This window comes from Pseudomonas sp. G11 (assembly GCF_029457515.1).
Lineage (GTDB): Bacteria > Pseudomonadota > Gammaproteobacteria > Pseudomonadales > Pseudomonadaceae > Aquipseudomonas > Aquipseudomonas gorinensis.
The window spans coordinates 7,438,911-7,552,665 of sequence record NZ_CP120377.1; the positions used below are offsets into that span (position 1 = coordinate 7,438,911).

106 protein-coding genes, 1 other RNA gene and 1 pseudogene (2 of these 108 only partly in view) are annotated in these 113,755 nt (G+C 60.9%); 41 read left to right on the forward strand and 67 right to left on the reverse strand.

The window, feature by feature from the left end; all coding sequences use genetic code 11:
• Together P2T68_RS34335 and P2T68_RS34340 are read left to right on the forward strand one after the other, a co-directional pair.
• On the forward strand, positions 1-416 hold the 3' end of the coding sequence (locus tag P2T68_RS34335) for a class I SAM-dependent rRNA methyltransferase (RefSeq protein WP_015886370.1). 781 nt of this gene lie to the left of the window's left edge; the window shows 416 of its 1,197 coding nt (coding positions 782-1,197); its start codon lies off the left edge, out of view; it ends in the stop codon at positions 414-416.
• A 225-nt stretch (positions 417-641) separates the two neighbouring features.
• Entirely contained in the window at positions 642-1,802 is a 1,161-nt protein-coding gene (locus P2T68_RS34340) for an MFS transporter (protein WP_024077931.1), read from the forward strand.
• A 124-nt stretch (positions 1,803-1,926) separates the two neighbouring features.
• Here the strand turns inward: P2T68_RS34340 and P2T68_RS34345 are convergent, their stop codons facing one another.
• Positions 1,927-2,385 (reverse strand): transposase, encoded by a 459-nt coding sequence (locus P2T68_RS34345; RefSeq protein WP_069077223.1) that lies wholly within the window; start codon positions 2,383-2,385, stop codon positions 1,927-1,929.
• Positions 2,386-2,771: 386 nt separating this feature from the next.
• Here P2T68_RS34345 and ilvD point away from each other — a divergent pair, with 386 nt between their 5' ends.
• Entirely contained in the window at positions 2,772-4,613 is a 1,842-nt protein-coding gene (gene ilvD, locus P2T68_RS34350; RefSeq protein ID WP_024077932.1) for a dihydroxy-acid dehydratase, read from the forward strand.
• 128 nt (positions 4,614-4,741) lie between these two features.
• Here the strand turns inward: ilvD and P2T68_RS34355 are convergent, their stop codons facing one another.
• Entirely contained in the window at positions 4,742-5,803 is a 1,062-nt protein-coding gene (locus P2T68_RS34355) for a haloacid dehalogenase-like hydrolase (protein WP_277378862.1), read from the reverse strand.
• 241 nt (positions 5,804-6,044) lie between these two features.
• Here P2T68_RS34355 and P2T68_RS34360 point away from each other — a divergent pair, with 241 nt between their 5' ends.
• Positions 6,045-7,436 carry an L-cystine transporter gene (locus P2T68_RS34360; RefSeq protein ID WP_024077934.1) on the forward strand — a complete coding sequence of 464 codons (1,392 nt, stop codon included), beginning with the start codon at positions 6,045-6,047 and terminating at the stop codon, positions 7,434-7,436.
• Positions 7,437-7,528: 92 nt separating this feature from the next.
• Here the strand turns inward: P2T68_RS34360 and P2T68_RS34365 are convergent, their stop codons facing one another.
• On the reverse strand, positions 7,529-8,041 hold the full coding sequence (locus tag P2T68_RS34365) for a dihydrofolate reductase (RefSeq protein ID WP_150053771.1): 513 nt from the start codon (positions 8,039-8,041) through the stop codon (positions 7,529-7,531).
• Positions 8,042-8,131: 90 nt separating this feature from the next.
• Between P2T68_RS34365 and P2T68_RS34370 the strand changes: the two genes are divergently transcribed.
• A complete protein-coding gene (locus P2T68_RS34370) occupies positions 8,132-9,511 on the forward strand; it encodes a DUF2868 domain-containing protein (RefSeq protein WP_277378863.1) in 1,380 nt (459 codons plus the stop codon).
• Complete coding sequence (locus tag P2T68_RS34375) at positions 9,504-10,871, forward strand: DUF3482 domain-containing protein (protein WP_277378864.1); 1,368 nt, start codon at positions 9,504-9,506, stop codon at positions 10,869-10,871. Before P2T68_RS34370 ends, P2T68_RS34375 begins: the two co-directional genes overlap by 8 nt.
• Before the next feature lie 5 nt (positions 10,872-10,876).
• Here P2T68_RS34375 and P2T68_RS34380 read toward each other — a convergent pair whose 3' ends face one another.
• The 8 genes from P2T68_RS34380 to P2T68_RS34415 form a co-directional block, all read right to left on the reverse strand.
• A complete protein-coding gene (locus tag P2T68_RS34380; protein ID WP_277378865.1) occupies positions 10,877-11,419 on the reverse strand; it encodes a hypothetical protein in 543 nt (180 codons plus the stop codon).
• 93 nt (positions 11,420-11,512) lie between these two features.
• Positions 11,513-12,067, reverse strand: coding sequence for a phosphonate degradation HD-domain oxygenase (locus P2T68_RS34385; protein ID WP_041161315.1), 555 nt, complete (start codon positions 12,065-12,067; stop codon positions 11,513-11,515).
• On the reverse strand, positions 12,067-13,200 hold the full coding sequence (locus tag P2T68_RS34390; RefSeq protein WP_277378866.1) for a TIGR03364 family FAD-dependent oxidoreductase: 1,134 nt from the start codon (positions 13,198-13,200) through the stop codon (positions 12,067-12,069). Before P2T68_RS34390 ends, P2T68_RS34385 begins: the two co-directional genes overlap by 1 nt.
• 73 nt (positions 13,201-13,273) lie before the next feature.
• A complete protein-coding gene (locus P2T68_RS34395) occupies positions 13,274-14,299 on the reverse strand; it encodes a putative 2-aminoethylphosphonate ABC transporter substrate-binding protein (RefSeq protein ID WP_024077941.1) in 1,026 nt (341 codons plus the stop codon).
• A 22-nt stretch (positions 14,300-14,321) separates the two neighbouring features.
• The gene (locus tag P2T68_RS34400; RefSeq protein ID WP_277378867.1) at positions 14,322-16,034 is read right to left on the reverse strand and encodes a putative 2-aminoethylphosphonate ABC transporter permease subunit; all 1,713 of its coding nucleotides are present in this window, start codon (positions 16,032-16,034) and stop codon (positions 14,322-14,324) included.
• A 1-nt stretch (position 16,035) separates the two neighbouring features.
• Positions 16,036-17,100: a putative 2-aminoethylphosphonate ABC transporter ATP-binding protein gene (locus tag P2T68_RS34405; protein WP_277378868.1), complete on the reverse strand. Its 1,065-nt coding sequence runs from the start codon at positions 17,098-17,100 to the stop codon at positions 16,036-16,038.
• Between the two features lie 144 nt (positions 17,101-17,244).
• Positions 17,245-18,108 carry a LysR family transcriptional regulator gene (locus P2T68_RS34410; protein WP_024077944.1) on the reverse strand — a complete coding sequence of 288 codons (864 nt, stop codon included), beginning with the start codon at positions 18,106-18,108 and terminating at the stop codon, positions 17,245-17,247.
• Positions 18,109-18,124: 16 nt separating this feature from the next.
• Positions 18,125-20,389: a heavy metal translocating P-type ATPase gene (locus P2T68_RS34415; RefSeq protein WP_277378869.1), complete on the reverse strand. Its 2,265-nt coding sequence runs from the start codon at positions 20,387-20,389 to the stop codon at positions 18,125-18,127.
• An 84-nt stretch (positions 20,390-20,473) separates the two neighbouring features.
• Here P2T68_RS34415 and cadR point away from each other — a divergent pair, with 84 nt between their 5' ends.
• Entirely contained in the window at positions 20,474-20,923 is a 450-nt protein-coding gene (gene cadR, locus P2T68_RS34420; protein WP_024077946.1) for a Cd(II)/Pb(II)-responsive transcriptional regulator, read from the forward strand.
• Between the two features lie 325 nt (positions 20,924-21,248).
• Here cadR and P2T68_RS34425 read toward each other — a convergent pair whose 3' ends face one another.
• The 3 genes from P2T68_RS34425 to P2T68_RS34435 form a co-directional block, all read right to left on the reverse strand.
• Entirely contained in the window at positions 21,249-22,082 is an 834-nt protein-coding gene (locus tag P2T68_RS34425; protein WP_024077947.1) for a thymidylate synthase, read from the reverse strand.
• A gap of 52 nt (positions 22,083-22,134) precedes the next feature.
• Positions 22,135-22,947: a prolipoprotein diacylglyceryl transferase gene (gene lgt, locus P2T68_RS34430; protein WP_277378870.1), complete on the reverse strand. Its 813-nt coding sequence runs from the start codon at positions 22,945-22,947 to the stop codon at positions 22,135-22,137.
• Positions 22,948-23,011: 64 nt separating this feature from the next.
• Complete coding sequence (locus P2T68_RS34435; RefSeq protein ID WP_069077231.1) at positions 23,012-23,794, reverse strand: sulfite exporter TauE/SafE family protein; 783 nt, start codon at positions 23,792-23,794, stop codon at positions 23,012-23,014.
• 122 nt (positions 23,795-23,916) lie between these two features.
• On the opposite strand from P2T68_RS34435, the gene P2T68_RS34440 reads away from it, so the two are divergent.
• On the forward strand, positions 23,917-24,663 hold the full coding sequence (locus P2T68_RS34440; RefSeq protein WP_024077950.1) for an NRDE family protein: 747 nt from the start codon (positions 23,917-23,919) through the stop codon (positions 24,661-24,663).
• A 65-nt stretch (positions 24,664-24,728) separates the two neighbouring features.
• On the opposite strand, the gene ptsP is transcribed toward P2T68_RS34440, so the two are convergent.
• Positions 24,729-27,008: a phosphoenolpyruvate--protein phosphotransferase gene (gene ptsP, locus P2T68_RS34445; protein WP_024077951.1), complete on the reverse strand. Its 2,280-nt coding sequence runs from the start codon at positions 27,006-27,008 to the stop codon at positions 24,729-24,731.
• A 22-nt stretch (positions 27,009-27,030) separates the two neighbouring features.
• Complete coding sequence (locus tag P2T68_RS34450) at positions 27,031-27,510, reverse strand: RNA pyrophosphohydrolase (protein ID WP_003176750.1); 480 nt, start codon at positions 27,508-27,510, stop codon at positions 27,031-27,033.
• A gap of 143 nt (positions 27,511-27,653) precedes the next feature.
• Between P2T68_RS34450 and P2T68_RS34455 the strand changes: the two genes are divergently transcribed.
• A complete protein-coding gene (locus P2T68_RS34455; RefSeq protein WP_024077952.1) occupies positions 27,654-28,310 on the forward strand; it encodes an HAD family hydrolase in 657 nt (218 codons plus the stop codon).
• Between the two features lie 75 nt (positions 28,311-28,385).
• On the opposite strand, the pseudogene P2T68_RS34460 reads toward P2T68_RS34455, so the two are convergent.
• From P2T68_RS34460 to ilvA, 3 genes and pseudogenes are all read right to left on the reverse strand, one after another.
• A pseudogene (locus P2T68_RS34460) lies at positions 28,386-29,761 on the reverse strand (IS3 family transposase).
• Between the two features lie 112 nt (positions 29,762-29,873).
• Positions 29,874-30,287, reverse strand: coding sequence for a DUF2269 family protein (locus P2T68_RS34465; protein ID WP_277378871.1), 414 nt, complete (start codon positions 30,285-30,287; stop codon positions 29,874-29,876).
• 40 nt (positions 30,288-30,327) lie between these two features.
• Positions 30,328-31,842: a threonine ammonia-lyase, biosynthetic gene (gene ilvA, locus P2T68_RS34470; RefSeq protein ID WP_024077954.1), complete on the reverse strand. Its 1,515-nt coding sequence runs from the start codon at positions 31,840-31,842 to the stop codon at positions 30,328-30,330.
• A 135-nt stretch (positions 31,843-31,977) separates the two neighbouring features.
• Here ilvA and rpiA point away from each other — a divergent pair, with 135 nt between their 5' ends.
• Positions 31,978-32,649, forward strand: coding sequence for a ribose-5-phosphate isomerase RpiA (gene rpiA, locus P2T68_RS34475; RefSeq protein WP_024077955.1), 672 nt, complete (start codon positions 31,978-31,980; stop codon positions 32,647-32,649).
• Positions 32,650-32,773: 124 nt separating this feature from the next.
• Here the strand turns inward: rpiA and P2T68_RS34480 are convergent, their stop codons facing one another.
• The 4 genes from P2T68_RS34480 to P2T68_RS34495 form a co-directional block, all read right to left on the reverse strand.
• Complete coding sequence (locus tag P2T68_RS34480) at positions 32,774-33,688, reverse strand: SdiA-regulated domain-containing protein (protein ID WP_024077956.1); 915 nt, start codon at positions 33,686-33,688, stop codon at positions 32,774-32,776.
• Between the two features lie 120 nt (positions 33,689-33,808).
• On the reverse strand, positions 33,809-34,735 hold the full coding sequence (locus P2T68_RS34485) for an SdiA-regulated domain-containing protein (protein WP_024077957.1): 927 nt from the start codon (positions 34,733-34,735) through the stop codon (positions 33,809-33,811).
• A gap of 338 nt (positions 34,736-35,073) precedes the next feature.
• Positions 35,074-35,739, reverse strand: coding sequence for a fumarylacetoacetate hydrolase family protein (locus P2T68_RS34490; RefSeq protein ID WP_277378872.1), 666 nt, complete (start codon positions 35,737-35,739; stop codon positions 35,074-35,076).
• A 22-nt stretch (positions 35,740-35,761) separates the two neighbouring features.
• On the reverse strand, positions 35,762-37,156 hold the full coding sequence (locus tag P2T68_RS34495) for an FAD-binding oxidoreductase (protein ID WP_024077959.1): 1,395 nt from the start codon (positions 37,154-37,156) through the stop codon (positions 35,762-35,764).
• Positions 37,157-37,361: 205 nt separating this feature from the next.
• On the opposite strand from P2T68_RS34495, the gene serA reads away from it, so the two are divergent.
• Complete coding sequence (gene serA, locus P2T68_RS34500; RefSeq protein WP_024077960.1) at positions 37,362-38,591, forward strand: phosphoglycerate dehydrogenase; 1,230 nt, start codon at positions 37,362-37,364, stop codon at positions 38,589-38,591.
• A 64-nt stretch (positions 38,592-38,655) separates the two neighbouring features.
• On the opposite strand, the gene P2T68_RS34505 is transcribed toward serA, so the two are convergent.
• The gene (locus tag P2T68_RS34505) at positions 38,656-39,096 is read right to left on the reverse strand and encodes a DUF4399 domain-containing protein (protein WP_024077961.1); all 441 of its coding nucleotides are present in this window, start codon (positions 39,094-39,096) and stop codon (positions 38,656-38,658) included.
• Positions 39,097-39,230: 134 nt separating this feature from the next.
• On the opposite strand from P2T68_RS34505, the gene P2T68_RS34510 reads away from it, so the two are divergent.
• Entirely contained in the window at positions 39,231-39,758 is a 528-nt protein-coding gene (locus P2T68_RS34510; protein ID WP_024077962.1) for a transporter substrate-binding domain-containing protein, read from the forward strand.
• On the opposite strand, the gene P2T68_RS34515 is transcribed toward P2T68_RS34510, so the two are convergent.
• Both P2T68_RS34515 and P2T68_RS34520 read right to left on the reverse strand, forming a co-directional pair.
• Complete coding sequence (locus P2T68_RS34515) at positions 39,709-40,191, reverse strand: DUF523 domain-containing protein (protein ID WP_024077963.1); 483 nt, start codon at positions 40,189-40,191, stop codon at positions 39,709-39,711. The genes P2T68_RS34510 and P2T68_RS34515 overlap by 50 nt on opposite strands.
• 2 nt (positions 40,192-40,193) lie before the next feature.
• Positions 40,194-40,826 carry a 2OG-Fe(II) oxygenase gene (locus P2T68_RS34520; RefSeq protein WP_024077964.1) on the reverse strand — a complete coding sequence of 211 codons (633 nt, stop codon included), beginning with the start codon at positions 40,824-40,826 and terminating at the stop codon, positions 40,194-40,196.
• A gap of 131 nt (positions 40,827-40,957) precedes the next feature.
• Between P2T68_RS34520 and P2T68_RS34525 the strand changes: the two genes are divergently transcribed.
• Positions 40,958-41,710: a DUF2059 domain-containing protein gene (locus P2T68_RS34525; protein ID WP_024077965.1), complete on the forward strand. Its 753-nt coding sequence runs from the start codon at positions 40,958-40,960 to the stop codon at positions 41,708-41,710.
• A gap of 104 nt (positions 41,711-41,814) precedes the next feature.
• Here P2T68_RS34525 and P2T68_RS34530 read toward each other — a convergent pair whose 3' ends face one another.
• Positions 41,815-42,756: an alpha/beta hydrolase gene (locus P2T68_RS34530; protein ID WP_024077966.1), complete on the reverse strand. Its 942-nt coding sequence runs from the start codon at positions 42,754-42,756 to the stop codon at positions 41,815-41,817.
• Between the two features lie 111 nt (positions 42,757-42,867).
• On the opposite strand from P2T68_RS34530, the gene P2T68_RS34535 reads away from it, so the two are divergent.
• Both P2T68_RS34535 and P2T68_RS34540 read left to right on the forward strand, forming a co-directional pair.
• Positions 42,868-43,443 (forward strand): DUF6436 domain-containing protein, encoded by a 576-nt coding sequence (locus P2T68_RS34535; protein ID WP_102625495.1) that lies wholly within the window; start codon positions 42,868-42,870, stop codon positions 43,441-43,443.
• A 30-nt stretch (positions 43,444-43,473) separates the two neighbouring features.
• Entirely contained in the window at positions 43,474-45,828 is a 2,355-nt protein-coding gene (locus P2T68_RS34540) for a penicillin acylase family protein (protein ID WP_277378873.1), read from the forward strand.
• Positions 45,829-46,111: 283 nt separating this feature from the next.
• Here the strand turns inward: P2T68_RS34540 and P2T68_RS34545 are convergent, their stop codons facing one another.
• Positions 46,112-47,077, reverse strand: a complete 966-nt coding sequence (locus tag P2T68_RS34545; RefSeq protein ID WP_150095207.1) for a GlxA family transcriptional regulator — start codon at positions 47,075-47,077, stop codon at positions 46,112-46,114.
• Between the two features lie 292 nt (positions 47,078-47,369).
• Here P2T68_RS34545 and P2T68_RS34550 point away from each other — a divergent pair, with 292 nt between their 5' ends.
• Positions 47,370-48,011, forward strand: coding sequence for an HD domain-containing protein (locus P2T68_RS34550; protein WP_277378874.1), 642 nt, complete (start codon positions 47,370-47,372; stop codon positions 48,009-48,011).
• A gap of 82 nt (positions 48,012-48,093) precedes the next feature.
• Here P2T68_RS34550 and P2T68_RS34555 read toward each other — a convergent pair whose 3' ends face one another.
• The 7 genes from P2T68_RS34555 to P2T68_RS34585 form a co-directional block, all read right to left on the reverse strand.
• Complete coding sequence (locus P2T68_RS34555; RefSeq protein ID WP_024077971.1) at positions 48,094-48,978, reverse strand: ABC transporter permease subunit; 885 nt, start codon at positions 48,976-48,978, stop codon at positions 48,094-48,096.
• A complete protein-coding gene (locus tag P2T68_RS34560) occupies positions 48,975-49,895 on the reverse strand; it encodes an ABC transporter permease subunit (protein ID WP_277378875.1) in 921 nt (306 codons plus the stop codon). The genes P2T68_RS34555 and P2T68_RS34560 overlap by 4 nt, the downstream gene beginning before the upstream one ends.
• Entirely contained in the window at positions 49,892-51,034 is a 1,143-nt protein-coding gene (potA, locus tag P2T68_RS34565; RefSeq protein ID WP_024077973.1) for a polyamine ABC transporter ATP-binding protein, read from the reverse strand. Before potA ends, P2T68_RS34560 begins: the two co-directional genes overlap by 4 nt.
• Before the next feature lie 66 nt (positions 51,035-51,100).
• The gene (locus P2T68_RS34570; RefSeq protein ID WP_024077974.1) at positions 51,101-52,195 is read right to left on the reverse strand and encodes a polyamine ABC transporter substrate-binding protein; all 1,095 of its coding nucleotides are present in this window, start codon (positions 52,193-52,195) and stop codon (positions 51,101-51,103) included.
• Between the two features lie 239 nt (positions 52,196-52,434).
• Positions 52,435-53,529: a polyamine ABC transporter substrate-binding protein gene (locus P2T68_RS34575; protein ID WP_041161317.1), complete on the reverse strand. Its 1,095-nt coding sequence runs from the start codon at positions 53,527-53,529 to the stop codon at positions 52,435-52,437.
• 207 nt (positions 53,530-53,736) lie between these two features.
• The gene (locus tag P2T68_RS34580) at positions 53,737-55,101 is read right to left on the reverse strand and encodes an aspartate aminotransferase family protein (protein ID WP_024077976.1); all 1,365 of its coding nucleotides are present in this window, start codon (positions 55,099-55,101) and stop codon (positions 53,737-53,739) included.
• A gap of 58 nt (positions 55,102-55,159) precedes the next feature.
• Positions 55,160-56,518: a glutamine synthetase family protein gene (locus P2T68_RS34585; protein WP_017845082.1), complete on the reverse strand. Its 1,359-nt coding sequence runs from the start codon at positions 56,516-56,518 to the stop codon at positions 55,160-55,162.
• 609 nt (positions 56,519-57,127) lie between these two features.
• On the opposite strand from P2T68_RS34585, the gene P2T68_RS34590 reads away from it, so the two are divergent.
• Both P2T68_RS34590 and P2T68_RS34595 read left to right on the forward strand, forming a co-directional pair.
• Positions 57,128-58,504, forward strand: a complete 1,377-nt coding sequence (locus P2T68_RS34590) for a glutamine synthetase family protein (RefSeq protein ID WP_003213894.1) — start codon at positions 57,128-57,130, stop codon at positions 58,502-58,504.
• 231 nt (positions 58,505-58,735) lie between these two features.
• Positions 58,736-59,365 (forward strand): TetR/AcrR family transcriptional regulator, encoded by a 630-nt coding sequence (locus P2T68_RS34595; protein WP_024077977.1) that lies wholly within the window; start codon positions 58,736-58,738, stop codon positions 59,363-59,365.
• Positions 59,366-59,486: 121 nt separating this feature from the next.
• On the opposite strand, the gene P2T68_RS34600 is transcribed toward P2T68_RS34595, so the two are convergent.
• The 10 genes from P2T68_RS34600 to argE all read right to left on the reverse strand — a co-directional run bounded on the left by P2T68_RS34600 (position 59,487) and on the right by argE (position 70,414).
• On the reverse strand, positions 59,487-59,702 hold the full coding sequence (locus P2T68_RS34600; protein ID WP_003176783.1) for a TOBE domain-containing protein: 216 nt from the start codon (positions 59,700-59,702) through the stop codon (positions 59,487-59,489).
• A gap of 28 nt (positions 59,703-59,730) precedes the next feature.
• On the reverse strand, positions 59,731-60,537 hold the full coding sequence (gene ssuB / locus P2T68_RS34605) for an aliphatic sulfonates ABC transporter ATP-binding protein (protein ID WP_024077978.1): 807 nt from the start codon (positions 60,535-60,537) through the stop codon (positions 59,731-59,733).
• Positions 60,534-61,322, reverse strand: coding sequence for an aliphatic sulfonate ABC transporter permease SsuC (ssuC, locus tag P2T68_RS34610; protein WP_024077979.1), 789 nt, complete (start codon positions 61,320-61,322; stop codon positions 60,534-60,536). The genes ssuB and ssuC overlap by 4 nt, the downstream gene beginning before the upstream one ends.
• A 9-nt stretch (positions 61,323-61,331) precedes the next feature.
• Positions 61,332-62,480, reverse strand: coding sequence for an FMNH2-dependent alkanesulfonate monooxygenase (gene ssuD / locus P2T68_RS34615; RefSeq protein ID WP_024077980.1), 1,149 nt, complete (start codon positions 62,478-62,480; stop codon positions 61,332-61,334).
• 25 nt (positions 62,481-62,505) lie between these two features.
• Positions 62,506-63,474 (reverse strand): sulfonate ABC transporter substrate-binding protein, encoded by a 969-nt coding sequence (locus tag P2T68_RS34620; protein ID WP_193689952.1) that lies wholly within the window; start codon positions 63,472-63,474, stop codon positions 62,506-62,508.
• Between the two features lie 98 nt (positions 63,475-63,572).
• The gene (ssuE, locus tag P2T68_RS34625; protein WP_024077982.1) at positions 63,573-64,166 is read right to left on the reverse strand and encodes an NADPH-dependent FMN reductase; all 594 of its coding nucleotides are present in this window, start codon (positions 64,164-64,166) and stop codon (positions 63,573-63,575) included.
• Between the two features lie 317 nt (positions 64,167-64,483).
• Entirely contained in the window at positions 64,484-65,122 is a 639-nt protein-coding gene (locus P2T68_RS34630; RefSeq protein WP_024077983.1) for a peroxiredoxin, read from the reverse strand.
• A 290-nt stretch (positions 65,123-65,412) separates the two neighbouring features.
• Positions 65,413-66,783 carry an OprD family porin gene (locus P2T68_RS34635; protein WP_069077239.1) on the reverse strand — a complete coding sequence of 457 codons (1,371 nt, stop codon included), beginning with the start codon at positions 66,781-66,783 and terminating at the stop codon, positions 65,413-65,415.
• 1,047 nt (positions 66,784-67,830) lie between these two features.
• On the reverse strand, positions 67,831-69,132 hold the full coding sequence (gene argA / locus P2T68_RS34640; RefSeq protein ID WP_024077985.1) for an amino-acid N-acetyltransferase: 1,302 nt from the start codon (positions 69,130-69,132) through the stop codon (positions 67,831-67,833).
• 133 nt (positions 69,133-69,265) lie between these two features.
• Complete coding sequence (gene argE / locus P2T68_RS34645) at positions 69,266-70,414, reverse strand: acetylornithine deacetylase (RefSeq protein ID WP_024077986.1); 1,149 nt, start codon at positions 70,412-70,414, stop codon at positions 69,266-69,268.
• Positions 70,415-70,572: 158 nt separating this feature from the next.
• Here argE and P2T68_RS34650 point away from each other — a divergent pair, with 158 nt between their 5' ends.
• Positions 70,573-71,940 carry a CYTH domain-containing protein gene (locus tag P2T68_RS34650; protein ID WP_277378876.1) on the forward strand — a complete coding sequence of 456 codons (1,368 nt, stop codon included), beginning with the start codon at positions 70,573-70,575 and terminating at the stop codon, positions 71,938-71,940.
• 80 nt (positions 71,941-72,020) lie between these two features.
• On the opposite strand, the gene P2T68_RS34655 is transcribed toward P2T68_RS34650, so the two are convergent.
• Positions 72,021-72,491, reverse strand: a complete 471-nt coding sequence (locus tag P2T68_RS34655) for an Lrp/AsnC family transcriptional regulator (RefSeq protein ID WP_024077988.1) — start codon at positions 72,489-72,491, stop codon at positions 72,021-72,023.
• Positions 72,492-72,618: 127 nt separating this feature from the next.
• On the opposite strand from P2T68_RS34655, the gene P2T68_RS34660 reads away from it, so the two are divergent.
• The 7 genes from P2T68_RS34660 (at position 72,619) to P2T68_RS34690 (ending at position 78,706) form a co-directional block, all read left to right on the forward strand.
• The gene (locus P2T68_RS34660) at positions 72,619-72,957 is read left to right on the forward strand and encodes a hypothetical protein (RefSeq protein ID WP_024077989.1); all 339 of its coding nucleotides are present in this window, start codon (positions 72,619-72,621) and stop codon (positions 72,955-72,957) included.
• Positions 72,958-73,033: 76 nt separating this feature from the next.
• A complete protein-coding gene (locus P2T68_RS34665) occupies positions 73,034-74,713 on the forward strand; it encodes a GspE/PulE family protein (protein WP_277378877.1) in 1,680 nt (559 codons plus the stop codon).
• A 77-nt stretch (positions 74,714-74,790) separates the two neighbouring features.
• A complete protein-coding gene (locus P2T68_RS34670) occupies positions 74,791-75,711 on the forward strand; it encodes an SPFH domain-containing protein (RefSeq protein ID WP_024077991.1) in 921 nt (306 codons plus the stop codon).
• Positions 75,712-75,721: 10 nt separating this feature from the next.
• Positions 75,722-76,168 (forward strand): NfeD family protein, encoded by a 447-nt coding sequence (locus P2T68_RS34675; RefSeq protein ID WP_024077992.1) that lies wholly within the window; start codon positions 75,722-75,724, stop codon positions 76,166-76,168.
• A 69-nt stretch (positions 76,169-76,237) separates the two neighbouring features.
• Positions 76,238-76,555 carry a DUF2388 domain-containing protein gene (locus P2T68_RS34680; RefSeq protein ID WP_041161049.1) on the forward strand — a complete coding sequence of 106 codons (318 nt, stop codon included), beginning with the start codon at positions 76,238-76,240 and terminating at the stop codon, positions 76,553-76,555.
• 189 nt (positions 76,556-76,744) lie between these two features.
• Complete coding sequence (locus P2T68_RS34685; protein WP_277378878.1) at positions 76,745-77,410, forward strand: outer membrane beta-barrel protein; 666 nt, start codon at positions 76,745-76,747, stop codon at positions 77,408-77,410.
• 156 nt (positions 77,411-77,566) lie between these two features.
• Complete coding sequence (locus P2T68_RS34690) at positions 77,567-78,706, forward strand: DegT/DnrJ/EryC1/StrS aminotransferase family protein (RefSeq protein WP_069077242.1); 1,140 nt, start codon at positions 77,567-77,569, stop codon at positions 78,704-78,706.
• Positions 78,707-78,748: 42 nt separating this feature from the next.
• On the opposite strand, the gene gcvH is transcribed toward P2T68_RS34690, so the two are convergent.
• The 9 genes from gcvH to P2T68_RS34735 form a co-directional block, all read right to left on the reverse strand.
• The gene (gcvH, locus tag P2T68_RS34695) at positions 78,749-79,135 is read right to left on the reverse strand and encodes a glycine cleavage system protein GcvH (protein WP_024077996.1); all 387 of its coding nucleotides are present in this window, start codon (positions 79,133-79,135) and stop codon (positions 78,749-78,751) included.
• Between the two features lie 51 nt (positions 79,136-79,186).
• On the reverse strand, positions 79,187-80,269 hold the full coding sequence (gcvT, locus tag P2T68_RS34700; protein WP_024077997.1) for a glycine cleavage system aminomethyltransferase GcvT: 1,083 nt from the start codon (positions 80,267-80,269) through the stop codon (positions 79,187-79,189).
• Positions 80,270-80,425: 156 nt separating this feature from the next.
• The gene (locus tag P2T68_RS34705; RefSeq protein ID WP_150095295.1) at positions 80,426-82,042 is read right to left on the reverse strand and encodes an iron ABC transporter permease; all 1,617 of its coding nucleotides are present in this window, start codon (positions 82,040-82,042) and stop codon (positions 80,426-80,428) included.
• Between the two features lie 60 nt (positions 82,043-82,102).
• Positions 82,103-83,107 carry an extracellular solute-binding protein gene (locus P2T68_RS34710; protein WP_024077999.1) on the reverse strand — a complete coding sequence of 335 codons (1,005 nt, stop codon included), beginning with the start codon at positions 83,105-83,107 and terminating at the stop codon, positions 82,103-82,105.
• A gap of 105 nt (positions 83,108-83,212) precedes the next feature.
• Positions 83,213-84,430: a 2-octaprenyl-3-methyl-6-methoxy-1,4-benzoquinol hydroxylase gene (locus tag P2T68_RS34715; protein WP_168233073.1), complete on the reverse strand. Its 1,218-nt coding sequence runs from the start codon at positions 84,428-84,430 to the stop codon at positions 83,213-83,215.
• A 9-nt stretch (positions 84,431-84,439) separates the two neighbouring features.
• A complete protein-coding gene (locus P2T68_RS34720; RefSeq protein ID WP_024078001.1) occupies positions 84,440-84,925 on the reverse strand; it encodes a DUF4442 domain-containing protein in 486 nt (161 codons plus the stop codon).
• Positions 84,918-86,105: a 2-octaprenyl-6-methoxyphenyl hydroxylase gene (gene ubiH / locus P2T68_RS34725; protein ID WP_024078002.1), complete on the reverse strand. Its 1,188-nt coding sequence runs from the start codon at positions 86,103-86,105 to the stop codon at positions 84,918-84,920. Before ubiH ends, P2T68_RS34720 begins: the two co-directional genes overlap by 8 nt.
• A complete protein-coding gene (pepP, locus tag P2T68_RS34730; RefSeq protein WP_024078003.1) occupies positions 86,102-87,424 on the reverse strand; it encodes a Xaa-Pro aminopeptidase in 1,323 nt (440 codons plus the stop codon). The genes ubiH and pepP overlap by 4 nt, the downstream gene beginning before the upstream one ends.
• 20 nt (positions 87,425-87,444) lie before the next feature.
• Complete coding sequence (locus P2T68_RS34735) at positions 87,445-88,002, reverse strand: YecA family protein (protein ID WP_057702042.1); 558 nt, start codon at positions 88,000-88,002, stop codon at positions 87,445-87,447.
• A gap of 138 nt (positions 88,003-88,140) precedes the next feature.
• On the opposite strand from P2T68_RS34735, the gene P2T68_RS34740 reads away from it, so the two are divergent.
• The 4 genes from P2T68_RS34740 (at position 88,141) to P2T68_RS34755 (ending at position 89,560) form a co-directional block, all read left to right on the forward strand.
• Positions 88,141-88,350 carry a TIGR02449 family protein gene (locus P2T68_RS34740; RefSeq protein ID WP_003177365.1) on the forward strand — a complete coding sequence of 70 codons (210 nt, stop codon included), beginning with the start codon at positions 88,141-88,143 and terminating at the stop codon, positions 88,348-88,350.
• Entirely contained in the window at positions 88,347-88,664 is a 318-nt protein-coding gene (locus tag P2T68_RS34745) for a cell division protein ZapA (RefSeq protein ID WP_010207385.1), read from the forward strand. The genes P2T68_RS34740 and P2T68_RS34745 overlap by 4 nt, the downstream gene beginning before the upstream one ends.
• A gap of 30 nt (positions 88,665-88,694) precedes the next feature.
• A non-coding RNA gene (ssrS, locus tag P2T68_RS34750) (6S RNA) lies at positions 88,695-88,873 on the forward strand.
• 57 nt (positions 88,874-88,930) lie between these two features.
• Positions 88,931-89,560, forward strand: a complete 630-nt coding sequence (locus tag P2T68_RS34755; RefSeq protein ID WP_168233037.1) for a 5-formyltetrahydrofolate cyclo-ligase — start codon at positions 88,931-88,933, stop codon at positions 89,558-89,560.
• Between the two features lie 7 nt (positions 89,561-89,567).
• Here the strand turns inward: P2T68_RS34755 and P2T68_RS34760 are convergent, their stop codons facing one another.
• Positions 89,568-89,717 (reverse strand): hypothetical protein, encoded by a 150-nt coding sequence (locus P2T68_RS34760; RefSeq protein ID WP_024078005.1) that lies wholly within the window; start codon positions 89,715-89,717, stop codon positions 89,568-89,570.
• A gap of 195 nt (positions 89,718-89,912) precedes the next feature.
• Between P2T68_RS34760 and P2T68_RS34765 the strand changes: the two genes are divergently transcribed.
• The 4 genes from P2T68_RS34765 (at position 89,913) to P2T68_RS34780 (ending at position 95,336) form a co-directional block, all read left to right on the forward strand.
• Entirely contained in the window at positions 89,913-90,362 is a 450-nt protein-coding gene (locus tag P2T68_RS34765; protein ID WP_102625018.1) for an EVE domain-containing protein, read from the forward strand.
• A 176-nt stretch (positions 90,363-90,538) separates the two neighbouring features.
• Positions 90,539-91,504, forward strand: a complete 966-nt coding sequence (locus P2T68_RS34770; protein WP_024078007.1) for an HlyD family efflux transporter periplasmic adaptor subunit — start codon at positions 90,539-90,541, stop codon at positions 91,502-91,504.
• Entirely contained in the window at positions 91,501-94,218 is a 2,718-nt protein-coding gene (rbbA, locus tag P2T68_RS34775; RefSeq protein ID WP_150095293.1) for a ribosome-associated ATPase/putative transporter RbbA, read from the forward strand. Before P2T68_RS34770 ends, rbbA begins: the two co-directional genes overlap by 4 nt.
• Positions 94,218-95,336 carry an ABC transporter permease gene (locus tag P2T68_RS34780; RefSeq protein ID WP_193689953.1) on the forward strand — a complete coding sequence of 373 codons (1,119 nt, stop codon included), beginning with the start codon at positions 94,218-94,220 and terminating at the stop codon, positions 95,334-95,336. The genes rbbA and P2T68_RS34780 overlap by 1 nt, the downstream gene beginning before the upstream one ends.
• Positions 95,337-95,548: 212 nt before the next feature.
• Here P2T68_RS34780 and P2T68_RS34785 read toward each other — a convergent pair whose 3' ends face one another.
• The gene (locus tag P2T68_RS34785; protein WP_024078010.1) at positions 95,549-95,956 is read right to left on the reverse strand and encodes a flagellar basal body-associated protein FliL; all 408 of its coding nucleotides are present in this window, start codon (positions 95,954-95,956) and stop codon (positions 95,549-95,551) included.
• Between the two features lie 150 nt (positions 95,957-96,106).
• Between P2T68_RS34785 and P2T68_RS34790 the strand changes: the two genes are divergently transcribed.
• Together P2T68_RS34790 and glpT are read left to right on the forward strand one after the other, a co-directional pair.
• Positions 96,107-97,084, forward strand: a complete 978-nt coding sequence (locus P2T68_RS34790) for an NADPH:quinone oxidoreductase family protein (protein WP_069077247.1) — start codon at positions 96,107-96,109, stop codon at positions 97,082-97,084.
• Between the two features lie 293 nt (positions 97,085-97,377).
• Positions 97,378-98,715, forward strand: coding sequence for a glycerol-3-phosphate transporter (gene glpT / locus P2T68_RS34795; RefSeq protein WP_024078012.1), 1,338 nt, complete (start codon positions 97,378-97,380; stop codon positions 98,713-98,715).
• Here the strand turns inward: glpT and P2T68_RS34800 are convergent.
• Positions 98,712-99,365 carry a gamma-glutamylcyclotransferase gene (locus tag P2T68_RS34800; protein ID WP_024078013.1) on the reverse strand — a complete coding sequence of 218 codons (654 nt, stop codon included), beginning with the start codon at positions 99,363-99,365 and terminating at the stop codon, positions 98,712-98,714. The genes glpT and P2T68_RS34800 overlap by 4 nt on opposite strands.
• Before the next feature lie 40 nt (positions 99,366-99,405).
• Positions 99,406-101,793 (reverse strand): TonB-dependent receptor, encoded by a 2,388-nt coding sequence (locus tag P2T68_RS34805; RefSeq protein ID WP_024078014.1) that lies wholly within the window; start codon positions 101,791-101,793, stop codon positions 99,406-99,408.
• Positions 101,794-102,121: 328 nt separating this feature from the next.
• Between P2T68_RS34805 and P2T68_RS34810 the strand changes: the two genes are divergently transcribed.
• Positions 102,122-102,604, forward strand: coding sequence for a sn-glycerol-3-phosphate transporter (locus tag P2T68_RS34810; RefSeq protein ID WP_102625518.1), 483 nt, complete (start codon positions 102,122-102,124; stop codon positions 102,602-102,604).
• A gap of 128 nt (positions 102,605-102,732) precedes the next feature.
• Here the strand turns inward: P2T68_RS34810 and P2T68_RS34815 are convergent, their stop codons facing one another.
• From P2T68_RS34815 to P2T68_RS34840, 6 genes are all read right to left on the reverse strand, one after another.
• Positions 102,733-103,701: a CDP-6-deoxy-delta-3,4-glucoseen reductase gene (locus tag P2T68_RS34815; protein WP_024078016.1), complete on the reverse strand. Its 969-nt coding sequence runs from the start codon at positions 103,699-103,701 to the stop codon at positions 102,733-102,735.
• Entirely contained in the window at positions 103,701-105,167 is a 1,467-nt protein-coding gene (gene ubiD, locus P2T68_RS34820) for a 4-hydroxy-3-polyprenylbenzoate decarboxylase (protein WP_024078017.1), read from the reverse strand. The genes P2T68_RS34815 and ubiD overlap by 1 nt, the downstream gene beginning before the upstream one ends.
• 59 nt (positions 105,168-105,226) lie before the next feature.
• Complete coding sequence (locus tag P2T68_RS34825) at positions 105,227-107,209, reverse strand: acyltransferase family protein (protein WP_277378880.1); 1,983 nt, start codon at positions 107,207-107,209, stop codon at positions 105,227-105,229.
• Positions 107,210-107,365: 156 nt separating this feature from the next.
• The gene (gene rho, locus P2T68_RS34830) at positions 107,366-108,625 is read right to left on the reverse strand and encodes a transcription termination factor Rho (protein ID WP_017845130.1); all 1,260 of its coding nucleotides are present in this window, start codon (positions 108,623-108,625) and stop codon (positions 107,366-107,368) included.
• A 233-nt stretch (positions 108,626-108,858) separates the two neighbouring features.
• A complete protein-coding gene (trxA, locus tag P2T68_RS34835; RefSeq protein WP_024078019.1) occupies positions 108,859-109,188 on the reverse strand; it encodes a thioredoxin TrxA in 330 nt (109 codons plus the stop codon).
• 122 nt (positions 109,189-109,310) lie between these two features.
• Complete coding sequence (locus tag P2T68_RS34840; protein WP_024078020.1) at positions 109,311-110,006, reverse strand: FCD domain-containing protein; 696 nt, start codon at positions 110,004-110,006, stop codon at positions 109,311-109,313.
• 255 nt (positions 110,007-110,261) lie between these two features.
• Between P2T68_RS34840 and P2T68_RS34845 the strand changes: the two genes are divergently transcribed.
• The 4 genes from P2T68_RS34845 to P2T68_RS34860 are packed head-to-tail and all read left to right on the forward strand — an operon-like array spanning position 110,262 to position 113,101.
• A complete protein-coding gene (locus P2T68_RS34845; RefSeq protein ID WP_024078021.1) occupies positions 110,262-111,047 on the forward strand; it encodes a transporter substrate-binding domain-containing protein in 786 nt (261 codons plus the stop codon).
• Between the two features lie 14 nt (positions 111,048-111,061).
• Positions 111,062-111,730, forward strand: a complete 669-nt coding sequence (locus tag P2T68_RS34850; protein WP_277378881.1) for an amino acid ABC transporter permease — start codon at positions 111,062-111,064, stop codon at positions 111,728-111,730.
• Positions 111,727-112,377: an amino acid ABC transporter permease gene (locus P2T68_RS34855; protein WP_024078023.1), complete on the forward strand. Its 651-nt coding sequence runs from the start codon at positions 111,727-111,729 to the stop codon at positions 112,375-112,377. The genes P2T68_RS34850 and P2T68_RS34855 overlap by 4 nt, the downstream gene beginning before the upstream one ends.
• Positions 112,364-113,101, forward strand: a complete 738-nt coding sequence (locus P2T68_RS34860; RefSeq protein WP_024078024.1) for an amino acid ABC transporter ATP-binding protein — start codon at positions 112,364-112,366, stop codon at positions 113,099-113,101. The genes P2T68_RS34855 and P2T68_RS34860 overlap by 14 nt, the downstream gene beginning before the upstream one ends.
• A gap of 4 nt (positions 113,102-113,105) precedes the next feature.
• Here P2T68_RS34860 and P2T68_RS34865 read toward each other — a convergent pair whose 3' ends face one another.
• Positions 113,106-113,621, reverse strand: coding sequence for a hypothetical protein (locus P2T68_RS34865; protein WP_158244166.1), 516 nt, complete (start codon positions 113,619-113,621; stop codon positions 113,106-113,108).
• A 10-nt stretch (positions 113,622-113,631) separates the two neighbouring features.
• On the reverse strand, positions 113,632-113,755 hold the 3' portion of the coding sequence (locus P2T68_RS34870) for a fimbria/pilus outer membrane usher protein (protein WP_227496830.1). 2,384 nt of this gene lie beyond the right edge of the window; only the last 124 of its 2,508 coding nucleotides appear in the window; its start codon lies off the right edge, out of view; it ends in the stop codon at positions 113,632-113,634.

Here is a 113,755-nt window from a genome sequence, read left to right on the forward strand (position 1 = left end):
GCAACGCCGCGCTGAACGGTGTCGCCGAGAAAATGACCTGCATCGAAGGCGACGTCTTCGAAGCCCTGAAGGAACTCAAAGCCAGCGAAGAACGCTTCGACGTGATCGTCGCCGACCCGCCGGCCTTCATCAAACGCAAAAAAGACATGAAAAACGGCGAAGGCGCCTACCGCCGCCTCAACGAGCAAGCCATGCGCCTGCTCAGCAAGGACGGCATCCTGGTCAGCGCCTCGTGCTCGATGCACCTGCCCGAAGACGACCTGCAAAACATCCTGCTGACCAGCGCCCGCCACCTGGACCGTAACATCCAGATGCTCGAACGCGGCGGCCAGGGCCCGGATCACCCGGTGCATCCGGCGATTGTCGAGACGCGCTATATCAAGAGCATTACGTGCCGGTTGTTGCCCAATAGCTAAATACCGAAACCGTCCCCCTGTAGGAGCGAGCTTGCTCGCGAAGACCCCATAGACGACGCGGGCTACCTGATAGCGCTGCGTCATCGTTGACGCTTTTCGCGAGCAAGCTCGCTCCTACAGGGGCGGCGTACACCAATACAGGACGCTTCGCACAATAGATTTGATTGAATTCCATTTTTCGCAGACTAGTATCGGTTTCTGGTTTTACTCCGGAAAACAAAAGCAATGTCTGGGCCCACCCTCTCCCGCTTTATCCTCATCACCTGCATTTCACTGATCAGCTTCTTCCCTATCAACATCCTACTGCCCTCTTTCCCCGCGCTGGCAACCCGGTTTGACACGCCCAGCGCAGACATCGCGCTGTCCATCAGCCTGTTCACCCTGGTCTTTTCCATCTCTCAACTGGTCACCGGTCCGCTTTCGGATAAATGGGGGCGCAAGAACGTGCTGCTCGGCTGCATCACGTTGTCGATTGTCGGAGCAATAGGCTGCGCACTGGCGTCGAATTACCTGACCTTCCTGCTGTTTCGCGCGGTGCAGGCCATGGGCTGTGGATTCTTTGTATTGGGCCATGCACTGGTGGAAGACCTGTTCGACGAACAGGACCGAGTCCGGGTGCGCCTCTATTACATGACCCTGAGCGGCTCGTTTGTCGCCTTGTCACCGCTGATCGGCTCCTGGCTGCAAACCACCTTCGACTGGCAAGGGAGCTTCTATGCGTTCGCACTCATGGCATTGGGCATGTTTCTCCATGCGTTTTGCATCCTGCCTTCCAAGGCTGCCAGCCCTCACAGCGCGCCCGTCTCGATCCCAGGCACGCTCAAGGCGGTCGCGGCCAATCGCGACTTCCTGCGCTACTGGTGGATCGCCGCCCTGGTGTTTGCCTGCTACTTCGCCTTGATCAGCGTGACACCGCTGATTTTCATGGATGCGCTGAAGCTTTCCGAATATCAGTACGCGCTGGTGCTGATGGTGTACGGCGCGGCTTATCTCCTCGGCGGAGTGGCAGCCTCGTACCTGCAAAAACTTATCGCGCTGTCCCGGCAAATCAATATCGGTCTTGGGTTGTTGCTGGTCGCGGGTGTGCTGCTGGCGCTGATTATCATCTTTGAAGCCATTACCACAGTGACCCTGCTCATTCCGATGATGATCAGCGCACTGGCGGTCACCCTGATTCGTCCCGCCGCAATTTCGGCGGCGATGCTGTTGTTTTCAAGCAGCGCGGGCACAGCAGCATCAGCAGGAAATAGCATCATGTTCTTCACCGCCGCCGTCAGCAGCGCAGCGCTTGCGCAAACCGGCAGTCATTTGCTGATGACGATTGCCGTGAGCTTTATCATCTTCAGCCTGTGGGGTTGGCTGACCAATGCGCGGGTCGGACACTGACACTGTCCCCCTGTAGGAGCGAGCTCGCTCGCGAAAAACTCATAGACGACTCGGGCCATCTGATAGCGCTGCGTTATCGTTGACGTTTTTCGCGAGCAAGCTCGCTCCTACAGGGGAGAAGAGGTCACAACCAGATGGCGTCCCATAGCGGGTACTGGCCGATATGCTCGACTAGCCCTGCACGCAAGGGATTGGCCACGATATAGCGGGCCATTGCTTTCAGATCTTCCTCCCGACGCAGTGCGCGGTCGAAGTAACCTTTTTGCCATAGGGTCCCGAACGAACACCTGGCCTGGTTGATGGCACGGGCACTTCGCGACTTGGTTATTCGCATCAGCCTTGGCAAGTCGCCGTTATGCAACTCGACCAGCCAATGGAAATGGTCAGGCATGACCACCCAGGCCAGCGAAGTCGCCTCACCCTTGTCCTGAGCCGCCCTGAATTCACTGACAAGCAACCGACCGACGCGCCAGTCCTGAAAGACCCATTGCCGTTGATGGGTAACCGCAGTGATCAGGTAAATTCGGCCTGACTCCGAATAGCGCCCGGTACGCAGCCGATGTGCATGTTGCTGGGTGGACATTCCTTCGTCCTCTTCTGTGAATGGAGGAGAAACGGTAGGCGTAGCGGCGTCGACTGACCTTTTAAACAGTGGTTCTGAATATGTCCGGTCCCTGTAGGAGCGAGCTCGCTCGCGAAAAACTCATAGACGACTCGGGCCATCTGATAGCGCTGCGTTATCGTTGACGTTTTTCGCGAGCAAGCTCCCTCCTACAGGAAGACGGTGTAGAATCGGCCCTATTCATCGCCAGTCATCCCCCGGCGGGTTTATGAGCTCAAGGCCAATGCGCACGGCGATCCCGTCACGTTTGCGGCAACTTCCGGACATCAGTGCCATTTTTCGGGTGTTCCAGACGTCAATAGAAGCTCACTCCCCTTTGATACCGATTAGCCGCCCGGAGTGCTCCAATGCCTGATTACCGCTCGAAAACATCCACCCACGGTCGCAACATGGCCGGCGCCCGCGCGCTGTGGCGTGCCACTGGGATGAAAGATGACGACTTCAAGAAGCCGATCATCGCGATTGCCAACTCGTTCACCCAGTTCGTACCGGGTCACGTGCACCTCAAGGACCTGGGCCAGCTGGTCGCCCGCGAGATTGAACGCGCTGGCGGCGTGGCCAAGGAATTCAACACCATCGCCGTGGACGACGGCATCGCCATGGGCCATGACGGCATGTTGTACTCGCTGCCGAGCCGCGAGATCATCGCCGATTCCGTCGAGTACATGGTCAACGCCCACTGCGCTGACGCCATCGTCTGCATCTCGAACTGCGACAAGATCACCCCTGGCATGCTGATGGCCGCCCTGCGCCTGAATGTGCCGGTGATCTTCGTCTCCGGCGGCCCGATGGAAGCCGGCAAGACCAAGCTGGCCTCCCACGGCCTCGACCTGGTGGACGCCATGGTCATCGCCGCCGATTCCAGCGCTTCTGACGAGAAGGTCGCGGAATACGAGCGCAGCGCCTGCCCGACCTGCGGTTCGTGCTCCGGCATGTTCACCGCCAACTCGATGAACTGCCTGGTGGAAGCCCTGGGCCTGGCCTTGCCGGGCAACGGTTCGACACTGGCCACCCACAGCGACCGCGAGCAACTGTTCCTGCAGGCCGGCCGCACCATCGTCGAGCTGTGCAAGCGTTACTACGGCGAGAACGATGAGTCGGTATTGCCGCGCAATATCGCCAACTTCAAGGCGTTCGAAAACGCCATGACCCTGGACATCGCCATGGGCGGTTCCACCAACACCATCCTGCACTTGCTGGCCGCGGCCCAGGAAGCCGAGATCGATTTCGACCTGCGCGACATCGACCGCCTGTCCCGTCACGTGCCGCAACTGTGCAAGGTCGCGCCGAACATCCAGAAGTACCACATGGAAGACGTGCACCGCGCCGGCGGGATCTTCTCCATCCTGGGTTCCCTGGCCCGTGGCGGCCTGCTGCACACCGACCTGCCGACCGTACACAGCAAGTCCCTCGCCGAAGGCATCGCCAAGTGGGACATCACCCTCACGGACGACGAAGCCGTGCACACCTTCTTCAAGGCCGGCCCGGCGGGTATCCCGACCCAGACCGCGTTCAGCCAGTCGACCCGCTGGGACACCCTCGACGACGACCGTGAAAACGGCTGCATCCGCAGCGTCGAGCACGCCTACTCGAAAGAGGGCGGCCTGGCTGTGCTGTACGGCAACATCGCCCTGGACGGCTGCGTGGTGAAAACCGCCGGCGTGGATGAGTCGATCCACGTGTTCGAAGGCAACGCCAAGATCTTCGAAAGCCAGGACAGCGCGGTACGCGGCATCCTCGCCGACGAAGTCAAGGAAGGCGACATCGTGATCATCCGCTACGAAGGCCCGAAAGGCGGCCCGGGTATGCAGGAGATGCTCTACCCGACGTCCTACCTGAAATCCAAGGGCCTGGGCAAAGCCTGTGCCCTGCTGACCGACGGCCGCTTCTCCGGCGGCACCTCGGGCCTGTCCATCGGCCACGCTTCGCCAGAAGCCGCTGCTGGCGGCGCGATCGGCCTGGTGCAGGATGGCGACAAGGTGCTGATCGACATTCCGAACCGTTCGATCAACCTGTTGATCAGCGACGAAGAACTGGCTGCGCGCCGGGTCGAGCAGGACAAGAAAGGCTGGAAACCGGTGGAGAAGCGTCCGCGCAAAGTCACCACGGCGCTGAAAGCCTATGCCCTGCTGGCCACCAGTGCCGACAAGGGCGCGGTGCGTAACAAGGCGATGCTCGACGGCCTGTAAGCCTCGCGCATAAAAATGCCCCGCCAAGTGCGGGGCATTTTTTTGCCTGGAACAACTCTTCAAAACACTGAAGATCAACTGTGGGAGGGGGCTTGCCCCCTCCCACATTTTTGACCGCATTCGGCCCGTTACTGGATTTCGTCAGGCTTGACGATCACCCAGTTCTTGTCCGCCGTCACCGGCAACCCTTCCTTGGCCTGCGCTGCCGCGTGCTTGGCGATCATGCCGTTGAGCTGGGTCATGTACTTGTCCTTGCGGTTGACCCACAGATGGATGCCGCCCTTGGCCACGTCCACATCGTGGAACAGCATGTAGCCGTCGCTGGTGGGGGTATCGCCACCGACGATCACCGGTTTTTTCCATTCGTCGATGTAGGTCAGGATTGCGGCGTGTTTGCCGGCCATCCAGGTGGCGGGGGTCCACAGGTACGGGGTCAGTTCCAGGCCGAGGTTGGCTTTCTCGTCATATTTACCGGCGCTGATCTGCTTGCGCGCCGTGGTCAGCTCGCCGGTCTTGCGGTCCTTGAGCAAGGTGGTCACGCCGATGACGTTCTCGGGCTTGACGTTATAGTCGTACTTCGGATCGGCGGCGACCATGCGCACCAGCTCTTCCGAGGCAGCGGTCATCACGTACACCTCGATGCCGTTTTCCATCAGTTTGTTGTACAGCTCGGCCTGGCCGGTGAAGACTTTCGGCGGCTGTACTTCGGAGTTCTTCACCACGTCGCCTTCGAAGTAGCTGACCGGTACCGGCTTGCCGGAGGCCATCAACTCATCGACCTGAACCTTGAGCTCCTTGAGGGTAAAACCTGCAAACACTTGGGCGACCCACGGGTAGCAGACCATGTCGTCCACTTCGCAGAGGCGATAGTAGTAACTGAACAGGCTTTCCTTATGGTCGGCGGTGTCTTTGAACGGGATGAGCTTGAGCGACGGATCGAGCGTGTCGCGGGTGATCAGGCCCTTGTTTTCCATGTAGGGCAGCAGGGACTCTTCGAGGTCGTAGCGATAGCTGGTGTTGTCCATGTCGAACACCGCAAAGTTACCTTTGTTGGCATTGGCGGCGATCATTTCGTCCAGTTGCTTGGCGGCGGGTGCCGGCCAGTGCTTCAACTCGGTGGCGGCGAACGCCTGGCTGGCGAGGCCTAGGCAGAATGCGGCGGATACCAGTAGTTTCGGTACGAGCTTCATAGGCGTTGTCTCCCTGAGTGAAAGACATCGACGCTAACAAATCTCTGTGACAGTTACCGCCCGAGCACGACCGCCTCCATCGCGATTGCGCCAATGGCATGTGCCTGAGCGTCAAACGCTTATTCCAAAAACGACAGACGCCATTCCATATCGGTATTAAATCATTATATTTCAAGCTGTTAGGCTTCCCGGTTCGCAATCGCAGGCTCACGCGATTGGCTGCCTTCTCAACGGAGCTTCAATGAATCTGCCCCTGATTCTCAACTTACTGGTGTTCGTGGCCTTGCTATTGGGCCTGGCACAAACCCGTCGCACCCACTGGAGCCTCGCCAAGAAGGTTCTGTTCGCCCTGGTACTGGGCGTGGCGTTCGGTGTGGCCCTGCACGCCATTTATGGCGCCGGCAACCCGGTGCTCAAGGCCTCCATCGGCTGGTTCGACCTGGTCGGCAATGGTTATGTGCAGTTGCTGCAGATGATCGTGATCCCGCTGGTGTTCGCCTCGATCCTCAGTGCCGTGGCGCGCCTGCATAACGCCGCGTCCCTGGGCAAGATCAGCTTCCTGACCATCGGCACGCTGCTGTTCACCACGGCGATTGCAGCCCTGATCGGCATCGGCCTGACCAACCTGTTCGGCCTCACCGCCGAAGGCCTGGTGGCCGGCACCCAGGAAATGGCGCGCCTGCAAGTCATCCAGAGCGATTACGCGGGCAAGGTCGCCGACCTGAATATCCCGCAGTTGCTGCTCTCATTCGTGCCGGCCAACCCGTTCGCCGACCTGGCGCGGGCCAAGCCGACGTCGATCATCAGTGTGGTGATCTTCGCCGCATTCCTAGGGGTTGCCGCGCTGCAACTGCTCAAGGATGACGTGGAGAAAGGCCAGAAAGTGCTCAACGCCATCGACACCCTGCAAGCCTGGGTGATGCGCCTGGTGCGCCTGGTGATGAAGCTGACGCCCTACGGTGTATTGGCGCTGATGACCAAGGTGGTCGCCAGCTCCAACCTGCAAGACATCATCAAGCTCGGCAGTTTTGTCGTGGTCTCGTACCTGGCCCTGGGGCTGATGTTCGTGGTGCATGGCCTGCTGCTGTCGCTGGCCGGGATCAACCCGCTGCGCTTCTTCCGCAAGGTGTGGCCGGTGCTGACCTTTGCCTTTACCAGCCGCTCCAGCGCGGCGGCGATCCCGCTGAGCATCGAAGCGCAGACCCGTCGCCTGGGGATCCCGCACTCCATCGCCGGTTTCGCCGCCTCGTTCGGCGCCACCATCGGCCAGAACGGCTGCGCCGGCCTGTACCCTGCCATGTTGGCGGTGATGGTCGCGCCGACCGTGGGCATCAACCCGCTGGACCCGCTGTGGATCGCGACCCTGGTGGCCATTGTGACCTTAAGCTCGGCCGGTGTGGCGGGCGTGGGTGGCGGTGCGACATTCGCCGCACTGATCGTATTGCCAGCCATGGGCTTGCCGGTGTCACTGGTGGCGCTGCTGATTTCCGTGGAGCCGCTGATCGACATGGGCCGCACGGCGTTGAACGTGAATGGTTCGATGACAGCGGGGGCGATTACCAGCCAGATCATGCAGCAGACGGATAAAGCGCTGTTGGATGCCGATGAGCATGCCGAATTAGCGCAGGCCTGATAGACCGCCATCGGGGGCAAGCCCCCCACAGTTGATCGAGTTCCAACATGAGAATGCGGTCGAATGTGGGAGGGGGCTTGCCCCCGATGCTTTTAGACTTTTTCCCAGACTTCGAAGGTGTAAGCCGGCTTATCACCTTCGGCTGGGTTCGGCAGATTGGAGACCAACGTCCACTGGTTCGTATCAAACTCCGGAAACCACGCATCCCCATCCGGGCTCAACGCCACCCGCGTCAAATACAGGCGATCCGCCTGCGCCAGCCCCTGCTCATACAGCTGCGCGCCGCCGATCAGCATCAGCTCATCCACGCCCTGCTCCAGCGCCCAGGCCTCAGCCCGCGCCACGGCGGCATCGAGTGACGGAAAAACTTCCGCACCTTCAAGCGCCAGATCGGTCTGACGACTGACCACAATGTTCAAGCGCCCCGGCAGCGGTCGGCCCAGGGAATCCCAGGTCTTGCGCCCCATGATGATCGGCTTGCCCAGGGTGGTGGCCTTGAAATATTTGAAATCCCCCGGCAAATGCCAGGGCATGCTGTTGTCGACGCCGATCACACGGTTTTCACCGAGGGCTGCGATCAGGCTTAAAGGGAGAGTTTTTTTCATGGCGACGAGAATACCAGAGCAGCACGCCGCGTACCCCAACCAGGTGCACAGCGGTTATGCTCCAGGCTCACGAACACAACAGGACGGCGCGTGACTGCACTGACCCCCCTGCACACACTCTGGCTGACGGAAACCGTGCGCCTGCGTGAAGAACACGCCGGCCCCTTGGAAGACCTCGAAGCCAACCGCCTGGCCCGTACGGCCGGCGGCGATCTGCCGACGCGCATCCAGCAGCGCGCTCTGCACCTGGCCGAGCGCGATGGCCTGACGGCGGCCCTTGCTCGCTGGCTGCAAGGTGCGCGCCTGGCGCTGCTGCTGCTGGCAATAGTCGCAGTAATCAGCGGTGCCGGCCTGGCCTTTGCTGCGCTGGGTAACGGCTTGATCCCGGTGAACGTATTCTGGGCCCTGGGCAGCCTGCTCGGCTTAAACCTGATCCTGTTAATCAGCTGGGCTTTGGGCCTGCTGTTTGCCGGCGAACACAGCGCCAGCCTTGGGCGACTGTGGTTGTGGCTCAGCGAAAAGCTCGCCCGTGACGCCAAGGCCGCACAACTGGCGCCAGCGCTTTTACTGCTGCTGCAACGACAGAAACTCAATCGCTGGGCGGTCGGTGTGCTGGTCAACAGCCTGTGGGTGTTGGCGCTGCTCAGTGCCCTAGTGATTCTGCTGACGCTGCTCGCTACCCGCCGCTACGGCTTTGTGTGGGAAACCACCATTCTGGGCGCCGATACCTTTGTCGCCGTCACCCAGGCCCTCGGCACCCTGCCCGCCCTGCTGGGCTTCAATGTGCCAACCGTCGACATGATCCGCGCCAGCGGCGATTCCGCGCTGAATATCGAAAGCGCCCGCCAAGCCTGGGCCGCCTGGCTGGTGGGCGTGCTGCTGGTCTATGGCTTGATGCCCCGCTTGATCCTCGCCCTGCTGTGCCTGTGGCGCTGGAAACGCGGGCGCGCCGCCCTGCGCCTGGACCTCAACCTGCCCGGCTACAGCCAGTTGCGCGAACGCCTGATGCCGAGCAGCGAGCGCCTTGGGGTCAACGATGCCGCGCCCGAACAGCTGCACCACGTCAGCGGCGGCGTCAGTGAATTGGAAAGCGATGGCGCGCTGCTGGTGGCCATCGAGCTGGACGACCAGCACCCCTGGCCGCCCAAGCTGCCCTTCAGCGTCAAGAACGCCGGCATCCTCGACAGCCGCGAATCGCGCAACAAGCTGCTGGAACAACTCGCCCGCTTTCCACCTGCGCGCCTGGCCATCGCCTGCGATCCACGCCGCTCGCCGGACCGCGGCAGCCTGGCGCTGATCGCCGAGCTGGCACGCAGCGCCAGCGCTACCCGGGTGTGGCTGCTGCAAGCCCCGCCCGGCCAGGCGCTGGATGCCGAGCGCCTGGGCGACTGGCACGCCGCGCTGCAACAGCTTGAACTACCGTTCGCCGATTGCGCGCCGCTGAACTGGCTGGAGACCGGTCATGACTAAACCGCTGAAACTCGCCGTGGTCGGCCACACCAACGTCGGCAAGACCTCCCTGCTGCGCACGCTGACCCGTGACGTCGGCTTCGGCGAAGTCTCCCATCGCCCCAGCACCACACGCCATGTCGAAGGCGCGCGTTTGTCGGTGGATGGCGAAGCCTTGCTGGAGCTTTACGACACCCCCGGCCTGGAAGATGCCATCGCCCTGCTCGACTATCTGGAGCGCCTGGAACGCCCCGGCGAACGCCTGGACGGCCCTGCACGCCTGGTGCGGTTTCTGGACGGCAGCGAAGCGCGCCAGCGGTTCGAACAGGAAGCCAAGGTGCTGCGTCAGTTGCTCGCCTCCGACGCCGGCCTGTATGTGATCGACGCCCGCGAGCCGGTGCTGGCCAAGTACCGCGATGAACTGCAAGTGCTGGCCAGTTGCGGCAAACCGCTGCTGCCCGTACTCAACTTTGTCAGCAGCAACGACCACCGCGAGCCGGACTGGCGCGAAGCCCTGGCCCGCCTCGGCCTGCATGCGCTGGTGCGCTTTGACAGCGTGGCGCCGCCGGAAGACGGCGAACGGCGCTTGTATGAAAGCCTTGCCCTGCTGCTGGAAAACGCGCGGCCGCAACTGGAAAGGCTGATTCTCGATCAACACGCCCAACGCCAGGCTCGTCAGCAAAGCGCTGCGCGGTTGATTGCCGAATTGCTGATCGACTGCGCCGCTTGCCGCCGCAGCGTGGTCACCGAAGACGAACAGCAAGCCATCGGTGACCTGCGCAAAGCGGTGCGCCAGCGCGAACAAAAATGCGTGGAAGCCCTGCTCAAACTATTCGGCTTCCGCCCCCAGGATGCCTCCGCCAGCGACCTGCCCTTGCTCGACGGCCGCTGGGGTGATGACCTGTTCAACCCGGAAACCCTCAAGCAACTCGGCGTGCGCGTCGGAGGTGGCATCGCCGCAGGCGCTGCCGCGGGTGCCGGTGTGGACCTGCTGGTCGGTGGCCTGACGCTTGGCGCCGCCGCCCTGGCCGGCGCGATTGCCGGCGGCGCACTGCAAACCGCGCGCAGCTATGGCAGCCGACTGCTGGGCAAAATCAAAGGCCAGCGTGAGCTGACCGTCGACGATAGCGTGCTGCGCCTGCTCGCCCTGCGCCAACGCCAGTTGCTCAAGGCCCTTAACCTGCGCGGTCATGCGGCGATGCACAGCATCAAGGTCGACACGCCGCAGGACAAGACCTGGCGTGAAGGCAAGCTGCCGGAAGCCTTGCACAAGGCCCGCGCTCACCCGCAATGGTCGTCCCTCAACCCAAACGCCAAATTGAGCCAGGCCGAGCGTCAGGAGCAGGTCGAAGCCCTGGCCGCCCGACTCGATGAAGCCTGACCGGCTTATTGACGCGCGTACCACTCAAAGCCCAGAAAGGTCGTGCATAACGTGCGGATCAGCTCTTTATCGGCCTTGTCCGCAATACCGTCGCGGTCGATGTCACTGTTGGTAAACGATTCCAGCACCCCGTCGCCATCGCCGTCATAGGCCGCCGCCTTGTAGATCAGCGAACCCTTGCACTGCGACGCCGTGCGCTCTTGGAATTCCAGCTTGACCGCGTTGGGCGTGCCGGCCTTGGCGTAATGATCGACGTACAGCGTCAACGTGCGCTGCCAGTGGCTGCGCCGATTGAACCAGTTCAACTTCAAAAAGCAGTCGGCGAAAGTGTCCACCCGCTGTTTTTCCAGCCGACAGGGGCGGGTGACCGGGTTCAGATCGTCCGCCCATTGCAGGTCGACCCGACCGTCCGCGCTCATGTCCACGGCGAAGATCTCGTGGATCAGTTCATCGGGACGGCCAGCCTGCTGCTCATAGAAGTGCAGGATGACGGTGTCTGCCCGACCGTTGCCGCCCATGTCCTGGGCCGTCACTTTTAAGTAGCGCATCAGCGTTGCTCCTTGGATTGAAGAAGCAAGCCACCTTAGTGATCCGACCTCAGGGGCTCTAGGCGGCGCATCTGCATTTGGCGTAAGGCCAATCTACGCAGCCAGTAGCCGCGCGGCCTTGGCCTTGAGTAGCTGCAGGTCGAGCACCGGCACCTGCGCTTGCTTGGCCTGTTCGTCCCAGTGGCGCAGACGCAGACTGATCGCGTAGAGCGGGTCTTGCTCGAACGCCCGCGCTTCGTCAGGCGTCATTGCCCCGCCTTGATACGCCAGCGTGCGGCGGCTGGCTTCGCTCAACCGGGCGTAGTAGTCCGGCTGGCTGAAGGTCAGGTAGCGCTTGGCCTCGACGTGATATTCCACCAGCCGCGCCAGGCGCTCGCTGAAACCGACGCGGCGCAGGTAATCGGCGCCCAGCCGCTCATGGCTGGCCACGCCATAACCGCCCATGTTCTCGCCGCCCTGGCCGCAGAGATGGCCGATATCGTGGAAGAACGCCGCCAACACCACTTCATCATCAAAGCCCTCGGCCATGGCCAACTGAGCGGCTTGGGACATGTGCTCGATCTGCGACACCGGTTCGCCGATGTAATCCGCCGCGCCGTGCTGCTCGTACAAGCCAAACACCTCGGCGATTGCCTGTTCCGGGTTCATCATGCCGCCCCCCACAACGCACTGATATTTCGCTCGGCCATCGCCGGCCCCACGCTCATGCCTACACCGGTGTGCATCAACGCCGCGTTCACCCCTGGAGCAGCACGCAGGAATGAAAACGGTCCCGGCCCGCGCGAGCCATAGACACCTTGCCAGCGCTCCACCACCTGGATCCTGCACCCCAAGGTGTGCTCGGCCAGCTCAACCAACCAGTTATCCACGTGTTCGGCGTTGAACGGCGACGGATCGCTGCCGTAATCATGGGAATCGCCGATGATCAGCTCACCATGGGGCGTCGGGCTGATCAGCAGGTGGATGCCGTGTTCATGCAGGTACGGTGCCTCCCGCAGGATCTGCGCCTGTACCGCCGCCGCTTCCGGCAAGTCGGCAAACGCACCGTAGTGCACGCAACTGAGGCCGGTGAGCAAGGCGTGTTGCAGGTTAAGGTTGAGTGCAGGCCGGGCGCGCAGCATTTGCAGCCGGCAGATCTGCGGGTTGAGTTCGGCGATGGCCTCGGCCAGCAGGGTTTGGTAGTCATGGCCGGAACACACGATGATCTGCTCGCCACGAAAGCTGCCGGCCGTGCTGTGCAACTGGCCCGGTTCCACATCGCGCACCAGGGTGGAAAAGTGAAACTCCACCTTCAGTTCATGGCGAAGGTAGTTGATCAGCGCCGGGATCGCTTCGCGCGAATACAGTTGCTGATCGTCCTTGCCATGCAGCGCGGCGCGGTGATGGCGGAACTGGCCGCCGTACAGGTCCTTCATTGCCGCGCCTTGCAGCAGTTCGACGTGATAGCCGTGCTCCTGCGCGCGGCCGGCACAGAAGGCTTCCAGCAGATGTTCTTCCGCTTCGGTTCGCGCGAACAGGTAAGAACCATTGCGCTTGAGTTGCAGGCTGGCGAGTTGTGCCCATTGGTCCCAGATCGCGCGGCTCTCCCGAGCCAGGTCGAGCATCGGCCCCGGTGGTTGGCCCGTGACCAGCGCCTGGCCAAAGTTGCGCACGGAGGCGCCCAGCGGGGTGGCGCTGCGCTCGAACACCCTGACCTTGAGCCCGCGCCTGGCAGCGGCGTAGGCGTGGGACAGGCCGAGGATGCCGGCGCCGACGATCAGCAGGTCGCTGTGGTGTGTCATTGAGTGATGTCCTGTTTTCAAGACCGCTATCGGGGGCAAGCCCCCGATGAGGCCAGTAGCCCTAACGAAAGCCTTACTGACCCGCGACCTTCTCCGACTTGCCGTCATAGCGCTTACGCCACTCGGTCAAGATGCTGTCGCGATTCTTCGACGCCCAGCCAAAGTCGTTCTTGATCAGGCGCTGCTCGTAGTCGGCCGGCAGTTCGGTTTGCGGCTTGGCGATGCCCGGCTGGGCGAGGACCGCAAAATTTTCTTTGTACAGGTCCATCGCGGCGGGGCTGGCAGAGAAGTCGGCGAGTTTTTTCGCCGCATCGGCGTGGGCGGAACCCTTGATCACGGCGGTGGCTTCGATGTCCCAGCCCAGGCCTTCCTTCGGCAGGATGATGTCCAGCGGTGCGCCCTGGCGCTTGAGCTGCACGGCCGGGTACTCAAAGGAAATACCAATCGGGAATTCACCGGAAGCCGCCAGCTTGCAGGGCTTGGAGCCGGAGTGAACGTATTGGCCGATGTTCTGGTGCAAGTCGTCCATGTACTGCCAGCCCTGCTTCTCGCCGAAGGTTTGCAGCCAGGCGCTCACATCCAGGAAGCCGGTGCCGGACGATGCCGGGTTGGGCATGACGATCTTGCCCTTGTACTCGGGCTTGGTCAGGTCCTGCCAGCTCACCGGCTTGGTCAGGCCCTGTTTCTCGGCTTCGACAGTGTTGAAGCAAATGGTCGCGGCCCACACATCCATGCCGACCCAGGCCGGTGGGTTGGCGGCGTCACGGTAGTGCTTGCCGATCTTGTCCAGGTCCTTGGGCGCGTAGTTATCCAGCATGCCCTGCTGATCGAGAATCGCCAGGCTCGACGCGGCCAGGCCCCACACTACGTCGGCTTGCGGGCGAGCTTTTTCGGCCAGCAGCTTGGCGGTGATGATGCCGGTGGAGTCGCGCACCCATTTGATATCGATATCCGGGTTGGCCTTCTCGAAGGCCTGCTTGTAGGTCTTCAACTGCTCGGCTTCGAGGGCCGTGTACACGGTCAGCTCGGTTTTCGCGGCAAAGGCATTCAGGCTGAATACGCTGAGTACAGCAGCGGCCAGCGCCAGGGGCTTGAACATGGTGCACTTCCTTTATCGAGGGTTATTGACCGGGCGCGGTTTGACGCCAGGCTTGGGAGCGACGCAACAGGCCGCGTGAGGCCCACGCCAGCAGCAGCGAGACGGCGGCCGAAGTGAACAGGATCAGGGTCGACATCGCCGCCGCGCCGCCCACGTTGCCGGCGTCGTCCATGTTCAGCACGGCGACGGCGGCGAGAATGGTGTCGGGGCTGTAGAGAAAAATTGCCGCCGACACCGTGGTCATCGCCGACACAAACAGGTAGCGCACGATATCCAGCAGTGCCGGCAGGCAAATCGGCACGGTCACCCGCAGGTAGTGGCGATAAAGCGGCGCCTTGAGGGACAGCGCAGCGGCTTCGAACTCGGCGTCCAGCTGGCGCAGGGCAGTGGTCGCGGTCATCTGGGCAGTGGTCAGGTAGTGCGCGATGGTGCACACCACCAGCAAGGTCATGGTCCCGTAGAACACATGCAGCGGGTTGCCGTTGAGGTTGAAGAAGAACACATAACCCAGGCCCAACACCAAGCCCGGCACGGCCATCGGCACAAAACTGAGCAGGCGCAGCGCCAGGTTGAGGCCCTTCTGGCCCTGGGTCTTTTCCATCAGGTAGGCGCCGGTGAAGATCAGCACGCTGCCGATCAACGCGGTGCACAGTGCCAGGGTCAGGCTGTTGCGATAGGCCAGCCAGCCGCCGCCGGCCGTGTCTTCGAACTGGTAGTGGTTGAGCGACAGCGACAGGTTGTACGGCCAGAACTTCACCAGCGAGGAGTACACCGCCATGCCGAACACCAGCAGCAACACGGCACACATCCCCAGCACAATGGCCAGGTAGCAGGCGTCCCGCAGCCGCGATGGCGCGGGTTGGAACACCTGGGCGCGGCCACTCATCGAATCACCCTGCCGACGACGTAACCAGGCGTCCACGCCAAAGCTGAACAGCGCCGGCAGCAGCAACACCATGCCAATCAACGCACCGCGGCCGAACTGTTGCTGGCCCACCACCGCCTTGTAGGCTTCCAGCGCCAACACCTGATAATCGCCGCCGACCACCACGGGCACGCCGAAGTCGGTGACGGTCAAGGTGAACACCAGGCAGAACGCGGCGAACACCGCCTGGCGCGTGGCCGGCCAGGTGATGCTGCGAAATGCTCGGGCGGGGCTGGCGCCCATGCTCGATGCCGCGTCGAATAACCGCGCATCCGCCAAGGAAAGCGCTGACAACAGGATCATCAAGGCATGTGGGAAGGTGTAGATCACTTCGCCGAGGACAATGCCCCAGAAGCCGTAGATATTCTCCGAGAGCAAGCCACGTAACAGGCCCTGGTTACCAAACAGGTACACCAATGCAATCCCCGGCAGCATCGACGGTGCCATCAACGGCAGTAACGACAGGCCACGCCAGATGGCCTTACCGGGAATCAGGGTGCGTTGCAGCGCGTAGGCAAACAGGTAGGCCAGCGGTACGACGATAGCCGCCACGCTAAGGGAAACTTTCAGGCTATTGCCCAACAGCCAATGAAAGTTGGCGCTGCCCACCAGCTCTCGCGCAGCGACCAGGCCACCGCCCTGCCCCGCCTCGCTGCTGAAGCCACGCCAGAAGATCGCCAACAGCGGTAGCAGGACCGCGACACCCAGCAGGCACAGCCACAACAGTTTGCCGCCGAGCACAAAAAGGCGGTCGCCGGTTTCCGCACGGGAAACCTGGCGCGGTATCGGCAAGCTCATATCAACGGCCATCTCAGGCAAACACCTGCAGGCTACGCGGCGGCAAGGCGACCCAGATGTGCTGGGCGCCCAGGCGTGGCATGGCTTCCGGGGCCAGCTCGGCCAACAGCGGATGCCCAGGCAACTGCTCCAGTTCAAAGCTCATGCGGCAGCGGTTACCCAGGAAGGTGATCTCGCGGACCTTGGCCGGGAACAGGTTTTCTTCATGCACCGGCGGGTTGACGCTGATCGCTTCCGGGCGGCAGAACAGGCGGCCGGAGGAAGCCCCACCCGCGTCGTCGGCCAGGCGCATGTTCATCCCGCCGACCTGGGCGTGACTCGCGCTGTTGCGGCTGAACGGCAGCCAATTGCCCTGGCCGACAAATTCGGCCACGAACGGCGTGGCCGGGCGATCATAGATTTCCTGGGGCGTGGCGTATTGCTCGACCTTGCCGTTGTTCATCACGGCGATGCGGTCGGCCATCAACATGGCCTCATCCTGATTATGGGTGACCATCAGGGTGGTGATGCCCAGGCGCCGTTGCAGTTGGCGCAACTCGGTGCATAAATGCTCGCGGACACGGGCATCGAGGGCCGACATCGGCTCGTCCAGCAGCAGCAACGACGGTGCTGGCGCCAGCGCACGGGCCAGGGCGACACGCTGCTGTTGGCCACCGGACAGTTGGCCTGGGTATTTCTTTTCACTGCCGAGCAGGCCCACCAGTTCGAGCATCTGCCCGACACGCTGGCGCACTTCATCACGGCCGCTGCCGGTAAGGCCGTAGCCAATATTGGCTTCGACGCTGAGGTTGGGAAACAACGCGTAGGACTGGAACAGAATGCCGTAGTCCCGTGCCTGGGGCGGCAGCAGGGAAACATCCCGGCTGCCCAGGTACAGTTCACCGCTGTCCTGGCGCTCCAGGCCGGCGATGCAACGCAGCAAGGTGGTCTTGCCGCAACCCGACGGGCCCAGCAGACACACCAGCTCGCCGGCGGCGACGTCCAGGGACACGTTGTCCAGCGCGGTAAAGGCGCCGAAGCGTTTCTGGACACCGCGCACCTTCATTGGCGCGCCGGGGTTGCTCAGGGCTGTGTTCATGGAGGCACCTCATCAAACGGATGAGGGCCATGCTAGGCAGCCAATGCGTCCCTGGTGTGGCAGAAAGGCAAAACATGGCGATAGTGGTATTGGTGGATTTGGGTAGGCCATTCAGAGATGGGTTGCCTGGTCTACCACAAGGCTTCAGATCGGCGACATTTCCTGCGCCAACCCCAAAAACGCCGCCGGCAACCGAGCGCCTTTTCTTTCCTTGAGGCAGTAGAGATATTCCGGAATCTGCGGTGCATGCTCGATGGTCAGCACCCGTAACTGCGGGTCATGGGGCACTTCCTGGCGGGCGATGATGCTGATGCCGATATTGCGCAGCACTGCTTCGCGAATCGACTCGCGACTGCCGATTTCCAGCAGCGGCCCATAACTCACACCGGCGCCTTGCAGCATCTCTTCCGTCAGCCGTCGCGTGGTAGAACCCGCCTCACGCATCAACAGCGTATGGCCGGCGAGCGCGGTCAACGGCACATGATCCAGTTTGGCCAGGGGATGGTTGCGATGCACCGCCAGCACCAGGGGGTCGGTGCCCAATACGCGGCGGATCAAACGGGGGTCTTCCAGCAATTGCGAGGAGGCAGCGACGTCTACACGGTAATCGTCCAGGGCCTCGAGCACCTGCTGGGAGTTGCCGATTTCCACCGACACCTCCACGTGCGGCAGGCGTTCGCGAAAGGCTTTGACCAGGTCGAGGATGTAATACGGCGCCGTCGCGGCAATCCTCAGCGCCCCTTGGACCTGACCGCTGTTGCGCAGGAAAAACTCGATGTCCGCTTCCTGCTGCAACAGCGTCTTGACCATCGGCAACAGGCGCGCGCCTTCGTCGCTGACGGTGAGACGGCGGCCGCCACGGTAGAACAACTCAACGCCGTATTGGCTCTCCAGGTTGCGCACCTGGGTGGTGACGGTGGGCTGGCTCAGGCCGAGTTTTTTCGCCGCCTGGGTGATGCTGCCCAGGCGGGCGACCAGATAAAACGCCTTCAGCTCGGCACTCAGCACACCACCCTCTCATCGTCTATTTGCGCAGCAGGCGCAGGCCATTGAATACCACCAGCAGGCTCACGCCCATGTCGGCGAACACCGCCATCCACATGGTGGCCATGCCCAGGAAAGTAACGGCCAGGAAGATGGCCTTGATCACCAGCGCCAGGGCGATGTTCTGCTTGAGGATACTCGACGTTTGCCGCGACAACCGAATGAATGCGGGAATCTTGCGCAAGTCATCGTCCATCAAGGCGACGTCGGCGGTCTCGATGGCGGTGTCCGTGCCTGCGGCGGCCATGGCAAAACCGATCTCGGCGCGAGCCAGGGCCGGGGCGTCGTTGATGCCGTCGCCGACCATGCCCACGCGGTGGCCTTGGCCGTAGAGCGTTTCGATGGCTTGCAGCTTATCGGTGGGCAACAGGTCGCCCTGGGCCTGGTCGATGCCGACCTGGGCTGCGATCGCCTGGGCGGTGTGGGTGTTGTCGCCGGTGAGCATCAGGGTCTTGATGCCCAGCTCATGCAACTGCTGGATGGCTTCGCGGCTGCTGTCCTTGACCGTATCGGCCACGGCGAACAGCGCCAGCGGGCCGGATGTGTCGAGCAGCAGCACCACGGACTTGCCTTGTTTTTCCAGGGCGAAGAGTTTTTCTTCCAGGGCTGGCGAACACAGGCCCAGGTCTTCCACCAGGCGGTGGTTGCCCAGGTGGTAGGTTTGACCGTTGATATCGCCGCGCACACCGCGACCGGCCAGCGCTGCGAAGTTATCCACAGCGTGGGTCGCCAGGTTTTTATCCACAGCCGCCAAGGCGATCGCCAGGGACACCGGGTGATCGGACCGCGCGGCCAAACTCGCGGCCAGGGCCGGTGCGCTGTCTTCGACATTCGGGAACAGCGCCAGGTAATCGGTTTGCACCGGCTTGCCGTGGGTAAGGGTGCCGGTCTTGTCGAGGGCCAGGTAGTCGAGCTTGTAACCGCCCTCCAGGTACACGCCGCCCTTGATCAGGATGCCTTTGCGCGCCGCGGCGGCCAGGCCGCTGACAATGGTCACCGGGGTGGAGATCACCAGCGCGCAGGGGCACGCGACCACCAGCAGCACCAGCGCGCGGTAGATCCAGTCAAACCACATGCCGGCCATGAACAGCGGCGGGATCAACGCCACGCCCAGGGCGAACAGGAACACAGCCGGGGTGTAGATCCTCGCGAAGCTGTCGACAAAGTGCTGGGTCGGTGCACGCGCGCCCTGGGCCTGTTCCACCGCGTGAATGATCCGCGCCAGCGTGGAATTGTTGGCTGCCGCCGTCACCTTGTATTCCAGGGAGCCGGCCTGGTTGATAGTGCCGGCAAAGACCTTATCGCCCGCTGCCTTCTCAATCGGCAGGCTTTCGCCGGTGATCGGCGCCTGGTCGACAGTGGATTGGCCGGCGGTAACTTCGCCGTCCAGGCCAATGCGCTCGCCAGGTCGAACCCGCACGATTGCACCCAGTTCGATGTTTTTGACTGGTTGTACGCCCCACGATCCATCCGCCTGCCGTACCGTGGCCTGCTCCGGCGTCATCTGCATCAAGCCGCTGATCGCGTTGCGCGCCCGGTCCAGGGACTTGGCTTCGATCAACTCGGCCACGGTGAACAGGAACATCACCATCGCCGCTTCCGGCCACTGGCCAATCAGGATCGCGCCGGTGACCGCGATACTCATCAGCGCGTTGATGTTCAGGTTGAGGTTTTTCAGGGCTATCCAACCCTTTTTATAGGTGGTGAGGCCGCTACTGAGGATCGATACCAGCGCCACGATGGCGATCACCCAGGTCGGCGCGGCATTGGTAAAGTGCAACACTTCGGCGCCCAGTGCGCCCACGCCAGACAGCGCCAGCGGCCACCAGTGCTTCTTGGCTGGCGGCTCGGCGGCCGGGACGCCCTCTTCGATCGGATCGGCGTGCATGCCCAGGGATTTGATGGCCTCGACAATCGACGCGGTGCTCGGCAGGTCATGGGTGACGCCGAGTATGCGGTTGATCAGGTTGAACTCCAGTTGCTGCACGCCGGCCAACTTGCCCAGTTTGTTCTGGATCAGCGTTTGCTCGGTGGGGCAGTCCATGGCTTCGATACGGAAGGTGCTCAGGCGTGAGCCGGCGGTCTGGGCATCGCTCAGTCGCACCAATGCAGGCGCCGGGGTACCGGAGCAGCAGGAGCCGCCGTGGCCGTGATCATGCACGGGCGCAAGTTTCTTCGGCGCATGATCGTGCTCATGGTCGTGATCGTGGTCATGCTTATGCGGGGTGTGGAAGGAGTCGCTCATCAGGTCGCGTCCGTAAGGTGCCTGTTGCCAAGTAAAGACCCTGTAGCCACTATAGGGTCAAGCACCCATTTGGAGATTGCTGCGATGAAGATCGGCGAACTGGCCAAACTGACCGACTGCCCGGTGGAAACCATCCGTTATTACGAGAAGGAAGGCCTGCTGCCGCCCCCGGCGCGCACCGAGGCCAACTACCGTGTGTACACCCAGGCGCACACCGAACGGCTGGTGTTTATCCGCAATTGCCGCAGCCTCGACATGACCCTGGAAGAAATCCGCAGCCTGCTCGGGCTGCGCGACAGCCCGCAGGACCAGTGTGAAAACGTGAATGCATTGATCGATGAGCATATCCACCATGTGAAAGCGCGGATCGATGGGCTGCTGGCGTTGCAGGAACAGTTGATCGACCTGCGCCAGCGCTGTGGCAGCGGGCCGGAGCTGGACCAGTGCGGGATTTTGCAGCGGCTGGAGGTCAGCGGCGGTGTCGCTGCCAGCGAGGCTGAGCCTTCGCACGTGGGCAGAAGCCACGGCCACTGACTCAAGGCGACACAGATCAAATGTGGGAGGGGGCTTGCCTCCGATAGCAGTGGATCAGCTAAGTATTAGGTGGCTGACATAGTTAAGGCTTTTTTGTAGGAGCGAGCTTGCTCGCGAAGAACTCACAGGCGCCGCGTTCACTCAGGAAACACGCGTTATCGTTGACGTTTTTCGCGAGCAAGCTCGCTCCTACAGAAGGCGATGTACGCTTAACTGAACGGCATTAGGGCTTGCCTCCGATAGCAGTGGATCAGCTAAGTATTAGGTGGCTGACATACTGCAATCGGGGTGCAAGCCCCCTCCCACAGTGGAACCGAGACCGACGTTAGATAGCCACGTCGGCCTTGATGCTTGGGTCGGCGTCGTAGCCCACGATTTCAAAGTCTTCGAACCTGTAGTCGTAGATCGACGCCGGCTTACGCTTGATCACCAGTTCCGGCAGCTTCTTCGGCGTGCGCGCCAGCTGGGTCCGGATCTGTTCCATATGGTTGCTGTAGGCGTGGGTGTCGCCGGTGGTGACGATGATCTCATGAGGGATCAGGTCGCATTGCTGCGCCAGCATATGGGTCAGCAGCGCCAGCGCGGCGGTGTTGTAGGGCAGGCCGAGGAACACGTCGGAGCTGCGGATGTACAACTGCATCGACAGATGGCCGTCATGCACGAACGCCTGGTACAGCAGGTGGCACGGTGGCAGGGCTTGTTTGCCGTTGCGCGCGTTTTCCTGCGGGCTCTTGGTTTCGTCCGGCAGGTACTCGACGTTCCAGCCGTGGAACAGGATGCGACGGCTGTTGGGGTTGGTCTTGAGCGTGTGCACCATGTAGTCGATCTGGTTGATCGTGCCGCCATCCTTGGTCGGCCAGGCGGTCCACTGTTCGCCGTACACCGGGCCCAGGTCACCTTCTTCGGTGGCCCACTCGTCCCAGATTCTCACGCCGTTTTCGTTCAGCCACTTGATGTTGGTGTTACCGCTCAACATCCAGATCAGCTCGTTGGCGATGCTCTTGAAGTGAAGCTTCTTGGTGGTCAGCAACGGGAAGCCGTCGGCCAAGTTATGCCGATACTGACGGGCGAACACGGCCTTGGTGCCGGTGCCGGTACGGTCGCCTTTGGTCAGGCCATTGGTCACGACGTCGTTCAGTAGTTCGAGATATTGCTTCATGTCATTACCCGTATCGTTGAAGCCGAGACCTCGCAGGCCTCGGCGTTCGAATTTAAAGCTCGGTGTTCTTCAGCGGTTGCGGGCGGTTGTAGGCCCACCACAGCAAGCCCAGGCCGGCCAGGATCATCGGCAGGCTGAGGATCTGGCCCATGGTCAGCCAGCCCCACGCCAGGTAGCCCAGTTGCGCATCCGGCACGCGCACGAACTCGACGATGAAACGGAAGATCCCGTAGAACAACGCGAACATACCCGACACCGCCATGGTGGGACGTGGTTTGCGCGAGAAGAGGTACAGGATAAGGAACAGTGCCACCCCTTCCAGGGCGAACTGGTAAAGCTGCGACGGATGGCGCGGCAGCTGTGCCGGGTCGCTGAACGGCGGGAACACCATGGCCCACGGCACGTCGGTCGGCTTGCCCCACAACTCGGCGTTGATGAAGTTACCGATACGCCCGGCACCCAGGCCGATCGGCACCAGCGGTGCGACGAAATCCATCAGTTGGAAAAACGACTTGCCGTTGCGCCGGCCAAACCACCAGGCGGCGATCATCACGCCGATAAACCCACCGTGGAACGCCATGCCACCCTTCCACACTTCGAAGATCAGCGTCGGGTTGGCGATATACGCCGAGAGATCGTAGAACAGCACATACCCCAGTCGCCCGCCAACAATCACCCCCATCGACAGCCAGAACACCATGTCGGAGAGTTTTTCCTTGGTCCAGGTCGGGTCAAAACGGTTCAAACGCCGAGAGGCCAGCAGCCAGGCGCCGCCGATGCCGATCAGGTACATCAACCCGTACCAGTGGATTTTCAGCGGACCGATGGCCAGGGCCACCGGGTCGATCTGCGGGTAAGGCAGCATTGCGACTCCTCGTTAAATCATTCGTTATGGCGCCGGACCATGCCCGGGCGCGATTAAGCCTGCGTTACAGCAAAAAATTCAAACCGACACAAAACAACAGACCGGCGAACAGCCGCTTCAACAGACGCGGCGACAAGCGGTGCGCCAGGCGTGCGCCGAAGCGGGCGAACACCATGCTGGTCAAGGCAATGCCCAGCAGTGCCGGCAAATACACGAACCCTAGACTATGAGCGGGCAACAGCGGGTCATGCCAGCCCAGAATCATGAAACTTAACGCGCTGGCCACGGCGATCGGCAGGCCGCAGGCCGATGAGGTGGCCACCGCTTGCTGCATCGGCACGCTGCGCCAGGTCAAAAACGGTACGGTCAGCGAGCCGCCGCCGATGCCGAAAATCGCCGAGGCCCAGCCGATCACCGTACCGGCCAGGGTCAGACCGACCTTGCCGGGTACCGTCCGGCTGGCCTTGGGCTTGACCTCCAGGGCCAGCTGCACGGCGACGATCAATGCGAACACGCCAATGATCTTCTGCAAATGCGGGCCGGAGATCGCCTCGGCCGTCAGCGCGCCGAAGCCTGCGCCGATCAAGATGCCGACCGTCATCCACACGAATATCGGCCAACGCACCGCGCCGCGTCGGTGATGCTCACGCACGGCATTGATCGAGGTAAATATGATCGTCGCCAGGGAAGTGCCCACAGCCAGGTGGGTCAGCACCTGCGGGTCAAAGCCCTGCAAGGTGAAACTGAACACCAGCACCGGCACGATAATGATCCCGCCCCCCACGCCAAACAGCCCGGCGAGCACGCCCGCACAGGCACCCAGCAGCAAATACAGCAGAAATTCCATGGGAGCCCCCCAACCAAGTCCGGCATGTTAACGGATGGAAGGCATGCGACCCAACTGGATACGATGGAACGCCGCTGCCGGTGTGGGTAGAGTGACAAAAAAACACAAAGGGGAATCGCCTGATGTGCCTGATTGTTTTCGCCTGGCGGCCGGGCCACGCCCAACCGCTGATCGTCGCGGCCAACCGTGATGAGTTCTACGCCCGCCCCAGCCTGCCGCTGGCCCAGTGGCTGGATGCGCCCGATGTGTACGCCGGTCGCGACCAGGAAGCGGGCGGCACCTGGCTGGGGGTCAATACCGATGGGCGATTCGCCGCCCTGACCAATATCCGCGACCCGCACCAACCGCCCGCACGCAAGTCGCGCGGTGAATTGGTGGCGCGGTTTCTCAGCGGTTCACTGCCCATTGATGACTACTTGGCCGACGTTAACGGCCGATCGATTGAATATGCCGGGTTTAACCTGCTGGTGGGCACGCGGGATGAGTTGTGGCATTACAACGCCCGGGACACTGCGCCCAGCCTGTTGGCGCCTGGCGTGTACGGGCTATCCAATGCAGGGCTGGATACGCCCTGGCCGAAGCTGCTCAAGGCCAAGTCGGCGTTGATCGAAGTCCTGGACGATCCGCAGCCGGACGCGTTGCTGCAGATCTTGAGCGACCCGCTGACAGCGCCATTTGCGGAGTTGCCGGATACCGGCGTGGGGTTGGCGACTGAAAGCCTGTTATCGAGCGTGTTTATCGCCAGCCCAAGTTATGGGACACGGGCGAGTACGGCGCTGATTGTAAATGCCGATGGCACGCGGCGGATGGTGGAGCGTAGTTTCGGCCCCCATGGTGGCCGACTCGGCGAAGTCGAACTCACGCTCTAGGCACACCACAAAACCAATGTGGGAGGGAGCAAGCCCCCTCCCACCTTTCTCATCGGCACCAGGCTTTAGAGGGTCTTGGCGGAAGCCGGATTGATCATCCGCGTCAGCCCCAGGTTCTTCAGCGCCAATTGCAGCGAGCTGTGGATCACTTGCGGGTTGTCGATGGTCATCAACTCCGCCAGCAAGTCCTTGGCCCGGCTCAGGTTGATCTGGCGCAGCATCCACTTCACTTTCGGCAAGTTGGTGGCGTTCATCGACAGGCTGTCAAAGCCCATCGCCATCAACAGCACCGCTGCGGCCGGGTCGCCGGCCATTTCACCGCAGATGCTCACCGGCTTGCCTTCGGCATGGGCGTCGCGCACTACGTGTTGCAGGGCTTGCAGGACGGCCGGGTGCAGGTAGTCGTAGAGGTCGGCCACCCGTGGGTTGTTGCGGTCCACGGCCAGCAGGTACTGGGTCAAGTCGTTGGAACCGACCGAGAGGAAGTCCACCTGCCGCGCCAGCTCCTTGGCCTGGTAGACCGCCGCCGGGATTTCGATCATCACGCCAATCGGCGGCATCGGTACGTCGGCACCTTCGTCGCGCACTTCGCCCCAGGCACGGTGAATCAGGTGCAGGGCCTCTTCCAGCTCATGGGTGCCGGAGATCATCGGCAGCAGGATGCGCAGGTTATTCAAGCCTTCGCTGGCCTTGAGCATGGCGCGGGTTTGTACGAGGAAAATCTCGGGATGGTCGAGGGTGACGCGAATACCGCGCCAGCCGAGGAAGGGGTTGTCTTCCTTGATCGGGAAATAAGACAGTGACTTGTCGCCGCCGATGTCCAGGCTGCGCATGGTCACCGGTAACGGGTGGAAGGCCTGCAATTGCTCGCGATAAATCGCCAGCTGCTCCTTCTCACTCGGGAAACGCTGGTTGATCATGAACGGCACTTCGGTGCGGTACAGCCCCACCCCTTCGGCCCCGCGCTGTTGCGCGCGCGCGACATCGGCGAGCAGGCCGGTGTTGACCAGCAGCGGCACGCGGTGGCCGTCGAGGGTGACGCAGGGCAGCTCGCGCAACGAATCGAGGCCTTGCGCCAGTTGTTTCTCTTCTTCCACCACCTCGGCGAATTGCTTGCGCAGCACGTCGCTGGGGTTGGTGTAGACCTCGCCACGATGGCCATCGACGATCATGTCGATGCCGTCGACCTTGGAATAAGGCAAGTCCACCAGGCCCATCACGGTCGGAATGCCCATGGCGCGAGCCAGGATCGCGACGTGGGAGTTGCCCGAACCCAATACCGAAACCAGGCCCACCAGCTTGCCTTCTGGCACTTCGCCAAGCTGAGTGGCCGTCAGTTCTTCACTGACCAGGATGGTGTTATCGGGGAAGACCATGTTGGTGGTGCGATCTTCCTGCAGATAAGCCAGCAGACGGCGACCCAGGTCGCGCACATCCGAAGCGCGTTCACGCAGGTAGGCGTCATCCATCATTTCAAAGCGGTTGACGTGATCGGTGACCACCTGGCGCAACGCGCCCTGGGCCCACTGGCCGGTCTTGATCACGGTCTTGACTTCGTTACCCAGGGACGCGTCGTCGAGCATCATCTGGTACACGTCGAACAGCGCGCGCTCTTCGGGGCGCAGCTGGGTGGCCAGCTTGTTCGACAGGTTGCGCATGTCGGCGCGCACGCCTTCGAGGGCGGTCTTGAACAGCTTGATCTCGGCGTCGATGTCGATGACGGTCTTGTCCGGCACCACATCGAGGTCGGCCGGTGGCAGCATGACCACCGCCGTACCCACCGCAGCGCCCGGCGAACCCGGCACGCCGACGAACTTGGCTTCCTGGATGCCCTTGCCCTGGCGCCCCAGGCCGCGAATCGAGCCCGTGGCTTCGGCGTGGGCGATAACCCCGGCCAGTTGCGCGCTCATGGTCACGAGGAAGGCTTCTTCACCTTCGTCGAACTGGCGGCGTTCTTTCTGCTGGATGACCAACACGCCAACGACGCGGCGGTGGTGGATAATCGGTGCGCCGAGGAACGAGGCGTAGCGCTCTTCACCGGTCTCGGCGAAGTAGCGATACCGCGGGTGATCAGCGGCGTGTTCAAGGTTCAGGGGTTCTTCACGCGTCCCCACCAGGCCCACCAGACCCTCATTGGGTGCCATGCTGACCTTGCCAATGGAGCGCTTGTTCAAGCCCTCGGTGGCCATCAGCACAAAACGGTTGGTCTCTGGGTCCAGCAGGTAAACCGAGCAGACCTGGCTGCCCATGGCTTCCTTGACGCGCAACACAATAATCCCCAACGCCGCCTTGAGATCCTTGGCGGAGTTAACTTCCTGGACGATCTTGCGCAGCGTATTGAGCATGGCTCGGGGTCGAACTCCGTCGTCAGTCGCGCGCTAAAAGGCGCGGGGCAAGCTCTTTGAGAGCGCGACGATAAACCTCGCGCTTGAATGTCACCACCTGGCCCAACGGGTACCAATAGCTGACCCAGCGCCAGCCATCGAACTCCGGTTTACCGGTCAAATCCATCCGCACCCGCTGCTCGTTGGAGATCAGGCGCAGGAGAAACCATTTCTGCTTCTGGCCGATGCACAGCGGTTGGCTGTGGGTACGCACCAGACGTTGCGGCAAACGATAGCGCAACCAGCCGCGGGTACAGGCCAGAATTTGCACATCTTCACGCTCAAGGCCGACTTCTTCGTTCAACTCACGGTACAAGGCGTCTTCAGGGGTTTCGTCGGGGTTGATTCCACCTTGAGGAAACTGCCAGGCATCTTGGTTGATTCGGCGAGCCCATAGCACCTGTCCGGCATCATTCGTAAGAATAATCCCGACATTAGGACGGAAACCATCGGGGTCGATCACGGCAACAACCTCGCAAACGCATGTCGCCGCATTGTTCCACAAAGGTTGATCCAGCGGCAACGAGGCTTCTTACCTTATGTGCACTCTTGTGAAAAGACCGTATTCTGGACGCCTTTTTACAGACTTTTCAGCGAGTAACTGCAATGCGCCTGGCTTTATTCGACTTGGACAACACGCTCCTGGGGGGTGACAGCGATCACGCCTGGGGCGATTACCTCTGCGAACGCGGGATTCTCGACCCGGTGGCCTACAAGGCTCGCAACGATGAGTTCTACCAGGACTACCTGGCCGGCCAACTGGATAACGCGGCCTACCTGAACTTTTGCCTGGAAATCCTCGGCCGCACCGAGATGGCCCAGCTGGACGAGTGGCACAACGACTATATGCGCGACTGCATCGAGCCGATCATGTTGCCGCAGGCGTTGGAACTGCTGGCCAAACACCGCGATGCCGGGGACAAGTTGGTGATCATCACCGCCACCAACCGGTTCGTCACCGCGCCAATTGCCGCACGCCTGGGCGTAGACGCCCTGATCGCCACCGAATGCGAGATGGAAGACGGCCGCTACACCGGGCGCAGCACCGATGTGCCGTGCTTCCGTGAAGGCAAGGTGACACGCTTGAATCGTTGGCTGGAAGAGACCGGGCATAGCCTGGAAGGCAGCTATTTTTACAGCGATTCGATGAATGACCTGCCGCTGCTGGAACAGGTGACCCACCCGGTGGCGGTGGATCCGGACCCGAATCTGCGCGCTGAAGCCGAGAAGCGTGGTTGGCCGGTGATTACGCTGCGTAGCTGATGGCCCTATCGGGGGCAAGCCCCCTCCCACACTCGAGCACATTGAAGTGCGCCCCAAAAGCTGGACAGCTGTTGGTTAGGCTACAGCGGACCGGGTCCTGTACGCTACAGGGCTCAGTCCGCCAAGCTTCACTTTGATTCGCTTATGGTTGTAGTAATGGATGTACTCATCCAGCCCCGCTTGCAACTGCTCCACGCTTTCAAAGCTTTCCCGATAGTAGAACTCTGACTTCAGCGTGCCGAAGAAACTCTCCATTGTGGCGTTGTCATGGCAGTTTCCTTTGCGTGACATGCTTTGCTCCAGCCCTGCTTTTTCTAGCCTCTCCCGGTACTTTGGATATCGATAGTGCCAGCCTTGATCTGAATGCAGCATTGGCTTGCCGCCCTCAGGTAAGCCTTCAATAGCTTTTTCCAGCATCTCGCCCACCAAGGCATATTGGGGACGTATTGCCGTCTGATAGGCCACGATTTCTCCGTTGTACAAGTCCAAAACTGGGGACAAGTACAGCTTTTTGCCGGCCACTTTGAACTCGGTGACATCCGTCACCCATTTCTGATTCGGTTGCTCAGCCTCGAACTGACGAGCCAAGGTGTTGGGCGACACTTCGCCCATCGGCCCTTTATACGACCTGTATTTCTTAGGCCGCACCGTGCATTTCAGACCCAGCTCCCCCATCAGTCGTCGTACCGTTTTACTGTTGATCAGCGATCTTTCTTTACGTAGTTCTAGCGTCATCCGACGGTAACCAAAGCGGCCCTTATGCTCGTTTTGGATGGTCTGGATAGAAGCTTTGATCGAGGAAAATCGGTCCGCAACGCCCATCGCCTTGAGTTGGTAGTAGTACGTACTTCGCGCAAGGCTCACTAGCTTGAGCAAGTCACGCAAGGGAAAGTGTTGCTTAAGCTCACTGACTAATCGGGCTTTTTCTTCTGTTCTTTCTCCCGCCTCATCACCGCCTCGCCTAACTCCCCAAGCTTTTTTAGATAAGCGTTCTCCATCCGTAGGTATTGGAGCTCATCAAGTAACGTCTTGTGCTCAGGCTCAGGGCTGGTGAGTGGGGCAGCGGTTTTGCGTGGTTTAGCAGGTGGTTTAGGCATAGCGGTGCTCAGTCCTCTTTTCCCTGACTCCAGGGCTTCAATACCGCCACTGTAATACTGCTGTTGCCATCTGCCCACCTGAGTGGAATCCCCCAAGTTGAAAAGCGCCGCTGCGCGGCGCAAGGAAAGGGAGTCATCCCACATGCGCCGCAGAACAGAGAACTTGAACAAGGCACTGTAACGCTGGCCGGTACTGCTCAAGCTGGCCTCACCGTGTAATCGATAAGCCTCGACCCAACGACGAAGCAAGGTGGGGTCCATTTGAAATTGAGCGGCGACCCGGCGAAACCCTCGGCCTCGCTCAAGGAAAGCGGTGATGGCAGATAGCTTGAACTGCGTGGTGTACTTGCTCATGAAAACGCCCCAGAAATTGGATGGGTGTCCAACTTCTGGGGCGCACTTCACATTCACAAATCAACATGTGGGAGGGGCTTGCCTCCCGATAAGGTAGGCGCGGTCTAAAACCCTAAACCGGCTTGGCGCCCATCAACCCCGCAATCGCTACAAACCCCGCCAGGCTGACCACTGCCAGGACCAGGGTGAAATTCAGGCTGCCGCCCTCGCCCTTGCGCAGGCGATTGAGGCGCGCCACCAGCCAGAACCAGGCCAGCGCCGCGACGGTGTAGAGGATGCTGGAACCCAGGATCCAGGTCTGCCCCAGCGGCCAGCCGATCAAGTGCGCCAGCCACCAGCCGGTAAACGGCATGCTGAGCAGGCAGACCCCCATCAGCAGCCACACGAACACCCATGGGCGTTGCACGGTAACCACCGGGCCGGCACTGCGTTTGCGCCAGGCCAGCAGTGCCAGGCCCAGGCCGCTGAGCAGCAATAACGCAGTGGCCGCAATGTGGATAACTTTCAGGGTGGTCAGGGTTTCCATGGTTTCGATTCCTTAAAGGCCGCCCAATCAGCGTAGTCGTTCAACCGAGGAACAGTTGGTACGCCGGGTTATCACTTTCATCCCAGTACGGGTAGCCGATGGCTTCAAGGGCTGCAGGCACCAAGTGGCGCTCGTCCGCCGGCACTTGCAAGCCGGCGACCACACGGCCATCAGCCGCGCCATGGTTGCGATAGTGGAACATCGAGATATTCCAGCGCCCGCCCAGCTTATTCAGGAAGTTGAACAGCGCGCCGGGGCGCTCCGGGAACTCGAAGCGCAACACCACTTCATCGCTGACTTTGGCCGCATGCCCGCCAACCATATGGCGGATGTGCAACTTGGCCAGCTCGTTTTCGGTCAGGTCCAGCACCGGAAAGCCCTTGCCGGTGAGGCTGGCGATCAACGCGCTGCGCGGGTCGTTTTCCGGGTGGGTCTGCACGCCGACAAAGATGTGCGCCTCGCTGCCGGAGTGGTAGCGGTAGTTGAATTCGGTGATCTGGCGCTTGCCCACGGCCTCGCAGAACGCTTTGAAGCTGCCCGGTTTTTCCGGGATGGTCACGGCGATAATGGCTTCGCGCCCCTCACCCAACTCAGCGCGCTCGGCCACATGGCGCAGGCGGTCGAAGTTGACGTTGGCCCCCGAGTCGATGGCCACCAGGGTTTGCCCGGTGATGCCACGGGTCTCGACGTACTTCTTGATACCGGCCACGCCCAGCGCGCCGGCCGGCTCGGTGATCGAACGGGTATCGTCGTAGATGTCCTTGATCGCCGCACAGATTTCATCGGTGCTGACGGTGATCACTTCATCCACATAATCCTTGCAGATATCGAAGGTGTACTGGCCGATCTGCGCCACCGCCACGCCATCGGCAAAAATGCCCACGGTCGGCAGTACCACACGTTCGCCCGCCGCCATCGCGGCTTGCAGGCAGTTGGAGTCGTCCGGCTCGACGCCGATGATCTTGATTTCCGGGCGCAGGTATTTCACGTACGCCGCGATACCCGCGATCAGCCCGCCGCCGCCCACCGGAACGAAGATCGCATCCAGCGGCCCTGGGTGCTGGCGCAGGATCTCCATAGCCACAGTGCCCTGCCCGGCAATGGTGTGCGGATCGTCATAGGGGTGGATGTAGACGTAGCCTTTTTCATCGACCAGCTTCAGCGAGTAGGCCAGGGCTTCCGGGAAGGAATCACCGTGCAGCACCACCTTGCCGCCACGGGAGCGCACGCCTTCGACCTTGATCTCCGGGGTGGTCTTGGGCATTACGATAGTGGCCTTGACCCCCAGCACCTTGGCTGCCAGGGCCAGGCCCTGGGCATGGTTGCCGGCCGAGGCGGTGACCACGCCGCGCGCACGCTCTTCGTCCGTCAACTGGGTCAGCTTGTTATACGCACCGCGAATCTTGAATGAGAACACCGGCTGCAAGTCTTCACGCTTGAGCCAGACCTTGTTGCCCAGCCGCTCGGAGAGCTGGCGGGCGGTCTGCAATGGAGTTTCCACGGCAACGTCGTAAACGCGCGAGGTGAGGATCTTTTTGACGTACTGTTCAAGCATCGGAAAGCATCACTGGGCGGGTTGGGCAGGGTCGAGGAGTCTAACCCGGCTTTTGGCCGTACGACCACACGAATCCCGAGGTTTTGTTGGGTTATACTCGCGCCCTCTTTACTCCCCGCCCGTTCCGGAGCCCGCATGACCCAGGATCAACTCAAACAGGCAGTGGCCCAGGCCGCCGTCGATTTAATCCTTCCTAAACTCGACGACAAGAGCATCGTCGGTGTCGGCACCGGCTCCACCGCCAACTGCTTTATCGATGCGCTGGCCAAGCACAAGGGCGCATTCGATGGCGCCGTGGCCAGCTCCGAAGCCACCGCCGCACGCCTCAAGGGCCATGGCATTCCGGTGTACGAGCTCAATACCGTGAGCGACCTGGAGTTCTATGTCGACGGTGCCGATGAAAGCGACGCGCACCTGAACCTGATCAAGGGCGGCGGCGCGGCCCTGACCCGCGAGAAGATCGTCGCGGCCGTGGCCAAGACCTTTATCTGCATCGCCGACGCCAGCAAGCTGGTGCCGGTGCTCGGCGCGTTCCCGCTGCCGGTGGAAGTGATCCCCATGGCCCGCAGCCACGTGGCCCGCGAACTGGTGAAACTGGGCGGCGACCCGGTGTACCGCGAAGGCGTGTTGACCGACAACGGCAACATCATCCTCGACGTGTTCAACATGCAAATCACCAACCCGGTGGAGCTTGAGACTCAGATCAACGCCATCGTCGGCGTGGTCACCAACGGCCTGTTCGCTGCGCGTCCGGCTGATGTGCTGTTGCTGGGCACGCCCGAAGGCGTGAAAACCCTCAAGGCCTGAGAACACCACAAATCCAGTGTGGGAGGGGGCTTGCCCCCGATGGCGGTGTCTAAGTCAAGTAGATGTCGACTGACACATCGCTATCGGGGGCAAGCCCCCTCCCACATTTTTGATCGGCGGTGCCTCAGAGATTGGGTTTCTTGAACACATAGAACAGGTTCGGCTCGCTGACCAGGTACAACGTGCCCTCGTCATCCATGGCGATCCCTTCGGCCTGCGGCACGCGCTTGCCCAGGCCATGGCGCCCTTTGAGCAGCGACAAACTGCTTAATGGCCGCCCATCGATATCCAGCTCCAACACCAGGAACGACTCATCCGACAGCGCCAGCAAATGACCGCTGCGCTCATCGTATTGCAAGCTTGAAAGGTCGCGCACAAACAACCCGGCATCGCGCCTGGGGTTGTTGACCACGTGCACTGAGTAGGTTTTTTCCGGTTTGAAATGGGGAAAGCCGTGGACCTCGTAGATCAGCATCGGGTCGCGCTCCTTGGCGACAAACAGGCGCTTGCCAACCGAGTCATAGGCCAACCCTTCGAACCCCTTGTTGCCGCCGACATGCATGCCCAGGGTCATCTGCTCCGCGTCGGCCGCGTCGAGGAATTGGGTGTCGTCGTCCACATGCACCTTGATCAGGCGTTGCTGGCGCTCATCGCTGATGACGTAGATGTTGTCGCTGATGAACTCCACGGCTTCGGCATCGCCAAACCCCACCAGGGGAATGCGTCGCAGGATCTTGCCCTGCAGGGACAGTTCGATCAGTTCGGCGTTTTTATTGGTGACAGTAAACAGGCTGTTGCGCACCGGGTCGTAGGTGAGCGCTGAAACATCGTCGTCGAGCCCCTCGATCACCTGGGCTTCGAGGGCGACCCGATAATCCGCCAGGCCGATGGAGCGCTCGTCGGCAGGCTGGCGCCACGCTTTCCAGTTGAACCAGGCGCGCTCGAACAGACGAAACTGTTGCGCAAAGACGCCGACGGAAACCAGCGCAATCAACAGCAGGATAAACAATGCAGGTTTGGGGCGGGCAAATCGGCGCATCGGGGCGGGCTCGAAGAAAAACTGGCGAATAGATATCAAGGTCGCCTGAATTTAAACTTAAACGCACCGGACTGTCTGGCGAATGCCGCTCATAGAGACGCATCCGACGTAATCGGTCTGCTATTTCCGCTTCTCGAAGCGATAGAACAGGTTTGGCTCACTGACAAAGTACAGGTTGCCACTCTCGTCCATGGTCACCCCTTCCGCGCGGGGGATGGTGTCTTTCAGGCCATTGAAGCCGCCGAGCAAGGTCATGAAGCTGACCTGCTTGCCCTTCTCGTCCAGTTCCAGCAACAGGTGGGAGTCCGCCGACAGCACCAGCAAGTGCCCGGTACGCGGGTCGACGGCCAGGGCCGAGAGGTTGCGCATGTCCAGCTCGGTGCTGGCCAGCTTTTGCTTGTCGCCGACCAGGGTCTGGCTACCGTCGCTTTTCCAGGTGAACAGCGCCGGCGGTCGTTCTTCACCCAGCACCAGTTGCTGGTTGCGCTTGTCCCAGGTGATGGCTTCAAAGGCTTTGTTCTGGTCTTTGGACGGCCCCAGGTCATAACTGGAGAAGTCCGCCTTGTTCAACGCTGTCGTACCGGCGTCGACCTTGATGATGGTCAGGCTGTGCTGGCGCTCATCCACCACGGCCATCAGGCCGTTTTCCATGACAGTCACACCTTCCGGGTTATTCCAACCGTTGAGCGGCATCTTGCGCAGCACATCGCCTTGCAGGGTCAACTCAACCAGGAACGGGTTCTTGCCCATGACCGAAAACAGGGTTTTGGTCTGCGGGTTATAGGCCAGGTCGGAAGCCTCGTCCTTCTCCATGCCGGGCAGCAACTTGGCGTCGATCACGGCGCGATAGTCCGGTAGCCAGACACTGGCCTCGCGCTCGGCGGGCGATTCAAAACGCTCCACCAACCACAACACACCCCGATTGTCCCAATGCATGGCCCAGGCGATGCCATACACAATGGCCCCGACCAGAAACAGCCAGGAATACCAGCGCAGGGCAAAACGCGAACGTCGCTTGGGCGTCAGGGTAGGCAGGGGCACAGCCATTGGGCGCTTATCCAGAAAGTCAGCATTAGGTGATAGCACAGGCTCGACGAGCCTGCGTGTTCGAGGCTGAGGATTATCCGGATAGCGTGTGAAAAAAATGCAAAACATTGGATTTTGTGGCGGGCGGGCTTGTTGTGGTGAGCGGGCTTGCCCCGCGTTGGGCTGCACAGCAGCCCCAATAAGAGCGCTGCAGTGTGTCAGTCAGCTCCGGGGCTGTGTTTTGGGGCTGCTTCGCAGCCCAACGCGGGGCAAGCCCGCTCGCCACAACAAGCCCGCTCGCCACAAGGATGCGAGAGTTAGCGCAACCCCACACATTTTTACCGCGTTTCGTCAGGCGCTCAGCGAACGCTGCTTTCGAAGCGGTTCACGCCAGACAGTTCCAGCACCAATTCATCACCCACATTCAGCGGGCCTACGCCGGCCGGGGTGCCGGTGAGGATTACATCGCCAGCTTGCAGTGAGAAACAGCCGGCCATGTGCTGGATCATCGGGACGATCGGGTTGAGCATCTGCGCGCTATTGCCGTCCTGGCTCACTTCGCCGTTGATGGTCAGGCGAATGCCGATATCGGCCAGGTCCGGGAACGTACTGCCGACCACGAACGGGGCAATCACCGCCGCGCCGTCGAAGGACTTGGCGATTTCCCACGGCAAGCCCTTGGCTTTGAGCTCAGCCTGCTTGTCCCGCAGGGTCAGGTCCAGGGCCGGGGCGAAGCCGGAGATGGCGTCCAGCACTTCTTCACGGCTGGGCTTGGTCGACAGGGGCTTGCCGATCAGCACGGCGATTTCCGCTTCGTAGTGCACCGAACCGCGTTCGGTCGGAATGCTGAAACCACCTTCCAGCGGCACCACGCAACTGCCCGGCTTGATGAACAACAACGGCTCGGTCGGTACCGGGTTGTCCAGTTCCTTGGCATGTTCGGCGTAGTTACGCCCAATACACACCACTTTACCCACAGGAAAGTGGATGTTGGTGCCGTCGACATACTTGTGCTGGTAGCTCATGAAACGACTCCTTCAGGGGCGGTTAAACAGCGAAGATCTTGCCAGGGTTCATGATCCCTTTCGGGTCGAACACGGCCTTCACGGCCTTCATGTATTCGATTTCAACCGGCGAGCGGCTGTAGGTCAGGTAATCGCGCTTGGTCATGCCCACGCCGTGCTCGGCGGAGATCGAGCCGTTGTACTTCTGAACGGTTTCGAATACCCATTTATTCACGGTGGCGCACTTGGCGAAGAACTCGTCCTTGCTCAGGTTTTCCGGCTTGAGGATGTTCAAGTGCAGGTTGCCGTCGCCGATATGGCCGAACCAGACGATTTCGAAGTCCGGGTAGTGTTCGCCGACGATCGCGTCAATTTCCTTCAAGAACGCCGGCACTTTGGAGACAGTCACCGAGATATCGTTCTTGTAGGGCGTCCAGTGGGAAATGGTCTCCGAGATGTACTCGCGCAGCTTCCACAGGTTGTGCAGTTGGGTTTCGCTCTGGCTCATCACGCCATCCAGCACCCAACCCTGCTCCACGCAGTGCTCGAAGGTTTCCAGGGCATGGTTGGCAACTTCTTCGGTGGTGGCTTCAAATTCCAGCAGCGCATAGAACGGGCATTCGGTTTCGAACGGTGCAGGCACATCGCCACGACCGAGGACTTTGGCCAGGGCCTTGTCGGAGAAAAACTCGAACGCGGTCAGGTCCAGCTTGCTTTGGAAGGCATGCAGCACCGGCATGATCGAATCGAAGTCGGTGGTACCGAGCACCATGGCGGTGAGGTTTTTCGGCGCCCGATCCAGGCGCATGGTGGCTTCGACCACAAAGCCCAGGGTGCCTTCAGCACCGATGAACAGCTGGCGCATGTCGTAGCCGGTGGCGTTCTTGATCAGGTCGCGGTTCAGCTCCAGCACATCGCCCTTGCCGGTGACGACTTTCATGCCGGCCACCCAGTTACGGGTCATGCCGTAGCGAATCACCTTGATCCCGCCGGCATTGGTGCCGATATTGCCGCCAATCTGGCTCGAACCGGACGACGCGAAATCCACCGGGTAGTACAAGCCGTTTTCTTCGGCGACGTTCTGCAATTGCTTGGTGACCACCCCCGGCTGGCACTTGGCGGTGCGGTCGGTGAGGTTCACCTCGAGGATCTGGTTCATATAGTCGAACGAGACGACCACTTCGCCATTGGCCGCGACCGCGGCGGCCGACAGACCGGTACGGCCACCGGACGGCACCAGCGCCACTGTGTGCTCATTGGCCCAGCGGACAATGGCCTGCACCTGCTCGATGGTCTTGGGGAAGACGATGGCGGTGGGGGCGGGAGCGAAGTGCTTGGTCCAATCCTTGCCGTAAGCCTCCAGGGAGTCTGCATCGGTCAGCACTTTGCCGGGCTCAACCAGGGTCTTTAGCTCATCAATCAGGGCAGGATGGGTCATCGACAGAACTCTCGAACAATTCATGGTCATCCTGAGAACGCTTCACGTCGCAGGAATAGGTGTTTAGCGGGGCGCGTATGCTAGCATACCGCCCCCGCAGGACAGAGCCCAAAGGCGTTTCTGCGGTGACGGCTTTCCTGCCGTCCGGGTCAGCTTAAGCGATCCGATTCCCTGCCATTTTTCTCCGGGATACAGGTTTACGCAGATGAGCAAGACTTCTCTCGATAAGAGCAAGATCAAGTTCCTTCTTCTGGAAGGCGTCCACCCATCGGCCGTCGAAGTACTGAAGGCCGCCGGGTACTCCAGCATTGAGTACATCACCAGTTCTCTGCCGGAAGCCCAGCTCAAGGAAAAGATCGCCGACGCGCACTTTATCGGCATTCGCTCCCGCACCCAGCTGACCGAAGAGATCTTCGATCACGCCAAGAAACTCGTGGCGGTCGGCTGTTTCTGCATCGGCACCAACCAGGTCGACCTCAACGCAGCGCGCGAGCGCGGCATCGCGGTGTTCAACGCACCGTACTCCAACACCCGCTCCGTTGCGGAACTGGTGCTGGCCGAGGCGATCCTGCTGTTGCGCGGTATTCCTGAGAAGAACGCCTCCTGCCACCGTGGCGGCTGGATCAAGAGCGCAGCCAACTCCTTCGAAATCCGCGGCAAGAAGCTGGGTATCGTCGGTTACGGCTCGATCGGTACTCAGCTGTCGGTCCTGGCTGAAGGCCTCGGCATGCAGGTGTTCTTCTACGACACCCTGACCAAGCTGCCATTGGGCAACGCCACGCAAGTGTCGAGCCTGACCGAGCTGCTGGGCATGTCCGATATCGTCACCCTGCACGTGCCGGAAACCGCTGAGACCCAGTGGATGATCGGCGAAAAGGAAATCCGCGCAATCAAGAAAGGCGGGATCCTGATCAACGCCGCACGCGGCACCGTGGTCGAGCTGGACGCCCTGGCCGAGGCGATCAAGGACAAGCACCTGATCGGCGCCGCCATCGATGTGTTCCCGGTGGAGCCGCGCTCCAACGACGACATCTTCGAAAGCCCGCTGCGTGGCCTGGACAACGTGATCCTGACCCCGCACATCGGCGGTTCCACCGCTGAAGCCCAGGCCAACATTGGCCTGGAAGTGTCGGAGAAACTGGTCAAGTACAGCGACAACGGTACGTCGGTCTCGTCCGTCAACTTCCCGGAAGTGGCCCTGCCGGCTCACCCTGGCAAGCACCGTCTGCTGCACATCCACCAGAACATCCCTGGCGTGATGATGGAGATCAACAAGGTCTTCGCGGAAAACGGCATCAACATCTCCGGTCAGTTCCTGCAGACCAACGAGAAGGTTGGCTACGTGGTGATCGACGTCGACGCCGAGTACTCGGACCTGGCGCAAGAGAAGCTGCAGCACATCAACGGCACCATCCGTAGCCGCGTGCTGTTCTAAGGTTTCAACCGCACCACGAAAAAGGGAGCCCCTCGGGACTCCCTTTTTTGCATCTGAACAAATCTTACTTGACGTTAACCGTGATTACTTTCGAGGCTACAGTGGGCTCGAACTGGTGGTGCACGTTATCGCCTGCCACCAGTTGCAAGGTGTGCTTGCCTGGGGCCAGTGTCAGTTCGGTTTCGGTTTGCGCCTTGCCGAAATGGATCGAGGTGGCGGTGGCCGGGATAGCCTCGTCTGCTTTAAGCGCCGTCACGTCCTGGTCGACCAGCAGGTGATGGTGACCGGCACCGGGCACCTGCTTGTCGATCGGTTCCAGGTCCAGCCCCTTCACGCCAAACTTGACGGTGAAGGTCTTGTCGACGGTCGCGCCATCCTTGGGCGAGACAATAAACACCTCAGCGCCCTTGGGGGCGGGTGTACGGGGAACATCAGCAGCACTCGCCAACATCGAAGCACCCAGCATCAGGGAGGCCAGCGTGGCACGGGACAAAAGGGCTTTCATTCGCTTCTCCAGTTTTTCTGTGAAATCTGTAGGGTTATGACAACTTCGCGACAAATTGCTGTCCAAGGCACTCAACACCATAGCAAAGCGATGCTGAACGGCGCCTCGCACATAAAAATTCTCTAGGAGTGACCATGCGCTTTTCGCCTGGCCTGTTACTGCTGCTTCCCCTTCTGAGCCCCCTGGCTCACGCCGAACTGGTCGATGATGTGTTCGATCGTGGCGAACTGCGCATCGCCCTTGAAGCCAATACGCCACCGTTCAACTTCAAGGACGGCGACAAACTCACCGGTTTTGAAGTGGAACTGGGTGAACTGCTGGCAAAGGAAATGGACGTACGCTCCTCGTTCATCACCACCGATGACGCCGACTTGCTGCCAGGGGTGGCAACCGGCAAGTACGACGTGGCCATTAACCATATCGCTAAGACTGCCGACCTTGAGGATCAGTTCGATTTCAGTGAGGTTTATCGCGAGAAGCCCGATTTGGTGATCCCGTTCCAAAAGGGTAACCCCGCGTTCAAGACGAGCCTGGACGGCGCGCTGAAACGGGTGAAGGAGGATGGCCGGTTAAAGGCGCTGTCGCAGAAGTGGTTTGACGCAGAAGCACCGACTACAGCTGCGCCAGTGCCTGCGCAGCCTCAGGCAACTCCAGCTCACTGAACACCTGCACACCGTGGCGTTTGAGCAGCGCCGCGGTTACGCCCTCGCCCTTCACTTTCACGCCGGTAAAGGTGCCGTCATAAGTGAGCAGGTTGCCACACGACGGGCTGTTGGCCTTGAGCACGGCGATGCGAATAGCGTGGCGTTGCACCAGCGCCAAGGCCTGGCGGGCGCCGTCGAGAAAGGCGGCGCTGAAATCTTCGCCCTCGGCCGTCAGCACCTGGGCGCGCCCCTCCCACACATCCACACCCTGCCCGCCTGGGATCTCGGCGGCAGGTCGTGGCGTTGGCAAACCACCCGACACTTCCGGGCAGATCGCAACCACACGCCCCTCGGCCTGCCATGCGGCCAACTGGTCAAACGGCCCGCTGGCCCCACCGTCGTAACGCACCTTGTGCCCGAGCAGGCAGCGGCTGACCAGAATCTTTTGCATGCTCAAAACGGCTCATTGCCCCGCCGGCGAAACCAGCCCGTCAGGGACAGGCGCTCACGCGTAGCAGGCAACACTTCGTGGGGTACCTCGCCCGACAGGAACACCACCAGGCAACCGCCGGTGGGCACCACGTCGTATTCGACGCCGTCCTTGAGGTACATGCGCAACTGGCCGCCATGCTCGGGCAGCCAGGCGTCGTTCAAGTAGATCACCGCCGACACCGTGCGCCGATCATCATCGCGAAACCGGTCCAGGTGCTTGAGGTAGAAGGCCCCTGGCGGGTACATCGCGAAGTGGCTTTCGAAATCCTCCAGGCCCAGGAACAGGTTGCGGTTCATCGCCAGGCGCAGGCTGTCCATCAACGCCATATAGTCGCCACAGACCGCCGCGTCGCCCTCTTCCAGCCACTGGATATGGTCGCCGCGAATACCCTCACGAATTTCCTGGGCCGGCCCGCGCCCCACCGCCGCCGGCGACAGCTCACCTTCGGCCGCACGTTTACGGCACTCAGCCGCCAGTTCCAGGGTCAGAGCCTGGGACAGGAAGGCGTTCTGCTGCGACCAGCCTTTCTCGGCCAGGTCGTCGACGATGCGTTGCAGCAGCGGGTGATCAAAGGGTATTTGCATGGCGCGCATAGTATCCATACGCCTATGAATCCGACAGAGCCGCCGAGCGTCTGAATGCACTTTAGTCAGGTGACTGATAGGACTTCTCGACAAATCCTACGCCCGACACGGACAATAGTGGCCGACTGACAGGAGTCCATATGCGTCGTTTGTTTTTTTCCTTGCTGATGTTCTGCGTTTTGCCCGCCTGGGCAGACGGCCATGACCAGTTGTACAAGGTCGCCGGCTGGGCCGAACAACGTGCGCATTTCAATGATGCCCTCAGTGCAGCCCAGCAACGCTACCGCAACAGCCTGCCGCCGGCGGTGTACCAGGCGCTGGTGGACAACAGCAACAGGCGCTTCGCCGCCCAGGCCATGGACCAGCGTGCCGAAGCGCAGTTGCGCCAGCACCTGGCGGACCCCAAGCCGGCCCTGGCGTTCTTCCAATCGCCGCTGGGCCGCAAGATCGTCGCCGCCGAATTGCTCGCCACCCGCCGCGACCAGTTGGCTAAAAATGCCCAGGGCCTGCCGCATGTCGAAGCCGACGCCACCCGCAGCCTGATCATCGGCCACTTGGCCCAAGCCCTGCCCGCCCGTGAAGCCGGTGCGGAAGTCAGCCTGGCAATCGCCGGCGTGGCGGCCGACAGCTTGAGCCAGATGATTCCCGGCCTGTTGGGCGGCGACCAAGCCCAGGGCATGCTGGATGGGCAACGCGAGCGCTTGATGCAACAGATCGGCAATGACCTGAACAACACACTGCTGTACGTCTATCGAGATTTGTCTGACCCGGAGTTGGAAGAATTCGCGACGTTTGCGGAGTCGCCGGAGGGTAAGGCGTATTACCGGGCGGCGCTGGCAGCGGTTCGTGCGGGGCTGGCGGTCGGCCAAAGCACTTCAAGCCTGACGCAGTAGAAAATGTGGGAGGGGGCTTGCCCCCGATGGCAGTGGGTCAGCTACAGATAAGCTGACTGATGCACCGCTATCGGGGGCAAGCCCCCTCCCACATTTGGATTGCGTTATTTCAAATGGTCTGTCAAATACCGGAAGTACTCTTCACGAATCTCCGGAATCTCATTGGCCAGGTGATGCCGGCCACGCGGCAGCATCAACACCTCGGGCTGGTCGAACTTGCCCCGCAGTACCTGCAAGTTGTGCTGCCAATCCACGGTCATGTCTTCCTCTCCCTGCACAATCACCGGCCGCCGTGGGCTGCGCGGTGCGGCTTCGATGCGTTTGATCCAGCGCGCCAGCGCCCCCACCCAGGCGGTTGGCAGCTGGCGCGGCTGAAGCGGGTCGGCCTCCAGGAACGGCTTGAACTGCGGGTCGTTGGTGTTCTCGCTGAAACGCCGGGCGATGCCTTTGACGAACGGGCGCAACAGGTAATAGCTGACCTGCGACCACCCCCACGCACGCGGCCGTACCAGCGGAGACAGCAGGAAGGTCTTGCCTTGGGCCGGGCTGTCGGCCCCGCGGCTGAGCAGGTGGTCGACCACCACCGCGCCGCCGGTGCTTTGCCCGAACAAGTGCCAGGGCTGCGGTAATTGCAGCGCTTGGGCTTGAGCGAACAGTGCCTGCACCACGTCCTGATACACCGCAAAATCATCGATGCTGGCACGCGCGCCGCTGGACAAGCCATGGCCTGGCAAATCGCAGGCGATCACCACAAAGCCCTGGTCCAGCGCCCAGTCCACCACGTGGCGATACAGCCCCATGTGGTCGTAGAAGCCGTGGAACATGAACATCGTCGCCACCGGTGCGGGCGGCCACCATACCTGGGCCACCACCTGGAACCCATCGACCTCGAAACGTCCCAGCCGGCTCACTGCCGGCACTTTGCGTGCGGCCAGGTCCAGGCCGTAGAAACGCTGGTAGACCCGCGCCTCGGCGCTGAGCGGCTGCGCATCCACCAGGGGTCGCAAGCTTTCGCGCAGATGATCGGGGTCAAAGGTGACGGGCATAGGAGGTTCCAGACTTGAGGCTTCACGCACTGCGCAGATGAATATCGAGCTGCGATATTCATCTGTCAGGGCAAGCATGGCAAGCTACGCGACCTTCGAGGATAGATCTGAATGCGACAGCCCTACCGCAGTGCCTTATTCGCCAGCCTGCTCCTGATCCTCTGCGTCGGCGTGCTATGGGCCGCCTATGATTGGTTCCAAGGCCGCTACCTGCGCGCCTTCAGCGAACATACGGCGGTCTTTTCCGGCGACGCCCTGCGCCTGCCCGCCGACCTTGCCGGCCCCGGCAACATCCGCCTGGTGCACTTCTGGGACCCGGCCTGCCCGTGCAACGTCGGCAACCAGCAACACCTGGCCGAGCTGATCGAGCACTACGCGCCCCAGGGCGTCGAATTCTACGCCCTGCAAAAAACCGGCAGCCACGGCCAATTGCCCGATAACCTGCGCCAGATGAAAATCCTCACCGCCCTGCCCGGTGCCGACCAGATACCCGCCGTCCCCGCCGTGGGGATCTGGGATCGCACGGGCAAGCTTGCGTATTTCGGGCCTTATAGCGAAGGGCTGACGTGCAATTCCAGCAACAGCTTTATCGAGCCGATCCTCAAGGCTCTTGAAGACGGACGCGCAGTGAATGCCACTCACACCCTGGCGGTGGGCTGCTATTGTTCGTGGCCAACAGGTTCGTAGCCCACTCCCATCTCTTGCTAAGGAATGTTCATGAAGCGCGTCTTGCAGGCTCTCGCGGTTCTGGTGGTGCTGATCGCTCTCGGCGCCGGCGGGTACGTCTACAGCAAACTGCCCACCCGCCAGGGCACGGTTGAGCTGGCGCACCTGCAAGGCTCGGTCACCGTGCGCTACGACGACCGTGGCGTGCCGCATATCCGCGCCGAGAACGAGACCGACCTGTACCGCGCCCTGGGCTATGTGCAGGCCCAGGACCGGCTGTTCCAGATGGAAATCATGCGGCGCCTGGCCCGTGGCGAGCTGGCCGAGGTGCTGGGGCCCAAGCTGCTGGAGACCGACAAGCTGTTTCGCAGCCTGCGCATTCGTGAGCGCGCCCTGAGCTATGTGGAGCATATGGACCGCGAGTCTGCGTCGTGGAAGGCCCTGCAAGCCTATTTGGACGGGATCAATGCGTATCAGGACAGCCACGCCAGCCCGATGGAGTTCGACGTGCTGGGCATTCCCAAGCGCCGGTTCACCGCCGAAGACACCATCAGCGTCGCCGGCTACCTGGCCTACAGCTTTGCCGCCGCGTTTCGTACAGAGCCCTTGCTGACCTATGTACGTGACCAGTTGGGCAGCGATTACCTGAAAGTGTTCGACCTCGACTGGCAACCCAAGGGCGCACTCAACCTGGCCGCCGGCGATTGGCAAACCCTTGGCGCCATCGCCTCCCTGAGCGAACAAGCCTTGGCCGACAACGGCTTGCCGCAGTTCGAAGGCAGCAACGCCTGGGCCATCAGTGGCAACCGCACCAAAAGCGGCAAGCCGTTGCTGGCCGGTGACCCGCATATCCGCTTCTCGGTGCCGTCGGTGTGGTACGAGGCGCAGTTGTCGGCGCCGGGCTTCGAACTGTACGGCTATCACAACGCGCTGGTACCGGTGGCGTTCCTGGGGCACAACCTGGACTTCGGCTGGAGCCTGACCATGTTCCAGAATGATGACCTCGACCTGATCGCCGAGAAGGTCAACCCGGACAATTCCAACCAGGTCTGGTACCACGACCAGTGGGTCGACATGACCAGCAGCGAGCAACAGATCGCGGTGAAAGGCCAGGCACCGGTCACGGTCACCCTGCGCCAGTCGCCCCATGGCCCGATCATCAATGACGTGCTTGGCGACAATGCCGGCAAGACGCCGATTGCCATGTGGTGGGCGTTCCTCGACACCGAGAACCCGATCCTCGAAGGTTTCTACCAGCTCAACCGCGCCGACACCCTGGCCAAGGCGCGCGCGGCTGCATCCAAGGTTTCCGCGCCGGGGCTGAATATCGTGTGGGCCAATGCCAAGGGCGATATCGGCTGGTGGGCGGCGGCACAGTTGCCGATCCGCCCGGCCGGTGTCAACGCCGGGTTTATCCTCGACGGTAGCAGCGCCCAGGCCGACAAGCTGGGTTTCTACCCCTTCAGCGCCAACCCCCAGGAAGAAAACCCCGCGCGTGGCTATGTGGTGTCGGCCAACGCCCAGCCGGTATCGCCCACGGGCATGGAGATCCCCGGTTATTACAACCTGGCCGACCGGGGCCAACAGTTGAACGCGCAGTTGAGCGACAAGAGCGTGAAGTGGGATGTGAACAACAGCCAGGCCTTGCAACTGGGCACCACCACCGCCTACGGCCCGCGCCTGCTGGCGCCGCTGCTGCCGGTGCTGCGCGAGGTGGTCAAGGACCCGGCGCAATTGAAGTTGGTGGAACAGCTTGCCAGCTGGAAAGGCGACTACCCGCTGGACTCCACCAGCGCCACGCTGTTCAACCAGTTCCTGTTCAACCTGGCCGATGCCACCTTCCACCCGAAACTGGGCGACGGCATGTTCAAGACCCTGCTCGGCACCCGCGTGATCGACGCCGCCTTGCCACGCCTGGCCGCATCGGCGGATTCACCCTGGTGGGACGGCAAGCGCGCCGACCTCGTCAAACTGGCCTGGGACAACAGCCTGGCGCACCTCAAGACCACCTTCGGCGATGACCCGGCTCAGTGGCAGTGGGGCAAGGCCCATACCCTGACCCACAGCCATCCACTGGGCTCGCAAAAGCCATTGGACTTGATCGTCAACGTCGGCCCCTTCCCGGCGCCCGGCACCCACGAAGTGCCGAACAACCAGTCGGCCGCCATCGGCCCGGCGCCATGGCCAGTGACCTACGGCCCATCAACCCGCCGCCTGATCGACTTCGCTGACCCGGCCCACGCCCTGACCATCAACCCGGTGGGGCAAAGCGGCGTGCCGTTCGACAAGCACTACAGCGATCAAGCGGAAACCTATATCGAAGGGGGTTACGAGCAGGCGCATTTCAGTGATGAGGAAGTCACGGCCAATACGCGCGGTACGCTGAAGCTATTGCCCGCTCGATAACGGCCTGAAACGCGATCAAACCTGTGGGAGGTCCCGCTAAAAGCGCCGTCGCCCAGCAAACTGGCCCCCTGTGGCAAGCGGGCTTGCCCTTTGTAGGAGCGAGGGGGACGCCTAGTTCTTGCTCGCGAAAAACGTCAACGATAACGCGTGTTTCCTGAATCAACGCGGCGCCTGTGAGTTCTTCGCGAGCAAGAACTAGGCGTCCCCCTCGCTCCTACAGAAGGCGATGTACGCCACAAAAAATGCCGTCGTTTAATACAGCCCTTCCCATGGTGTGTTCCGTTTAGAGCGGCGCCGCAAAGTTGCGCCGGAACTGTTGCGGCGTCACGCCCAGGCGGCGATTGAACACGCTGCGCATGTGCTGCGCATCGCGAAAACCGCACTGATAGGCCACGGTCTTGAGCGGCGCGGGACTGCTTTCGAGCATCATCCGCGCCGCATCCACCCGCGCCCGCTCGACAAACTCCGCAGGCGTTATCCGCGCTTCACGGGTGAACACCCGAGAGAAATTACGCGCACTCATATTCGCGGCCTTGGCCAGGTCGGCGATGGTCAAGTCACCGGTCAGGTTCGCCAAGACGTACACCTGCACCAGCGCTACCGCCGAGGTGGTTTCGGCATGGGGCGTGAGGAACGGGCTGAACTGTGACTGCCCGCCCGAGCGCTGGGTGAACACCACCAGGCGCTTGGCCACGCTCAGCGCCACCTCCGGGCCATGGTCCTGGGCCAACAGGTACAGCGAGAGGTCGATACCCGCCGTGACGCCAGCCGAGGTGTAGAGGTTGCCGTCTTGCACGTAGAGGCGGTCAGCTTCGACCTGGGCGCGGGGGCACAAACGCGCCAGGCCTGCCGCATCATTCCAATGCGTCGTGACGGTTTTTCCATCCAGCAGCCCGGCGCGCGCCAGCGTGAAGGCGCCGTTGCAGATTGAACCGAAGCGCCGCGCCCGGGCGGTTGCACCACGCAGCCAATCATCGAACGGGGCGCCAAATTCCTCGAAGGGCAATTGCGGGCCACCGGGGACCAGCAGCAGGTCATAGGCTTGCAGGGCTTCGCTGTAGTGCCGGTGGGCCTGCAATGACAAACCGTTGGAGGCAGCCAGGGTGCCGTGGCCCAGCCCGATGACCTCCATCTGGTAGTGATCCTGGGGCGGCAGAAAGCGATTGGCTTCGCAGAACACATCCAGGGGGCCGGTCACATCCAGTGACTGGACGCCGGGGAAGATCAGGATGGCGACGGTCTTGTGCATGCTCACAGACACCTTTTTCTAGCGGAATAAAATGCAAACCCTGTGGGAGGGAGCTTGCTCCCGATGGCGTTGTATCAGTCAGCAGATGCAGTGCCTGGTGCTCAGCTATCGGGGGCAAGCCCCCTCTCACATTTTGATTTTCGCAGGCTTCGAGAGTGATATCGCCCGCTACACCCTAGTCGATTTCCCCTTGGCACGATGTGACGGCAGATTGGCCGGGATCGCCCCCTCGCCACCATGGCCGCTTCACGGGCGCGCGGCCAGACTGGATGCTTTCCAGAGGAGAACCACCATGAGCACCACCATCGCCGGCATCAAGATCCCGGACAGCGCCCTGGCCAAGGCCACCACCGAGTACATCCGCGACATTGAATCCGACCTGCTCTACCACCACTCCCGCCGGGTATTCCTGTTCGGCGCCTTGAGCGGTGAGCGCAGGCAACTGGCCTACAACCCCGAGTTGCTGTACGTCGGTGCGATGTTCCATGACCTGGGCCTGGTGGAAGGCCATCGCAGTGACAACGAGCGTTTCGAAATAGACGGTGCCAACGCAGCGGCGGATTTTCTCAAGCCCTACGGACTGAGCGACGACGATATCGAACAGGTGTGGCTGTCCATCGCCCTACACACCACACCGGGTGTGCCACAGCATCTGCGCCCGACCGTGGCGCTGGTGACGGCTGGCGTGGAAATGGACGTGCTGGGCATGGACTACGCCGCCTTTCCCAGCGTGCAGCGCGAAGCCGTGGTGCATGCGCATCCACGTGGTGAAGGGTTCAAGGAATGCATCATCTGCGCCTTCGCCGACGGCTTGCGCCATCGTCCGCAGACCACGTTTGGCAACGTGAAGACCGATGTGCTGGTGGACCAGGAGCCGGGGTTCAAGCCGATGAATTTTGTCGAGGTGATTCGCCAGTCGCCGTGGTTGGCGTAGCGGAGTTGAAATGCAATCAACTGTGGGAGGGGCGGTGCGACGTTTCGACTTGCCCCCTCCCACATTTTGACCGCGCAGGCTTTTAGACCGGCGCTGGCGCCCGACGCACATCCGGCTGCTGCCAGCCATCCGCCGCTGCTTCTTCGATCGCCTGCTGGATCGCCTTCTTGCGCATTTCTTCGGCACGCCGGCTGAAGAACCACACCAGGAAGGTCACCAGCGATACCGCCAGCAGAATCAGGCTGGCCACGGCGTTGATCTCGGGTTTAACCCCCAGGCGCACTGCCGAGAACACTTCCATCGGCAAGGTGGTCGAACCCGGGCCCGACACGAAGCTGGCCAGTACCAGGTCATCCAGGGACAGCGCGAACGACATCATCCCACCGGCCGCCAACGACGGCGCGATCATCGGGATGGTGATCAGGAAGAACACCTTCCACGGCCGCGCCCCCAGGTCCATCGCCGCTTCTTCGATCGACAGGTCCAGTTCACGCAGGCGCGCCGACACCACCACCGCCACATAGGCCGCGCAGAACGTGGTGTGGGCGATCCAGATGGTGACAATGCCACGCTCCTGGGGCCAGCCGATCATCTGCGCCATCGCCACGAACAGCAGCAACAGCGACAGACCGGTGATCACTTCCGGCATCACCAACGGTGCAGTCACCAGGCCGCCGAACAGCGTACGGCCTTTGAACTGACTGATGCGCGTCAAGACGAACGCGGCCAAGGTGCCCAGCGCCACCGCCGCCACCGCCGTGTAGCAGGCGATTTCCAGGGAGCGCGCCACCGAGCCCATCAACTGGGTGTTGTCCAGCAGGCCCACGTACCACTTGATCGACCAACCGCCCCACACTGTCACCAGCTTGGATTCGTTGAACGAGTAGATCACCAGAATCAGCATCGGCAGGTAGATGAACAACAACCCCGCCACCAGCATGAAGCTTGAGAAACTGACGCGCTTCATATCTTGCCCTCCATCTCTTTGGCTTGGCTGCGGTTAAACAGGATGATCGGCACGATCAGGATCGCCAGCATCACCACCGCCAGGGCAGAGGCCACCGGCCAGTCACGGTTGTTGAAGAATTCTTGCCACAACACTTTACCGATCATCAGGGTTTCCGGGCCGCCAAGCAGTTCCGGGATCACGAACTCGCCCACTACCGGAATGAAGACCAGCATGCAGCCGGCGATGATGCCGTTCTTGGACAGCGGCACGGTGATCTTCCAGAAGCTGTTGAACCTGCTCGACCCGAGGTCTGACGCGGCTTCCAACAGGCTCTGGTCATGCTTCACCAGGTTGGCGTACAGCGGCAGGATCATGAACGGCAGGTACGAATAGACCACGCCGATATACACCGCGATGTTGGTGTTGAGGATCTGCAACGGTTCGTTGATCAGGCCCATGGACATCAGGAAGCCATTGAGCAAGCCGTTGTTGCTGAGAATGCCCATCCACGCATACACGCGGATCAGGATCGCGGTCCAGGTCGGCATCATGATCAGCAGCACCAGTACGGTCTGCATCTCCTTGCGCGCACTGGCAATCGCATAGGCCATCGGGTAGCCGATCACCAGGCAGAGGATGGTGCTGAAAAACGCCATCTTCAGCGAGCCCAGGTACGCGGCGATGTACAACTCGTCATCGCCGAGCATCGCGTAGTTGGCCAGGTTCAGCACCAACTGCAACTTCTGCTCTACGAAGGTGTAGATCTCGGTGTATGGCGGGATCGCCACGTCGGCTTCGGCAAAGCTGATCTTCAGGACGATGAAGAACGGCAGCATGAAGAACAGGAACAGCCAGAGGAAAGGGATCCCGATGACCACATGCCGGCCACCGGGGGTTATTCGTTGCAGCTGGCGCTTGAACTTTTTCATATTCATGAGCGAAGTACCACGCCGCTGTCGTCTTCCCACCATACGTACACCTGGTCACCCCAGGTCGGACGCTGGCCACGGCGCTCTGCGTTGGCAACGAAGGACTGCACCAGCTTGCCGCTCGGCAGCTCGACGTAGAACACCGAGTGGCCACCCAGGTAGGCGATATCGTGCACCTTGCCGCTGGACCAGTTGTGCTCGCAGGTCGGCATTTCGGTGGTCACCAGCAGTTTTTCCGGGCGGATGGCGTAGGTCACCGACTTGTCTTCGACCGCTGTGGCGATGCCGTAGCCCACGTAGATGTCGCGGTCCAGGTCCGGGCACTTGAGTACCGCGTGGCCTTCGGCGTCGTCCACCACCTGGGTGTCGAAGATGTTGACGTTGCCGATGAATTCGCACACCAGGCGGCTGGTGGGGGTCTCGTAGATGTCGACCGGGCTGCCGATCTGGGCGATCCAGCCCAGGTGCATGATTGCGATGCGCTCGGCCATGGTCATGGCCTCTTCCTGATCGTGGGTCACCATGACGCAGGTCACGCCGACACGCTCGATGATTTCCACCAGTTCCAGTTGCATCTGCGAACGCAGTTTCTTGTCGAGTGCGCCCATCGGCTCATCGAGCAGCAGCAGTTTCGGGCGCTTGGCCAGGGAACGGGCCAGGGCCACGCGCTGACGCTGGCCGCCGGACAACTGGTGCGGCTTGCGCTTGGCGAACTGGCTCATCTGTACCAGCTTGAGCATCTCGGCCACGCGCGCATCCACTTCGGCCTTGGGGATCTTGTCCTGCTGCAGGCCGAACGCGATGTTCTGCGCCACGGTCATGTGCGGGAACAAGGCGTAGGACTGGAACATCATGTTGATCGGCCGCTCGTAGGGCGGCATATCAGTGATGTCCACGCCGTCGAGGTAGATGCGACCTTCGGTGGGGCGCTCAAAGCCTGCGAGCATGCGCAGCAAGGTGGATTTGCCCGAACCCGAACCGCCGAGCAAGGCGAATATCTCACCTTTCTTGATTTCCAGGGACACATCGTCCACGGCAATCGTCTCGTCGAACTTCTTCGTGACCCGGTCGATTTTGACCAGCACCTTTTTCGGTGTCTGGTCGCCCTCGAGGGCTTTCTTATAGGCGCCGGAGGCAACTGCCATTTACGAAACTCCCAAAAAAAAGAGTGCAGTTCGCCCGAGGTGGGCGAACCTTGGATAGTTAGAGCCTTACTTGCCCGTCTTGACCTTGGTCCAGCTACGGGTCATTAAACGCTGCACCTTCGGGGGTAGCTCGAAGTTGACGAATGTCCGGTCGAGAACCGCCTGCGGTGGGTAAACCGCTGCGTCGGTGCGTATCGATTGCTCCATCAGTTTGTCCGCCCCTGGGTTAGGGTTGGCATAACCGACGTGATCACTGACCTGAGCGATCACCTCAGGTTGCAGCAAATAGTTGATAAAGGCGTGGGCTTCCTTGACGTTGGTGGCATCCTTGGGAATCGCCAGCACGTCAAACCACAGGTTGCCGCCTTCTTTCGGAATCGCGTAGGCGATGTTCACGCCTTTACCCGCTTCGGCCGCCCGGGCCTTGGCCTGGAACACATCACCGGAGAACCCGGCAGCCACGCAGATATTGCCGTTGGCCAGGTCGGAGATGTATTTGGAAGAGTGGAAGTAGGTCACGTAGGGACGCACTTTCAGTAGTTTTTCTTCGGCCTTCTTGTAGTCGTCCGGGTTGGTACTGTTGGGGTTGAGGCCCATGTAGTTGAGTACTGCCGGCAGCATTTCATCCGCCGAGTCCATAAAGGACACGCCGCAGGACGCCAGCTTCTTCATGTTTTCCGGTTCGAACAGCACGGCCCACGAGTCGATATGGTCGACACCCAGTACTTCCTTCACTTTATCGACGTTGTAGCCAATGCCGTTGGTGCCCCACAGGTACGGTACAGCGTACTGGTTACCCGGGTCGTTCTTTTCCAGGCGCTTGAGCAACGCCGGATCAAGGTTGGCGTAGTTCGTCAGCAACGACTTGTCGAGCTTCTGGAATGCTCCGGCCTTGATCTGCTTGCCGAGGAAGTGGTTGGACGGCACGACCACGTCGTAACCCGTGCGCCCGGCGAGCAACTTGCCTTCCAGGGTTTCATTGGAGTCAAACACGTCATACACCGGCTTGATGCCGCTGGCTTTTTCAAAGTTGGCCAGGGTGTCGGGCCCGATGTAGTCCGACCAGTTATAAACATGCACGGTCGATGCGGCCTGCACGCTGACAGCCAGCGTGATACCTGCACCCACCAGCAAGGCTTTGCGAAATAAAGAAAATGGCAAGTGGAGGTCCTCTTAAATAGTTGGGCCCAAAGTTGTTGCCCGGCAACAAAACCGGCGCGCAACTTACCCTCGATAAACCGATCCGGCAAAACTTTCTGTCATTTAATTACTGTACGGTTGCCGCTCTTTGTAGGAGCGAGCTTGCTCGCGAAGAACTCACAGGCAACGCGGGCGACCAGAGGCGCTGCGTTATCGTTGACGATTTTCGCGAGCAAGCTCGCTGCTACAGGTTTCCTCGCTTATTTGCCCGACTTGATCTTGGTCCAGCTGCGTGTCATTTCACGCTGGGTTGCCGCCGGCAAGTCAGCAATGGCGTAGAGCTTGGCCTGCACCTCCGCCGGCGGGTAGATGCCCGGGTCGCTGGTGATGTCTTTATCGACCAGTGCGGTGGCTTTTTCGTTACCGTTCGGGAAACGGACGCTGTTGGTAATGCTCGCCATGACTTCCGGCTTGAGCAGGTAGTTCAGGAACTTGTAGGCAGCGTCGACGTTTTCGGCATCTTTAGGGATGGCGACCATGTCGTAGAAGCTACCAGCGCCTTCTTTCGGAATGTCGTAGGCCACCTTGACCTTGCCACCGGCTTCAGCCGCGCGGGACTTGGCCTGCTGGATGTCACCCGAGTAGCCCACGGCCACGCAGATGTTGCCGTTGGCCAGGTCGGAGATGTATTTGGACGAGTGGAAGTAGCCAATCGAAGGACGGATCTTGAGGAACAGATCTTCAGCTTTCTTCAAGTCTTCTTTTTTCTGGGTGTCGGTCGGCAGGCCCAGGTAATGCAGCGCCACTGGCAGCATTTCGGTTGGCGAATCGAGGAAGCTCACGCCGCAGCTTTTCAGCTTGGCGATGTTTTCCGGCTTGAGCAGGGTGTCCCACGAATCGATCTTGTCCACGCCCAGCGCAGCCTTGACCTTCTCCGGGTTGTAGCCGATACCGATCGAGCCCCACATGTACGGGAATGCGTGCTTGTTGTCCGGGTCGCTGACCGACACGGCTTTGAGCAGGGCTTTGTTCAGGTTGCCGTAGTTGGACAATTTGGACTTGTCCAGCTCCTGGTAGACCCCAGCCTTGATCTGCTTGGCAAGGAAGTTGTTCGACGGTACGACGATGTCGTAGCCGGACTTGCCTGCCAGCAACTTGGCTTCCAGGGTCTCGTTACTGTCGAAAACGTCGTACACCACTTTAATGCCCGACTCTTTTTCAAAGTTGGCGATGGTGTCCGGAGCGATGTAGTCGGACCAGTTATAGACGTGCAGCACTTTATCGTCTGCCTGGGCCGCGCCTGCCATTGCGCCCATCAGGGACAAGGCGAGGAGGGTCTTGCCCGCGTTCTTCAAACCTAATGCCTTCATTTGGTGATGCTCCAATTTTTCTTTTTTGGGCCACAAGCTTGTGTGTGTTTCGCGGCCCACAAAGGGCAACAAAACAGGGCGACAGTCTGGCAACTTAGAGGGCCGGCTTTCAACCAAAGCCCTCGATTTATACATGCATATTTATAGCTGCCCAGACGCAGCGGCAAAGCCACCGCGCACTGAGCCTAGCACTTAGCCCTGCAATGCCGCCAAAGTCAGGTCCAGGCAATGCCGAGCCTTGGTTACCAGCTCATCAATTTCAGCCTTGCTGATCACCAGTGGCGGCGAAATGATCATGGTGTCGCCCACGGCGCGCATGATCAGGCCATTCTCGAAGCAGAAGGTGCGGCAGATCATGCCAACGCCACGGCCTTCGTAACGCTTGCGCGTCGCTTTGTCCTGGACCAGTTCAATTGCACCGAGCATGCCGACACCGCGTACTTCACCCACCAACGGGTGGTCAGCCAGCTCCCTCAGACGTTTCTGCAAATACGGTGCCGTTTCGTCGTGAACGCGGTTAACGATTTTTTCATCGCGCATGATGCGGATGTTTTCCAACGCAACCGCCGCTGCCACCGGGTGACCGGAGTAGGTGAAGCCGTGGTTGAAATCGCCGCCTTCATTCAGCACGGCAACCACATCGTCGCGCACGATCAGGCCGCCCATCGGGATGTAGCCCGAGGTCAGGCCCTTGGCGATGGTCATCATGTCGGGCTTGAGGTCGTAGAAATCACTACCGAACCACTCACCGGTACGGCCGAAACCACAGATCACTTCATCGGCGACAAACAGGATGTCGTACTTGGCGAGAATTTCCTTGATGCGCGGCCAGTAGGTCGCGGGCGGTACGATCACGCCACCGGCGCCCTGGATCGGCTCGGCAATAAAGGCCCCGACGTTGTCCACACCCAGCTCCAGGATCTTCTCTTCCAGCTGGTTGGCAGCCCACACCCCGAACTCTTCGGGGCTCATGTCACCGCCTTCGCCGAACCAATAGGGCTGGGCGATATGGACGATGCCCGGGATCGGCAAATCGCCCTGTTCATGCATATAAGTCATGCCGCCCAGGCTGGCGCCAGCCACGGTGGAGCCGTGGTAGCCATTCTTGCGGCTGATGATGGTTTTCTTGTTCGGTTGGCCCTTGATCGCCCAGTAGTGGCGGACCATACGCAACATGGTGTCGTTGCCTTCGGAGCCGGAACCGGTGAAGAACACGTGGTTCATGCCAGCAGGCGCGATGTCGGAAATGGCCTTGGCCAATTCGAGTACCGGCGGGTGTGCGGTCTGGAAGAACAGGTTGTAGTACGGCAGTTCTTTCATCTGCTTGGCGGCGGCGTCGGCCAGTTCATCGCGACCGTAGCCGATCGCCACGCACCACAGGCCGGCCATGCCGTCGAGGATCTTGTTACCTTCGCTGTCCCACAGGTAAACGCCGTGGGCTTTGGTGATGATCCGCGGGCCTTTCTCTTTCAATTGCTTGAAGTCGCTGAACGGTGCCAGGTGGTGCTCACTGCTCAAGGCTTGCCATTCACGGGTTTGCGGGTTGTTGCTGGACATACCAATCTCCTAGACTTTTCAGGTGAGGGCGCGCCGTTCCCACGGCACGCCCGGCGCATCAGACGGCGAAGAGCAGGAATTCCCGCTCCCACGAACTGATCACGCGCTTGAAGTTTTCATGCTCGGCCCGCTTGACCGCGACGTAGCCTGTGATGAATTTATGACCCAGGTATTTCTCGATGGTCTTGCTGTTTTCCATGCGTTCCAGGGCGTCTTCGATGGTCAACGGCAGGCGCAGGTTGCGCCGTTCGTAGCCACGACCAACCACTGGTGCGCTCGGGTTATGGCCTTCGACCATGCCGATGTAGCCACACAGCAGGCTGGCGGCAATCGCCAGGTACGGGTTGGCGTCGGCCCCCGGCAGGCGGTTTTCCACACGGCGGTTTTGCGGGCCGGCATCCGGTACGCGCAGGCCGACGGTGCGGTTTTCTTCGCCCCATTCCACGTTGACCGGCGCCGAGGTGTCGGGCAGGAAGCGGCGGAACGAGTTCACGTTGGGGGCAAACAGCGGCAGCAATTCGGGGATGAATTTCTGCAAGCCGCCAATGTGGTTGAGGAACAGCTGGCTCATGGTCCCGTCTTCGTTGGAGAAGACGTTCTTGCCGGTGGCGATGTCGATGATGCTCTGGTGCAGGTGCATCGCGCTGCCAGGCTCGCCGGTCATCGGCTTGGCCATGAAGGTGGCGGCCACGTCGTGCTTGAGCGCGGCTTCCCGCATGGTGCGCTTGAACACGAGGATCTGGTCGGCCAGGGACAGGGCATCGCCGTGACGGAAGTTGATTTCCATCTGCGCCGTGCCGTCTTCGTGGATCAGGGTGTCGAGGTCCAGCTCCTGCAACTCGCACCAGTCGTAGACGTCTTCGAACAACGGGTCGAATTCGTTGGCGGCTTCTATGGAGAAGGACTGGCGGCCGGTTTCCGGGCGACCGGAACGACCAATCGGCGGCTGCAGCGGGAAATCCGGGTCTTCGCAGCGCTTGGTCAGGTAGAACTCCATCTCCGGCGCCACGATGGGCTGCCAGCCTTTGTCGGCGTAGAGCTTGAGGACTTTCTTGAGCACGTTGCGCGGCGACAGCTCGATCGGGTTGCCTTGCTTGTCGTAGGTGTCGTGGATCACCTGGGCGGTCGGCTCGATGGCCCAAGGCACCAGGAATACCGCGTTCTGGTCGGGGCGGCAGATCATGTCGATGTCGGCCGGGTCGAGCAATTCGTAATAGATGTCGTCTTCGACGTAATCGCCGGTCACGGTCTGCAACAGCACACTCTCGGGCAGGCGCATGCCTTTTTCGGCGATGAACTTGTTGGTCGGCGAGATCTTGCCCCGGGTGATGCCGGTGAGGTCGCCAATCATGCATTCGACTTCTGTGATCTTGTGGTCTTTCAACCAATCGGTGAGCTGGTCGAGGTTGTTACTCATAAATGCCTCTGGGCTGGGTTTCCTGGCATCCATTAAAGGCCAGGCGTTGGTTGACGCAGCATCCGCGTCGTTTTTTTCGTTCAGAGTAGGAGCTTACCTGCCATTTGCTGCAGCGTTGCATTCCTCAGGCCAAAGTCGTGCAGAATCATGAGCAGCACCTTGCACGGGAGCCGTTCAGGGGTAAATTCGAGGGAAGCGCAGAGGCATAGAAGAGGTCCGCCGAAGCGTCAAGAATATTGGCCGGGGCGCGGGTGTTCACACAGGACGGATGAACGGATGACAAAGCCTGTATGGAGCAGGCCAAGACGCCAAGTGGCGGCAGGAGACACATGAAACACCCCGGTATTATTGCTGTTATGGGTTTGAATCGAGCTTAGCCTTGTTCATTTTTTTACACAACACCCCCGTAAAAAATACAACACGGCCCGCTCAAGCCTGCTGGTCCCACGGCGGTCAAACCGAAAAAACAGCCCCAAAAAGCCTCAAAAAAGCCCTCAAGGCGCTTTTTTAGGGCAAAAAAGGCCTCGCTTGACTTCGGCATGCCGTTCGGGTTGACTGAAACCAGAAAAGATCAATGATTGATATTTTTAACAACAAAGGTGTTGCATCATGTCGGTACCCCCGCGTGCCGTTCAGCTTAACGAAGCGAACGCGTTCCTTAAGGATCATCCTGAGGTTCTGTACGTAGACCTTCTAATTGCGGATATGAATGGTGTGGTGCGCGGTAAGCGCATCGAACGCACCAGCCTCCACAAGGTTTACGAGAAGGGCATTAACCTGCCTGCCTCTCTATTTGCCCTGGATATCAATGGCTCTACGGTGGAAAGCACCGGCCTGGGCCTGGATATCGGTGATGCTGACCGAATCTGTTATCCGATCCCTGACACCCTGTGCAATGAACCCTGGCAAAAGCGCCCTACCGCGCAACTGCTGATGACCATGCACGAACTTGAAGGTGAACCTTTCTTCGCCGATCCGCGCGAAGTGCTCCGCCAAGTTGTAAGCAAATTTGATGACCTCGGCCTGACCATCTGTGCTGCCTTCGAGCTTGAGTTCTACCTGATCGACCAGGAGAACGTGAACGGCCGCCCGCAACCGCCCCGCTCGCCGATCTCCGGCAAACGCCCGCACTCGACACAGGTCTACCTGATCGACGACCTCGACGAATACGTCGACTGCCTCCAGGACATCCTGGAAGGTGCAAAGGAACAAGGCATCCCGGCCGACGCCATCGTCAAGGAAAGTGCCCCGGCGCAGTTCGAAGTGAACCTGCACCACGTGGCCGACCCGATCAAGGCTTGCGACTACGCGGTACTGCTCAAGCGCCTGATCAAGAACATCGCCTACGACCATGAGATGGACACCACCTTCATGGCCAAGCCTTACCCAGGCCAGGCAGGCAACGGTTTGCACGTACACATTTCGATCCTGGACAAGGACGGCAAGAACATCTTTGCCAGCGAGGATCCCGAGCAGAACGCCGCATTGCGTCACGCGATCGGCGGTGTGCTCGAGACCCTACCCGCCCAAATGGCGTTCCTGTGCCCTAACGTCAACTCCTACCGTCGTTTCGGCGCACAGTTCTACGTGCCGAACTCGCCGTGCTGGGGCCTGGATAACCGTACCGTGGCGATTCGCGTACCGACCGGCTCGTCCGATGCCGTGCGTATCGAACACCGCGTGGCCGGCGCCGATGCCAACCCCTACCTGCTGATGGCTTCGGTCCTGGCAGGCGTGCACCACGGCCTGACCAACAAGATCGAACCGGGCGCTCCCGTGGAAGGCAACAGCTACGAGCAGAACGAGCAAAGCCTGCCGAACAACCTACGCGATGCCTTGCGCGAGTTGGACGACAGCGAGGTGATGGCCAAGTACATCGATCCTAAATACATCGATATCTTCGTCGCCTGTAAGGAAAGTGAGCTGGAAGAGTTCGAACACTCCATCTCCGACCTTGAGTACAACTGGTACCTGCATACCGTGTAAGCAGTGGTTGTACTGAAAAACGCCTCCGGCCTTTGGTCTGTGGCGTTTTTTTATGGGTTTCTTCCGGTTGACCGAGTCGGCCTCATCGGGAGCAAGCCCCCCTCCCACACTTGACTGCATTTCAAGGTTGGAACGCAGTCAACTGTGGGAGGGGGTTTGCTCCCGATGGCGCCTTGGCAGACAACACCGGTTCCTGCTCATACAATGCCCGCTGCCTTGTAGGAGACTTCCATGCCACCCCGCCCCGCCGCCCCTCGCAAACCCCGCGCCCGCAGCCAGGCCCGGATCGACGCGATCCTTGATGCCGCCCGTACCTTGCTGGCCGCCGAAGGCGTGGCCAGTTTGTCGATCTACAGCGTGGCCGAGCGTGCGCAGATTCCACCGTCATCGGTGTATCACTTTTTTGCCAGTGTGCCAGCGCTGCTCGAGGCACTGACGGCGGACGTCCACGCCGCCTTCCGGGCAGCAATCCAGGCGCCCATCGAGCATGGCTCACTCAAGCACTGGCGTGACCTGTCCTGCATCGTCGAGCAACGCATGCTCACCATCTACGACCAAGACGCCGCCGCCCGCCAACTGATCCTGGCGCAGCATGGGCTGACCGAAGTGACCCAGGCGGATCGCCAGCATGATCTGGAACTGGGCGACTTGATGCTGGAGGTGTTCAATCGTCACTTCGAGGTGCCGAGCCTGCCTAAGGATGTGGACGTGTTTGCCCTGGCACTGGAACTGAGTGACCGGGTGTATGCGCGCTCGGTGCATCAGCATGGGTTGATCACGCCGCGCATGGCGGAGGAAGGGATGCGGGTGTTCGATGCCTATGTCGGGCTTTATTTGCCGGCGTATCTGCCCAAGCGATAAGCCTTGTGTTGACTGGGATGGCCTCATCGGGGGCAAGCCCCCTCCCACATGTTGATCTGTGAACACATTCAAAATGTGGGAGGGGGCTTGCCCCCGATGACGGCCTCAAGAGCGACGCAAATCACAACTTGGCGATCGACACCTCGGTGGACTTAACAAAGGCAATCACTTCGCTGCCAATCACCAGCTCCAGCTCTTTGACCGAGCGGGTGGTGATCACGGAAGTAACGATGCCGGACGCCGTCTGCACGTCGATTTCCGACAGCACGTCGCCTACCACGATTTCCTTGATGGTGCCTTTGAACTGGTTACGCACGTTGATGGCTTTAATAGTCATGGTGTTCTTCCTTCGTGGGACAAGTGAGTTATTGAGCCCAACGCAATTGCGTAGGCAACGGTGAAACAGGTTCGGGCTCCGGCGGGGTGCCGGGCAACGACAGCACACGGTTGAGCACTTGCGCTTCCAGCGCGGCCAGGCGGTGTGAGCCACGGGCGCGTGGACGCGGCAGATCGACGAGCAGGTCCAGGCCGATTTCGCCGTCTTCGATCAGGATCACCCGGTCGGCAATGGCCACGGCTTCACTGACGTCATGGGTCACCAGCAACACCGTGAAGCCGTGTTTTTGCCAGAGGTTTTCGATCAGTTGCTGCATCTCGATACGGGTCAGGGCGTCCAGGGCACCCAGCGGTTCGTCGAGCAGCAGCAGGCGCGGCTGGTGGATCAAGGCGCGAGCCAACGCCACCCGCTGCTTCTGCCCACCGGACAAGGCCGCCGGCCACTCATTGGCACGCTCGGCCAGGCCGACCGCTTCCAAGGCTTCCAAGGCTTTAGGGCGCCAGTTGCCTTTGAGGCCAAGCCCGACGTTGTCGATGATCTTTTTCCACGGCAGCAGGCGCGCTTCCTGGAACATCAACCGCGTGTCTTCAATCGCCTCGCTCAGCGGCGCGGAACCGGCCAGCAGCTCGCCGCCGCTGGCTTTGTCCAGGCCGGCCAACAGGCGCAGCAAGGTACTTTTACCGCAACCGCTGCGCCCGACCACGGCGACGAACTGGCCCGCGGGGATATGCAGGTCGATGCCCTTCAGCACTTCCCGCGCGCCAAAGGCCTTGCGCAACTTACGCACCGCCAGCGGGATGCCTTTCAACAGGCGTGGAGGTTGTTGAGCAGTCATGCCGCACCTCCTTTATTGACTTGATACGCCGGGTGCCAGCGCAGCCATACACGTTCCAGGCCGCGCGCGGCCAGGTCGGCCAGCTTGCCGAGGATGGCGTACATCACGATGGCCAACACCACCACGTCGGTTTGCAGGAATTCGCGAGCGTTCATCGCCAGGTAGCCAATCCCGGAGCTGGCAGAGATCGTTTCCGCCACGATCAGCGTCAGCCACATAAAGCCCAGGGCAAACCGCACGCCCACCAGGATCGAAGGCAGCGCACCCGGCAGGATCACTTGCCAGAACAGGCTGAAACCGGACAAGCCATAGCTGCGCGACATTTCCACCAACGCCGGGTCGACGTTGCGGATGCCGTGGTAGGTGTTGAGGTAGATCGGGAACAGCGTGCCGAGGGCCACCAGGAAAATCTTCGCGGTCTCGTCGATGCCGAACCACAGGATCACCAATGGAATCAGCGCCAGGTGCGGCACGTTACGGATCATCTGCACCGAGCTGTCCAGCAGGCGTTCGCCCCACGTCGACAGGCCGGTGATAAACCCAAGCGCCAGGCCGATGCCGCCACCGATCACAAAGCCCAGGCCGGCCCGCCAGCCACTGATCGCCAGGTGCGTCCAGATTTCGCCGCTGCGCACCAGGTTGACCCCAGCCTCAATCACCGCGCTGGGCGCCGGCAGGATGCGCGTCGACAACCAGCCCGCCGACACTGACAGCTGCCACACCGCCAACAACAATACCGGCAACACCCACGGCGCCACGCGATGGCTCAATTTTTCAAGGTTCATGGCGCTGCCTCAGCTCTGTGATGCAGCTTTGGGAAGGATATCGTTGGCCACCATCTCGCCGAACGGGCTGACGTAACCGGCGCTTTTCGGCAGCTCGGGACGTTCGATATCCAGGTGTGGGAACAGCAGTTCGGCCACGCGATACGACTCTTCCAAGTGTGGATAGCCGGAGAAGATAAAGGTGTCGATGCCCAACGCTGCGTACTCCTTGACCCGGGCGGCCACGGTCGGACCATCGCCCACCAGCGCAGTGCCTGCCCCGCCGCGTACCAGGCCAACGCCCGCCCACAGGTTGGGACTGACTTCCAGGTTGTCGCGGCTGCCGCCATGCAAGGCCGCCATGCGTTGCTGGCCGACGGAATCGAAGCGCGCCAGGGAAGCCTGGGCACGGGCGATAGTGTCGTCGTCCAGGTGGGAGATCAGTTTGTCGGCGGCTTTCCAGGCTTCAGCGTTGGTTTCGCGCACGATCACATGCAGACGAATGCCGAAACGCACGGTGCGCCCCAGCTTCGCCGCCTTGGCCCGCACCTGTTCGATTTTTTCGGCAACGGCAGCCGGTGGCTCGCCCCAGGTCAGCACCATGTCCACTTGCTCAGCCGCCAGGTCCTGGGCCGCTTCCGAGGAACCGCCGAAGTACAGCGGCGGACGTGGTTGCTGGATCGGTGGGTAAAGCAGCTTGGCGCCTTTGACACTGATGTGCTGGCCGTCGTAATCCACGGTCTCGCCTTCCAGCACGCGCCGCCAGATGCGAGTGAATTCCACCGAGGCCTGGTAGCGCTCTTCGTGACTGAGGAACAAACCGTCGCCAGCCAATTCTTCCGGGTCGCCACCGGTCACCAGGTTGAACAACGCCCGGCCACCGGACAGGCGGTCGAGGGTCGCGGCCTGACGCGCCGCCACCGTCGGGGAAATGATCCCGGGGCGCAGCGCCACAAGGAATTTCAAACGCTGGGTCACCGGAATCAACGAGGCGGCCACCAGCCACGAGTCTTCGCAGGACCGGCCGGTGGGGATCAATACCCCGCCGAAACCTAGGCGGTCAGCGGCCTGGGCCACTTGTTGCAAATAACCGTGGTCGACGGCGCGAGCGCCTTCGGCGGTGCCAAGGTAATGGCCGTCGCCGTGAGTAGGCAGGAACCAGAAAATATTGAGGCTCATGGAGTTGTCTCCTGAAGAAGTCGAATTACGGCGCTTTGGCCACGGCGGCAGGTGGCGTCCAGATCACGTCCTTGATGCTCAAGGGTTTGGGGATCAATTTGAGTTGGTAGAAGCTGTCAGCGATTTTCTGCTGGGCCGCCACCACTTCCGGGGTCAGGAACAGCGCGCCGTAGCCTTGGCGCTGCACCGAAGTCAGGGTGATGTCAGCCGGCAGGCCCAGCAGCGGAGCGACTTGTTCGGTGACTTCCTGGGGGTTGGCCTTGGACCATTCGCCCACCGCGCGCACTTCTTCCACCAGCGCCTTGATCACTTCGGGGTGTTTTTCGGCATAGGGTTTGGTGGCCAGGTAGAACTGGTGGTTGTCGGCAATGCCGGTGCCGTCACGCAAGGTGCGCGCTTGCAGTTGTTTCTCGGCGGCGGCCTGGTACGGGTCCCAGATAACCCAGGCGTCGACACTGCCACGCTCGAACGCGGCACGGGCATCGGCGGGCGGCAGGAATACGGTTTGTACATCGGTGTATTTCAGGCCGGCGTCTTCCAGGGCACGTACCAGCAGGTAGTGCACGTTCGAGCCTTTATTGAGCACAACTTTCTTGCCCTTGAGTTCGGCCACTGATTTGATCGGCGAATCTTTCGGTACCAGGATCGCTTCGCTGGTCGGCGCGGGCGGCTCGTAGGCAACGTAGAGCAAGTCGGCACCGGCCGCCTGGGCAAACACCGGCGGGGTCTCGCCGGTGACGCCGAAGTCGATAGAGCCCACGTTCAAGCCTTCGAGCAACTGCGGGCCGCCAGGGAACTCAGTCCATTGCACCTGCACGCCTTGGGCGGCCAGGCGTTTTTCCAGGGTGCCCTTGGCCTTGAGCAGCACCAGGGTGCCGTACTTCTGATAACCGATCCGCAGGGTTTCGGCGGCGTGGGCTTGAACGATGGCGCCGAAGGACACAGCCGCGGCAAACAGCGCGACCAGACCACGACGCAAGATGACAGTGCGCATGGCGCTCTCTCCAAAAATGCGATAAAGGGGTTGGCTGCACCTGCTTGGCCGTTGGCGGCTGAGTAAGGTGAGTACTTCTATATAGCGGTGAGGCTTACTTAAATGCTCCAGCGAGCACTCAACAAACGTTCATTCAACACATGCGGGTCCAGCGGTTTCGGGCGACGGGCCATGGCGCCATAAAGCGTCTCCAGGGCCTCGTGCAAACGGTGTTCGAGCACCGGCACCAACTGCGCCTGGGCACTGCCTTCGCCATAAGCGATCTGGCTGTCTTCGGCGAAAATCCCGTGGAGCAACTCCTGGGCTTTCAATGCCGACAACACCGGCTTGAGCGCGTAGTCCACCGCCAACATGTGGGCGATGCTGCCGCCGGTCGCCATGGGCAGCACGATCTTGTGAGCCAGGGCGCGTTCCGGCAGCAGGTCGAGCACGGTCTTCAGCGCGCCGGAGAACGAGGCCTTGTACACCGGCGTGGCGATCACCAGGCCGTCTGCATTGGCCACCTGTTGCAGCAGGTCGATGACCTTGGGGCTGTCGAACCGGGCGTGCAGCAAGTCTTCGGCCGGGAAGTCCCGTATCTGGTAACTCACGACTTCCACGCCTTTGTGTTGCAACCACTGACGGGTTTTATCCAGCAACACCCCGGAGCGCGAACGCTGGCTGGGACTGCCTCCAAGTGTTACGACCAGCATCTAGGAAATTCCTTAAGCAAGTGTCGGCGGTTCGCTGTGTGGCGATGGCGCCAAGATGGAACAGACCATATCAGCAGATTTATATATCTATAAATCTTATTTTTTCATTTGTTTATTCTTTAAATGCATAAAGCATAGATAAATTCACAGGCGAAAAAAAAGGCCGTCGAAACGGCCTGAAAACCCCTGCTATGTGTGACTTGAAATGCGCTCAACCTGTGGGAGGGGGCTTGCTCCCGATAGCAGCGTGTCAGTCGACACATTCAGTCCTGACGCACCGCTATCGGGAGCAAGCCCCCTCCCACATGGGTCCTGTGTCAGCGGTTGGGCTGCGGGGTGAGACGCAGGTATGGCTTCACCGCTCGATACCCCTTCGGAAAGCGCTTCTTGATCTCTTCCTCGTCCTTGAGCGACGGCACGATCACCACTTCATCGCCGTCCTGCCAGTTGGCGGGCGTCGCGACTTTGTAGTTGTCGGTCAGTTGCAACGAGTCGATCACCCGCAGGATTTCGTGGAAATTGCGACCGGTGCTGGCCGGGTAGGTGATGGTCAGGCGGATCTTCTTGTTCGGGTCGATCACGAACAAGGAACGTACGGTGAGGGTGTCACTGGCGTTCGGGTGGATCAAGTCGTAGAGGTCCGAGACCTTGCGGTCGGCATCGGCCAGGATCGGGAAGTTGACGATCGTGTGCTGGGTTTCGTTGATGTCTTCGATCCACTTGTGGTGCGAGTCCACCGGGTCTACCGACAGGGCGATGGCCTTGACGCCGCGCTTGGCGAATTCGTCCTTGAGCTTGGCGGTAAAGCCCAGCTCGGTGGTGCACACCGGGGTGAAGTCTGCCGGGTGGGAAAACAACACCCCCCAGCTGTCGCCCAGCCATTCGTGGAAACGAATCTTGCCGGCGCTGGAATCCTGTTCGAAGTCGGGGGCGATGTCGCCCAGTCTTAGGCTCATGGTGTGGCTCCTGGTGAGTGCTATGGAGCCCACTGTGCATGCATTGTGGATTATTTAAAAAGAATAAATATCGATTTATCTAGATGATAATGGAATATTAAAAATCTGTTCATTGGACGCCGGAACGGGCAAGGAGCAACATCCATTTCAAGGTTTGAGAAGGCCTTGAGACGCTGTACGAAGAGGGGTTCAGGAAGGGCTTGCGGGGGTTGAGCCCGACTTGAAAAGCAAGACACCTTGCCCGGCGTTGCGCCGGGCAAGGTTTACAGTCTTACAACAGCGTTACGCTACTAGAACAGTGGCAGCGAGTAGCTGACGATCAGGCGGTTTTCGTCCTGGGAACGGGTGTTCGCCAGGTCGGTACGCCACATAGCGTTTTTCCAGGCAACGCCGAGGTTTTTCAGCGGGCCTTCTGGAATCACGTAGGCAACGGTGATGTCACGTTCCCACTCGGATTGACCGGTGATTTCAGTACGAGCAGCGTTGGTGCCAACAGTGTCGATGTCGCTACCCTTGAGGTAAACAACACCAGCAGTCAGGCCAGGTACGCCGACTTTAGCGAAGTCATAAGCGTAGCGAGCTTGCCAGGTGCGTTCGCCGGCACGGGCAAACTTCTGGATCTGCATGTCAGTGGTCAGGTAAGCCGACGAACCGTCGCCTTGGTTCAACCAAGGGAAGTCGCTGCTACCGTTGCTGACCTGGTAACCGCCACCGAAGGTGTGACCGGCAACGGTGTACAGGAACAGGCCGCTGTACAGGTTGTTGTCAACCTTACCCTTGCCGCCGCTGAAGCCGTTGTAGTTACCGCTGCTGTAGTAAGCAGGGGTATTGCCGTTTTTACCATCGTCAGAGCTGTTGAAATAACGCAGGTCAGATTTCAAAACGCCCGGGCCGATTGCCCAGTTGTGGGTCAGACCCAGGAAGTGCTGCTTGTAGAAGTCTTCCAGGTTGCCGTAGTAGTACTGGGCGGTCAGGTCTTTGGTGAGTTTGTAGTCACCACCGGCGTAGTAGAACTTGTTGGTGAACTTGCCTGCGTTGTAGTTGGAGCTGCCGTTGGCACCGCCAATCGACAGGTTTTCGTTGTTGCTGGAGTTACGACCCTTGGCCTTTTCGACCTGACCAGCAACCAAGGTCAAATCCTTGATATCGTTGGTAGTGATCTGGCCACCTTGGAAGGTTTGCGGCAGCAGACGACCATCGTTGGTCACGATAACTGGCAGCTTAGGCTGCAGGGTGCCCAGCTTCAGTTCGGTTTGGGAGATCTTGACCTTGCCGGTCACGCCCAGGCTGGCGAAATCATTGACAGCGGTGTTGCCGTCGCTTGGGAACACGGTGCCGCCGGAAGCAGTACCGGTGTAGTTACCGTGTTCTGCACGGCTCGAATCCAGACGCACGCCGTACAGGCCGATCGCATCAACGCCGAACTGGACAGTGCCCTGGGTGTAACCCGAGATGAAACGCAGGTCGAAGCCTTGGCCCCATTCAGCGTTCTTGCTGCGGGTGTTCGAGGTCGCCGATGGCTGGCCATCACGGTTATCAGTGTTGATGTAGAAGTTACGCGCACTCAGTGTGGCGTGGCTGTCTTCGATGAAACCGGCAGCGCCTGCTTGCTGAGCGATTACGCCCAAAGCTACAGACAGTGCCAAGGTGGACTTCTTCATGTACCGCTCCTCTCATTTCTAATTTTTGTATTTCTTTGGTCTCGGGTCTGACGCCCTCGATCCACAGATGCGCGATTAGCACCGGATAGTGACTGACAAGTCAATCGTAACCTTGTGTGTCTACTACCTTCGTCTAATCACAGTTGATTTGGTCCCTGCAGGGTAATGAGTTTTTCATACACCCAAAAAGAATTGTTTCATTCTTTTTCATACGATTTGGGAATAAGCCCTAGCATGGGGTGAGCGAGTCAGCCTAGACCAACTACTCCACGAGCTAATTCCTAAAGGGTATTTTTTAGCCTTTTTTTAGATCGCTTAGTGTGGCCGCGGGGTTGCATACGTCACCCACGATCAAAAAAGCGACGCCATCATGGCCAAACGCGCATCCTCCCGTCAATTTGTTACAGTTTTTGTATCGCTAATATTTTTTCCGGGATTAAAGCCGTCGTATGGAGCGTTCTGACCACGGCAGCCTAGTGCAATCTACCCACTGCCGCCTTGATCGTATCGGCTCAAATCAAGAATTCTGAAACTTTAGTAGGGGTTCACGGCAGCCAAATTGACGCACCCCAAGACCGGCTCGACAAAAACCATTACCCCCCTCCTTGTCTCATTACGGCCTGCCTGTTGCACTGGCGCCTTTGGGGGCTGGGCACCAGACAAATCAACGGCGTGAACCTGAAATCCGCCGACCAGGTGGCCCAGAAAGACGGCCGGATGATGGATTTTAACCGACACAGAAAATCGCCAAACTGACAGGTTTAAACACCGTCGGCATCCCCGAACCGTTGGCCGGCCTTACATTCCAGAATGCACAGGCGCGACAAGCCGACGCCCCGCTTAAAGGGGACACGGCAAGGGTTTTGAAGGTATGGGGAAGGGATCAAAGCAGTGTGACCGACGTATTTATCAGCCCCTGGGCAGATCAACTGTGGGAGGGGGCTTGCTCCCGATTTCGGTAGTTCAGATCGACACTCATTGACTGATCCACCGCATCGGGAGCAAGCCCGCCCCACATTGCAATTTCATTCATCTATCGAGTCGGGCCTACAGGGCCTTTTCGAAAATCTTCGAGTTACGCTGATAGTTGTACAGTGACGCCCGTGCCGACGGCAGGCGGTCCACACTGCTCGGTACGAAACCGCGCTCACGGAACCAATGGGCCGTGCGCGTGGTGAGGACGAACAACGTCTTCAAGCCCTGCGCCCGGGCACGCGTCTCGATGCGCTCCAGCAGCTCATCACCACGGCCGCCATGGCGGTACTCCGGGTTGACCGCCAGGCACGCCAGCTCCCCCGCGTCCGACTCCGCAATCTGATACAGCGCCGCACAGGCGATGATCATGCCTTCGCGCTCCACCACGCTGAATTGCTCGATCTCACGCTCCAGCACCTCCCGCGAGCGGCGCACCAGGATGCCCTGCTCTTCCAGCGGGCTGATCAAGTCAAGCAAGCCGCCGACGTCTTCAATCGCCGCTTCGCGCACCAGTTCGAATTGCTCCTGGGCCACCAGCGTACCGCCGCCGTCCCGGGTAAACAGTTCGGTGAGCAATGCGCCGTCTTCGGCGTAGCTGACGATATGGCTGCGCCCTACCCCGCCACGGCAGGCCTGGGCCGCTGCATCGAGCAATTCGGCCTGGTAGTTGCTGCTGCCCAGGCGTTGCAGGTGCGCCGGCACTTGTTGCGGGCGCAGTTCACGGACCAGGCGACCGTTTTCATCGATCAGGCCCAGGTCGGCGCCAAACAGCAGCAGCTTGTCGGCGCCCAGGTCGATGGCGGCACGGGTGGCGACGTCTTCGCAGGCCAGGTTGAAGATCTCGCCGGTGGGCGAATACCCCAGGGGCGACAACAGCACGATGGAGCGCTCGTCCAGCAGGCGATTGATGCCCTTGCGGTCGACCCGGCGCACTTCGCCGGTGTGGTGGTAGTCCACGCCTTCGAGCACGCCGATCGGCCGCGCGGTGACCAGGTTGCCGCTGGCCACCCGCAGGCGCGAACCCTGCATCGGCGACGAGGCCATGTCCATGGACAGCCGCGCCTCGATAGCGATACGCAGGTGGCCGACCGCATCGATCACGCATTCCAGTGTTGCGGCATCGGTGATGCGCAAACCATCGTGGTAAGCCGGGGTCAGGCCGCGTGCTTCAAGGCGTGCCTCGATCTGCGGGCGCGAACCGTGCACCAGCACTAGGCGCACGCCCAGGCTGTGAAGCAGCACCAGGTCGTGGACGATATTGCCGAAATTCGGGTGTTCCACACCGTCGCCGGGCAGCATGACCACAAAGGTGCAGTCGCGGTGGGCGTTGATGTAGGGCGAAGCGTGACGAAGCCAATTGACGTATTCGGGCATGGAACCTGGGCCTGTAATAAAAAGCAGCCGAAAAAGGATGAGTCGTGAAAACGCACAGCGGGCTGATGGTTATCGTCGGAACAGGCTTGGCGACACGCTCGCTCTCCTTATGTACGAATGGACGGGGGTTAATTTATGCAGGTTTGAGGCAGTAATGCTCGATCAGCTCACGCAATAGACGCACTGTAGGCGTCAAGCGTGACATTTCGAGGTACTCGCCCGGCTGGTGGGCACAAGCGATATCGCCTGGGCCCAATACCAGGGTTTCACAACCAAGGCGCTGAAGATAAGGCGCTTCGGTGCCAAACGCTACTGCTTCGGCACGATGACCGGTCAATCGTTCCGCTACCCGCACCAGCTCGGCGTCTTCGGCCTGTTCGAACGGCGGCACTTCGGGGAACAACGGCGCGTAGTCGATCTTGACTTGATGGCGCTCGGCGAGCGGTTCGAGCCTCTGCCGGATGGCGGCGCGCAACGCCTGGGGGTCCATGCCCGGCAGGGGCCGCAGGTCGAATTCCAGGGAACACTGGCCACAGATGCGGTTGGGATTGTCGCCGCCATGGATGCAGCCGAAATTCAGGGTCGGCTGCGGCACACTGAATTGCGGGTTGCGGTACTCGCGCTGCCAGGCCAGGCGCAGGCCGCGCAATTCGCCGATGGCATCGTGCATGGCCTCAAGGGCGCTGTGGCCCAGGCTCGGGTCTGACGAATGGCCACTTTGGCCGAGAATATCGATGCGCTCCATCATCACGCCTTTGTGCAGGCGGATCGGCTTGAGGCCGGTCGGCTCGCCAATCACCGCCGCACGCCCCAGCGGGCGCCCGGCGGCCGCCAAGGCACGGGCGCCAGACATGGAGCTCTCTTCATCGCAGGTGGCGAGGATCAGCAGCGGCTGCTTGAACGGCTGCTCCAGCAGCGGCAACACCGCTTCGATGGCCAGCGCGAAGAAACCCTTCATGTCACAACTGCCCAATCCGACCCAGCGGCCATCGACTTCCGTCAGCTTGAGGGGGTCGGTCTTCCACAGCGCCGGGTCATAAGGAACGGTGTCACTATGACCTGCCAGCACCAAGCCACCCGGGCCGCTGCCGAAACTGGCCAACAGGTTGAACTTGCCGGGGCTGACGGGCTGGATGTCGATGGCGAATCCCAGGTCGCCCAGCCAACTGGCGAGCAGGTCGATCACCGGGCGATTGCTCTGGTCGAGAGACGCCTGGGTACAACTGACCGACGGCGCGGCAATCAAGGCGGCGAATTGCTCTTTCATGGACGGCAACGGCATGCGCGGTCTCCCTACTTCCCGGATGAACCTCACTATAGAGGCATCTGCACGACACAATAAACCGTTGCGGCGCGCTGCCGGGCTCAGTCCTGTACACTGCACGACCTTGGCAGCCACTCTTTTCCCCGGCTGCGCTCCCGATCCTGGATTTTCCGGCCATGCAGAAAGAAACCGAAATCAAGCTCCGCGTCAGCCGCGAAACACTCGCCGCGCTGCGTGAGCACCCGCTACTGAAAAAACGCAACAAAAGTGGCTGGGAACGCCGTGAGTTGATGAACCAGTATTTCGACACCCCCGAGCGCGACCTGGCCCAGGCCAAGGTTGCCCTGCGCCTGCGCAAGGACGGTGACGACATTATCCAGACCCTCAAGACCCGTGGCCAAAGCGTCGCTGGCTTGTCGGAACGTAACGAATACAACTGGGAATTGCCCAAAGCCAAGCTCGACGTCAAGAAACTCGACGGCGAATGCTGGCCCGAGCAACTGGCCGAGCTGGACAAGAAAACCCTCAAGCCAATCTTCACCACCGACTTCGTGCGCGAACGCGCCGAAATCGCTTGGGGCCGCGGCAAAGCCAAGGTGGTGATCGAAGCCGCCCTGGACCTGGGCCATGTGGTGGCTGGCAAGCAGAAAGAAGAAATCTGCGAGCTGGAACTGGAACTGCGTGAAGGCGAACCGTCCGCCCTGCTGGAGCTGGCCGCTGAACTGGCTGAGACCCTGGCCCTGATGCCGTGTGACATCAGCAAGGCTGAGCGCGGCTACCGCCTGTACGACGCCAGCAGCTACTCACTGAGCCTACCGGCGCCCCAATTGCAGGCTGAAATGCCGCTGGACGACGCCTTCGCCGCGATCATGTGGCACCTGCTAGGCAGCAGCCAGCGCCTGGCCGAGCAATACCGCTTCAATGGCCACTGGCGCCTGTTGCAAGACTGGGTCGACAACCTCGGCGAACTGCGTGCCCTGCTTGGCAGCCTCGGCCAGGCCGCCCCGCGCCAATCCACCAGCGAACTGCGCAGCGCCCTCGACGCCCTGCTGGAAGACTGGCGCCCGCTGGTCCAGGCCGGTGATGACGACGAAGACATTCGCAAAGCCGCGCCGGAACAGTTCGCTGAAGAATTGACTGACGTACGCTGGGGCCTGTTCTCGCTGAACACCTCCCGCTGGTTGCTGAACCGCACCTGGACCACCGACCGCAACGTACGCGGCAACCGTCAGGGTGCTGCGCAAATCACCAACTGGCTGCCGCGCCTGCTGGCCGAAGATGCCGTCGCCCTGCAACTGCCGCGCTACCAGCAGCAACCGGAAGACCTCGCCGAGCAACTGCCGCGCATCGAACGCATCCAGGCCTGGCTGCACCATGCACGCCAGGTGGTGGACATCCCGGAGCTGGACCGCTTGTACGGCGAGCTGAACAAATTGGCACAACTGGCCAACCAGCCGATCACCGATGAATCGCTGGATGCGCGCATGCATCAGGCCATCGCGGTGTATCAGAACCGTGCCTGGAAAACCCTGCTGCGTCTGTAAATCGCCATCGGGGCCCCCTCCCACATTTGCAAATGCAATCAAATGTGGGAGGGGGCTTGCCCCCGATAAGGCCGGTACAGTCAACGCAATACTGGCAGGCTGGTGGTCGACTTGATCTCGGACAGTGCCACAATCGAGTTGACCTCCTGAATCCCCGGCACCATCGACAACTTCTCAAAGAAAAACCGCTCGTACGCCTCGATATCCGAGGTGACGATACGCAGCAGAAAATCCACCGCCCCCATCAGCACATAACACTCCAGCACTTCCGGAAAGCCGCGGATCGCCTCGGTAAACTCAGTGAAGTTGGATCGCCCGTGGGCGTTGAGTTTGACCTCGGCAAAAATCTGCGTATTGAGGCCGATTTTCTTGCGATCCAACAGGGTGACCTGGCCGCGGATCACCCCTTCCTCCTTGAGCCGCTGGATGCGCCGCCAGCAAGGTGACTGGGACAGCCCGACCTGTTCGGCGATCTGCGCGCTGGAGAGCGAAGCGTCCTCCTGCAGCAAGGCCAGGATGCGGCGATCATAGACGTCCAACTCGCTACGCATAAAACAACCTGCTTAGTGGCTTACATTGAATATAATTATTCGAGCATGCGTGAATATTGCCCATTTTAGATAAGAAATCTCCGTTGGCGAATGTAAAAATTTCTCCAGTCGAAACTGGAGAGCCAACATGCACGCCGTTGAAACCACCCATTCTGTTTGCCGCGTCGATGCCTGGGCCGTCGATAGTGCTCACTGCCAGGCGCATTATCAGATCGTCGCCGAGGCTGAGCCGGATGTGCTGTGCCGGGTACTCAACTATTTCGCGTTGCAGTTCCTGACTCCGCGCCAGGTCAATGTGAACCGGCAGGAAGACCTGCTGACCCTCGACATCGTGATGGATGGCCTGAGCTGGCACCGTGCCCAGGTGATTGGTGAAAAGATTCGAAACCTGATCAGCGTGTGCACCCTCGAGGTTTGGCCTGCCGATGCCGTGCGGCCCCAGGCGCTGGCGGCGGGAGCCCAGTAAAAACCTGCAATACACATCGGGAGGAGGAACGCTGGCGGCTGACTAGCCTGGGATCACGCCTCCCAGGAAACGCCTCATGCCCATTGATCATCGATTGGAATTGCACCCGTTGTTGCCGGCCCTGCTCGAAGAAGGGCTGATCACGCCCGACATGGCACGGCGCCTGGCGACGCTGCCGGCCAGCGACACCCAGCACCCACTGGAACACATCGCGGCCCTGGGCCCTTGCCTGGAAACCCTGACCCAATGGCTTGCCCGACACACCGGGCAAGCCTACCTGCGTATCGACCCCCTGAAAATCGACGTGGCAACCGTGGTGCCGCTGATGTCCCACGCCTTTGCCCAACGCCACGCCATCCTGGCGGTGGCCGTGGACGCGCAGAGCGTCACCATCGCCAGCGCCCAACCCCATGTCACCGCCTGGGAAGCCGGGCTGGCGCAGGTGCTCAAGCGCTCGATCAAGCGGGTGGTCGCCAATCCCCAGGATATCCAGCGTTGTATCGCGGAGTTCTACCGGCTGGCCAAGTCGGTCAGCGGCGCGGATCTCAAGATGGCAGCGCCGGGCCATTTCGACCTGCTCAACCTCGGCAGCGGCGACCAGGAGCCGGACGCCAACGACGCGCACATCGTCAACATTGTCGACTGGCTGCTGCAGTATGCGTTCGGCCAACGCGCCAGTGATATCCATGTCGAACCGTGCCGGGACCAGGGCCGGGTGCGCTTTCGCATCGATGGGTTGCTGCATGATGTCTATCAATTTCCGTCCCAGGTAACGGTGGCCGTGGTCAGCCGCCTGAAAAGCCTCGGACGGATGAACGTGGCGGAGAAACGCAAACCCCAGGACGGCCGGGTCAAGACCAAAAGCCCGGCGGGCGCCGAAGTGGAGTTGCGCCTGTCGACCTTGCCCACGGCGTTCGGCGAGAAACTGGTGATGCGGATTTTCGACCCCCAGGTGCTACTCAAGGACTTCGATCAGTTGGGCTTACCCACCGAAGACCAGCGGCGCTGGCACACCATGGTTCGCCAGACCAGTGGCATCATCCTGGTCACCGGCCCTACCGGCTCGGGCAAGACCAGCACCCTTTACACCACGCTCAAGCAACTGGCGACCCGCGAGGTCAACCTGTGCACGGTGGAAGACCCCATCGAGATGGTCGAGCCGGCGTTCAACCAGATGCAGGTGCAGTCCAATATCGACCTGACCTTCGCCAGCGGTATCCGTGCCCTGCTGCGCCAGGACCCGGACATCATCATGATCGGCGAGATTCGCGACAGGGAAACCGCCGAAATGGCGATTCAGGCTGCATTGACGGGGCACCTGGTACTGTCGACGCTGCACACCAACGATGCACCCAGCGCTATCAGCCGTTTACAGGAACTAGGAATTGCTCATTATTTGATCAAAGCTACGCTGATTGGAGTGATGGCGCAGCGCCTGGTGCGGCTGTTGTGCCCGCACTGCAAGCGTGTCGCGGGTGAGCGCCACGAAGCTGTGGGCTGCGCGCAGTGCCGAGACAGCGGTTACCGAGGCAGGGCCGGCGTGTACGAAATCATGGTCATGGACGAAACGCTCAAAGCGTTGATCACCCCCGGCGCCGATGTGCAGGCCTTGCGCCGGGCCGCGCTCAAACAAGGCATGTGCAGCCTGCGTATCGCCGGCCTGCGCAAGGTCAACGCCGGGCTGACCACACTGGCTGAAGTATTACGAGTAACGCCCGGGGATTCAGATACAAATCCTTTGCTTGTCGAACCGTGAAATCGTTCTTATCCGTGACAACACCGCTACAATCGGCCGAACGTCGTTTCACTGACACCAACAGATAGGGAATCGCTATGCAGATCGGAACCGTACTGCTTCTTTTCGTGGGTTTGGCTGTCGCCATTCTCTTCATGGGTTTCAAGGTCGTGCCACAAGGCTACCAGTGGACCGTGGAGCGTTTCGGACGCTACACCAACACGCTCAAGCCGGGCCTCAACATCATCATCCCGGTCATGGACCGTATCGGTCGCAAGATCAACGTGATGGAAAGCGTGCTGGATATCCCTCCCCAGGAAGTGATCACCGCCGACAACGCCACCGTGCAGATCGACGCCGTGTGCTTCTTCCAGGTGGTCAACACCGCCCAGGCGGCCTACGAGGTGAACAACCTCGAGCATGCTATCCGCAACCTGCTGCAAACCAATATCCGTACCGTCCTCGGCTCCATGGAGCTGGACGCCATGCTCAGCCAACGTGACGGCATCAACGAAAAACTGCTGCGCACGGTCGACGAAGCCACCGCGCCGTGGGGCATCAAGATCACCCGGATCGAGATCAAGGACATCAGCCCACCTGCGGACCTGATGGCCGCCATGTCCGGCCAGATGAAAGCCGAGCGGATCAAGCGTGCACAGATTCTGGAGGCCGAGGGCCTGCGGGCGTCGGCGATCCTGACCGCCGAAGGCAAGAAGCAGGCACAGATCCTTGAAGCCGAAGGTGGCCGCCAGGCTGCGTTCCTGGAATCCGAAGCCCGTGAGCGTCAGGCTGAAGCGGAGGCTCGTGCGACCCAGGTCGTTTCCGAAGCGATCGCCACCGGTAACGTGCAGGCCATCAACTACTTCGTCGCGCAAAAATACATCGACGCCCTGGGCAAGCTGGCTTCGGCCAATAACAGCAAAGTGATCCTGATGCCGCTGGAAGCCAGCCAGGTGATCGGTGCAGTCGGTGGTATCGGCGAGATCGTCAAGGCCACGTTCGATAACAAGAAAGGCTGAGGCGATCGACATGTGGGATTTCCTGCAGCATCTATCGTTCTGGGATTGGCTGGCGCTGGGCACTGTGTTGTTGATTCTTGAGGTGTTCGGCGCCGGGGGTTATCTGCTGTGGATGGGGATCGCCGCCGCCGCCGTGGGCGTGATCAAGTTCCTGGTACCGCCGCTCGGGCTGGAATGGCAACTGCTGCTGTTCGCCCTCCTGTCGATCCTGACGGCGGTGTATTGGTGGAAACGCCAACGCAGCAGCGCCAAGGCCAGCGACCAGCCGGGGCTGAACATGCGCGGCTCCGAGCTGATCGGCCGCACCTTCATAGTGCATCAGGCAATTGTCGATGGGCGCGGCAAGATAAAAGTCGGTGATGGCGTATGGATCGTGACCGGCCCGGATATGCCTGTAGGCGCTCAAGTACGGGTCGTTGGCCAGGATGGCGCGATTCTGAAAGTTGAAACTGTTTAGTCAGTGATGGAACTCGGCTGGGCTAACCACAATCATAATGTACAGATAACCCACCCGGAGTCACCCATCATGCGTCTCAAATATGCTGTCGCAACCCTCGCTGTGCTTTCCCTCCCCGTCGGCTCAGCCATGGCCGACAGTTTCTGGCGCAATGTCATCTCCTCGGGCGCCACTACCGGCTCGACTTACCTGACATTCAAGGACCATAAGTTGGTGGTTGCCGCCCAGGACGACGCCGGCAGCTTCGTTGCCAGCGACGGCGGCATCCGTGGCCCGTACCTGGAGGCTGCGATGCAGAAGGTCCGTGCCGATAACCCTGGCCTGAAAGCCACGGACATGGAACTGGCCAATGCCATCCTGGCGAAAAACGCCATCGCTTCCGAGTAATACTGCCCCATGAAAAATGCCGCTTTTGAAGCGGCATTTTTTTGCGCCGATATCCTACAGCCAGAGCTGGTAATTCATTAGCCAATGGCGCCGGCTTCGCCCATGAATGCCAGAGAAGTCCTGTTCACGCTAGATCCCCCTCCGCAACAAGCTATCGATCCCCTTTTACATCAAAGTGAATCGACGACCATGCAAAAGCTGTCCTTCGCCCTGTTACTCGCCGCGACCGCCAGCCCTGCCACCCAGGCGGAAGGCTGGTATGGTTCGGCAAAACTCAACAGCGCCCGCCAGGACCTTGCCAATGCTCTGCTGACCAGCCCCCGTGTCACCGCGCGGGTAGACGGCCCCAACAACGCCAAAACGTTCACCGGCTCCTTCGCGGCCGGTTACGCGCTCAGGGAAGGCTGGCGCCTGGAGGGCGAATACACCCTGCCTGGCAACTCGACGTTCAAGTCCTATTGGGCGCCTTTCAACGCCAACGTCAACAGCCTGCACACACGAAGCCAGCGTTTAATGCTCAATGGCTACAAAGACATTCCGATCACCCCCTGGCTGTCGTTTTACAGCATGGCCGGCGTGGGCGTGGCTCGGATTGACGCCAACGGTACCCAGGCCAACGACACCCGGCGCTTCGCCAGTCACCGCCAGTACAATCTCGCCTATAGCGTTGGCCTGGGACTGGACGCCAAGGTCAGTGACGAAACAACCCTGGGTGTGGGCTATCGCTATGTGGGCATGGGCAATGTTGAAACCGGCTACAACACCTTTGCCAACCGCATAAACGCACGGGATGAACAGCTCAAGGGCAAGCTCAAGGAGCAGAATCTGTTTCTTGAAACTCGAATGGCCTTCTGACCCTTATTGTCGAGATGCGGCCCACCGGGCGGATCTTTTTGCAACGGCTGACGATTCATTCACAGGCGACAGGCTATATTCAGTCGAGCCGTGCAACCATGCCGGTACTGATCCATTTTTTCTCATCGTCTATCTGAAACGGATGCCTTCGTCGTCATGAGCCAACAGCCCTTTCTGCCGTTTTCCAAACCCACCATCGATGAAGCCACCATCTCGGCGGTCGGCGATGTACTGCGCTCGGGCTGGATCACCAGCGGGCCGAAAGTGCAGGCATTCGAGGCACAGCTGTCGGAATACTTTGGCGGCCGCCCCGTGCGCACCTTCAACTCAGGCACCTGCACCATGGAGATCGCCTTGCGCATCGCCGGTATCGGGCCTGGCGATGAAGTCATCACCACACCGATCTCCTGGGTCGCCACGGCCAACGTGATTCTCGAAGTGGGCGCCACACCGGTGTTTGCCGACATTGACCCGGTGACCCGCAATATCGACCTGGCCCAGGTGGAAGCGGCCATCACCCCGCGTACCAAAGCGATCATCCCTGTGTACCTGGCGGGCTTGCCCGTGGACATGCCGCTGCTTTACGCGCTGGCCAACAAATACAACCTGCGCATCGTCGAAGACGCTGCCCAGGCCCTGGGTTCCAGCTGGGATGGCGAGCGCATTGGGGCCACGGGTGACTTTGTGTCCTTCAGCTTCCAGGCCAACAAGAACATCACCTCCTCCGAGGGGGGTTGCCTGGTGTTGAACAACGCCGAGGAAGCCCGCCTGGCGGAAAAGTATCGCTTGCAGGGAGTGACCCGAACCGGCTTCGACGGCCTGGACGTGGACGTGTTGGGCGGCAAGTTCAACATGACTGATATCGCTGCTGCCATCGGCCTGGGGCAATTTGCCCATATCGAGAAGATCACCGCCCATCGCCGGCACCTGGCACAGCACTACTTCAAGTGCTTCGGCAGTGACTTTGAAGAGAAGTACGGCGCGCAACTGCCGCCGCCGGACTTTGAAAACAGCAACTGGCACCTGTTCCAACTGGTGCTGCCGGAACGTCAGGACGGCCTGCCCGCCCGCGCCACCTTCATGGAGCAGATGCAAGCCCTTGGCGTCGGCATTGGCTATCACTACCCGCCGATCCACCTGTTGAGCCTGTATCGGGCACAGGGCTTCAAGGAAGGCATGTTCCCGGTGGCGGAGCGTGTTGGGCGTTTGATCGTGTCGTTGCCGATGTTCACGGCGATGACAGAGGCGGATGTGGAGCGGTCGGTAGCGGCAGTGAAGGCTGTGTTGAAACGCTGAATGCCTGTTGCAGGAGCCGGGTGACCGGCTCCTGCAGCGGAATCACTCGCCGATGGCGGCCTTGTAGGCAGCAGCATCGAACAGTTTGGCCAGGTCGGCATCAACGCTGCTTGGCTTGAGCTTGAAGATCCAGGCACCGTAAGGGTCGGAGTTCAGCAACTCAGGGCTGCCGCCCAGCTCTTCGTTAACCGCAATCACTTCGCCGGCAACTGGCGAGTAGATATCAGACGCCGCTTTAACCGACTCCACGACACCCGCCGTGTCACCCGCCGCAAACACTTTGCCAACCTCGGCCAACTCAACAAACACCACATCACCCAACGCTTCCTGGGCATGGTCGGAGATCCCGACGGTCACAGTACCGTCAGCTTCCAGACGCGCCCATTCGTGACTTTCGGCAAAACGCAGGTCGGCAGGGATATTGCTCATAGTCTGTGTCCTCAAGAAGAAATGTCAGCAGCCTTTGGCCTGCCGGAAAAGTTAGATCAAGGTTTTGCCATGGCGCACGAAGGTCGGTTTGACCACTCGAACCGGGTACCACTTGCCGCGGATTTCCACTTCGGCCCGATCGGCAGTCGCCATCGGTACGCGCGCCAGGGCAATGGATTTGCTCAGCGTAGGAGAGAAACTACCACTGGTGATCTCTCCTTCCCCAACATTGGCGATACGAACCACTTGGTGAGCGCGTAAAACCCCACGCTCTTCCAGCACCAAGCCGACCAATTTGGTCTGCACACCGGCCCCCAGTTCGGCTTCCAGCGCGGCGCGGCCGATGAAACGGCGCTCGGCCGGCTCCCACGCAATGCTCCAGGCCATGTTGGCCGCCAGGGGCGAAACGTCCTGGTGGATATCCTGCCCATACAGGTTCATGCCCGCTTCCAGGCGCAAGGTATCGCGGGCGCCCAGGCCGATAGGAGAAATACCGGCGCCCACCAGATCGTTGAAAAAACCCGGCGCCTGGTCGGCAGGCAGGACAATCTCCAGGCCGTCTTCGCCGGTGTAGCCGGTACGGGCGATAAACCAATCACCGTCGGCCTGGCCTTCGAAGGGCTTGAGCTGATGAATCAGGGTGCCGCGGGACTGGGTAACCAGCTCGGCAATCTTCTGCCGGGCATGGGGGCCTTGAATCGCGAGCATGGCCAATTCGGGCCGCTCGAGCAATTGCGCCTGGTAGGTGCCCAACTGAGCCTGCATCCAGGCCATATCCTGATCGCGGGTAGCGGCATTGACCACCAGCCGATAACCGGTTTCGGTGCGGTAGACGATCATGTCGTCCACCACCCCACCCTGCTCGTTGAGCATGGCGCTGTACAACGCACGGCCGCAGCCCTGCAGACGATCGACATCATTGGCCAGCAGGTGCTGGAGCCATTCCTTGGCCTCGGGGCCTGTGACATCGATCACGGTCATATGAGATACATCGAACACCCCGCAGTCGCGCCGCACCTGATGGTGCTCTTCAACTTGCGAGCCGTAGTGCAGAGGCATATCCCAACCGCCAAAATCGACCATTTTCGCGCCTAGGGCGAGATGCAGGTCATACAGAGGCGTACGCTGTCCCATGGGTTTCTCCTTCCGGGCTTGGCGAAGGTGCGTAAGGTTGCCGTTCGCGCTGCAAACCTTGAATTACAAGGCCTGCAGCCACGTACAGCGACCCGACCCGAAAGACGGACCGCACCGAATGCCGCGCATTGTAGCCGCAAGCTGTAGGACTGGCACCTAGCCGATTTGTCGGGCGGAGCGACGGATCAGCCCGATCACCGGCAGCAAGCCCACCAACACCAGGGTCAGCGCCGGCAAGGAAGCCCGCGCCCACTCCCCTTCGCTGGTCATTTCAAAAATCCGCACCGCCAGGGTGTCCCAGCCAAACGGGCGCATCAGCAGGGTGGCGGGCATTTCCTTGAGCACGTCGACGAACACCAGCAAAGCAGCGCTCAGGGTCCCGGGCAGCAGCAACGGCAGATACACCTTGCAAAACAGTCGTGGGCCGCTCACCCCAAGACTGCGCGCCGCCTCCGGCAACGATGGACGGATTCGTGCCAGGCTGTTTTCCAGCGGCCCGTAGGCCACCGCGAGGAAGCGCACCAAGTACGCCAGCAGCAGTGCCGACAGGCTGCCGAGCAACAACGGCTTGCCCGCACCGCCGAGCCAGCCCGACAGCGGCACCACCAACTCACGGTCCAGGTAGCTGAATGCCAACATCATCGACACCGCCAGCACCGAGCCCGGCAAGGCATAACCGACATTCGCCAGGCTGATGCCGGAGCGAATTGCCCTGGTCGGCGCCAGGCGATTGGCGAACGCCAGAATCAACGCCACGCTGACCGTGATCAGCGCGGCGGTACCACCCAGGTACAGCGTGTGGACGATCAGGCCGGTATAGCGTTCATCCAGGTCGAACCGACCGCGCTGCCAGAACCAGGCAACCAGTTGCAGCACCGGAATGACAAACGCACAGGCGAACACCAATCCACACCAGGCACTGGCCGCCGCCGCCTTGAACCCGCGCAGGTGGTACAGCGCCTTACCGCGCGGTCGTTCATTGCTCGGTCGGCTGGCGCCCCGGGCTCGCCGTTCGCCGTACAGCACCAGCATCACCACCAACAGCAACAGGCTGGCCAGTTGGGCCGCGCTGGAGAGGCTGAAAAAGCCGTACCAGGTCTTGTAGATGGCGGTGGTGAAGGTATCGAAGTTGAACACCGAGACCGCACCGAAATCCGCCAGGGTTTCCATCAATGCCAGCGCCACGCCGGCGCCAATCGCCGGGCGCGCCATGGGCAAGGCCACGCGCCAGAACGCCTGCCATGGCGATTGCCCAAGCATGCGCGCGGCTTCCATCAGGCCCTTGCCCTGAGCCAGGAAGGCGGTGCGCGCCAGCAGATAGACGTAGGGATAGAACACCAGCACCAAAACAATGACCACGCCGCCCGTGGAGCGCACGCGCGGCCAGCGTAGCCCCGTGCCGAACCAGTCGCGCAGCAGGGTCTGCACCGGGCCGGAGAAGTCCAGCAAGCCGACAAATACGAACGCCAGCACATACGCAGGAATCGCGAAGGGCAACATCAGCGCCCAGTCCAGCCAGCGCCGCCCGGGAAACTCGCAGAGGCTGGTCAGCCAGGCCAGGCTTACGCCCAACAGGGTCACGCCAATACCGACGCCCAGCACCAGGATCAGGGTATTGCCCAGCAAGCGCGGCATCTGGGTTTCCCAGAGGTGGGACCAGATCTGCCCATCGATGCTTTGCCAGGACAGCAACAGCACGCTCAGCGGCAGCAGCACCAGCGCGGCGACGATAAAGACCGGCGCGTACCAGCGACGTTGGGCGGGGTGGACCAAGAGCAAATTCCCAGGGAAGAGTATCTAAAGGCAGACACAAAAGGGGCGGCGTTTACCCATTCAGTTCCAGCCAGCGCGATCCATCAGGCGAATGGCCTCGGCCTGGCGCTTGCCCGCGACTTCCACCGGCAAGGTATCGGCCACGAACTTGCCCCAGGTCGCGACTTCGGCAGACGGTGGCACCGCCGGGTTGGCCGGGAATTCCTGGTTCACGTCGGCGAAGATCTTCTGCGCCTCAGGTGTGGTCATCCATTCCACCAAGGCCTTGGCGGCTTCCGGGTGCGGCGCATGCTTGGTCAGGCCGATACCGGACAGGTTCACATGCACGCCACGGTCGCCCTGGTTGGGCCAGAACAACTTCACCGCCAGGTCCGGCTTCTGCTTATGCAGGCGGCCGAAGTAGTACGTGTTGACGATACCCACGTCGCACTGCCCGGCGTTGATCGCTTCGAGCACGGCGATGTCATCGGAGAACACGTCGGTGGACAGGTTGTTGACCCAGCCCTTGACGATTTCTTCGGTCTTGGCCGCGCCATGGGTTTCGATCAGGGTGGCGGTCAGCGACTGGTTGTAGACTTTTTTCGCCGTGCGCAGGCACAGGCGGCCTTCCCATTGTTTGTCGGCCAGGGCTTCGTAAGTCGTCAGGTCGCCGGGTTTGACCCGGTCGGTGGAGTAGGCGATGGTCCGCGCGCGCAAGCTCAAGCCGGTCCAGGCATGGGCCGACGAGCGATATTGAAGAGGGATGTTCTTGTCGATCACTGGGGAGGTGAACGGTTGCAGGATGCCCATTTGCTCAGCCTGCCAGAGGTTGCCGGCGTCGACGGTGAGCAGCAGGTCGGCAGTGGCGTTTTCGCCCTCGGCCTTGATGCGCTGCATCAACGGGGCTTCCTTATCGGTGATGAACTTCACCTGCACGCCGGTCTTTTGGGTGTAGGCGTCGAATACCGGCTTGATCAGTTCGTCGATGCGCGAGGAGTAGACCACGACTTCGTCGGCCGCCTGCACGGTGGTGCTGCCGATAAGGGTTAGGGCCAGGGCAGTCAGGAGGCGCTTGGGTGCCAACATGGGTGCGGTCTCTCATATGCAAATTGAAAGCAAATGATAGGGACTCACATTTGGCAGCTCAATCAAACACTCAGCGGAGGCGTTACCAGATGTTGCACGGCGCCTTCAGGGCCGTGCCAACTCTGGTAGATCCCCAGTCAGGCCAAGGGCCTGACGCACGAATACCGCCTTGGCTTCCGGCATTTGATCAACCATTTTCAACCCGGCATTACGCAACCAGCGCAACGGCAGTTGATCGGCCTGGAACAAGCGCTCGAAGCCTTCCATCGCCGCCATCAACGCCAGGTTGTGCGGCATGCGCCGACGCTCGTAACGGCTCAGCACTTTCACATCCGCCAGGCGTTCGCCACGTTCAGTCGCCGACAACAGCACCTCGGCCAGGACCGCCGCGTCGAGGAAGCCCAGGTTCACGCCCTGCCCGGCCAACGGGTGGATGACGTGTGCGGCGTCGCCGATCAACGCCAGGCCTTCGGCCACATAGCGCTTGGCATGGCGTTGGCGCAATGGCACACAGACACGCGGATCAGCGCTGAGCACCGTGCCGAGTCGGCCTTCAAAGGCGCGTTCCAGCTCACGGCAAAAGCTTTCATCCTCAAGTGCCATCAGGCGTGCGGATTCAGCCGGCGTGGTCGACCAGACGATCGAGCACCAGTCTTCCTGACCATCGCGCACCAATGGCAAGAAGGCCAGCGGACCGGTATCGGTAAAGCGCTGCCAGGCGGTGCGCTGGTGCGGCTGGCTGCTGCGCACGCTGGTGACAATCGCGTTATGCAGGTAATCCCACTCGCGGGTCGCGGTGCCAGTCAGGCGGCGTACGGCGGAATTGGCGCCATCGGCGGCCACCACCAGCGGCGCGCGCAATTTGCGGCCATCGGCCAGGGTCAGCAGCCAGTCATCGCCGGAGCGGCGCATTTGCTCCAGGCGTGCATTGGCCAGCAGGCCGAGGTCACAGTCATGCAGGCGATCAAGCAGGGCATCCTGGACCACACGGTTTTCGACGATATGCCCGAGCACTTCGGCATGCACGCTGGCCGCCGAAAAGTGGACCTGCCCGGTGCCGCTGCCGTCCCACACCTGCATCTCTGCGTAAGGGCTGGCGCGGCGGTCGACGATGCCGTCCCACACGCCCAGGCGCTCGAGGATGCGCTGGCTGGCGGCCGACAAGGCGCTGACCCGCGGCTCGAAGGCGGCGTCACGTTCGAACGGCTTGACGCTCAACGGGCTGCCGTCCAGCAGCAGCACCTGCAGGCCACTGCCCTGCAACGCCAGCGCCAGGGCGCTTCCGACCATTCCGGCCCCGACAATCAGCACATCTGCGCGCATGTCCATGCTTTAAGCCTGTCTCGCTGGCGGCTTGCGCCGCACGTAAAGGGTTTTGTCGACTCGCGCCACCAGGGTGCCGGAGCCGTCATGAATCTGGACCTTGAGGCGGGGCAAATACTTCTCGCCGCCTGCGGTCTGTCGACGCACCTCATCCAGCAAGGCGTCGTCGATGGAAAACTCGGCATACACCGGGCCTTTGCCCGGCGAGACGAAGTCGATGCTGGCCGCCTTGTCCCACACAATGTAGTCGCGGCCCAGGTTCTCCATCAGCATCAGCATGTAGAACGGGTCGACCATCGAATAGAGGCTGCCGCCGAACTGCGTACCCACGTAGTTACGGTTGTACCACCCCAGGCCCATGCGCACTTTGACGTGGCGAAAATCGGCGCTCATGTGCTGCACGCTGATCCCCGCACCCAGATACGGCGGGTAAAGGGTCATGACCCAACGCAATAAACGCGCTTTACCCAGGCGAGCGACCAGCCACTTACGCATCGGGACGCGTACCCAGGCCCATGGCCTGCCGGGCGAACCAGCGTTTGGCCGGTGGCAGCAGGTCCAGGCCCAGCAAGCCCATGTTGCGGCCCAGGGCGACCAGCGGTTGGGCACTGCCGAACAGGCGCGTGACCTGGTCGGAGAAGCCCACGGTCAGCTTCTGATCCAGCCGCTGACGCTCGCGATAGGCCTGCAAGGTGGCCAGGTCGCCCGGCACCGTCGGCCCGGCCAACAGGGCCTCGGCCAAGGCATTGGCATCACGCAGGGACAGGTTGAAACCCTGCCCGGCAATCGGATGCAGACTGTGGGCGGCATTGCCGAGGATCGCCAGGTGGGAGCGGACTTGTTCTTCGGCTTCCACCAGGGTCAGCGGGTACAGGTGACGAGCCCCCACTTGCTTCAGGGTGCCCAGGCGGTAACCAAACACGCCCTGCAACTCACTCAAGAAACTGCGTTCATCCAGGCTGGCCAAGCGCTGGGCGTCCATGCCGATGCGGGTCCACACCAGCGCGCAACGGTTGTCCGGCAGCGGCAGCAAGGCCATCGGCCCCTCATCGGTAAAGCGCTCGAAGGCTTCGCCGTTGTGGGCTTCGCTCGGGGTGATATTGGCGATCAGCGCGCTCTGGTTGTAGGGGCGGGTTTTCACGCCGATGCCCAGTTGCTCACGCAAACCGGAGCGGCCACCATCCGCGAGCACCGCGAGGTCGCATTCCAGTACGGTTTCATCGTTGAGGGTCAGGCGGTAGCCATCCGGCAGCGGTTCCATGCGCGTGACTTCCGCCGGGCAGCGCCAACTGACCACCTCTTTATCCAAGCCTTGCCACAGGCACTGGCCGAGCCAGGCGTTTTCCACCACATAGCCAAGGGCAGGAACGCCCTCCTCCATGGCGGATAACCGCGCGGTGGAGAAACGCCCGCGGTCCGACACATGAATCTGCTTGATCGGTTCTGCGCGGCGGGAGATGTGCTGCCAGAGCCCCAGGCGCTGGTAAATCTGCCGAGCGCCAAACGACAGCGCCGAGGAGCGTGCATCGTAGCTAGGCTGGTAGCTGTCACCCGGTGCAAAGGGTTCGATCAGCACGATCTTCCAGCCTCGGGCCTTTGCCCCCGCTTGCAATGCCAGCGCCAGGCTGGCGCCCACCAGGCCGCCACCGATGATCGCCAGGTTGACCCGGCTCATCGGGCAGCCGCCATCAGGGCTTCAATGTCGGCGACGGTCTTGGGCACGCCGACGGTCAGGATTTCACAGCCTTGCTTGGTCACTACCACGTCGTCCTCGATGCGCACGCCAATGCCACGCCATTTCTTTGCCACATTCTGGTTGTCCGGCGATATGTAGATCCCCGGTTCCACGGTCAATGCCATGCCGACCTCCAGCACACGCCATTCACCGCCCACTTTGTACTCGCCCACATCGTGCACATCCATGCCCAGCCAGTGGCCGGCTCGGTGCATGTAGAAAGCCCGGTAGGCTTCGCTGGCAATCAACTCGTCCACATCACCCTGCAGCAAGCCCAGTTTGACCAGCCCGGCGGTGATGACCTGCACGGTTGCCTCGTGGGCCTGGTTCCAATGCTTGTTCGGCGCTATCTCGGCAAAGGCGGCTTCCTGGGAGGCCAGCACGATTTCATAGATCGCCTTCTGCTCCGGCGAGAACTTGCCATTGACCGGCCAGGTGCGGGTGATGTCGCTGGCGTAGCAGTCGATCTCGCAACCGGCATCGATCAGCACCAGGTCGCCGTCCTTGAGCACGGCGTCATTCTGCTGGTAATGCAGGATGCAGCTGTTGCGCCCGGCGGCGACGATGGAGCCATAGGCCGGCATTTTCGCGCCGCCCTTGCGGAACTCGTAATCCAGTTCGGCTTCCAGGCTGAACTCATGCAAACCGGCGCGGCTGGCCTGCATCGCCTTCACATGGGCCGCGCAGGAAATTCGCGCAGCCTCGCGCATCACCTTCACTTCCGCCGCCGATTTATACAGGCGCATGTCGTGGAGCAAATGATCCAGGGCAACGAATTCGTTCGGGGGCTGGGCACCGAGGTGCGCTTTAGAGCGGATGACGTTGATCCACTCCATCAGGTGCCGATCGAATTCAGCGTTGCTGCCCATGGCCGAATACACCCGGTCGCGACCTTCGATCAAGCCGGGCAGGATGTCGTCGATATCGGTGATGGGGAAGGCATCGTCGGCGCCAAAATCGCGGATCGCGCCCTCGGTACCGGCGCGCAGGCCGTCCCACAGTTCGCGTTCGGCATTGCGCTCGCGGCAGAACAGTACGTACTCGCCGTGCTGGCGACCGGGCATCAGCACGATCACCGCCTGGGGCTCGGGGAAACCGCTCAGGTACTGGAAGTCGCTGTCCTGGCGATAGACGTGCTCGACATCACGGTTACGGATCGCCACGGCGGCGGCCGGAAGGATCGCGATGCTGTTGGGTTCCATCTGCGCCATGAGCGCCTTGCGGCGCCGGGTGTATTCCGCTTTGGGGATATGGATCATGGGCAGATGGGCTTCCTTTCTCAGTGCAGCGAAGGCTTGGGGGCAGCCGGCTCAGCGGACTTCTTGGTCTCGGTGAACAGCAGCAACGGTGCGACGCGCAGGTATTCCATGACTTCCATGTAGTCGCCTTCGCCGTCTTCGGACTCTTCCAGGGCGTCTTGCACCTGGGAGATGGCCGCCAGGTCCTGCAACACTTCCTTGGCATCGGTGCTCAGCTCCAGGCCACCGGCGTTCACGCCGAAACCGTGGAGGAAGCCCTGGCACCATTGGCCCAGTGCGGCGGCGCGTTCGGCGAGCGGTGCATCGTCGGTCGGCAGCAGCAGGACCACGGTGACGTCATCACCGGTCAGCTCGCCCTTGACCATCTCTTGCAGGCCGATCAGCGCGTTACGCACGTTTTCGGTCGGTTCGGTTTCCAGCAGCTCGGCCACATCGGCCAGCCAGTTGTCAGCATCAAAGCCAACGCCGGTGCAACTGCGGCCGAGCAACACGCCGTGCAGCTCGGCAGGCGAGCAAGGATGACCGCTGGTGCTCAGCAGTTTGGAAAAAGCATCGTACGGGGAGTTCTGAATGGGCATGGTGAGCTAGGCGCCAGACGGCGCAATGTCTAGAATGGAGCGCTGTATCCTAGCACCGGCAGACGTACCAAGACTATCGAGGGCGTCAGATCGTTTATCCTGCAGTTGCCATTCATCAGACAAATCCAGTGGAACCCAATGGAAGACACCGACCTGCAAGCGCTGATGGCCAGACTCGAATTGCTAATTGATCGGGTCGAGCAACTAAAGAGCCAAAACGGACTCCTATTAGCTCAGGAAAAGACCTGGCGCGAGGAACGCGCTCACCTCATTGAAAAAAACGAAATCGCCCGGCGTAAGGTCGAATCGATGATTTCGCGCCTGAAGGCCCTGGAGCAAGACTCATGAGTTCAAGCAATAGCGTTACCGTGCAGATCCTCGACAAAGAGTATTCGATCATTTGCCCCCAGGAAGAACGCAGCAACCTGGTGAGCGCTGCCCGCTACCTGGATGGCAAGATGCGTGAAATCCGCAGCAGCGGCAAAGTCATCGGCGCCGACCGCATCGCCGTGATGGCCGCGCTGAACATTACCCACGATCTGCTGCACAAGCAGGAACGTCCTGACGTACAGGCCAGCGGCTCAACGCGCGAACAGGTGCGTGACCTGCTCGAACGCGTTGATCTGGTGCTCTCCAGCGACTCAGACGCACCCAAGGGCTGATTGCCGCGACTGTTTAAGGTATACTCGCCCCACTCCCTGGCGTGCTTGCCAGTCGGCGATGTCCCGGAGCCGATTCGCACTACCCTGGAAGTTGCACGTTGGGCTGGTGTGCATGTCCGCTAGACGGAAAGCCTTAAAGCCTACTGCTTCTTCCACCTTGAACTTTCGGGTTCAAGGGCTTAGTCGACAGCGGTTCTGTCGGGGAGCCTGATTTCCAAACTCAATGCCAGTCTTAAGGACTGGCATTGTTTTATGAGCCGAAAACCATGACCGAACCTGCGCCGCTTTCCCGTCCGCACCTTCGACGCATGTTGCGCAAGGCCCGCCGTGCGCTCACCCCCAGCGAGCAGCGCCGGGCGGCCCTTGGCTTGTATCGGCAACTGGCACAGCACCCGCTGTTTCGCCGGGCCAAACATATTTCTCTATACCTGCCGACGGACGGTGAAATCGATCCGCGCCTGCTGCTGCGCGCGGCCCAGCGCCGGGGCAAGGCCACCTACCTGCCAGTACTCAGCGCCTGGCCGAGAACCAAGATGGTCTTCCAACGCGTGAGCCCTGGGGAAAAACTGCTGCCCAATCGGTTTCGCATTCTCGAACCCCGGATAAACGCCTGCCGCCAGCGCAAGGTGTGGGCGCTGGACCTGGTGTTGCTCCCGCTGGTGGGGTTCGACGACGCGGGGGGGCGCCTGGGCATGGGCGGTGGTTTTTATGACCGCAGCCTGGCCTACCTCGCTCGCCGCAAGAGCTGGCGCAAGCCGACGCTGCTGGGGCTGGCCCATGAGTGTCAGAAGGTCGATCGGTTGGCGCAGGCGAGTTGGGATGTGCCGCTGGCGGGCACGGTCACTGACAAGTATTGGTATATCGCAGAGACGCCACTGGAGTCAGCGGCGCCTTGAATAAGGGTCAGCGCTTGAACGGTTTAGGCTGCTGCTGAGCCAGTTCAACGGGTGCATCGGTCTTGTTCGACCACAAGCTTTGCGCATACCCGGTGGTCACGACGCCCAGACCAAACAAAATCACCAATATCCATAGTAAATCCGGTTTACGTTGCATCGATTGCCCCCCTTCAGGCATCTCGTACACGATGACAACAACGTTCCAAAGTAGTCCGTTGCAGCTGCGTCAAGCTTAAAATCCCGGCATTCTGCGTTAACGTGAACCAACACGCAAACCTTGGCGTCAACCGACTGTCGGTTTGTCATGGAATTGCCTGACAACTTGCCCAACGCCTTTTTCAGGAGCCCCCAAATGGCCTATTGGCTGATGAAATCCGAGCCCGACGAACTCTCCATCAAAGGCCTGGAAACGCTTGGCGAAGCCCGCTGGGATGGGGTGCGTAACTATCAGGCGCGCAACTTCCTGAGGGCGATGGCGGTGGGTGACCAATTTTTCTTCTATCACTCCAGCTGCCCCGAGCCTGGTATTGCCGGCATCGGCACCATCGTCGAGGCCGCCTACCCGGACCCGACCGCACTGGAGCCGGACAGCCACTATTTCGACGCCAAGGCCAGCCCGGAGAAAAATCCATGGAGCGCGATCAACGTGGCCCATGTCGAGACGTTCCCCAGCGTACTGGGCCTGGGGTACCTGAAGCAGCAAGCCGCCCTTGCCGAGCTGCCGCTGGTGCAAAAAGGCAGCCGTCTCTCGGTGATGCCGGTTACCGCCGAGCAATGGGCCGCGGTCTTGGCGCTACGCTGACGGCAGGAGCCAGCTTGCTCGCGAAGAGCGCAGCTTCACCGCGACCTTCCAGGCTGGTCGCGTTATCGTTTACATTTTTCGCGAGCCAGCTCGCTCCTTCAGTTCATTTGATCGGTATCAACGCCTTCTGAGGCAAGGCCGGTCAAACTAGGACGCTAACGCCGCAGGATGCATTCATGTCGACGAACCATCGCACCTCCCAGCTGTTTGCCTCGCTCCTGATTGTGTTGCTGCTCGCCGCCGGCGGCTTCGGTTACTGGAAATCCACCCAGGACCGCCTGCCCGAAGGCTTGAGCATGGGCAACGGTCGCCTGGAATCCACTGAGGTGCAGATTGCCGCCAAGATACCCGGGCGCCTCGCCGAAGTGCGCGTGGATGAAGGCGACAAGGTGCTCAAGGGCCAACTGCTGGCGCGCATGGACACCCGCACCCTGGAGGCCCAGCGCGCCCAGGCTGAAGCCGAGGTGCTGCGCGCCAAGGAAAACTTCGCCGCTGCCGAAGCCAATGTGCAACTGCGCCAAAGCGAGCAACTGTTGGCCCATCAGGAGCTCAAGCGTACACAGGAGCTATACGCGCGCGGCTTTGCCAGCAGCCAGTTGATCGACCAGCAGCAGGCTCGCCAGAACACCGGCAATGCGGCCGTAGTCGCGGCCCAAGCCCAGGTCAATTCGGTCAAGGCGGCCATCGGCGCCGCCGAAGCCCAGGTGGCGCAACTCACCAGCGAAATCGATGACAGCAGCCTGCGCGCGCCCATCGACGGCATTATCCAGCTACGCCTGGCTGAACCGGGCGAAGTGCTCGCCGCCGGTGGGCGCGTGTTGCTGCTGATCGACCCCCAAGATCAATACATGAACCTCTACTTGCCCGCCTCTGTGACCGGCCGCCTGACCGTCGGCAGCGATGCACGCATCCTCCTCGATGCACTCCCCGACCAACCGCTGCCGGCCAAAATCAGCTTTGTCGCGGCCAAATCGCAATTCACGCCCAAGGAAGTGGAAACCCGCGACGAACGCCAGAAACTGGTATTCCGCGTCAAACTGCGCCTGACCCAACCCAGCGCCGTGCCGCAGGCCAAGCCCGGCATGCCCGGTGCCGGCTATGTGCGTACGGCTGACATCGACTGGCCGGCCAACCTGAAATGACCGACCTGGCGCTGCACGCCACAGGTGTTCAGCACCGCTATGGCAAGCAACAGGCGCTGATCGACATCGCCTTCAGCCTGCCCGCCGGTACGCGCTGCGGGCTGATAGGCCCGGATGGCGCGGGCAAGTCGAGCCTGCTGGGCTTGATCGCCGGGGTTAAACACCTTCAGGAAGGCCAACTGGAGGTGCTCGGCGGCTCCATCGCCGACCGCCGCCATCGCAACAGCCTGTACCCGCGCATCGCCTTTATGCCCCAGGGCCTGGGCGGCAACCTGTATCCCGAGTTGTCCATCAGCGAAAACATCCGCTTCTTCGCCACGCTGTTTGGCCTGTCGAAAGCCGACTGCGACCAGCGCATGCACAACCTGCTGCTGGCCACCGACCTCGCCCGTTTCGCCGAGCGCCCGGCCGGCAAACTCTCGGGCGGGATGAAACAGAAGCTCGGCCTGTGCTGCGCACTGATCCACGACCCGGACCTGCTGATCCTTGACGAGCCCACCACTGGCGTCGACCCGCTGTCGCGTAGACGCTTCTGGGAACTGGTCGATACCGTACGTGCCGAGCGCCCGCAACTGACCCTGCTGGTGGCCACGGCCTACATGGAGGAGGCCGAGCAGTTCGAACATTGCCTGATGCTCGATCGCGGCAAACTGATCGCCAACGGGCTTAGCAGCGAACTGGCGGCGGCCACACCCAGCGGAAAACTGGATGAAGCCTTCACCCACTTCCAGGGCGACAGCGCCCACAACAACCAGCCACTGGTGATCCCGCCCAGGGCAAGCGCCAACACCGATATCGCCATCGAAGCCCACGACCTGACCCTGCGCTTCGGCGACTTCACGGCAGTCAACAAGGTCAGCTTCGCTATTGGCCGTGGCGAGATCTTCGGTTTCCTCGGTTCAAACGGTTGCGGCAAGACCACCACCATGAAGGTCCTCACCGGCCTGATGCCGGCCACCGAAGGCAGTGCCACGTTGCTGGGCAATCCGGTGAACGCCAAGGACCTGGCCACCCGCAAGCGCGTGGGCTTCATGTCGCAGAGCTTCTCACTGTATGGCGAACTCAGCGTGCGCCAGAACCTGGCGTTGCATGCGCAGTTGTTCGACTTGCCCAAGGCCGACAGTGGCCCGCGGATCGACGAACTGATCCAGCGTTTCGACCTGGGCGAAGTCGCCGAGCAGCCGTCCGGTGAACTGCCCCTTGGCCTGCGCCAACGGTTGTCGCTGGCCGTGGCGGTGCTGCATCGCCCCGAGGTGCTGATCCTCGATGAACCGACCTCAGGCGTAGACCCAGCGGCGCGGGATGATTTCTGGCGGTTGCTGATCGAGCTATCGCGCGAACAGGGGGTGACGATCTTCCTGTCCACTCACTTTATGAACGAAGCCCAGCGCTGCGACCGCATCTCCCTGATGCATGCGGGCAAGGTGCTGGCCTGCGACACGCCCGACGCGCTGCAACAGCAGTTCCACGGCGACACCCTTGAAGCCGCGTTTGTCACGTGCCTGGAGCAAGCCCAGGGCGAACCGGAACCGACGGCGCCTACCGCCACCGTCAGCGAAACCACTGCACCGCCTGTGAGCAAGCGCGGGTTCAGCCTGGCGCGCCTACTGGCCGTGGCCAGTCGCGAAGGCAAGGAACTCTTGCGCGACAAGGTGCGCATGGCCTTCGCCCTGCTCGGGGCGATGTTCATGATGGTGATCTTCGGCTACGGCATTTCCCTGGATGTGGAAAACCTCGCCTTTGCCGTCTACGACCAGGACCAGACCCCGCAAAGCCGTGCCTACCTGGAAGCCTTTCGCAGCTCGCGCTATTTCGCCGAGCAAACGCCAATCCAGGATGCCAACGAACTGCACCGGCGCCTGCAACGCTCGGAAATCAAACTGGCGCTGGAAATCCCGCCGGGCTTTGGTCGTGATCTTTACGCCGGTCGCCAGCCCACCGTGGCCGCGTGGCTCGACGGCGGCATGCCGTTTCGCGCGGAAACCAGCCGCAACTATGTCGAGGCCGTGCACCAGGGCAACCTTGAACAACTGGCCGAACTGAGCAGTTCGCCCTCGAACACGCAAGCTGCCGCCAAGTTGGAAACCCGCTTCCGCTATAACCAGGACGTGGTCAGCGTAAATGCCATCGGCCCGGGCGTCATGGCGCTGATCCTGGCCTTTATACCGGCCATGCTGACGGCCCTGGGCATCGTGCGCGAGAAGGAGCTGGGCTCGATCACCAACTTCTATGCCACGCCCCTGACCCGCCTGGAGTTTTTGCTGGGCAAACAGGCGCCCTACCTGGCAGTGAGCCTGGTGAACCTGGCTGTACTGGTGGCGATGAACCGCTGGCTGTTCGGCGTGCCGTTCAAGGGCAGCGCCCTGACCCTGGCGTTTGGCGGCCTGCTGTACGTGCTCGCCACCACCAGCATGGGCCTGCTGATTTCCGCATTCACGCGCACCCAGATCGCGGCGATCCTCGGCACCATGATCATCACCAGCCTGCCGACCATCCAGTTCTCCGGGCTGATCGTGCCGCGCTCGTCCCTGGAGGGCGCGGCGGCGGTGATGGGCATGCTGTTTCCGGCGGGGCACTTTCTCGATATTGCGGTGGGCACCTTCACCAAGGCCCTGGACTTGCGCCAGTTGTGGCCACAGTGCCTGGCGCTGTTCGGATTTTTCCTCGGTTTTACCGGACTGAGCCTGATCATGCTCAAGAAGCAGGAGGCCTGATGCACAAGTTTGCGCATATCCTGCGCCTGGGGATCAAGGAGCTGACCAGCCTGCGCCACGACAGTGTGTTGCTGCTGTTTCTGTTCTACGCCTTCACGGTGGCGATCTATATGCCCGCCGCGGGCTCGGTGATTGGGGTGCACCATGCCAGCGTGGCATTTGTCGACGAAGACCACAGCCCGCTCTCGCGACAGATGGCCGAAGCGCTGCAACCGCCCGAGTTCCAGCCACCCGCACCGTTGGCGTACGACCAGTTGGACAAGGTCATGGACAGCGGCCAGTACACCTTCGTGATCAACGTACCGGCGAACTTCCAGGCCGACCTGTTGGCCGGTCGACAGCCCGCCGTACAGGTGAACGTCGACGCCACGGCGATGAGCCAGGCCTTTATGGGCGCCGGCTACATCGGCCGGATTTTCCAGCGCGAGTTGCTCACCTACAGCGGCCAGGCGGATAGCGCCGCGAAAGCGCCAGCGCAACTGACCACCCGGGCGCTGTTCAATACCAACCTGGAGGGTGGCTGGTTCCTGGCGGTGATCCAGATCGTCAACAACATCACCATCCTCGCCATCGTGCTCACCGGCACCGCCCTGCTGCGCGAGCGTGAACACGGCACCCTCGACCACTTGCTGGTATTGCCGCTGACAGCACTGGAAATCATGCTGGCGAAAATCTGGAGCAACATGCTGGTGGTCGTGCTGTGTACCTGGCTATCCCTGGAAGTGGTGGTCAAGGGCTTGCTCGGCGTACCGCTGGCCGGCTCGCTGGCGTTATTTCTGTTCGTGACCGCGCTGTACCTGTTTGCCAGCACGGCCCTGGGCATCTTCCTCGCCACCCTCGCCCGCTCGACGCCTCAGTTCGGCTTGCTGGCGATCCCGGTGATCATCCCGATGCTGCTGCTTTCCGGCGGCAGTACCCCGCTGGACAGCATGCCCGAGTGGTTGCAGTGGGTGATGCAGGCTTCGCCGTCGACGCACTTTGTGAGCCTGAGCGCAGCGATCCTGTTCCGCGATGCGGGCACTAGCGTGGTGTGGCCGGACCTGCTGGCGCTGGCAGGGATCGGCCTGCTGTTCTTTGCCGTGGCGTTGGCGCGGTTCAGGAAAAGCCTGGCCTCCTGAGCGTGGCGAGCGGGCTTGTTGTGGCGAGCGGGCTTCTTGTTGTGGTCAGCCGGCTTGTTGTGGTGAGCGGGCTTGCCCCGCGTTGGGCTGCGCAGCAGCCCCCTCCAATTCCACCCGATTTCTTCAGGCGTACCGAGGCGTATGATTTTGGGGCGGCTTCGCCACCCAACGCGGGGCAAGCCCGCTCGCCACAGTAAGCGCGATCGCCACAGTTACTGGATGATGAGGTTATTGAACAGCAGGTCTTCCACCACCGGTTTGCCGGTTTCGTCGCTCATCACTTGCTGGGTTTGCTTGAGTGCTTCCTGGCGCAGCTTTTCCTTGCCTTCGACACTGCTCATGGTCTCGTTGGTCTGCTGGGTGAACAGTGCCACCAACTGGTTGCGAATCAATGCATCGTTGGATTTGACCAGCGCCGCCGCTTCGGGGCCGGTGACGCGCAGGGCGATGTCGGCCTTGTACACCTTGAGCTTTGCCGTGCCATCCAGGCCATAGTTGCCCACGAACGGCGGAGTCAGGCTGATATAGCTGACCTTCGGTGCCTCACCTTCTTTGGCTTCTTCGGCCTGGGCTGCCATCGGCAAGGTCAGGGCCAGCATCAACGGGATCCACGCTTTCACAGTTCATTCCTCACATTCGATTGCCAGGTAGCATAACGCTAGCAAGGCTGAGCACAAGCTTATGGCGACTTATCAGGCCAGGGCATGCTCGTTGACCCCCGGGCGTACCCTCCTACACTTATCGGCCACGACGCCAAAAGGAATAGTCCGATGAAAGCTGTGCTGTGCAAAGCCTTCGGCCCTGCCGAAACCCTGGTGCTGGAAGAGATCCCCAGCCCGGCGATCAAGAAGAACGAAATCCTGCTGGACGTGCACGCGGCCGGGGTCAACTTCCCGGATACCTTGATCATTGAGGGCAAGTACCAGTTCAAGCCGCCTTTCCCGTTCTCGCCGGGCGGCGAAGCGGCGGGGGTGGTCAGTGAAGTGGGCGAAAAGGTCAGCCACCTGAAGGTCGGCGACCGGGTCATGGCGCTGACAGGCTGGGGCAGCTTTGCCGAACAGGTCGCCGTACCCGGCTATAACGTGCTGCCGATCCCGCCGAGCATGGACTTCAACACCGCAGCCGCGTTCAGCATGACCTACGGCACGTCGATGCACGCCCTGAAACAACGGGCCAACCTGCAACCTGGCGAAACCCTGCTGGTGCTCGGCGCCTCCGGTGGCGTGGGCCTGGCCGCCGTGGAAATTGGCAAGGCCATGGGCGCGCGCGTGATCGCCGCCGCCAGCAGCGCCGACAAGCTCGCGGTGGCCAAGGCGGCCGGCGCCGATGAACTGATCAATTACAGCGAAGCCAGCCTGAAAGACGAGATCAAGCGCCTGACCGATGGCAACGGCGCCGATGTGATCTACGACCCGGTGGGTGGCGACCTGTTTGACCAGGCCATCCGCGCAATCGCCTGGAACGGCCGCCTGCTGGTAGTGGGGTTTGCCAGTGGGCGCATTCCGGAGCTACCGGTGAACCTGGCGCTGCTCAAAGGTGCGGCGGTGGTTGGGGTGTTCTGGGGCTCGTTCGCCCAGCGCCAGCCGCAGGATAATGCGGCGAACTTCCACCAGTTGTTTGCCTGGTACGCCGAGGGCAAGCTCAAGCCGCTGGTGTCGCAGGTGTATCCGCTGGAACAAGCCGCACAGGCGATCAATGATCTCGGCCAGCGCAAGGCGGTCGGCAAGGTCGTCGTCCAGACCCGCTGATAGCCACGTGAAATGCGATCAGTGTGGGAGGGGGCTTGCCCCCGATTGCTGTGGGTCAGTTGATGCAACTGTTGACTGAATCACCGCCATCGGGGCAAGCCCCCTCCCACATTTGTTCTGCATTGGTCTGAGAAGCGCTAAACGACCACCACGTATCGATTATCGACATGTTCGTAAGAGAACACGCGCTTGCTCTGTTTTCTTGTGTTTGCACATAAGACGCGATGCTATTTTCGGTAACGAAACTGTAACATTCGCATCCGCAGTCAAAACAAGAAATCTGGAGCTCTTGAATGTTTGCTTTTTTTCGTCCTGCCGCGCACCAGGCACCCCTGCCTGAAGAAAAAATAGACAGTACCTACCGACGACTGCGCTGGCAGATCTTCGCCGGTATTTTCTTCGGATACGCCGGGTACTACCTGCTGCGCAAGAACTTCTCCCTGGCCATGCCTTACCTGATCGACGAGGGTTACACCCGTGGCGAACTGGGCCTGGCAATGTCGGCCATCGCGATTGCCTACGGCTTGTCCAAGTTCCTGATGGGCCTGGTGTCCGACCGCTCCAACCCGCGCTACTTCCTGCCCTTCGGCCTGCTGGTATCGGCGGGGGTGATGTTCATTTTCGGTTTCGCACCTTGGGCAACGTCCAGCGTGACCATGATGTTCATTCTGCTGTTCATCAATGGCTGGGCCCAGGGCATGGGCTGGCCGCCAAGCGGACGCACCATGGTGCACTGGTGGTCGCAAAAAGAACGCGGCCGCGTAGTCTCGGTCTGGAACGTCGCGCATAACGTCGGCGGAGGCCTGATCGGCCCGCTGTTCCTGTTGGGCATGGCCTGGTTCAACGACTGGCATGCGGCGTTCTATGTGCCGGCAACCGTAGCGTTGCTGGTGGCGGCGTTTGCCTTCATCACCATGCGCGACACCCCGCAATCGGTTGGCCTGCCGCCGATCGAGCAGTACAAGAACGACTACCCGGAAGGCTACGACGCCAGCCACGAAGACGAATTCAGCGCCAAGGAAATCTTCGTCAAGTACGTGCTGCGCAACAAAATGCTGTGGTACATCGCCTTCGCCAACGTGTTCGTCTACCTCCTGCGCTATGGCGTACTGGACTGGGCGCCAACCTACTTGAAAGAAGCCAAGCACTTCACGGTCGACAAGTCGTCCTGGGCGTACTTCTTCTACGAATGGGCCGGTATTCCAGGCACGCTGCTGTGCGGCTGGATGTCGGACAAGATTTTCCGCGGTAACCGAGGCCTGACCGGCATCGTGTTCATGACGTTGGTAACCTTGGCCACCCTGGTCTACTGGCTCAACCCGCCGGGCAACCCGATGGTCGATATGATCGCGCTGTTCTCCATCGGCTTCCTGATCTACGGCCCGGTGATGCTGATCGGCCTGCAGGCGCTGGAACTGGCGCCGAAGAAAGCCGCCGGTACGGCAGCGGGCTTCACCGGCCTGTTCGGTTACCTGGGCGGTTCGGTGGCGGCGAGCGCGGCCATGGGCTACACGGTGGACCATTTCGGCTGGGACGGTGGCTTCGTGCTGTTGATCGGCGCGTGCCTGCTGGCCATCGCCTTCCTGATCCCAACCTTATGGCACACCAACAGTGTCAGCTCGGCGCGTTAATCACCTGAGCAATCCTTGGCACAACGCTTGAGCCGCGCCTCCAGATTCTTGTCTGGCATGGCGTGGCTACGCAGGGCGTTGACGGTCTGCTCGACATAATCGCGCGTAGTGCCGTAACGCCCGCAAGCGCTTTGCAATACGTGATTGAGCACGATATCGGGCAAGTTGCCGGCGTAGCTGGGTAAATGCCGCTCCAAGACAAACCCTAACGCCTGTACCTGGCTGCCATCTTCCAGGCGGCAACTGAGCCAGTGCGGCCGGTAGGAGGGGTATGGCATCTCGCGCTGCCACAGGGCATAAAGCGAGGCCTCCAGCTGATCTTCCGGCAGGCGATAGGCAAACCCGCTGCACGAACCGCCCCGATCCAGCCCGAACACCAACCCTGGTAGTTCCGGTGTACCCCGATGCTCGTGGGACCACAGGTACAGGCCCCGGTGATAACCGTGGACCCGTGCCCGCACGCGCTCGGTCGAGGAGCACTCAGGGCGCCAGATCAGCGAACCATAAGCGAATAACCAGACCGGCCCACCCTTATGCCTGGCCATGGTGGCCTGCATTGAGCTCATCAACTGTTCGTGAGTGAGTTGCGGCCCCAGATCGAGCCGCGGAGGGTAAGCCAATTGCAAAAGATCGGTTTCAATAACGGTCATGGCGGATCGCTTAGGTCTCCTGTGTTGCTGCGAAAAGCTGTTACCAGTTGTAAGCAACTTTACCGTAATAGAACGCGCCGCTGTAACCGTATGGCGAAAAAGTGCTATAGGCCAAATTGCCACCACTGCTGGCGAAGGCGTTGACCTTCTCCGGGTATTTATCCGTAACGTTGTCGCCGCCCAGGGTGAAGGTCCAGTTCTTCAGCTTGTAGTCCACCGACAGGTCGAGCACCCAGGCCGCCTTGAAGGTCTGGTCGTTGACCTTGTCGGCCTGGTAACTGGTGAATTCACCATAGCGCACCAGGTTGCTGTGCAACGCCCACCGGCCGAAGGTGAAGTCGTTACCCAGGCTCAGTTTGTGCTGGGGCGTGGTGTCGCCGAGCAAACCGATGCGCTCGCGACGGTCCACCCGCAGCAGGTTCACCCCCAGGCTATCGAGGACGGCCGGGTTGGCTTTCACGTCGGTGACCTTGGTGTGGTTGTAGTTGTAGCCCACGGTGCTGTTCCAGCGGATGCCGTTATCGAGTTGATAGCGATAGTTGGCCACCAGGTCGACGCCGTCGGTGCTGGTGTCGGTGGCATTGGTGAAGTACCGCGCACTGGTGTAGTTGATATTGCCCACGCCATTGGCCTGCAGGTAAGCAATCGCCGCCGGGTTGAGGTTCAGGTTGGACGAAAGGCTGATGCGGTCACGGATATCGATGCGGTACACGTCCAGCGTCACGGTCAAGTCATCGGCCGGTTCCAGTACCAGGCCGAGGCTGTAGTTGCGCGATTTCTCGGCCTTGAGGTCTTCGGCACCGAGCAGACGGGCCACCTGGCTGTTGGCCGGGAAGGTGCCGGCTTCCTGGATCGTACTGCCGATCAACTGCGAGGAGGTGTAGGCAAAGTTCTGCTGGGCCAGGGACGGTGCGCGGAAACCATTGGAAATACTGCCGCGCACCGCGACTTGCGGGGTGAAGTCGTAACGCGCTGACAGCGAGCCGCTGACATTGGAGCCAAAGTCGCTGTAGTCCTCATGGCGCACGGCGGCCGAGGCACTGAGTTTTTCGGTGAAGTTGGTTTCCAGGTCCAGGTACTGTGCCCAGTTATGCCGTGTGCTGGTGCCCGCATCAGCATCACGAAAGCCACCTAACCCCGAGCTGCCGGTCTGGTAATAAGAGGCGGGCTCTCCCGCCTCGATTTCATACCCCTGGTGCAAGTATTCACCACCAAACGCCACGGACACCGGGTAAGGCAGCCAACCCACGTCGAACTCGCGAGACAGGTCCAGGCTGATTTGCTTCTGATCGTTGCTCAACGTGCCGTTATCGAACTTGCGCGGCGTGGCCAGGCCCAGGGAGGTGTTGATGGTTTCGGTGCTCAGCGCGTACTGGTTCTTGCCGTAATTGGCCGAGAAGTCGTAATGCCAGTCGTAGGCCAGCAAGCCGCGCAAGCCCACCACCAGTGAGGTGTCCTCCAGGTCGCCTTTGATCAGCGGCAGGTAGCCGTTGGGGTTGAGCGCCGGGATGTTGTTGGACGCATTGCTCGCCCGGTAGAACGCTGCCGTCTCGCCGCGTCGCTTGCTGTAACCGCCGAAAGAGTAGAACTCGGCCGCATCGTTGAAGGAATATTCGGAGTTGAACTGCAATTTGCCTTCATTGGTCGCCGGCTCGCCTTGTCGGAACACGCGCTGGCCATAGGTGGTGGAACCCACACTGCCCGGCCGGAAATCATCCCCGGCGCGGTTGGTGTAGTCGTTGTCGGCACCTTCGGCCGAGAGGTTGATAAAGCCATTGTCACCCAAAGCCAGGCCAGTGTTGCCGCTGATATTGCGCTGGATGCCATCGCCCTTCTTGTATTCGCCAAACTTGGTGGAGATCGAGCCGCCATGGTCAGCGTGCTTGAGGATCACGTTGATCACACCCGCGATGGCATCGGAGCCGTAGCGCGCGGAAGCGCCGTCACGCAGCACTTCGATATGATCCACCGCCGACAGCGGGATCGCATTCAAATCCGCCGGGGCCGAACCACGCCCTACCGCACCGCCCAGGTTGACGAACGCACTGGTGTGGCGGCGCTTGCCGTTGACCAGCACCAGCACCTGGTCCGGCGACAGGCCGCGCAACTGTGCAGGTCGTACCAGCTCGGCACCGTCCACCAGGCTTGGGCGAGGGAAGTTGATCGACGGAATCAGGCGCGCCAGCACCGCCCCCAGCTCATCGGAGCCGGTACTGCGTAGGGTCTCACCGGAAATTACATCGATAGGCGACAGTGAAGCGCTGGCCGTGCGCTCCTGGGCACGGGTACCGGTGACGATCACCGTGTCGAGTTTGGGTACATCGGCGGCAGGCGTTTCAGCCGCCTGGACTGGATTGAATCCCACAGCGGTCAGCAAATTGGCCGACAAAATCGCTGAGTACAGCGCGTGTTTCTTGTAGCTCCCCATACCGCTCCCCTTGGAATCAACACTCAGAACTTCATTGCGCTGAGTGCGTACGATCGATCCGGCTGGCGGGCGGTGGCGGTCAGTGATTGGTTAGTGTCTGTCGTTCGGTAGTCCGTTGATATATAGCTTAAAGATATCTATCAAATAAATTAAATACCTTAAAAGAATAAGCAAAAGTATAAGCCCCCCGCCCTTTCGTCAGGATTCAGGGCAGCAATCCCGCTACTTTCAGCCCCGGTTCAGCCTGGGCGCACGTCAAGCCGTCAAAATAGCGTGCACATCACGACCCACTTAGCCGCCTCTCACACCGACTATCGAGGTCGCCTCCATGAAAAAATATCGACTGCCCGGCCTGCTGTTCCTGGCCCAGGCCGCCACGGCCCTCGCTGCCGAAGCGCCGCCCGCCAATGACGACGATGGCTTCTGGTATGCGCAGACCAGTGTCTACACCCGCCATTTCGCGCCGGACCCGGACCACAATAACCAGCAAGACTTGATCGGGCTGGAACGCAATGAGCCGTCAGGCCTGGTATATGGCGGCGCGACGTTTCGCAACTCGTTCAGCCAGCGCTCGTACTACGTCTACGCGGGCAAGCGCTATGACATGGCTGACTATCCGGTGTATGTGAAACTGACAGGCGGGGCGATCCAGGGTTATCGCGGCGAATATCGCGACAAGATCCCGTTGAACCGTTTTGGCGTGGCGCCGGTGATCATTCCGTCCGTGGGCGCCCATTACGGGCCGGTGGCGGCGGAACTGGTATTGCTGGGGTTCAATGCGGCGATGGTGACGACCGGAGTACGATTCTGAGCCGGCACAAACCATTGTGGCGGGTGGCTTGCTCCCGATAGGGAAGTGCCAGCCAGCTCATTTGGACTGATACACCGCTATGGGAGCACGTCGAATCGTCGCACCGCCCCTCGCACCGTTTGATCGCGTCAGGGCCGCGGGGCGTAGGCGAATACGTCGGCGCGCATCTGGTGCGCATCCATGCCGGCCTCCACCAGTGCGTCCAAGGTCCCGTAGATCATCGCCGGCGAACCGCTGGCGTAGACATGCACCGCCTTCAGGTCGGCAATGTCCTCGCACACAGCCTCATGCAACAGCCCGCAGCGACCCTGCCAGCCACACAGGTCGCTGACGACTTTGTGCAGGAACAGGTTGGGCAGTTGAGCCCATTGATCCCAATGCTCGATCTCGTAGAAGTCTTCTGGACGACGCACGCCCCAATACAGGTGCACCGGGTGCTTGAAGCCCGAGGCGCGGCAATGCTCGATCAGGCTGTGCATCTGCGCCATGCCGGTGCCGGCGGCGATCAATACCAGCGGCCCGTCTGGCAGCTCAGCCAGGTGGGTGTCGCCAAACGGCAGCTCAATGCGAGCCATCCGGTTGCGCTGCAACTGCTCCAGCAGGTTGCGCGCGCTGTCCTCACGGGCCAGCACGTGCAATTCCAGGTCGCGCCCGGCATGGGGCGCGGAGGCCAGGGAAAACGCCGACTTCTCGCCGTTCTCCCGCTCGATCATCAGGTATTGCCCAGCGTGGTAACGCACTGCCTTGCCGGCCGGGGCGCGCAGGCGCACGCGCCACACATCGCCACCGACCTCCACGCACTCGCTCAACTGGCACGCCAACTTGCGCAGCGGTAACTCACCCGGTGCCAGCACGCCATCCCACAACACCACACAATCTTCCAGTGGCTCGGCGATGCAGGTATAGAACTCACCATGGTCGCGCACCTCGCCGGCCTGCTGCACGCGGCCTTCCACCAGGAGCGCCGCACACACGTGGCACACGCCGTTGCGACAGGCTTGCGGGCACTCGTAGCCCAGGCGGCGGGCGCCTTCGAGAATTCGCTCGCCAGGGACCAACTCCAGTACCGCACCGGAAGGTTGCAGGGTTACACGCATCAATCTATTCCCAATTCTTTCCAGATCGCATCGACACGCGCCGTCACGGCTTCATCCTTGACGATCACCCGCCCCCACTCGCGGGTGGTTTCACCCGGCCACTTATGGGTGGCATCCAGGCCCATCTTCGACCCCAGCCCCGACACCGGCGAGGCGAAGTCAAGGTAGTCGATCGGCGTATTGTCGATCATCACCGTATCGCGCTTGGGGTCCATGCGCGTGGTGATGGCCCAGATCACGTCGTTCCAGTCACGGGCGTTGATGTCGTCGTCGGTGACAATAACGAACTTGGTGTACATGAACTGTCGCAAAAACGACCACACACCCAGCATGACCCGCTTGGCATGGCCTGGGTACGACTTCTTCATGGTGACAATGGCCATGCGGTACGAACAGCCTTCCGGCGGCAGGTAGAAGTCGGTGATCTCCGGGAATTGCTTTTGCAGGATCGGCACGAACACTTCGTTGAGCGCCACGCCGAGGATCGCCGGCTCATCCGGTGGTCGGCCAGTGTAGGTGCTGTGGTAGATCGGCTTGATTCGATGGGTAATGCGTTCAACGGTAAACACCGGGAAGCTGTCGACTTCGTTGTAGTAACCGGTGTGGTCACCGTAAGGGCCCTCATCGGCCATTTCACCGGGGTGAATCACGCCTTCGAGGATGATTTCGGCGGTGGCCGGTACTTGCAGGTCGTTGCCACGGCACTTCACCAGCTCAGTGCGGTTGCCGCGCAGCAGGCCGGCGAATGCGTATTCGGACAGGCTGTCCGGTACCGGCGTCACGGCGCCGAGGATGGTCGCCGGGTCGGCACCCAGCGCCACGGAAACCGGAAACGGCTTGCCCGGGTGCTTTTCACACCACTCACGGAAATCGAGGGCTCCGCCGCGGTGGCTCAGCCAACGCATGATCACTTTGTTGCGGCCGATCACTTGCTGACGGTAGATGCCGAGGTTCTGGCGATCCTTGTTCGGGCCCTTGGTGACGGTCAGGCCCCAGGTGATCAGCGGGCCGACGTCGCCGGGCCAGCAGGTCTGCACCGGCAACATGCCCAGGTCGACGTCATCACCCTCGATGACCACTTCCTGGCACACCGCGTCCTTGACCACCTTGGGCGCCATGGCAATGATCTTGCGGAAAATCGGCAGCTTCGACCAGGCATCCTTCAAGCCCTTGGGAGGCTCGGGCTCCTTGAGGAATGCCAGCAGCTTGCCGATCTCGCGCAATTCGCTGACCGATTCGGCGCCCATGCCAAAGGCCACGCGGTCGGGGGTGCCGAACAGGTTGCCGAGCACCGGGATATCAAAGCCGGTCGGGTTCTCGAACAGCAGCGCCGGGCCCTTGTTACGCAGGGTACGGTCGCAAATCTCAGTCATTTCCAGCACCGGGGAAACCGGTACCTGGATACGTTTCAACTCTCCGCGCTGCTCAAGTTGCTGCACGAAATCCCGAAGATCCTTGAATTTCATTAACCATGCCACCCGTAAAATAGGCGTACATCCTACCTGCTCTGACCGCGGCTGGCAGCTTAATTGGCCGTCAGCCCCCGTGATTGCAGCGAACTGAACAGTGGCTCCAGAAAGGCTTCGATGTGCCGCGCACCGACCTCGGAGAGGTGATTATCATCGGTGTACAGCGCGCGACCATTGAGTTCGACCCGACATAGACCGTCGACGCCACACAGCAGGGGCGCCGGGTCCAGTACCGCCACGCCACTGTCGGCAGCCGCCAACTCGTCGAATAGCTGGGTGATAAAAGCCTGGCGCCGCTCATGCTCCTCCACCGCAAGCCCTTCTCCCTCCACCGGGCGGTGCATCATGGCCAGGCGACTGAGGCGGTAAGGCACGATGATTTGCTGCAGCGGGACTTCCTTGACCAACCACACGCGATGCCCGGCGGCGCGCAACCCCTTGATGCGCTCGCGCAGGCCCTCGGCGAAGCGTTGTTCGGCCACGGCGCGCACGTACTCACCGGTGCTCGGGTCCTTGAGCGCGTGCTCCTTGTCGCCCGACATTTGCCCATAGAGGTAAAGGCTCCAGCGCGCCGCCAGTACCACATCACTGAACGACTGATCGGCCAAGGCCTTCTCTACGCGGCGATTGAAATGCGCACACCGAGAAATATTCTCCAAACCGTCCAAGGGCACGCAACCGGCGAAGCTGGCCTGTACCAGGCTGATATCGTGGCGCTTGGCCCCATCCTCAAGCGCCGGAATCAACGCGGTGGCATGGCTATCGCCCCACACCAGAGCGGAAACCGACAGACTTTTGGGGCCAAAGTGGCAGAACAGTCGCTCATCGGGCGTGTCCTTGTCCGCCAGGCAGGCCATGAGTTCCGGGCTCCATTTCTTAGCCTGGGCATACCGCAACGCCTGTTCGGACAAGCGTGAAGGCACGCCATCGGCTTCGCGCACCGCAAGGCCCGTCAAGCCCAGGCACAGGATGCCAGCCCCGGCAGCGGCCAGGATCGCCTTGCGCCCAGCCAGCAAGCGCTTTTCCCGAAACGGCGCCTCCACGAAGCGCCAGGACACATAACCCAGCACCAGGCTCAGCAATAACAACCCGGTCAGATCAAGCGTGCCCAAGCCATCAACCGCGGCATAGTTGGCGTACACGAACACCGGCCAATGCCACAGGTACCAGGAATAAGAAATCAGCCCCAGGCCCACCATCAACCGCGAACTGAGCAACCGCCCGACCCAGGTTTGCCGCTGCCCATTGGCCCAGATCAAACCAACCACACCCAGCACCGGCAGCAAAGCGGCGGCACCGGGGAATGGCGTGGACGCATCGAAAGCGAATATGGCAATCAGGATCAACGCCATGGACACCAGACTGACCCCCTGGGCGAGTGCCGGTGAAGCGCGCCAGTCACGCTTGGGCATCACCGCCAGCATCGCACCCGCCAGCAGTTCCCAGGCCCTGAGGTGTAGCAGGAAGAAGGCTTTTTGCGGTTGATGGTCGACGGCCCAGACGCTCAGGCCAAACGACACCAGCAACACCACGAACAAGGCCAGGCGCCAGTGTTTCAAGCGGCTGGAAAGCAGGGTCAGCAACAACGGGAAGAGGATGTAGAACTGCTCCTCCACCGCCAGCGACCAAGTGTGCAGCAATGGCTTGATGTCAGAGGAGGCGTCGAAATAACCGTGCTGGCGTGAAAAGAGCAGGTTGGAGGTGAATATCACCTGGTAGTGCGCCGACCGTCCCAGCTCTTCGTAGTCCTTGGGTGCCAACAGGAACCAACCCACTGCCAGTGTCGCGGCCATCATCACGAACAACGCCGGCAGGATACGCCGGGCGCGGCGAGCCCAGAAGTCGACGAAACTGAAACGCCCGGCCTGGCGTTCGCGCCAGATGATCGAAGTAATCAAAAAGCCGGAAATCACAAAAAAAACGTCTACCCCCACAAAGCCGCCAGTAACGCCTGGAACGCCAAAGTGGAACAGTACGACTGCAAGGACAGCGACAGCACGTAGGCCATCAATGTCTCTTCGGTAAGCAAGAGAGGTCATAAATCTAGAGTCAGCCAGATACGAATGGGGATGAGCGTAGCCTCGCTCACCTTTTTTGTTTCTTAACTGACACTTGACGCGCTCAAACCTCCCTTTTTCGACACAAAAAAAATGGCGCCCCGGAGGGCGCCATTCTTACGGACCTGAAACGTCGTATTACTTACGTTTCATCGACAGGAAGAACTCGTCGTTGGTCTTGGTGGTTTTCAGCTTGTCGATCAAGAACTCAATGGCCGCAACTTCGTCCATTGGGTGCAGCAGCTTGCGCAGGATCCACATGCGCTGCAGTTCGTCGTCGGCGGTCAGCAACTCTTCGCGGCGGGTGCCGGAGCGGTTGATGTTGATCGCCGGGAACACGCGTTTTTCCGCGATGCGACGGTCCAGGGGCAATTCCATGTTGCCGGTACCCTTGAACTCTTCGTAGATCACTTCATCCATCTTCGAGCCGGTTTCAACCAGCGCGGTGGCGATAATGGTCAGCGAGCCGCCTTCTTCGATGTTCCGCGCGGCGCCGAAGAAACGCTTCGGTTTCTCCAGAGCGTGGGCATCGACACCACCGGTCAATACCTTGCCGGAGCTCGGGATCACGGTGTTGTAGGCGCGAGCCAGACGGGTGATGGAGTCGAGCAGGATCACCACGTCCTTCTTGTGTTCGACCAGGCGCTTGGCCTTCTCGATCACCATTTCGGCAACCTGCACGTGGCGGGTTGGCGGCTCATCGAACGTCGAGGCAACCACTTCGCCGCGCACGGTGCGCTGCATTTCGGTAACTTCTTCCGGACGCTCATCGATCAGCAATACGATCAGGTGAACTTCAGGGTTGTTACGTGCGATGTTCGCTGCAATGTTCTGCAGCATGATGGTCTTACCGGCTTTCGGCGGTGCGACGATCAGGCCACGCTGGCCCTTGCCGATGGGAGCGCACAGGTCGATGACTCGACCGGTCAGGTCTTCGGTGGAACCGTTGCCGGCTTCCATCTTCATGCGCACGGTCGGGAACAGCGGGGTCAGGTTCTCGAAGAGAATCTTGTTTTTCGCGTTCTCGGGACGATCGAAGTTGATCGTGTCGACCTTGAGCAGGGCGAAATAACGCTCGCCTTCCTTCGGAGGGCGGATCTTGCCAACGATGGTGTCACCGGTGCGCAAGTTGAAGCGACGGATCTGGCTCGGCGAGACATAGATATCGTCTGGGCCGGCGAGATAGGAGGCGTCTGCAGAGCGGAGGAAGCCGAAGCCGTCCTGGAGAATCTCCAGCACGCCATCACCGGAGATTTCCTCGCCGCTTTTCGCGTGCTTTTTCAGCAGGGAGAAAATCACGTCCTGCTTGCGCGAACGGGCCATATTTTCTATGCCCATCTGTTCGGCCAATTCGAGCAGTTCGGTAATCGGCTTTTGCTTGAGTTCAGTCAGATTCATATAGGAATGACGTAATCATTTATGGAGGGGGGGAAATTAAGCTTTTGGCTTAATGAGGCCGCGCCGCAGAGAAGGCGACAGGATCGCGTACTAATCGAAAGGAATGCGTCGGCGACGGCTTGCAGGGGGCAGTGGAGAAACCAGTGCGGGGCCGAATGTACCACCTGAGTTTCGGAGCGTCTAGCCCTGTTTCACGAAAAAGCCCCGCGATTTGCGGGGCTTTTTGCTGACGCTTAGATGTGCGCGTCGAGGAAAGCTTGCAACTGGGACTTCGACAGCGCGCCTACTTTGGTCGCTTCGATGTTGCCGTCCTTGAACAGCATCAGGGTCGGGATACCACGCACGCCGTGCTTGGCCGGGGTTTCCTGGTTGTCGTCGATGTTCAGCTTGGCAATGGTCAGCTTGCCTTCGTAGGTGGTCGCAATGTCGTCCAGGACTGGAGCGATCATTTTGCAAGGGCCGCACCATTCAGCCCAGTAGTCAACCAGCACCGGGCCAGCAGCCTTGAGTACTTCGGCCTCAAAGGTCGCGTCGGTGACGTGCTTGATAAGATCGCTGCTCATGGATGTCTCCGGATTGTAAGCAAAAAAAACGTTGCCCATCATAGCTGCCCTTCCCCCGTTCAGGAAGCCGTCTCTGATTGAGTCTTGCTATGGTGGTGCATGAGTTTGGGTATGGGCCCAACTCAGGGCGTTACGGGAGTCACAAAGGCAATGCCAGTACGCAATGCCGCGTTGCGCACGTGTTCCTGCATGGTTTTTTGTGCCGCTGCACTGGCGCGACGGGCCAGGGCACGCAGGATTCGACGGTGCTCCTGCCAGGTTTCCATGGCCCGCTCCGGCCGGATGAACGGTAGTTTCTGGCTCTCCAGAAACACCTCGGCGCTGGCGCTGAGTATGCTCACCATCGCCTGATTGCCGCTGGCCAGGAGGATGCGCTGGTGAAATTCGAAGTCCAGTCGGGCGGCAGCTTCGAAGTCTCCGGCCTTGAGCACTTTGCGCATGGCCTCGACATTATCTTCAAGGCTATCCAGCTCATCGAGGGTCAATGTCACTGCCGCCAAACCCGCCGCAAACCCCTCCAGCGCGTAGCGCAACTGGAAGATATCCAGCGGCGTGGCCTGGGCCGCGAAGGGCCAGGCAAATCCCGGCGACTCTTGTACCTCCTGCACAAACACGCCCTTGCCTGGCTGCACACTGACTACGCCCAAAGCACTGAGGGACGACAATGCCTCGCGCAAAGACGCCCGGCTCACGCCCAACTGCACTGCCAAGTCGCGCTGGGATGGCAATGCATCACCCGGCCCGAAGCCCTGCTCCTTGATCAGTTTACGGATGGCCTGCAGGGCCGCTTCCGGTACGGCTTGGGCGATGGAATTCATAAAAAACTCAAGGTTCCAGACAACTGAGCGGCTAGTTGTAAAGCTATTCGCAGCCGGCGGCAAGCTACGCCCCAAAGGGGCTCGCCAGGTTTTGTCGACGCCCGAAAAGGGTGCGAAATGCCTGCCAACTGTTCAGACCAGTAAGACCACTTAAACTCAACAAATCCGAGCGTTGCAGGCCATTGCGACGGTCATGGCATGGGCTGTGCACTGGGCAAATCCAGAAATTCCCTTCGCCCTTCTCGGAGAGTTGCCATGACCAAGCGCTACAGCGCCCTGCTCACTGCCCTGTTTGCCAGCCTGATGCTGAGCCAGGCACCCGCCCAGGCCAACGGTCTGGACGACATCGTCGCCCGTGGCACCCTCAAGGTCGCCGTGCCCCAGGACTTCCCGCCATTCGGTTCGGTCGGCCCCGACATGAAACCACGCGGCCTGGATATCGACACCGCCAAGCTGCTGGCCGACCAACTCAAGGTCAAGCTGGAACTGACGCCGGTCAACAGCACCAACCGCATTCCGTTCCTCACCACCGGCAAGGTCGACCTGGTGATCTCCAGCCTGGGCAAGAACCCCGAGCGTGAAAAGGTCATCGACTTCTCCAAGGCCTACGCCCCCTTCTACCTGGCGGTGTTCGGCCCGCCTGACGCCCCCATCGCCAGCACTGACGACCTCAAGGGCAAGACCATCAGCGTGACTCGTGGCGCCATCGAAGACATCGAGCTGACCGCCGTCGCCCCCAAAGAGGCAACCATCAAGCGCTTCGAAGATAACAACTCGACCATCGCCGCCTACCTGGCCGGCCAAGTCGACCTGATCGCAAGCGGCAACGTGGTGATGGTAGCGATCAGCGAGCGCAACCCGAAACGCGTGCCCGCGCTGAAAGTGAAGCTCAAGGATTCGCCGGTGTACGTGGGCGTGAACAAGAACGAGCCGGCGTTGCTGGAGAAGGTCAACCAGATCCTGGTCGCGGCCAAGGCGGACGGCAGCCTGGAAAAGAACGCGATGCAGTGGCTCAAAGAACCACTGCCTGCTGACCTCTGAAGCGGAGCTGATTGATGGCCTATCAATTCGACTTTGTGCCGGTGCTGGCCAATACCGACCTGCTGTTGCGCGGTGCCCTGTTCACCCTTGAGCTGACCGCTATCGGCGCGATCCTGGGGGTCGCCCTGGGCACCGTGGGGGCCGTGGTGCGGGCGTGGAAAATCCAGCCATTGGCCTGGTTCTTTGGGGTGTATGTCGAGTTGATCCGCAACACGCCGTTCCTGGTGCAGTTGTTCTTTATCTTCTTCGGCCTGCCGTCCCTGGGGTTGAAGATTACCGAGTGGCAAGCCGCCGTGCTGGCGATGGTGATCAACCTGGGGGCCTACTCCACCGAAATCATCCGCGCCGGTATCCAGGCCATCCCGCGCGGGCAACTGGAGGCCGCCGCAGCGCTGGCGATGACACGCTTCGAAGCATTCCGCCATGTGGTGCTGCTACCGGCGCTGGGCAAGGTGTGGCCGGCCTTGAGCAGCCAGATCATCATTGTGATGCTCGGCTCGGCGGTGTGTTCGCAGATCGCCACCGAGGAACTGAGCTTTGCCGCCAACTTTATCCAGTCGCGTAACTTCCGCGCGTTTGAAACCTATGCCCTGACCACCCTGGTGTACCTGTGCATGGCGTTGATGATTCGCCAGTTGCTCAACTGGATTGGCCGCCGCTTCGTGATGAGGAACAGTCGATGAGTGATTTTTCCTTCTGGGACATCGTTCGCAACCTGGCCACCGGGCTGCAGTGGACATTGTTGTTGTCGTTGGTGGCGTTTGTCGGCGGTGGCCTGATCGGCTTGCTGGTGATGACGATGCGCATCAGCCGCAAGGCTTTCCCGCGTAATGTCGCGCGCACCTACATCGAACTGTTCCAGGGCACGCCGCTGTTGATGCAACTGTTCCTGGTGTTTTTCGGCATCGCCCTGCTTGGCGTGGATATCTCGCCCTGGCTGGCCGCGGCGATTGCCTTGACGCTGTTCACCAGCGCCTACCTCGCCGAAATCTGGCGTGGCTGTGTCGACTCCATCGCCCACGGGCAGTGGGAAGCCTCGGCCAGCCTGGCCCTCAACCCATTTGAGCAACTGCGCTACGTGATCCTGCCCCAGGCCCTGCGAATTGCCGTGGCGCCCACCGTGGGCTTCTCGGTGCAGGTGGTCAAAGGCACCGCAGTGACCTCGATCATCGGCTTCACCGAATTGACCAAGACCGGCGGCATGCTCGCCAATGCCACTTTCGAGCCCTTTATGGTCTACGGCCTGGTGGCCCTCGGTTACTTCCTGCTCTGCTACCCCTTGTCCCTCAGTGCGCGCTACCTGGAAAGGAGACTGCATGCCTCTGCTTAGAATTTCCGCCCTGCATAAGTATTACGGCGATCACCACGTACTCAAGGGCATAGACCTGACGGTTGAAGAAGGCCAGGTGGTGGCGATCATCGGCCGCAGCGGCTCGGGTAAATCCACTTTACTGCGAACCCTCAATGGCCTGGAATCGATCAACGACGGCGTGATTGAAGTTGACGGCGAATACCTCGACGCCGCCCGTGCCGACCTGCGCAGCCTTCGGCAGAAAGTGGGCATGGTGTTCCAGCAGTTCAACCTGTTCCCGCACCTTACGGTGGGCGAAAACGTCATGCTTGCGCCACAGGTCGTACAAAAAGTGCCCAAAGCCAAGGCGACACAATTGGCGCGGCAGATGCTGGAACGCGTTGGCCTGGGCGAGAAGTTCGACGCCTTTCCCGATCGCCTTTCAGGCGGCCAGCAGCAACGCGTTGCCATCGCTCGTGCGCTGGCGATGTCGCCCAAGGTGCTGCTGTGCGATGAAATCACTTCGGCGCTGGACCCGGAACTGGTCAACGAAGTCCTCAGTGTGGTTCGCCAGTTGGCCAAGGACGGCATGACCCTGATCATGGTGACCCACGAAATGCGCTTTGCCCGGGAAGTCGGGGATAAGCTGGTGTTCATGCACCAGGGCAAGGTGCATGAAGTCGGTGATCCCAAGGTGCTGTTTGCAAACCCTCAGACTGCCGAGCTCGCGAATTTCATCGGCACTACCGAGGCCTCCGCCTGACCCGTCAGCCTCCTGGCACCAGCTCGAATCGTCCATTGCCCTCCAGCGTGGTTTTATCGCGAACGGCAATGGCCGCACTCGACAGCCAGGTGTCGACCTGCACCTGCGCTGAAAAGGTACGCCCGGTGGCAGGCAACCCACCTGCCAACACAACCAGCACCTGCCCTGGGCGCAGGGCCCCGCCTCGCTCGGCGTGGTTGTACAACTGCGCCAGCTCCACGGGCTTCCCATCCAGCAGGGGATGCTGGAGGGTCAGGTTGAAATAGTCTTGCCGACCAAACCTGTAGCCCTCAGCGTTGGCGGGCGTACCGTCAAAACGCAGCGCAATCACGGTTGCCCCAGGGCACACCACATTCAAACGCACTGTGCGCTTGCCCATGGAAACGGCCTGGCTGGCCGACTGCCCGTCACTTCGCAGCAGGCCATAGTCAACCAGCGGCTGGCTCAAGGACAAACGACAAGCCGCACTGGCCTCACCCGCCAGCAACAGCCCCGCCAGCAGCACACCAGCACGCTTCAAGGCGCCAGCCCTAGCGGCAGGTCGCCGAAGCGGCTTCATAAAATTGGCCATCATTCGTTTGCTCCGCGAGGTCGAGTTTCAGTACGCAAGAAGTCGCATTCGACGAGGATACTTTCAGGGTTTTCAACGCGTCG

Bases quoted from the DNA above. Each gene is read 5' to 3' on its own strand.
- P2T68_RS34340 (WP_024077931.1), top strand. From the start codon at position 642: ATGTCTGGGCCCACCCTCTCCCGCTTTATCCTCATCACCTGCATTTCA.
- P2T68_RS34345 (WP_069077223.1), bottom strand. From the start codon at position 2,385: ATGTCCACCCAGCAACATGCACATCGGCTGCGTACCGGGCGCTATTCG.
- ilvD (WP_024077932.1), top strand. From the start codon at position 2,772: ATGCCTGATTACCGCTCGAAAACATCCACCCACGGTCGCAACATGGCC.
- P2T68_RS34355 (WP_277378862.1), bottom strand. From the start codon at position 5,803: ATGAAGCTCGTACCGAAACTACTGGTATCCGCCGCATTCTGCCTAGGC.
- P2T68_RS34360 (WP_024077934.1), top strand. From the start codon at position 6,045: ATGAATCTGCCCCTGATTCTCAACTTACTGGTGTTCGTGGCCTTGCTA.
- P2T68_RS34365 (WP_150053771.1), bottom strand. From the start codon at position 8,041: ATGAAAAAAACTCTCCCTTTAAGCCTGATCGCAGCCCTCGGTGAAAAC.
- P2T68_RS34375 (WP_277378864.1), top strand. From the start codon at position 9,504: ATGACTAAACCGCTGAAACTCGCCGTGGTCGGCCACACCAACGTCGGC.
- P2T68_RS34380 (WP_277378865.1), bottom strand. From the start codon at position 11,419: ATGCGCTACTTAAAAGTGACGGCCCAGGACATGGGCGGCAACGGTCGG.
- P2T68_RS34385 (WP_041161315.1), bottom strand. From the start codon at position 12,067: ATGAACCCGGAACAGGCAATCGCCGAGGTGTTTGGCTTGTACGAGCAG.
- P2T68_RS34390 (WP_277378866.1), bottom strand. From the start codon at position 13,200: ATGACACACCACAGCGACCTGCTGATCGTCGGCGCCGGCATCCTCGGC.
- P2T68_RS34395 (WP_024077941.1), bottom strand. From the start codon at position 14,299: ATGTTCAAGCCCCTGGCGCTGGCCGCTGCTGTACTCAGCGTATTCAGC.
- P2T68_RS34400 (WP_277378867.1), bottom strand. From the start codon at position 16,034: ATGGCCGTTGATATGAGCTTGCCGATACCGCGCCAGGTTTCCCGTGCG.
- P2T68_RS34405 (WP_277378868.1), bottom strand. From the start codon at position 17,100: ATGAACACAGCCCTGAGCAACCCCGGCGCGCCAATGAAGGTGCGCGGT.
- P2T68_RS34415 (WP_277378869.1), bottom strand. From the start codon at position 20,389: ATGAGCGACTCCTTCCACACCCCGCATAAGCATGACCACGATCACGAC.
- cadR (WP_024077946.1), top strand. From the start codon at position 20,474: ATGAAGATCGGCGAACTGGCCAAACTGACCGACTGCCCGGTGGAAACC.
- P2T68_RS34425 (WP_024077947.1), bottom strand. From the start codon at position 22,082: ATGAAGCAATATCTCGAACTACTGAACGACGTCGTGACCAATGGCCTG.
- lgt (WP_277378870.1), bottom strand. From the start codon at position 22,947: ATGCTGCCTTACCCGCAGATCGACCCGGTGGCCCTGGCCATCGGTCCG.
- P2T68_RS34435 (WP_069077231.1), bottom strand. From the start codon at position 23,794: ATGGAATTTCTGCTGTATTTGCTGCTGGGTGCCTGTGCGGGCGTGCTC.
- P2T68_RS34440 (WP_024077950.1), top strand. From the start codon at position 23,917: ATGTGCCTGATTGTTTTCGCCTGGCGGCCGGGCCACGCCCAACCGCTG.
- ptsP (WP_024077951.1), bottom strand. From the start codon at position 27,008: ATGCTCAATACGCTGCGCAAGATCGTCCAGGAAGTTAACTCCGCCAAG.
- P2T68_RS34455 (WP_024077952.1), top strand. From the start codon at position 27,654: ATGCGCCTGGCTTTATTCGACTTGGACAACACGCTCCTGGGGGGTGAC.
- P2T68_RS34465 (WP_277378871.1), bottom strand. From the start codon at position 30,287: ATGGAAACCCTGACCACCCTGAAAGTTATCCACATTGCGGCCACTGCG.
- ilvA (WP_024077954.1), bottom strand. From the start codon at position 31,842: ATGCTTGAACAGTACGTCAAAAAGATCCTCACCTCGCGCGTTTACGAC.
- rpiA (WP_024077955.1), top strand. From the start codon at position 31,978: ATGACCCAGGATCAACTCAAACAGGCAGTGGCCCAGGCCGCCGTCGAT.
- P2T68_RS34480 (WP_024077956.1), bottom strand. From the start codon at position 33,688: ATGCGCCGATTTGCCCGCCCCAAACCTGCATTGTTTATCCTGCTGTTG.
- P2T68_RS34485 (WP_024077957.1), bottom strand. From the start codon at position 34,735: ATGGCTGTGCCCCTGCCTACCCTGACGCCCAAGCGACGTTCGCGTTTT.
- P2T68_RS34490 (WP_277378872.1), bottom strand. From the start codon at position 35,739: ATGAGCTACCAGCACAAGTATGTCGACGGCACCAACATCCACTTTCCT.
- P2T68_RS34495 (WP_024077959.1), bottom strand. From the start codon at position 37,156: ATGACCCATCCTGCCCTGATTGATGAGCTAAAGACCCTGGTTGAGCCC.
- serA (WP_024077960.1), top strand. From the start codon at position 37,362: ATGAGCAAGACTTCTCTCGATAAGAGCAAGATCAAGTTCCTTCTTCTG.
- P2T68_RS34505 (WP_024077961.1), bottom strand. From the start codon at position 39,096: ATGAAAGCCCTTTTGTCCCGTGCCACGCTGGCCTCCCTGATGCTGGGT.
- P2T68_RS34510 (WP_024077962.1), top strand. From the start codon at position 39,231: ATGCGCTTTTCGCCTGGCCTGTTACTGCTGCTTCCCCTTCTGAGCCCC.
- P2T68_RS34515 (WP_024077963.1), bottom strand. From the start codon at position 40,191: ATGCAAAAGATTCTGGTCAGCCGCTGCCTGCTCGGGCACAAGGTGCGT.
- P2T68_RS34520 (WP_024077964.1), bottom strand. From the start codon at position 40,826: ATGCGCGCCATGCAAATACCCTTTGATCACCCGCTGCTGCAACGCATC.
- P2T68_RS34525 (WP_024077965.1), top strand. From the start codon at position 40,958: ATGCGTCGTTTGTTTTTTTCCTTGCTGATGTTCTGCGTTTTGCCCGCC.
- P2T68_RS34530 (WP_024077966.1), bottom strand. From the start codon at position 42,756: ATGCCCGTCACCTTTGACCCCGATCATCTGCGCGAAAGCTTGCGACCC.
- P2T68_RS34535 (WP_102625495.1), top strand. From the start codon at position 42,868: ATGCGACAGCCCTACCGCAGTGCCTTATTCGCCAGCCTGCTCCTGATC.
- P2T68_RS34540 (WP_277378873.1), top strand. From the start codon at position 43,474: ATGAAGCGCGTCTTGCAGGCTCTCGCGGTTCTGGTGGTGCTGATCGCT.
- P2T68_RS34545 (WP_150095207.1), bottom strand. From the start codon at position 47,077: ATGCACAAGACCGTCGCCATCCTGATCTTCCCCGGCGTCCAGTCACTG.
- P2T68_RS34550 (WP_277378874.1), top strand. From the start codon at position 47,370: ATGAGCACCACCATCGCCGGCATCAAGATCCCGGACAGCGCCCTGGCC.
- P2T68_RS34555 (WP_024077971.1), bottom strand. From the start codon at position 48,978: ATGAAGCGCGTCAGTTTCTCAAGCTTCATGCTGGTGGCGGGGTTGTTG.
- P2T68_RS34560 (WP_277378875.1), bottom strand. From the start codon at position 49,895: ATGAATATGAAAAAGTTCAAGCGCCAGCTGCAACGAATAACCCCCGGT.
- potA (WP_024077973.1), bottom strand. From the start codon at position 51,034: ATGGCAGTTGCCTCCGGCGCCTATAAGAAAGCCCTCGAGGGCGACCAG.
- P2T68_RS34580 (WP_024077976.1), bottom strand. From the start codon at position 55,101: ATGTCCAGCAACAACCCGCAAACCCGTGAATGGCAAGCCTTGAGCAGT.
- P2T68_RS34585 (WP_017845082.1), bottom strand. From the start codon at position 56,518: ATGAGTAACAACCTCGACCAGCTCACCGATTGGTTGAAAGACCACAAG.
- P2T68_RS34590 (WP_003213894.1), top strand. From the start codon at position 57,128: ATGTCGGTACCCCCGCGTGCCGTTCAGCTTAACGAAGCGAACGCGTTC.
- P2T68_RS34595 (WP_024077977.1), top strand. From the start codon at position 58,736: ATGCCACCCCGCCCCGCCGCCCCTCGCAAACCCCGCGCCCGCAGCCAG.
- P2T68_RS34600 (WP_003176783.1), bottom strand. From the start codon at position 59,702: ATGACTATTAAAGCCATCAACGTGCGTAACCAGTTCAAAGGCACCATC.
- ssuB (WP_024077978.1), bottom strand. From the start codon at position 60,537: ATGACTGCTCAACAACCTCCACGCCTGTTGAAAGGCATCCCGCTGGCG.
- ssuC (WP_024077979.1), bottom strand. From the start codon at position 61,322: ATGAACCTTGAAAAATTGAGCCATCGCGTGGCGCCGTGGGTGTTGCCG.
- ssuD (WP_024077980.1), bottom strand. From the start codon at position 62,480: ATGAGCCTCAATATTTTCTGGTTCCTGCCTACTCACGGCGACGGCCAT.
- P2T68_RS34620 (WP_193689952.1), bottom strand. From the start codon at position 63,474: ATGCGCACTGTCATCTTGCGTCGTGGTCTGGTCGCGCTGTTTGCCGCG.
- ssuE (WP_024077982.1), bottom strand. From the start codon at position 64,166: ATGCTGGTCGTAACACTTGGAGGCAGTCCCAGCCAGCGTTCGCGCTCC.
- P2T68_RS34630 (WP_024077983.1), bottom strand. From the start codon at position 65,122: ATGAGCCTAAGACTGGGCGACATCGCCCCCGACTTCGAACAGGATTCC.
- P2T68_RS34635 (WP_069077239.1), bottom strand. From the start codon at position 66,783: ATGAAGAAGTCCACCTTGGCACTGTCTGTAGCTTTGGGCGTAATCGCT.
- argA (WP_024077985.1), bottom strand. From the start codon at position 69,132: ATGCCCGAATACGTCAATTGGCTTCGTCACGCTTCGCCCTACATCAAC.
- argE (WP_024077986.1), bottom strand. From the start codon at position 70,414: ATGCCGTTGCCGTCCATGAAAGAGCAATTCGCCGCCTTGATTGCCGCG.
- P2T68_RS34650 (WP_277378876.1), top strand. From the start codon at position 70,573: ATGCAGAAAGAAACCGAAATCAAGCTCCGCGTCAGCCGCGAAACACTC.
- P2T68_RS34655 (WP_024077988.1), bottom strand. From the start codon at position 72,491: ATGCGTAGCGAGTTGGACGTCTATGATCGCCGCATCCTGGCCTTGCTG.
- P2T68_RS34660 (WP_024077989.1), top strand. From the start codon at position 72,619: ATGCACGCCGTTGAAACCACCCATTCTGTTTGCCGCGTCGATGCCTGG.
- P2T68_RS34665 (WP_277378877.1), top strand. From the start codon at position 73,034: ATGCCCATTGATCATCGATTGGAATTGCACCCGTTGTTGCCGGCCCTG.
- P2T68_RS34670 (WP_024077991.1), top strand. From the start codon at position 74,791: ATGCAGATCGGAACCGTACTGCTTCTTTTCGTGGGTTTGGCTGTCGCC.
- P2T68_RS34675 (WP_024077992.1), top strand. From the start codon at position 75,722: ATGTGGGATTTCCTGCAGCATCTATCGTTCTGGGATTGGCTGGCGCTG.
- P2T68_RS34680 (WP_041161049.1), top strand. From the start codon at position 76,238: ATGCGTCTCAAATATGCTGTCGCAACCCTCGCTGTGCTTTCCCTCCCC.
- P2T68_RS34685 (WP_277378878.1), top strand. From the start codon at position 76,745: ATGCAAAAGCTGTCCTTCGCCCTGTTACTCGCCGCGACCGCCAGCCCT.
- P2T68_RS34690 (WP_069077242.1), top strand. From the start codon at position 77,567: ATGAGCCAACAGCCCTTTCTGCCGTTTTCCAAACCCACCATCGATGAA.
- gcvH (WP_024077996.1), bottom strand. From the start codon at position 79,135: ATGAGCAATATCCCTGCCGACCTGCGTTTTGCCGAAAGTCACGAATGG.
- gcvT (WP_024077997.1), bottom strand. From the start codon at position 80,269: ATGGGACAGCGTACGCCTCTGTATGACCTGCATCTCGCCCTAGGCGCG.
- P2T68_RS34710 (WP_024077999.1), bottom strand. From the start codon at position 83,107: ATGTTGGCACCCAAGCGCCTCCTGACTGCCCTGGCCCTAACCCTTATC.
- P2T68_RS34715 (WP_168233073.1), bottom strand. From the start codon at position 84,430: ATGCGCGCAGATGTGCTGATTGTCGGGGCCGGAATGGTCGGAAGCGCC.
- P2T68_RS34720 (WP_024078001.1), bottom strand. From the start codon at position 84,925: ATGCGTAAGTGGCTGGTCGCTCGCCTGGGTAAAGCGCGTTTATTGCGT.
- ubiH (WP_024078002.1), bottom strand. From the start codon at position 86,105: ATGAGCCGGGTCAACCTGGCGATCATCGGTGGCGGCCTGGTGGGCGCC.
- pepP (WP_024078003.1), bottom strand. From the start codon at position 87,424: ATGATCCATATCCCCAAAGCGGAATACACCCGGCGCCGCAAGGCGCTC.
- P2T68_RS34735 (WP_057702042.1), bottom strand. From the start codon at position 88,002: ATGCCCATTCAGAACTCCCCGTACGATGCTTTTTCCAAACTGCTGAGC.
- P2T68_RS34740 (WP_003177365.1), top strand. From the start codon at position 88,141: ATGGAAGACACCGACCTGCAAGCGCTGATGGCCAGACTCGAATTGCTA.
- P2T68_RS34745 (WP_010207385.1), top strand. From the start codon at position 88,347: ATGAGTTCAAGCAATAGCGTTACCGTGCAGATCCTCGACAAAGAGTAT.
- P2T68_RS34755 (WP_168233037.1), top strand. From the start codon at position 88,931: ATGACCGAACCTGCGCCGCTTTCCCGTCCGCACCTTCGACGCATGTTG.
- P2T68_RS34760 (WP_024078005.1), bottom strand. From the start codon at position 89,717: ATGCAACGTAAACCGGATTTACTATGGATATTGGTGATTTTGTTTGGT.
- P2T68_RS34765 (WP_102625018.1), top strand. From the start codon at position 89,913: ATGGCCTATTGGCTGATGAAATCCGAGCCCGACGAACTCTCCATCAAA.
- P2T68_RS34770 (WP_024078007.1), top strand. From the start codon at position 90,539: ATGTCGACGAACCATCGCACCTCCCAGCTGTTTGCCTCGCTCCTGATT.
- rbbA (WP_150095293.1), top strand. From the start codon at position 91,501: ATGACCGACCTGGCGCTGCACGCCACAGGTGTTCAGCACCGCTATGGC.
- P2T68_RS34780 (WP_193689953.1), top strand. From the start codon at position 94,218: ATGCACAAGTTTGCGCATATCCTGCGCCTGGGGATCAAGGAGCTGACC.
- P2T68_RS34790 (WP_069077247.1), top strand. From the start codon at position 96,107: ATGAAAGCTGTGCTGTGCAAAGCCTTCGGCCCTGCCGAAACCCTGGTG.
- glpT (WP_024078012.1), top strand. From the start codon at position 97,378: ATGTTTGCTTTTTTTCGTCCTGCCGCGCACCAGGCACCCCTGCCTGAA.
- P2T68_RS34800 (WP_024078013.1), bottom strand. From the start codon at position 99,365: ATGACCGTTATTGAAACCGATCTTTTGCAATTGGCTTACCCTCCGCGG.
- P2T68_RS34805 (WP_024078014.1), bottom strand. From the start codon at position 101,793: ATGGGGAGCTACAAGAAACACGCGCTGTACTCAGCGATTTTGTCGGCC.
- P2T68_RS34810 (WP_102625518.1), top strand. From the start codon at position 102,122: ATGAAAAAATATCGACTGCCCGGCCTGCTGTTCCTGGCCCAGGCCGCC.
- P2T68_RS34815 (WP_024078016.1), bottom strand. From the start codon at position 103,701: ATGCGTGTAACCCTGCAACCTTCCGGTGCGGTACTGGAGTTGGTCCCT.
- ubiD (WP_024078017.1), bottom strand. From the start codon at position 105,167: ATGAAATTCAAGGATCTTCGGGATTTCGTGCAGCAACTTGAGCAGCGC.
- P2T68_RS34825 (WP_277378880.1), bottom strand. From the start codon at position 107,209: ATGACCTCTCTTGCTTACCGAAGAGACATTGATGGCCTACGTGCTGTC.
- rho (WP_017845130.1), bottom strand. From the start codon at position 108,625: ATGAATCTGACTGAACTCAAGCAAAAGCCGATTACCGAACTGCTCGAA.
- trxA (WP_024078019.1), bottom strand. From the start codon at position 109,188: ATGAGCAGCGATCTTATCAAGCACGTCACCGACGCGACCTTTGAGGCC.
- P2T68_RS34840 (WP_024078020.1), bottom strand. From the start codon at position 110,006: ATGAATTCCATCGCCCAAGCCGTACCGGAAGCGGCCCTGCAGGCCATC.
- P2T68_RS34845 (WP_024078021.1), top strand. From the start codon at position 110,262: ATGACCAAGCGCTACAGCGCCCTGCTCACTGCCCTGTTTGCCAGCCTG.
- P2T68_RS34850 (WP_277378881.1), top strand. From the start codon at position 111,062: ATGGCCTATCAATTCGACTTTGTGCCGGTGCTGGCCAATACCGACCTG.
- P2T68_RS34855 (WP_024078023.1), top strand. From the start codon at position 111,727: ATGAGTGATTTTTCCTTCTGGGACATCGTTCGCAACCTGGCCACCGGG.
- P2T68_RS34860 (WP_024078024.1), top strand. From the start codon at position 112,364: ATGCCTCTGCTTAGAATTTCCGCCCTGCATAAGTATTACGGCGATCAC.